Annotated in this window: 125 protein-coding genes and 3 pseudogenes (1 of these 128 running past the window's edge); 67 read left to right on the top strand and 61 right to left on the bottom strand. The window is 62.0% G+C overall.

Translation table 11 applies throughout. From position 1 onward, the window contains the following. Nucleotides 1-209: 209 nt before the first annotated feature. From ACO6VM_RS01445 to ACO6VM_RS01420, 6 genes are all read left to right on the top strand, one after another. A complete protein-coding gene (locus ACO6VM_RS01445; RefSeq protein WP_401059202.1) occupies nucleotides 210-1,601 on the top strand; it encodes a GntP family permease in 1,392 nt (463 codons plus the stop codon). Nucleotides 1,602-1,611: 10 nt separating this feature from the next. Beyond that, nucleotides 1,612-2,382 carry a 3-hydroxybutyrate dehydrogenase gene (gene hbdH / locus ACO6VM_RS01440; protein ID WP_125858683.1) on the top strand — a complete coding sequence of 257 codons (771 nt, stop codon included), beginning with the start codon at nucleotides 1,612-1,614 and terminating at the stop codon, nucleotides 2,380-2,382. 55 nt (nucleotides 2,383-2,437) lie between these two features. Then, nucleotides 2,438-2,917, top strand: a complete 480-nt coding sequence (gene eco, locus ACO6VM_RS01435) for a serine protease inhibitor ecotin (protein WP_401059200.1) — start codon at nucleotides 2,438-2,440, stop codon at nucleotides 2,915-2,917. A gap of 76 nt (nucleotides 2,918-2,993) precedes the next feature. Further along, nucleotides 2,994-4,952: an acetoacetate--CoA ligase gene (locus ACO6VM_RS01430; RefSeq protein WP_401059198.1), complete on the top strand. Its 1,959-nt coding sequence runs from the start codon at nucleotides 2,994-2,996 to the stop codon at nucleotides 4,950-4,952. A 36-nt stretch (nucleotides 4,953-4,988) separates the two neighbouring features. Then, the gene (locus ACO6VM_RS01425; RefSeq protein WP_110994954.1) at nucleotides 4,989-5,264 is read left to right on the top strand and encodes a peptidylprolyl isomerase; all 276 of its coding nucleotides are present in this window, start codon (nucleotides 4,989-4,991) and stop codon (nucleotides 5,262-5,264) included. Nucleotides 5,265-5,395: 131 nt separating this feature from the next. After that, a complete protein-coding gene (locus ACO6VM_RS01420; protein ID WP_422402658.1) occupies nucleotides 5,396-7,828 on the top strand; it encodes an autotransporter outer membrane beta-barrel domain-containing protein in 2,433 nt (810 codons plus the stop codon). A 180-nt stretch (nucleotides 7,829-8,008) separates the two neighbouring features. Here the strand turns inward: ACO6VM_RS01420 and ACO6VM_RS01415 are convergent, their stop codons facing one another. Next, nucleotides 8,009-8,632 carry a LysE family translocator gene (locus tag ACO6VM_RS01415; protein WP_401059195.1) on the bottom strand — a complete coding sequence of 208 codons (624 nt, stop codon included), beginning with the start codon at nucleotides 8,630-8,632 and terminating at the stop codon, nucleotides 8,009-8,011. A gap of 136 nt (nucleotides 8,633-8,768) precedes the next feature. Here ACO6VM_RS01415 and ACO6VM_RS01410 point away from each other — a divergent pair, with 136 nt between their 5' ends. Together ACO6VM_RS01410 and ACO6VM_RS01405 are read left to right on the top strand one after the other, a co-directional pair. Further along, nucleotides 8,769-9,584 carry a helix-turn-helix transcriptional regulator gene (locus ACO6VM_RS01410; RefSeq protein WP_401059193.1) on the top strand — a complete coding sequence of 272 codons (816 nt, stop codon included), beginning with the start codon at nucleotides 8,769-8,771 and terminating at the stop codon, nucleotides 9,582-9,584. Between the two features lie 62 nt (nucleotides 9,585-9,646). Next, nucleotides 9,647-10,267, top strand: coding sequence for a LysE family translocator (locus tag ACO6VM_RS01405; RefSeq protein ID WP_401059191.1), 621 nt, complete (start codon nucleotides 9,647-9,649; stop codon nucleotides 10,265-10,267). A gap of 106 nt (nucleotides 10,268-10,373) precedes the next feature. Here ACO6VM_RS01405 and ACO6VM_RS01400 read toward each other — a convergent pair. Continuing rightward, nucleotides 10,374-10,940: pseudogene (locus tag ACO6VM_RS01400) on the bottom strand (metallophosphoesterase); the annotation flags it as partial. A gap of 75 nt (nucleotides 10,941-11,015) precedes the next feature. On the opposite strand from ACO6VM_RS01400, the gene ACO6VM_RS01395 reads away from it, so the two are divergent. Next, nucleotides 11,016-11,528, top strand: coding sequence for a DUF3016 domain-containing protein (locus ACO6VM_RS01395; RefSeq protein ID WP_401059189.1), 513 nt, complete (start codon nucleotides 11,016-11,018; stop codon nucleotides 11,526-11,528). Between the two features lie 3 nt (nucleotides 11,529-11,531). Here ACO6VM_RS01395 and ACO6VM_RS01390 read toward each other — a convergent pair whose 3' ends face one another. Continuing rightward, entirely contained in the window at nucleotides 11,532-12,041 is a 510-nt protein-coding gene (locus tag ACO6VM_RS01390) for a DUF2867 domain-containing protein (protein WP_401059187.1), read from the bottom strand. 136 nt (nucleotides 12,042-12,177) lie between these two features. Here ACO6VM_RS01390 and ACO6VM_RS01385 point away from each other — a divergent pair, with 136 nt between their 5' ends. Further along, on the top strand, nucleotides 12,178-12,420 hold the full coding sequence (locus ACO6VM_RS01385; RefSeq protein WP_125464155.1) for a hypothetical protein: 243 nt from the start codon (nucleotides 12,178-12,180) through the stop codon (nucleotides 12,418-12,420). A 6-nt stretch (nucleotides 12,421-12,426) separates the two neighbouring features. Here ACO6VM_RS01385 and ACO6VM_RS01380 read toward each other — a convergent pair whose 3' ends face one another. Both ACO6VM_RS01380 and ACO6VM_RS01375 read right to left on the bottom strand, forming a co-directional pair. Then, complete coding sequence (locus ACO6VM_RS01380; RefSeq protein ID WP_401059185.1) at nucleotides 12,427-12,930, bottom strand: methylated-DNA--[protein]-cysteine S-methyltransferase; 504 nt, start codon at nucleotides 12,928-12,930, stop codon at nucleotides 12,427-12,429. A gap of 94 nt (nucleotides 12,931-13,024) precedes the next feature. Then, nucleotides 13,025-13,369, bottom strand: a complete 345-nt coding sequence (locus tag ACO6VM_RS01375; RefSeq protein WP_401059184.1) for a hypothetical protein — start codon at nucleotides 13,367-13,369, stop codon at nucleotides 13,025-13,027. A gap of 277 nt (nucleotides 13,370-13,646) precedes the next feature. On the opposite strand from ACO6VM_RS01375, the gene ACO6VM_RS01370 reads away from it, so the two are divergent. Both ACO6VM_RS01370 and ACO6VM_RS01365 read left to right on the top strand, forming a co-directional pair. Next, nucleotides 13,647-13,850, top strand: coding sequence for a hypothetical protein (locus ACO6VM_RS01370; protein ID WP_401059182.1), 204 nt, complete (start codon nucleotides 13,647-13,649; stop codon nucleotides 13,848-13,850). Between the two features lie 172 nt (nucleotides 13,851-14,022). After that, on the top strand, nucleotides 14,023-14,790 hold the full coding sequence (locus ACO6VM_RS01365) for a hypothetical protein (protein ID WP_422402657.1): 768 nt from the start codon (nucleotides 14,023-14,025) through the stop codon (nucleotides 14,788-14,790). 142 nt (nucleotides 14,791-14,932) lie between these two features. Here the strand turns inward: ACO6VM_RS01365 and ACO6VM_RS01360 are convergent, their stop codons facing one another. After that, nucleotides 14,933-15,130, bottom strand: coding sequence for a hypothetical protein (locus ACO6VM_RS01360; RefSeq protein ID WP_401059270.1), 198 nt, complete (start codon nucleotides 15,128-15,130; stop codon nucleotides 14,933-14,935). A 499-nt stretch (nucleotides 15,131-15,629) separates the two neighbouring features. On the opposite strand from ACO6VM_RS01360, the gene ACO6VM_RS01355 reads away from it, so the two are divergent. The 3 genes from ACO6VM_RS01355 to ACO6VM_RS01345 all read left to right on the top strand — a co-directional run bounded on the left by ACO6VM_RS01355 (nucleotide 15,630) and on the right by ACO6VM_RS01345 (nucleotide 17,504). Next, on the top strand, nucleotides 15,630-16,157 hold the full coding sequence (locus tag ACO6VM_RS01355) for a DUF3455 domain-containing protein (protein ID WP_401059180.1): 528 nt from the start codon (nucleotides 15,630-15,632) through the stop codon (nucleotides 16,155-16,157). A gap of 103 nt (nucleotides 16,158-16,260) precedes the next feature. Beyond that, nucleotides 16,261-16,809 (top strand): sigma-70 family RNA polymerase sigma factor, encoded by a 549-nt coding sequence (locus ACO6VM_RS01350; RefSeq protein WP_401059178.1) that lies wholly within the window; start codon nucleotides 16,261-16,263, stop codon nucleotides 16,807-16,809. Beyond that, nucleotides 16,806-17,504, top strand: coding sequence for an anti-sigma factor (locus ACO6VM_RS01345; RefSeq protein WP_401059177.1), 699 nt, complete (start codon nucleotides 16,806-16,808; stop codon nucleotides 17,502-17,504). Before ACO6VM_RS01350 ends, ACO6VM_RS01345 begins: the two co-directional genes overlap by 4 nt. Nucleotides 17,505-17,677: 173 nt before the next feature. Here the strand turns inward: ACO6VM_RS01345 and ACO6VM_RS01340 are convergent, their stop codons facing one another. After that, nucleotides 17,678-17,950, bottom strand: a complete 273-nt coding sequence (locus ACO6VM_RS01340) for a hypothetical protein (protein ID WP_401059176.1) — start codon at nucleotides 17,948-17,950, stop codon at nucleotides 17,678-17,680. A 677-nt stretch (nucleotides 17,951-18,627) separates the two neighbouring features. Further along, nucleotides 18,628-19,326 (bottom strand): FRG domain-containing protein, encoded by a 699-nt coding sequence (locus ACO6VM_RS01335; RefSeq protein WP_401059174.1) that lies wholly within the window; start codon nucleotides 19,324-19,326, stop codon nucleotides 18,628-18,630. A 424-nt stretch (nucleotides 19,327-19,750) separates the two neighbouring features. Here ACO6VM_RS01335 and ACO6VM_RS01330 point away from each other — a divergent pair, with 424 nt between their 5' ends. Both ACO6VM_RS01330 and ACO6VM_RS01325 read left to right on the top strand, forming a co-directional pair. Further along, complete coding sequence (locus ACO6VM_RS01330) at nucleotides 19,751-19,954, top strand: Arm DNA-binding domain-containing protein (protein WP_401059268.1); 204 nt, start codon at nucleotides 19,751-19,753, stop codon at nucleotides 19,952-19,954. Next, a pseudogene (locus ACO6VM_RS01325) lies at nucleotides 19,896-20,730 on the top strand (tyrosine-type recombinase/integrase). Before ACO6VM_RS01330 ends, ACO6VM_RS01325 begins: the two are co-directional and overlap by 59 nt. A 395-nt stretch (nucleotides 20,731-21,125) precedes the next feature. Here ACO6VM_RS01325 and ACO6VM_RS01320 read toward each other — a convergent pair. The 3 genes from ACO6VM_RS01320 to ACO6VM_RS01310 form a co-directional block, all read right to left on the bottom strand. Next, complete coding sequence (locus ACO6VM_RS01320; RefSeq protein ID WP_422402656.1) at nucleotides 21,126-21,623, bottom strand: hypothetical protein; 498 nt, start codon at nucleotides 21,621-21,623, stop codon at nucleotides 21,126-21,128. A gap of 498 nt (nucleotides 21,624-22,121) precedes the next feature. Then, nucleotides 22,122-22,331: a hypothetical protein gene (locus ACO6VM_RS01315; protein ID WP_422402655.1), complete on the bottom strand. Its 210-nt coding sequence runs from the start codon at nucleotides 22,329-22,331 to the stop codon at nucleotides 22,122-22,124. 17 nt (nucleotides 22,332-22,348) lie between these two features. Continuing rightward, entirely contained in the window at nucleotides 22,349-22,558 is a 210-nt protein-coding gene (locus ACO6VM_RS01310; protein WP_422402654.1) for a hypothetical protein, read from the bottom strand. Nucleotides 22,559-22,936: 378 nt separating this feature from the next. Here ACO6VM_RS01310 and ACO6VM_RS01305 point away from each other — a divergent pair, with 378 nt between their 5' ends. The 4 genes from ACO6VM_RS01305 (at nucleotide 22,937) to ACO6VM_RS01290 (ending at nucleotide 26,401) form a co-directional block, all read left to right on the top strand. Then, the gene (locus ACO6VM_RS01305) at nucleotides 22,937-23,641 is read left to right on the top strand and encodes an SDR family oxidoreductase (RefSeq protein WP_422402653.1); all 705 of its coding nucleotides are present in this window, start codon (nucleotides 22,937-22,939) and stop codon (nucleotides 23,639-23,641) included. A gap of 53 nt (nucleotides 23,642-23,694) precedes the next feature. Beyond that, complete coding sequence (locus tag ACO6VM_RS01300) at nucleotides 23,695-24,249, top strand: pyridoxamine 5'-phosphate oxidase family protein (RefSeq protein WP_422402652.1); 555 nt, start codon at nucleotides 23,695-23,697, stop codon at nucleotides 24,247-24,249. A gap of 16 nt (nucleotides 24,250-24,265) precedes the next feature. Continuing rightward, a complete protein-coding gene (locus ACO6VM_RS01295; RefSeq protein WP_422402651.1) occupies nucleotides 24,266-24,658 on the top strand; it encodes a Rid family detoxifying hydrolase in 393 nt (130 codons plus the stop codon). A 99-nt stretch (nucleotides 24,659-24,757) separates the two neighbouring features. Beyond that, nucleotides 24,758-26,401, top strand: coding sequence for an acetolactate synthase large subunit (locus ACO6VM_RS01290; RefSeq protein WP_422402650.1), 1,644 nt, complete (start codon nucleotides 24,758-24,760; stop codon nucleotides 26,399-26,401). 135 nt (nucleotides 26,402-26,536) lie between these two features. On the opposite strand, the gene ACO6VM_RS01285 is transcribed toward ACO6VM_RS01290, so the two are convergent. From ACO6VM_RS01285 to ACO6VM_RS01135, 31 genes are all read right to left on the bottom strand, one after another. Further along, a complete protein-coding gene (locus ACO6VM_RS01285) occupies nucleotides 26,537-27,046 on the bottom strand; it encodes a DUF2514 domain-containing protein (protein ID WP_422402649.1) in 510 nt (169 codons plus the stop codon). Continuing rightward, a complete protein-coding gene (locus ACO6VM_RS01280) occupies nucleotides 27,043-27,474 on the bottom strand; it encodes a lysozyme (protein ID WP_422402648.1) in 432 nt (143 codons plus the stop codon). Before ACO6VM_RS01280 ends, ACO6VM_RS01285 begins: the two co-directional genes overlap by 4 nt. 61 nt (nucleotides 27,475-27,535) lie before the next feature. Next, complete coding sequence (locus ACO6VM_RS01275) at nucleotides 27,536-27,679, bottom strand: hypothetical protein (protein ID WP_422402647.1); 144 nt, start codon at nucleotides 27,677-27,679, stop codon at nucleotides 27,536-27,538. Further along, complete coding sequence (locus tag ACO6VM_RS01270) at nucleotides 27,679-29,037, bottom strand: hypothetical protein (RefSeq protein ID WP_422402646.1); 1,359 nt, start codon at nucleotides 29,035-29,037, stop codon at nucleotides 27,679-27,681. Before ACO6VM_RS01270 ends, ACO6VM_RS01275 begins: the two co-directional genes overlap by 1 nt. Nucleotides 29,038-29,047: 10 nt before the next feature. Beyond that, nucleotides 29,048-29,647, bottom strand: coding sequence for a YmfQ family protein (locus ACO6VM_RS01265; protein WP_422402645.1), 600 nt, complete (start codon nucleotides 29,645-29,647; stop codon nucleotides 29,048-29,050). Next, nucleotides 29,635-30,675, bottom strand: coding sequence for a baseplate J/gp47 family protein (locus ACO6VM_RS01260; RefSeq protein WP_422402644.1), 1,041 nt, complete (start codon nucleotides 30,673-30,675; stop codon nucleotides 29,635-29,637). The genes ACO6VM_RS01265 and ACO6VM_RS01260 overlap by 13 nt, the downstream gene beginning before the upstream one ends. Further along, nucleotides 30,665-31,060 carry a phage GP46 family protein gene (locus tag ACO6VM_RS01255; protein WP_422402643.1) on the bottom strand — a complete coding sequence of 132 codons (396 nt, stop codon included), beginning with the start codon at nucleotides 31,058-31,060 and terminating at the stop codon, nucleotides 30,665-30,667. Before ACO6VM_RS01255 ends, ACO6VM_RS01260 begins: the two co-directional genes overlap by 11 nt. Next, the gene (locus ACO6VM_RS01250) at nucleotides 31,057-31,614 is read right to left on the bottom strand and encodes a phage baseplate assembly protein V (RefSeq protein ID WP_422402642.1); all 558 of its coding nucleotides are present in this window, start codon (nucleotides 31,612-31,614) and stop codon (nucleotides 31,057-31,059) included. The genes ACO6VM_RS01255 and ACO6VM_RS01250 overlap by 4 nt, the downstream gene beginning before the upstream one ends. Continuing rightward, nucleotides 31,611-32,720 (bottom strand): phage baseplate assembly protein, encoded by a 1,110-nt coding sequence (locus tag ACO6VM_RS01245; RefSeq protein ID WP_422402641.1) that lies wholly within the window; start codon nucleotides 32,718-32,720, stop codon nucleotides 31,611-31,613. The genes ACO6VM_RS01250 and ACO6VM_RS01245 overlap by 4 nt, the downstream gene beginning before the upstream one ends. A gap of 3 nt (nucleotides 32,721-32,723) precedes the next feature. Then, nucleotides 32,724-33,986 (bottom strand): DNA circularization protein, encoded by a 1,263-nt coding sequence (locus ACO6VM_RS01240; protein WP_422402660.1) that lies wholly within the window; start codon nucleotides 33,984-33,986, stop codon nucleotides 32,724-32,726. A 2-nt stretch (nucleotides 33,987-33,988) separates the two neighbouring features. After that, on the bottom strand, nucleotides 33,989-35,887 hold the full coding sequence (locus tag ACO6VM_RS01235; protein ID WP_422402640.1) for a phage tail tape measure protein: 1,899 nt from the start codon (nucleotides 35,885-35,887) through the stop codon (nucleotides 33,989-33,991). 130 nt (nucleotides 35,888-36,017) lie between these two features. Continuing rightward, nucleotides 36,018-36,314, bottom strand: a complete 297-nt coding sequence (locus ACO6VM_RS01230; RefSeq protein WP_422402639.1) for a phage tail assembly protein — start codon at nucleotides 36,312-36,314, stop codon at nucleotides 36,018-36,020. After that, on the bottom strand, nucleotides 36,311-36,658 hold the full coding sequence (locus tag ACO6VM_RS01225) for a phage tail tube protein (protein WP_422402638.1): 348 nt from the start codon (nucleotides 36,656-36,658) through the stop codon (nucleotides 36,311-36,313). Before ACO6VM_RS01225 ends, ACO6VM_RS01230 begins: the two co-directional genes overlap by 4 nt. Before the next feature lie 60 nt (nucleotides 36,659-36,718). Continuing rightward, nucleotides 36,719-38,215 (bottom strand): phage tail sheath subtilisin-like domain-containing protein, encoded by a 1,497-nt coding sequence (locus ACO6VM_RS01220; protein ID WP_422402637.1) that lies wholly within the window; start codon nucleotides 38,213-38,215, stop codon nucleotides 36,719-36,721. Beyond that, a complete protein-coding gene (locus ACO6VM_RS01215; RefSeq protein WP_125464585.1) occupies nucleotides 38,215-38,397 on the bottom strand; it encodes a DUF2635 domain-containing protein in 183 nt (60 codons plus the stop codon). The genes ACO6VM_RS01220 and ACO6VM_RS01215 overlap by 1 nt, the downstream gene beginning before the upstream one ends. Next, entirely contained in the window at nucleotides 38,394-38,984 is a 591-nt protein-coding gene (locus ACO6VM_RS01210; RefSeq protein ID WP_422402636.1) for a phage tail terminator protein, read from the bottom strand. The genes ACO6VM_RS01215 and ACO6VM_RS01210 overlap by 4 nt, the downstream gene beginning before the upstream one ends. A gap of 30 nt (nucleotides 38,985-39,014) precedes the next feature. Next, entirely contained in the window at nucleotides 39,015-39,536 is a 522-nt protein-coding gene (locus ACO6VM_RS01205; protein ID WP_422402635.1) for a hypothetical protein, read from the bottom strand. Continuing rightward, nucleotides 39,529-39,909, bottom strand: a complete 381-nt coding sequence (locus ACO6VM_RS01200) for a head-tail adaptor protein (protein ID WP_422402634.1) — start codon at nucleotides 39,907-39,909, stop codon at nucleotides 39,529-39,531. Before ACO6VM_RS01200 ends, ACO6VM_RS01205 begins: the two co-directional genes overlap by 8 nt. A 2-nt stretch (nucleotides 39,910-39,911) precedes the next feature. Then, a complete protein-coding gene (locus ACO6VM_RS01195) occupies nucleotides 39,912-40,463 on the bottom strand; it encodes a hypothetical protein (RefSeq protein WP_422402633.1) in 552 nt (183 codons plus the stop codon). Nucleotides 40,464-40,465: 2 nt separating this feature from the next. Beyond that, on the bottom strand, nucleotides 40,466-40,720 hold the full coding sequence (locus ACO6VM_RS01190) for a hypothetical protein (protein WP_422402632.1): 255 nt from the start codon (nucleotides 40,718-40,720) through the stop codon (nucleotides 40,466-40,468). 52 nt (nucleotides 40,721-40,772) lie between these two features. Then, the gene (locus ACO6VM_RS01185; protein ID WP_422402631.1) at nucleotides 40,773-42,086 is read right to left on the bottom strand and encodes a phage major capsid protein; all 1,314 of its coding nucleotides are present in this window, start codon (nucleotides 42,084-42,086) and stop codon (nucleotides 40,773-40,775) included. A 61-nt stretch (nucleotides 42,087-42,147) separates the two neighbouring features. Further along, nucleotides 42,148-43,119, bottom strand: a complete 972-nt coding sequence (locus ACO6VM_RS01180) for a S49 family peptidase (protein ID WP_422402630.1) — start codon at nucleotides 43,117-43,119, stop codon at nucleotides 42,148-42,150. Next, the gene (locus ACO6VM_RS01175) at nucleotides 43,116-44,285 is read right to left on the bottom strand and encodes a phage portal protein (RefSeq protein ID WP_346647940.1); all 1,170 of its coding nucleotides are present in this window, start codon (nucleotides 44,283-44,285) and stop codon (nucleotides 43,116-43,118) included. Before ACO6VM_RS01175 ends, ACO6VM_RS01180 begins: the two co-directional genes overlap by 4 nt. Before the next feature lie 104 nt (nucleotides 44,286-44,389). Then, complete coding sequence (locus ACO6VM_RS01170) at nucleotides 44,390-44,578, bottom strand: hypothetical protein (protein ID WP_422402629.1); 189 nt, start codon at nucleotides 44,576-44,578, stop codon at nucleotides 44,390-44,392. Beyond that, nucleotides 44,575-46,383: a terminase large subunit gene (locus tag ACO6VM_RS01165; RefSeq protein ID WP_422402628.1), complete on the bottom strand. Its 1,809-nt coding sequence runs from the start codon at nucleotides 46,381-46,383 to the stop codon at nucleotides 44,575-44,577. The genes ACO6VM_RS01170 and ACO6VM_RS01165 overlap by 4 nt, the downstream gene beginning before the upstream one ends. After that, nucleotides 46,343-46,651: a phage terminase small subunit P27 family gene (locus ACO6VM_RS01160; protein WP_279846451.1), complete on the bottom strand. Its 309-nt coding sequence runs from the start codon at nucleotides 46,649-46,651 to the stop codon at nucleotides 46,343-46,345. Before ACO6VM_RS01160 ends, ACO6VM_RS01165 begins: the two co-directional genes overlap by 41 nt. 295 nt (nucleotides 46,652-46,946) lie before the next feature. Further along, entirely contained in the window at nucleotides 46,947-47,273 is a 327-nt protein-coding gene (locus tag ACO6VM_RS01155) for an HNH endonuclease (protein WP_422402627.1), read from the bottom strand. Nucleotides 47,274-47,413: 140 nt separating this feature from the next. Next, nucleotides 47,414-47,647 (bottom strand): hypothetical protein, encoded by a 234-nt coding sequence (locus ACO6VM_RS01150; RefSeq protein WP_346647877.1) that lies wholly within the window; start codon nucleotides 47,645-47,647, stop codon nucleotides 47,414-47,416. A gap of 139 nt (nucleotides 47,648-47,786) precedes the next feature. Next, nucleotides 47,787-48,068 (bottom strand): phage holin family protein, encoded by a 282-nt coding sequence (locus ACO6VM_RS01145; RefSeq protein ID WP_422402626.1) that lies wholly within the window; start codon nucleotides 48,066-48,068, stop codon nucleotides 47,787-47,789. Further along, nucleotides 48,069-48,443: a putative holin gene (locus ACO6VM_RS01140; RefSeq protein ID WP_422402625.1), complete on the bottom strand. Its 375-nt coding sequence runs from the start codon at nucleotides 48,441-48,443 to the stop codon at nucleotides 48,069-48,071. Nucleotides 48,444-48,747: 304 nt separating this feature from the next. Next, nucleotides 48,748-49,308 (bottom strand): hypothetical protein, encoded by a 561-nt coding sequence (locus ACO6VM_RS01135; RefSeq protein ID WP_422402624.1) that lies wholly within the window; start codon nucleotides 49,306-49,308, stop codon nucleotides 48,748-48,750. A gap of 613 nt (nucleotides 49,309-49,921) precedes the next feature. On the opposite strand from ACO6VM_RS01135, the gene ACO6VM_RS01130 reads away from it, so the two are divergent. Beyond that, nucleotides 49,922-50,395, top strand: coding sequence for a hemerythrin domain-containing protein (locus ACO6VM_RS01130; protein ID WP_422402623.1), 474 nt, complete (start codon nucleotides 49,922-49,924; stop codon nucleotides 50,393-50,395). Between the two features lie 538 nt (nucleotides 50,396-50,933). Further along, nucleotides 50,934-52,139: an ATP-binding protein gene (locus tag ACO6VM_RS01125; protein WP_422402622.1), complete on the top strand. Its 1,206-nt coding sequence runs from the start codon at nucleotides 50,934-50,936 to the stop codon at nucleotides 52,137-52,139. A gap of 72 nt (nucleotides 52,140-52,211) precedes the next feature. Here ACO6VM_RS01125 and ACO6VM_RS01120 read toward each other — a convergent pair whose 3' ends face one another. The 8 genes from ACO6VM_RS01120 to ACO6VM_RS01085 all read right to left on the bottom strand — a co-directional run bounded on the left by ACO6VM_RS01120 (nucleotide 52,212) and on the right by ACO6VM_RS01085 (nucleotide 57,296). Beyond that, a complete protein-coding gene (locus ACO6VM_RS01120; protein WP_422402621.1) occupies nucleotides 52,212-52,595 on the bottom strand; it encodes an antiterminator Q family protein in 384 nt (127 codons plus the stop codon). Between the two features lie 3 nt (nucleotides 52,596-52,598). Next, entirely contained in the window at nucleotides 52,599-52,916 is a 318-nt protein-coding gene (locus ACO6VM_RS01115; RefSeq protein ID WP_422402620.1) for a hypothetical protein, read from the bottom strand. Continuing rightward, nucleotides 52,913-54,202, bottom strand: coding sequence for a tyrosine-type recombinase/integrase (locus ACO6VM_RS01110; RefSeq protein ID WP_422402619.1), 1,290 nt, complete (start codon nucleotides 54,200-54,202; stop codon nucleotides 52,913-52,915). The genes ACO6VM_RS01115 and ACO6VM_RS01110 overlap by 4 nt, the downstream gene beginning before the upstream one ends. Further along, complete coding sequence (locus ACO6VM_RS01105; protein WP_422402618.1) at nucleotides 54,199-54,495, bottom strand: DUF1364 domain-containing protein; 297 nt, start codon at nucleotides 54,493-54,495, stop codon at nucleotides 54,199-54,201. Before ACO6VM_RS01105 ends, ACO6VM_RS01110 begins: the two co-directional genes overlap by 4 nt. Continuing rightward, nucleotides 54,477-54,695: a hypothetical protein gene (locus tag ACO6VM_RS01100; protein WP_422402617.1), complete on the bottom strand. Its 219-nt coding sequence runs from the start codon at nucleotides 54,693-54,695 to the stop codon at nucleotides 54,477-54,479. Before ACO6VM_RS01100 ends, ACO6VM_RS01105 begins: the two co-directional genes overlap by 19 nt. Next, entirely contained in the window at nucleotides 54,692-56,074 is a 1,383-nt protein-coding gene (dnaB, locus tag ACO6VM_RS01095) for a replicative DNA helicase (protein WP_422402616.1), read from the bottom strand. Before dnaB ends, ACO6VM_RS01100 begins: the two co-directional genes overlap by 4 nt. Continuing rightward, nucleotides 56,067-56,768 carry a helix-turn-helix domain-containing protein gene (locus ACO6VM_RS01090; protein ID WP_422402615.1) on the bottom strand — a complete coding sequence of 234 codons (702 nt, stop codon included), beginning with the start codon at nucleotides 56,766-56,768 and terminating at the stop codon, nucleotides 56,067-56,069. The genes dnaB and ACO6VM_RS01090 overlap by 8 nt, the downstream gene beginning before the upstream one ends. Before the next feature lie 303 nt (nucleotides 56,769-57,071). Beyond that, nucleotides 57,072-57,296, bottom strand: a complete 225-nt coding sequence (locus ACO6VM_RS01085) for a Cro/CI family transcriptional regulator (RefSeq protein WP_346647953.1) — start codon at nucleotides 57,294-57,296, stop codon at nucleotides 57,072-57,074. Nucleotides 57,297-57,400: 104 nt separating this feature from the next. Here ACO6VM_RS01085 and ACO6VM_RS01080 point away from each other — a divergent pair, with 104 nt between their 5' ends. The 3 genes from ACO6VM_RS01080 to ACO6VM_RS01070 are packed head-to-tail and all read left to right on the top strand — an operon-like array spanning nucleotide 57,401 to nucleotide 59,848. Further along, on the top strand, nucleotides 57,401-58,288 hold the full coding sequence (locus ACO6VM_RS01080) for a LexA family transcriptional regulator (RefSeq protein ID WP_422402614.1): 888 nt from the start codon (nucleotides 57,401-57,403) through the stop codon (nucleotides 58,286-58,288). A gap of 35 nt (nucleotides 58,289-58,323) precedes the next feature. Further along, a complete protein-coding gene (locus ACO6VM_RS01075; RefSeq protein ID WP_422402613.1) occupies nucleotides 58,324-58,782 on the top strand; it encodes a hypothetical protein in 459 nt (152 codons plus the stop codon). Then, nucleotides 58,772-59,848 (top strand): beta family protein, encoded by a 1,077-nt coding sequence (locus ACO6VM_RS01070; RefSeq protein ID WP_422402612.1) that lies wholly within the window; start codon nucleotides 58,772-58,774, stop codon nucleotides 59,846-59,848. Before ACO6VM_RS01075 ends, ACO6VM_RS01070 begins: the two co-directional genes overlap by 11 nt. Here the strand turns inward: ACO6VM_RS01070 and ACO6VM_RS01065 are convergent. Next, entirely contained in the window at nucleotides 59,845-60,636 is a 792-nt protein-coding gene (locus ACO6VM_RS01065; protein WP_422402611.1) for a sce7726 family protein, read from the bottom strand. The genes ACO6VM_RS01070 and ACO6VM_RS01065 overlap by 4 nt on opposite strands. A gap of 134 nt (nucleotides 60,637-60,770) precedes the next feature. After that, nucleotides 60,771-61,076: a DUF1654 domain-containing protein gene (locus tag ACO6VM_RS01060; RefSeq protein WP_422402610.1), complete on the bottom strand. Its 306-nt coding sequence runs from the start codon at nucleotides 61,074-61,076 to the stop codon at nucleotides 60,771-60,773. Between the two features lie 666 nt (nucleotides 61,077-61,742). Between ACO6VM_RS01060 and ACO6VM_RS01055 the strand changes: the two genes are divergently transcribed. From ACO6VM_RS01055 to ACO6VM_RS01035, 5 genes are all read left to right on the top strand, one after another. Next, the gene (locus tag ACO6VM_RS01055; protein WP_422402609.1) at nucleotides 61,743-62,591 is read left to right on the top strand and encodes a ParB/RepB/Spo0J family partition protein; all 849 of its coding nucleotides are present in this window, start codon (nucleotides 61,743-61,745) and stop codon (nucleotides 62,589-62,591) included. A gap of 3 nt (nucleotides 62,592-62,594) precedes the next feature. Beyond that, nucleotides 62,595-62,978 carry a response regulator transcription factor gene (locus tag ACO6VM_RS01050; RefSeq protein ID WP_422402608.1) on the top strand — a complete coding sequence of 128 codons (384 nt, stop codon included), beginning with the start codon at nucleotides 62,595-62,597 and terminating at the stop codon, nucleotides 62,976-62,978. A 22-nt stretch (nucleotides 62,979-63,000) separates the two neighbouring features. Then, entirely contained in the window at nucleotides 63,001-63,270 is a 270-nt protein-coding gene (locus ACO6VM_RS01045) for a hypothetical protein (protein ID WP_422402607.1), read from the top strand. Next, nucleotides 63,267-63,812: a hypothetical protein gene (locus ACO6VM_RS01040; protein ID WP_422402606.1), complete on the top strand. Its 546-nt coding sequence runs from the start codon at nucleotides 63,267-63,269 to the stop codon at nucleotides 63,810-63,812. The genes ACO6VM_RS01045 and ACO6VM_RS01040 overlap by 4 nt, the downstream gene beginning before the upstream one ends. Before the next feature lie 87 nt (nucleotides 63,813-63,899). Next, nucleotides 63,900-64,412 carry a hypothetical protein gene (locus ACO6VM_RS01035; RefSeq protein WP_422402659.1) on the top strand — a complete coding sequence of 171 codons (513 nt, stop codon included), beginning with the start codon at nucleotides 63,900-63,902 and terminating at the stop codon, nucleotides 64,410-64,412. Here ACO6VM_RS01035 and ACO6VM_RS01030 read toward each other — a convergent pair. Continuing rightward, nucleotides 64,393-64,668 carry a hypothetical protein gene (locus ACO6VM_RS01030; protein ID WP_422402605.1) on the bottom strand — a complete coding sequence of 92 codons (276 nt, stop codon included), beginning with the start codon at nucleotides 64,666-64,668 and terminating at the stop codon, nucleotides 64,393-64,395. The two genes, ACO6VM_RS01035 and ACO6VM_RS01030, sit on opposite strands and share 20 nt — an antisense overlap. Before the next feature lie 98 nt (nucleotides 64,669-64,766). Here ACO6VM_RS01030 and yejK point away from each other — a divergent pair, with 98 nt between their 5' ends. After that, a complete protein-coding gene (yejK, locus tag ACO6VM_RS01025; protein ID WP_422402604.1) occupies nucleotides 64,767-65,774 on the top strand; it encodes a nucleoid-associated protein YejK in 1,008 nt (335 codons plus the stop codon). A 180-nt stretch (nucleotides 65,775-65,954) separates the two neighbouring features. Here yejK and ACO6VM_RS01020 read toward each other — a convergent pair whose 3' ends face one another. Beyond that, nucleotides 65,955-66,353: a hypothetical protein gene (locus ACO6VM_RS01020; RefSeq protein WP_422402603.1), complete on the bottom strand. Its 399-nt coding sequence runs from the start codon at nucleotides 66,351-66,353 to the stop codon at nucleotides 65,955-65,957. 149 nt (nucleotides 66,354-66,502) lie between these two features. On the opposite strand from ACO6VM_RS01020, the gene ACO6VM_RS01015 reads away from it, so the two are divergent. The 17 genes from ACO6VM_RS01015 (at nucleotide 66,503) to ACO6VM_RS00935 (ending at nucleotide 77,599) form a co-directional block, all read left to right on the top strand. Next, nucleotides 66,503-66,952 (top strand): hypothetical protein, encoded by a 450-nt coding sequence (locus ACO6VM_RS01015; RefSeq protein WP_422402602.1) that lies wholly within the window; start codon nucleotides 66,503-66,505, stop codon nucleotides 66,950-66,952. Nucleotides 66,953-67,023: 71 nt separating this feature from the next. Continuing rightward, entirely contained in the window at nucleotides 67,024-67,587 is a 564-nt protein-coding gene (locus ACO6VM_RS01010; RefSeq protein ID WP_258704322.1) for a DUF1003 domain-containing protein, read from the top strand. A 113-nt stretch (nucleotides 67,588-67,700) separates the two neighbouring features. Continuing rightward, nucleotides 67,701-68,051, top strand: coding sequence for a hypothetical protein (locus tag ACO6VM_RS01005; RefSeq protein ID WP_422402601.1), 351 nt, complete (start codon nucleotides 67,701-67,703; stop codon nucleotides 68,049-68,051). A gap of 59 nt (nucleotides 68,052-68,110) precedes the next feature. Next, entirely contained in the window at nucleotides 68,111-68,980 is an 870-nt protein-coding gene (locus tag ACO6VM_RS01000) for a hypothetical protein (RefSeq protein WP_422402600.1), read from the top strand. Between the two features lie 249 nt (nucleotides 68,981-69,229). Beyond that, a complete protein-coding gene (locus ACO6VM_RS00995) occupies nucleotides 69,230-69,487 on the top strand; it encodes a hypothetical protein (RefSeq protein WP_422402599.1) in 258 nt (85 codons plus the stop codon). A 5-nt stretch (nucleotides 69,488-69,492) separates the two neighbouring features. Then, nucleotides 69,493-70,218: a hypothetical protein gene (locus tag ACO6VM_RS00990; protein ID WP_422402598.1), complete on the top strand. Its 726-nt coding sequence runs from the start codon at nucleotides 69,493-69,495 to the stop codon at nucleotides 70,216-70,218. Nucleotides 70,219-70,295: 77 nt separating this feature from the next. Next, complete coding sequence (locus tag ACO6VM_RS00985; RefSeq protein WP_422402597.1) at nucleotides 70,296-70,484, top strand: hypothetical protein; 189 nt, start codon at nucleotides 70,296-70,298, stop codon at nucleotides 70,482-70,484. Continuing rightward, nucleotides 70,481-70,789 carry a hypothetical protein gene (locus tag ACO6VM_RS00980; RefSeq protein ID WP_422402596.1) on the top strand — a complete coding sequence of 103 codons (309 nt, stop codon included), beginning with the start codon at nucleotides 70,481-70,483 and terminating at the stop codon, nucleotides 70,787-70,789. Before ACO6VM_RS00985 ends, ACO6VM_RS00980 begins: the two co-directional genes overlap by 4 nt. Next, on the top strand, nucleotides 70,786-71,157 hold the full coding sequence (locus tag ACO6VM_RS00975; RefSeq protein WP_422402595.1) for a hypothetical protein: 372 nt from the start codon (nucleotides 70,786-70,788) through the stop codon (nucleotides 71,155-71,157). Before ACO6VM_RS00980 ends, ACO6VM_RS00975 begins: the two co-directional genes overlap by 4 nt. Next, a complete protein-coding gene (locus ACO6VM_RS00970) occupies nucleotides 71,154-71,546 on the top strand; it encodes a DUF2591 domain-containing protein (RefSeq protein ID WP_422402594.1) in 393 nt (130 codons plus the stop codon). The genes ACO6VM_RS00975 and ACO6VM_RS00970 overlap by 4 nt, the downstream gene beginning before the upstream one ends. Further along, the gene (locus ACO6VM_RS00965) at nucleotides 71,543-71,836 is read left to right on the top strand and encodes a hypothetical protein (protein WP_422402593.1); all 294 of its coding nucleotides are present in this window, start codon (nucleotides 71,543-71,545) and stop codon (nucleotides 71,834-71,836) included. The genes ACO6VM_RS00970 and ACO6VM_RS00965 overlap by 4 nt, the downstream gene beginning before the upstream one ends. A gap of 43 nt (nucleotides 71,837-71,879) precedes the next feature. Beyond that, nucleotides 71,880-72,644, top strand: coding sequence for a hypothetical protein (locus ACO6VM_RS00960; RefSeq protein ID WP_422402592.1), 765 nt, complete (start codon nucleotides 71,880-71,882; stop codon nucleotides 72,642-72,644). 48 nt (nucleotides 72,645-72,692) lie between these two features. Continuing rightward, nucleotides 72,693-73,193, top strand: a complete 501-nt coding sequence (locus tag ACO6VM_RS00955) for a hypothetical protein (RefSeq protein ID WP_422402591.1) — start codon at nucleotides 72,693-72,695, stop codon at nucleotides 73,191-73,193. 39 nt (nucleotides 73,194-73,232) lie between these two features. After that, complete coding sequence (locus ACO6VM_RS00950) at nucleotides 73,233-73,565, top strand: hypothetical protein (protein WP_422402590.1); 333 nt, start codon at nucleotides 73,233-73,235, stop codon at nucleotides 73,563-73,565. Continuing rightward, on the top strand, nucleotides 73,475-74,599 hold the full coding sequence (locus ACO6VM_RS00945; RefSeq protein WP_422402589.1) for a tyrosine-type recombinase/integrase: 1,125 nt from the start codon (nucleotides 73,475-73,477) through the stop codon (nucleotides 74,597-74,599). Before ACO6VM_RS00950 ends, ACO6VM_RS00945 begins: the two co-directional genes overlap by 91 nt. Nucleotides 74,600-74,619: 20 nt before the next feature. After that, the gene (locus ACO6VM_RS00940) at nucleotides 74,620-76,206 is read left to right on the top strand and encodes an ABC-F family ATPase (protein WP_401059172.1); all 1,587 of its coding nucleotides are present in this window, start codon (nucleotides 74,620-74,622) and stop codon (nucleotides 76,204-76,206) included. A gap of 202 nt (nucleotides 76,207-76,408) precedes the next feature. Beyond that, complete coding sequence (locus ACO6VM_RS00935) at nucleotides 76,409-77,599, top strand: MFS transporter (protein WP_401059170.1); 1,191 nt, start codon at nucleotides 76,409-76,411, stop codon at nucleotides 77,597-77,599. Here ACO6VM_RS00935 and ACO6VM_RS00930 read toward each other — a convergent pair. Together ACO6VM_RS00930 and ACO6VM_RS00925 are read right to left on the bottom strand one after the other, a co-directional pair. Beyond that, nucleotides 77,549-78,607 (bottom strand): alpha/beta hydrolase family protein, encoded by a 1,059-nt coding sequence (locus ACO6VM_RS00930; protein ID WP_401059169.1) that lies wholly within the window; start codon nucleotides 78,605-78,607, stop codon nucleotides 77,549-77,551. The two genes, ACO6VM_RS00935 and ACO6VM_RS00930, sit on opposite strands and share 51 nt — an antisense overlap. Before the next feature lie 135 nt (nucleotides 78,608-78,742). Beyond that, nucleotides 78,743-79,354 carry an FMN-dependent NADH-azoreductase gene (locus ACO6VM_RS00925; RefSeq protein WP_401059167.1) on the bottom strand — a complete coding sequence of 204 codons (612 nt, stop codon included), beginning with the start codon at nucleotides 79,352-79,354 and terminating at the stop codon, nucleotides 78,743-78,745. Between the two features lie 132 nt (nucleotides 79,355-79,486). On the opposite strand from ACO6VM_RS00925, the gene ACO6VM_RS00920 reads away from it, so the two are divergent. Continuing rightward, the gene (locus tag ACO6VM_RS00920; protein WP_347150912.1) at nucleotides 79,487-80,389 is read left to right on the top strand and encodes a LysR substrate-binding domain-containing protein; all 903 of its coding nucleotides are present in this window, start codon (nucleotides 79,487-79,489) and stop codon (nucleotides 80,387-80,389) included. Beyond that, nucleotides 80,382-80,744, top strand: coding sequence for an MmcQ/YjbR family DNA-binding protein (locus tag ACO6VM_RS00915; protein WP_110994517.1), 363 nt, complete (start codon nucleotides 80,382-80,384; stop codon nucleotides 80,742-80,744). Before ACO6VM_RS00920 ends, ACO6VM_RS00915 begins: the two co-directional genes overlap by 8 nt. A gap of 35 nt (nucleotides 80,745-80,779) precedes the next feature. On the opposite strand, the gene ACO6VM_RS00910 is transcribed toward ACO6VM_RS00915, so the two are convergent. Continuing rightward, complete coding sequence (locus tag ACO6VM_RS00910; RefSeq protein WP_401059165.1) at nucleotides 80,780-81,202, bottom strand: DUF1294 domain-containing protein; 423 nt, start codon at nucleotides 81,200-81,202, stop codon at nucleotides 80,780-80,782. Beyond that, complete coding sequence (locus ACO6VM_RS00905; protein ID WP_110994533.1) at nucleotides 81,202-82,032, bottom strand: undecaprenyl-diphosphate phosphatase; 831 nt, start codon at nucleotides 82,030-82,032, stop codon at nucleotides 81,202-81,204. Before ACO6VM_RS00905 ends, ACO6VM_RS00910 begins: the two co-directional genes overlap by 1 nt. 297 nt (nucleotides 82,033-82,329) lie before the next feature. Between ACO6VM_RS00905 and ACO6VM_RS00900 the strand changes: the two are divergent. Both ACO6VM_RS00900 and ACO6VM_RS00895 read left to right on the top strand, forming a co-directional pair. Further along, nucleotides 82,330-83,091: pseudogene (locus ACO6VM_RS00900) on the top strand (cache domain-containing protein); the annotation flags it as partial. Nucleotides 83,092-83,229: 138 nt separating this feature from the next. Beyond that, complete coding sequence (locus tag ACO6VM_RS00895; RefSeq protein WP_390970831.1) at nucleotides 83,230-83,964, top strand: methyl-accepting chemotaxis protein; 735 nt, start codon at nucleotides 83,230-83,232, stop codon at nucleotides 83,962-83,964. A gap of 200 nt (nucleotides 83,965-84,164) precedes the next feature. Here ACO6VM_RS00895 and ACO6VM_RS00890 read toward each other — a convergent pair whose 3' ends face one another. Then, complete coding sequence (locus ACO6VM_RS00890) at nucleotides 84,165-85,421, bottom strand: DUF2599 domain-containing protein (RefSeq protein WP_401059164.1); 1,257 nt, start codon at nucleotides 85,419-85,421, stop codon at nucleotides 84,165-84,167. 184 nt (nucleotides 85,422-85,605) lie between these two features. On the opposite strand from ACO6VM_RS00890, the gene pnuC reads away from it, so the two are divergent. The 9 genes from pnuC (at nucleotide 85,606) to ACO6VM_RS00845 (ending at nucleotide 94,714) form a co-directional block, all read left to right on the top strand. Further along, a complete protein-coding gene (gene pnuC, locus ACO6VM_RS00885; protein ID WP_347150907.1) occupies nucleotides 85,606-86,172 on the top strand; it encodes a nicotinamide riboside transporter PnuC in 567 nt (188 codons plus the stop codon). Then, on the top strand, nucleotides 86,169-86,720 hold the full coding sequence (locus ACO6VM_RS00880) for an AAA family ATPase (RefSeq protein WP_401059162.1): 552 nt from the start codon (nucleotides 86,169-86,171) through the stop codon (nucleotides 86,718-86,720). Before pnuC ends, ACO6VM_RS00880 begins: the two co-directional genes overlap by 4 nt. A gap of 297 nt (nucleotides 86,721-87,017) precedes the next feature. After that, a complete protein-coding gene (locus tag ACO6VM_RS00875) occupies nucleotides 87,018-87,455 on the top strand; it encodes a hypothetical protein (RefSeq protein WP_422402588.1) in 438 nt (145 codons plus the stop codon). A 1-nt stretch (nucleotide 87,456) separates the two neighbouring features. Continuing rightward, entirely contained in the window at nucleotides 87,457-88,029 is a 573-nt protein-coding gene (locus ACO6VM_RS00870) for an adhesin (RefSeq protein ID WP_347150904.1), read from the top strand. 48 nt (nucleotides 88,030-88,077) lie between these two features. Further along, the gene (locus tag ACO6VM_RS00865; RefSeq protein ID WP_401059160.1) at nucleotides 88,078-89,529 is read left to right on the top strand and encodes a heme utilization protein; all 1,452 of its coding nucleotides are present in this window, start codon (nucleotides 88,078-88,080) and stop codon (nucleotides 89,527-89,529) included. Nucleotides 89,530-89,595: 66 nt separating this feature from the next. Beyond that, on the top strand, nucleotides 89,596-90,276 hold the full coding sequence (locus tag ACO6VM_RS00860; RefSeq protein WP_347150902.1) for a C39 family peptidase: 681 nt from the start codon (nucleotides 89,596-89,598) through the stop codon (nucleotides 90,274-90,276). Nucleotides 90,277-90,308: 32 nt separating this feature from the next. Next, nucleotides 90,309-91,052, top strand: coding sequence for a hypothetical protein (locus tag ACO6VM_RS00855; RefSeq protein ID WP_401059158.1), 744 nt, complete (start codon nucleotides 90,309-90,311; stop codon nucleotides 91,050-91,052). Nucleotides 91,053-91,098: 46 nt separating this feature from the next. Next, nucleotides 91,099-92,376 carry a hypothetical protein gene (locus ACO6VM_RS00850; RefSeq protein WP_401059156.1) on the top strand — a complete coding sequence of 426 codons (1,278 nt, stop codon included), beginning with the start codon at nucleotides 91,099-91,101 and terminating at the stop codon, nucleotides 92,374-92,376. A 136-nt stretch (nucleotides 92,377-92,512) separates the two neighbouring features. Beyond that, complete coding sequence (locus ACO6VM_RS00845) at nucleotides 92,513-94,714, top strand: LTA synthase family protein (RefSeq protein WP_401059154.1); 2,202 nt, start codon at nucleotides 92,513-92,515, stop codon at nucleotides 94,712-94,714. Between the two features lie 18 nt (nucleotides 94,715-94,732). Here the strand turns inward: ACO6VM_RS00845 and ilvA are convergent, their stop codons facing one another. Both ilvA and ACO6VM_RS00835 read right to left on the bottom strand, forming a co-directional pair. Continuing rightward, nucleotides 94,733-96,289 (bottom strand): threonine ammonia-lyase, biosynthetic, encoded by a 1,557-nt coding sequence (gene ilvA / locus ACO6VM_RS00840; RefSeq protein ID WP_323830992.1) that lies wholly within the window; start codon nucleotides 96,287-96,289, stop codon nucleotides 94,733-94,735. 186 nt (nucleotides 96,290-96,475) lie between these two features. Beyond that, nucleotides 96,476-96,913, bottom strand: a complete 438-nt coding sequence (locus ACO6VM_RS00835) for a PACE efflux transporter (protein WP_110994504.1) — start codon at nucleotides 96,911-96,913, stop codon at nucleotides 96,476-96,478. Between the two features lie 251 nt (nucleotides 96,914-97,164). Here ACO6VM_RS00835 and wecB point away from each other — a divergent pair, with 251 nt between their 5' ends. From wecB to ACO6VM_RS00810, 5 genes are all read left to right on the top strand, one after another. Beyond that, complete coding sequence (wecB, locus tag ACO6VM_RS00830) at nucleotides 97,165-98,319, top strand: non-hydrolyzing UDP-N-acetylglucosamine 2-epimerase (protein ID WP_401059152.1); 1,155 nt, start codon at nucleotides 97,165-97,167, stop codon at nucleotides 98,317-98,319. Next, on the top strand, nucleotides 98,316-100,490 hold the full coding sequence (gene nrfB / locus ACO6VM_RS00825; protein ID WP_422402587.1) for a cyclic di-3',5'-guanylate-activated glycosyltransferase NrfB: 2,175 nt from the start codon (nucleotides 98,316-98,318) through the stop codon (nucleotides 100,488-100,490). Before wecB ends, nrfB begins: the two co-directional genes overlap by 4 nt. After that, nucleotides 100,487-103,489 (top strand): phage receptor, encoded by a 3,003-nt coding sequence (locus ACO6VM_RS00820; RefSeq protein WP_422402586.1) that lies wholly within the window; start codon nucleotides 100,487-100,489, stop codon nucleotides 103,487-103,489. Before nrfB ends, ACO6VM_RS00820 begins: the two co-directional genes overlap by 4 nt. Continuing rightward, the gene (locus tag ACO6VM_RS00815; protein ID WP_422402585.1) at nucleotides 103,489-104,328 is read left to right on the top strand and encodes a DUF4434 family protein; all 840 of its coding nucleotides are present in this window, start codon (nucleotides 103,489-103,491) and stop codon (nucleotides 104,326-104,328) included. The genes ACO6VM_RS00820 and ACO6VM_RS00815 overlap by 1 nt, the downstream gene beginning before the upstream one ends. Before the next feature lie 159 nt (nucleotides 104,329-104,487). Further along, on the top strand, nucleotides 104,488-105,321 hold the 5' portion of the coding sequence (locus ACO6VM_RS00810; RefSeq protein ID WP_422402584.1) for a GGDEF domain-containing protein. It continues 255 nt past the right edge of the window; the window shows 834 of its 1,089 coding nt (coding positions 1-834); its start codon is at nucleotides 104,488-104,490; the stop codon falls past the right edge of the window.

Raw genomic sequence — 105,321 nt, 5'->3', positions numbered from 1 at the left:
CTACCTCCCTCCCCTCCCTTCTTTCTCTTCCTCTTTCTCCCCCCCCCCCCCCCCCCCCCCCCCCCCCCCACGCAGCAATGTCTCAAGATAGAGACTGATAATTTAGCGTATCTATCTTTCTGCATATAAATCAATGACTTAACAAACTGGCACGATTCCCGCTATCCGCATTTCCAACCATAAAAACAACAGTTGGAGATCCCCCCACGATGACCGTGCTCATCGCCCTCGCTGCCCTGGCCCTGCTGATGGTGGCCGCCTATCGCGGTTACAGCGTGATCCTGTTCGCCCCTATCGCCGCCCTTGGCGCCGTGCTGCTCACCGACCCCGCCGCCGTGGCGCCCGCCTTCACCGGGGTGTTCATGGAGAAGATGGTCGGCTTCATCAAGCTGTATTTCCCGGTGTTCCTGCTGGGCGCGGTGTTCGGCAAGCTGATCGAGCTGTCGGGCTTCTCGCGTTCGATCGTCGCCGCTGCCATTCGCCTGCTCGGCACGCGCCAGGCAATGCTGGTGATCGTGCTGGTCTGCGCCCTGCTCACCTACGGCGGCGTGTCGCTATTCGTGGTGGTGTTCGCGGTGTACCCGTTCGCCGCCGAGATGTTCCGGCAAAGCGACATCCCCAAGCGCCTGATCCCGGCAACCATTGCCCTGGGTGCGTTCTCGTTCACCATGGACGCCCTGCCCGGCACCCCGCAGATCCAGAACATCATCCCCAGCACCTTCTTCAACACCACCGCCTGGGCCGCGCCATGGCTGGGCCTGATCGGCACGCTGTTCGTGTTCAGCGCCGGCATGCTCTACCTGCAACGCCAGCGCAACAAGGCCCAGCGCAAGGGTGAAGGCTATGGCAGCAACCTGCGCAACGAACCGGAGACCGCCGACGACATCAGCCTGCCCAACCCTTGGCTGGCGTTGTCGCCGTTGCTGCTGGTGGGGGTGATGAACCTGCTGTTCACCCACTGGATCCCACACTGGTACGGCGCCAGCCATACCCTGCAACTGCCGGGCATGGCCGCACCGGTGCAGAGCGATGTGGCCAAGCTCACGGCGATCTGGGCCGTGCAGGCGGCCTTGCTGGTGGGCATCCTGATGGTGCTGGTGTGCGCCTTCGGCACCATTCGCCAGCGCCTGGCCGAAGGCACCAAGAGCGCGGTCGGCGGGGCCCTGCTGGCGGCCATGAACACCGCCTCGGAATACGGTTTTGGCGCAGTGATCGCGTCGCTGCCGGGCTTTTTGGTGCTGGCCGACGCCCTGCGCGGCATCCCCAACCCGCTGGTCAACGAAGCCATCACCGTGACCCTGCTGGCCGGCATCACCGGCTCTGCGTCGGGTGGCATGAGCATCGCCCTGGCGGCCATGAGCGACAGCTTCATCGCCGCCGCCAACGCCGCCAATATCCCGCTGGAAGTGCTGCACCGGGTGGCCGCCATGGCCAGCGGCGGCATGGACACCCTGCCGCACAACGGCGCGGTGATCACCCTGCTGGCGGTCACCGGGCTGACTCACCGTGAAGCGTACAAGGACATTTTCGGTATTACCCTGATCAAGACCCTGGCCGTGTTCGTGGTCATCGCCACGTTCTACGCCACCGGCATCGTCTAAGGAGAACTGCATGACGCTCAAAGGCAAGACCGCACTGGTCACCGGCTCCACCAGCGGTATCGGGCTGGGCATCGCCCAGGTACTGGCAGAGGCCGGCGCGAATATCCTGCTCAACGGCTTTGGCGACCCGGCAGCGGCCATCGCCCAGATCAGGCAGCACGGGGTGAAGGTTGCACACCACCCGGCCGACCTGTCCGATGTGGCACAGATCGAGCAGATGTTCGCCTTTGCCGAGCGCGAGTTCGGTGCGCTCGACATCCTGGTCAACAACGCCGGCATCCAGCACGTGGCGCCGGTGGAGCAGTTCCCGGTCGAGGCCTGGGACAAGATCATCGCGCTGAACCTGTCGGCGGTGTTCCATGGCAGCCGCCTGGTGCTGCCGGGCATGCGCGCGCGGGGTTGGGGGCGGATCATCAACATTGCCTCGGTGCACGGCCTGGTGGGTTCCACCGGCAAGGCTGCCTATGTGGCCGCCAAGCACGGCGTGGTCGGGCTGACCAAGGTGATCGGCCTGGAAACCGCCACCAGCAACGTCACCTGCAATGCCATCTGCCCCGGCTGGGTGCTGACCCCGCTGGTACAGAAACAGATCGACGAGCGTGCCGCCAACGGCGGCGATCCACAGCAGGCACAGCACGATCTGCTGGCCGAGAAACAGCCTTCGCTGGCCTTCGTCACACCCCGCCACCTCGGTGAGCTGGTATTGTTCCTGTGCAGCGAGGCCGGCAGCCAGGTTCGCGGCGCCGCCTGGAACGTCGATGGTGGCTGGCTCGCCCAGTGAGGGCGGGCGTTGAGCCTGGCACGGTCTTGCATTCGTTTATCTGCAAGGAGGCCTTATGCGCCAAGCTCGACTCACCGCGTTACTGTCCCTGACCCTGGCTGCCGCCGCCCCGGCGATGGCCGCCAGCCTGAAGGACGTCGCGCCCTACCCCGAGGCGGAAAAAGGCTTCACCCGGCAGGTGATCCACCTGCCGGCCCAGGCCGATGAATCGGCCTACCAGCTGGAAATCCTCGCCGGCAAGACGCTGAAGGTGGACTGCAACCGCCAGCGCCTTGGCGGCAAGCTCGAAGAGCACACGCTGCAAGGCTGGGGCTACAACTACTACCGCCTGGACAAGGTCAGCGGCCCGGCCAGCACCTTGATGGCCTGCCCGGACAACAAGAAAAGCGACGCCTTCGTACCCGTTGTCGGTGAAGGCTTCATGCTGCGCTACAACAGCAAGCTACCGGTGGTGGTCTACGTGCCCAAGGGTGTCGAAGTGCGTTACCGGGTATGGTCGGCCTCGCCGGACGTACAAACGGCTAAAGTGGAGTAACCGCCAGCGTCGGCAAGCCCGCTTTCGCGGCGGGCTTGCCCCACGACAACGCCATCACTGCAGCGAGGGTTGCGGCATGAACGACATACTCTGGCGCCCCTCCACCTCGCAGATCGAAGCCAGCCGCATGGAAGCCATGCGCCGCCGGGTCAACCTGCGCTTCAACCTGCAGCTCGACGATTATGCCGCCCTGCACCGCTGGAGCATCGAGCACCGCGCAGCGTTCTGGCAGACGCTCAGTGAATACTTCCACGTGCGCTGGCATACACCCGCAAGCCAGGTGCTGATCGAGGGCCCGCATCTGCGCGATGCCCGCTGGTTCGTCGGCGCCACCCTGAACTTCGCCGAACACCTGCTGCAACGCCGCGATGATCGCCCCGCCGTGGTCGCCGTGCGTGAGGACGGCAGTCGCCACAGCCTGACCCACAACCAGTTGGCCGCCCAGGTGGCCGGGATGCAACGGGCCTTGCGCCAGGCCGGCATCGTGCCGGGCGACCGCATTGGCGCGGTGATGCCCAATACCTGGGAAACCCTGATAGCGATGCTCGCCGCCAGCAGCCTTGGAGCGGTATGGTCCAGCTGTTCTCCGGAGTTCGGCACCCACGGCATCATCGACCGCTTCGGGCAGATCGCGCCAAAACTGCTGATTGCCTGCGCGGGCTATACCTACGCCGGCAAAACCGTGGACCAGGTCGACAAGATCAACCAGGTCGTCGCCCAGCTGCCGCAACTGGAACACCTGCTGGTAGTGCCCTACACCCGACAGCAGACCCGCAGCGAAGAGTTCAACGGACCCCAGGTCACCCTGTGGGATGATTTCTTCCAGCCCGGCGGCAGCCCGACCTTCGTCGCCCTGCCCTTCGATCACCCGCTGTACATCCTCTATTCCAGCGGCACCACCGGTGTGCCCAAGTGCATCGTCCACCGGGCCGGCGGCGTACTGCTGCAACACCTCAAGGAGCACGGCCTGCACAATGATCTGAAAGCCGACGACGTGCTGTTCTACTACTCCACCTGTGGCTGGATGATGTGGAACTGGCTGGTCTCGGGCCTCGCGGTGGGCGCCACCTTGGTGCTGTATGACGGATCGCCCTTCCACCCCGGCCCGGAGCGGCTACTCGACCTGATTGATAGCGAAGGTATCCACGCCTTCGGCACCAGCCCCAAGTACCTCGCAGCCCTGGAGCAGGCCGGTTGCGAGCCGATGAAAAGCCACCGCCTCGATACCCTGAGGCTCCTGTTGTGCACAGGCTCGGCGCTGTCGCCGCACAGCTACGACTTCGTCTATGCCAAGTTCAAGGCGGATGTGTGCCTGGCCTCGATGTCCGGCGGCACCGACATCGTCTCCTGCTTCGTACTCGGCAACCCGCTGCTGCCGGTACGCCGTGGCCTGATCGCCGGGCCCGGCCTGGGCATGGCGGTGCAGGTGTGGAATGCGCAGGGGCAGCCGGTGATCGACGAGAAAGGCGAGCTGGTGTGTACACAGGCGTTCCCGTCGATGCCCCTGGGGTTCTGGGGCGACGACGATGGCAGCCGCTACCACGACGCCTACTTCAGCCAGTTCGACCGCGCCTGGTGCCAGGGCGACTACGCCGAGCAGCGCGCCGGCGGCGGCCTGGTGATCCACGGCCGCTCGGATGCGGTGCTCAACCCCGGTGGCGTGCGCATTGGCACGGCCGAGATCTACCGGCAAGTGGAAAAGGTTGAGCAGGTGCTGGAATGCGTGGCCATCGGCCAGGACTGGCACGACGATGTGCGCGTGGTGCTGTTCGTGCGCCTGCGCGATGGCCTGCAGCTGGATGACGCCTTGCGCCAGCGCATCCGCGAGGTCATCCGCCAGTACACCAGCCCGCGCCACGTCCCGGCGGTGATCGCCCAGGTGAGCGACATCCCACGAACCCTCAGCGGCAAGCTGGTGGAACTGGCGATCCGCAATGTGGTGCATGGGCTGGCGGTCAACAACACCGATGCCCTGGCCAACCCCGAGGCACTGGCGCAGTTCCGTGACCGCGCGGAGCTGCGCGATCAGGCATAATGGCGGCCTTTTTCGCCCCGAAGCACAGGTACCCCCATGAAAGCCCAAGCCCGCCATATCCTGGTCAAGACCGCTGACGAAGCCGAGAAGCTCAAGCAGCGCATCGCCAATGGTGAAGCCTTCGACGTGCTGGCGAAGAAATTCTCTACCTGCCCTTCCGGCAAGCGTGGCGGCGACCTGGGCGAAATACGCCCCGGGCAACTGGTCGGCGCCATCGACCAGGTGATCTTCAAGAAGCCCTTGCGGGTGGTGCACGGGCCGATCAAGAGCAAGTTCGGCTACCACCTGGTGCAGACGTTCTACCGCGACTGAGCCGATGGCGGCCCTTGGCCACCTGACAGTTTTGCCAGTTGCGTCCCTCCTCCTGAACGCAGTACATCGCGGGTAACCCCGCACATCGCGCTTGCGCCGTGCGGGCTCTGTGCACAACGGAGGCCCAGGCGATGCACATGCGGCTGTTGCTGGCACTGGCGCCCTTGCCCCTGTTGCTGCTTGCCCAGGCCCAGGCAGCCTGCAGCTTCAACCCTGGGCCAGGCAATGACAGCTATGTCTGCGACAGCGGCAGCGCCGCTTCGCTGCTCGACACCGGTGGCAACAACAGCCTGCTGCTACCCGCCGGCGGCAGCGGCACCATCAGCGGCAACGTGACCTTCGGTGCCGGCCAGGACGCCATCGACATGGCCTCGGGCCTAATCGGCGGCGACGTCAATCAGGGCGCCGGCATCGATACCTTCACCATGAGCGGCGGCATCATCGAGGGCGATCTCAATCAGGGCGATGGCCTGGACCGCTTCCAGATGACCGGCGGCTGGATCAAGGGCAGTTTCGACAGCGGTGACTTCGCCCAGATGGACGGCGGGCGTATCGGCAACGTCAACATGCGCCTGGACGAGAACACCTTCATCCTGCGCGCTGGCAGCATCGACCGGAATATCGTCACCGGCTTCGACAAGGACCATGTGGAGGTTTTCAGCGGCAGCGTGGGCGGCAATATCAGCGTCAGCGGGGGCGATGACCAGGTGCTGATCCACGGCGGCCAGGTTGCGGGCAGCGTGCTGATGAGCACCGGCAACGACCGCTTCAGCTGGACCGGCGGGCGGATCGGCACGCGGGTGGACATGGGCCCTGGCAACGACACGGCGCAGCTCCAGGGCCTGGCCAGTGACGCCCTGGTCATCCCGCTGGACGGTGGCAGTGGCAGCGATGACTTGACCTTGTTCGCCAGCCAGGCCAGAGGTGGCGCCCGCTACCTCAACTGGGAGCGGATCGAGCTTGCCGGCGGCAGCCGTTTCGAGCTCGACGACACGCTGCTGCTCGGGGATGCCGGCAGTGCCACCGGTACCCTGCAGATTGCTGCCGGCAGCACCTTGGCCTCGCGCCAAGGCACGGTATCGGCTTTCGCCAGCGACCAGCGTGTGGGGCTGAACAACGCCGGTACGATTGACTTGAGCGCGGGCAACGACGGCGCAGGCCGGCTAATGGTGATCGGCGACTACAACGGCGACAACGGTGTGCTGCGCCTGAACAGCGTACTCGGCCAGGACGACGCCGCCTCGGACCGGCTGGTGATCAGCCAGGGTGGCATAAGTGGCTCGACCGGGCTTTTGGTCAGCAACCTCGGTGGCACGGGCGCGGCCACCCAGGGCAATGGCATCCAGGTGGTCGAGGCACGCGACGGCGCCAGCGGCAATGCCAATGCCTTCATCCAGACCCAGATCCTGTCGGCCGGCGCCTACGACTATCGCCTGTTCAAGGGCGGCATCAGCGCCGGCAGCGAGAACAACTGGTACCTGCGCTCAACCCTGGTCGCGCCCCCCGCCCCGGCGCCTGGTGTGGAGCCGTCAAGCACGCCGCCGGTAGCCGCGCCCGCCCCTGGCCAGGCCGAGCTGCCCGCTCCGGTGGCCGGGCGGGTCATCCCCCTGTACCGCCCGGAAGTGGCGGTTTACGCAGCAGCACCGCGCGGCGCCGCGATCATCGTGCGCCAGGCCCTGGGCACCGTTGATCAGCGCCAGGATGATAAACAGTGGCTCGACGCCGCAGCCACGCCGCCTGCAAGCTGGGGCCAGGCCTACGGTAGCGCCCTTCGTCAGCAATGGAGCGGTACTGTGACCCCGACCCTGGACGGTAACCTTTACGGTTTCACGGTGGGCCAGGACCTGTATGCCCGGGCCACGGACGACGGCCACCAACAGCACGCCGGCCTGTACCTGGGCCATGCCCGCCTGGACGGCGATGTCCGCGGCTTCGCCCTGGGCCGCGAAGACCGCCCGGTGGGCAACCTTGAACTGGAGGGCAACAGCCTGGGCGCCTACTGGACCTGGGTGGGGCCGGCCCGGGGCTATGTGGACCTGGTGCTGCAGTACACCCACCTCGATGGCCGTGCCCGCTCCGACCGTGGTGACAGGCTCGACCTCGATGGCCATGCCTGGGCCGCCTCACTGCAAGGCGGCTACCCCTTGGCGCTGAGCGCGCAGTGGAGCCTGGAGCCGCAAGCTCAGCTGATCGCCCAGCGGGTGAGCCTGGACAGCGCCAGCGACCGGGCCTCGCGGGTCAGCCATGACGCCCAGGTGGAATGGCTTGGGCGCCTTGGCCTGCGCCTGGAGGGGCTGTTCCCTGCCACAGACAGGGTGCTGCTGCAGCCCTTTGCCCAGGTCAACCTGTGGCATGCCAACGGCGGTGCCGACACCTTGACCTTCAACGGCGTGGACCGGATAGACACCGACTACCGCTACACCGCGCTGCAACTCGAAGGCGGGCTGGCGGCACGCCTGGGTTCGACGCTGAGCCTGCATGCAGGCCTGCAATACAGCACCAACCTGGACAGCCGCCAGCAGCAGGCCAGCGGTGTGAACCTGGGCCTGCGCTGGCAGTTTTAGGCTCTGTACGAAAGTTTTGTGGGAGCGGGCTTGCCCCGCGATGGAGTGCGAAGTGTTCCTGCACCCGATATCAACTAGTGTCAAAGACGCCGCGAATTCAGGCTTTGCTGCCTCGTTGCAACAGATCGCGGGGCAAGCCCGCTCCCACAACGCTGGATGACCGCACTTTTCGTATAAAACCTAGCGCCTTGCCGCCAGCAACCCGAGCCCCGCACAACCCAGCAGCGAAGCACTGACCCGGTTGAACACGCGCCGTGGCCCTGGGCGTTCGAACCAGCGCTGCAGGTAAGCGCCGAGCCCGGCATAGATGGCGATGGCCGCCCACTCCAGCAGCAGGAACAGCACCCCCAAATGCAGGAACTGCTCGCTCACCGGCATGTTGCCGCCCACCGTCACGAACTGCGGCAGGAAGGCGGTGAAGATAAGAATCGCCTTAGGATTGCCGGCAGCCACCCAAAACTCCTGGCGCGCCAGCTTCCAGGTGCCACGCGGCTGCTCCCCCGCCACCCGCGCCTCGCCCACCGGCGCGCGCCACAGCTGCCAGGCGATATAGAACAGGTAGCCGGCGCCCAGCACCTTGATCGCCAGGAACAGGTATTCGCTGGTATGCAGCACCACCGCCAGGCCCATGGCCGCCAGCGCGATCATGCCGCTGAACGCCAGCAGCCGGCCGGCCCCGGCTACGCAAGCGATGCGCAGGCCATAGCGGCTGGCATTGTGCAGCGACAACAGGTTGTTGGGCCCCGGCGCCATGTTCAGGGCGAAACAGGCGGGGATAAACAGCAGCAGGCTCGACAGGTCCATTCTTGTTCTCCTTCAAGGACCGCAGCAGGTTCGCGCCCGGCCTGCCCGCACGTCAAGCACAGTGATACGGCGAATGGCCGGAACAGTCAGCAGTGAGTAGACTGCCTGCTCCCACGTGACCACCAGGCGGCCTGCCATGCCCTCCCTGCGCAGTGAAATCTGGCATGACTCGGCGCTGCCCTTTGTCGAAAGCCGCCGCGCCTGCCATAGCCGCGCCTGTTACAAGGCGCACAGCCACCCAAGCTTCTCCATCGGTGCGGTGGATGTCGGCTACAGCCACTTCACCGGCGCCGGCAAAGGCGTGGTGCGGCTGACGCCCGGCACTCTGGTGCTGGTGCCGGCGCAACGGGTGCACGCCTGCAACCCCGAGCCCGGCAAGGCCTGGAGCTACCAGATGCTGCACCTGGACGCCGACTGGCTGCGCTGCCTGCGCCTGGAGTCCGGTGTGGCGGCGGGTGAGCCGCTGGCCCCGGCGCGCATCACCCGCTCGCCGGCGCTGTACCGGCAGTTCTGTGCGTTGAACGACCTGCTGTTCTCGAAGGTTTCTCCACTGGAGAAGGAAGCGGCGCTGGTGGCATTCATCGGCGACCATGACTTCAGTACCCTGCCCACCTTGCCACCGGCCCCGGCGCTGGCCCCGTCGATGTTGGGTGAGCTGGTCGCCTGCCTCGACGAGCAGGGTTTGGCCGAACTCAGCCTCGACCGCCTGGCCCGGCAGGCCGGGCTGGGGCGCTATCAACTGATCCGCGCGTTCGCCGCGGCCACCGGGATGACCCCGCACAGTTACCTGCTCAATGCCCGGGTCAACCAGGCGCGGTTGCTGTTGCGCCAGGGCTGTGCGCTGGCGGAGGTCGCCTATCGGCTGGGGTTCGCCGACCAGAGCCACTTCCAGCGGGTGTTCAAGGCCCATGCCGGGGTGACGCCCGGCGCCTACCGTGGCGGGTTGCAATAATCTTCAATACGCCCGGCCGGCACCTGCACAGACTGTGGTTTTCCCACACGGAAACCCGCTTGATGGAACAGTTCCTGCTCGTCGCCACCGCCCATTTTCTTGCCCTGCTCTCGCCTGGCCCGGACTTTTTCCTGGTGGCCCGCACCTCGGCCAGCGCAGGTTGGCGGGTGGCCAGTGGCGCCTGCCTGGGCATCGCCCTGGCCAACGGCGTGTTCATCGGCGCAGCGTTCGCCGGGGTGGCGGTGCTGCACGCGGGCAGCGCGATGTTCGTGGCCCTGCAACTGGCCGGTTGCGCCTACCTGCTGTACATCGGTGCGTTGTTCTTGCGCCATGCCGGGCACAGCAGCCTGACACCTGCCGCAACGACCACCGGGCAGGCGGCCAGGGGTTGGCTGGGCAGTTTGGGCATGGGCTTCGCCTCAGGCATCCTCAACCCGAAGAACGCGCTGTTCTATGCCAGCCTGGCGAGCATGATCGGCAGCAGCAGCGTCGTGCTCAAAGGGCTGTACGCCGGCTGGATGTTCACTGCGGTGCTGGCCTGGGACCTGCTGGTGGCGCTGGCTATTGGCAATCGTCGGGTACTGCGCCGCTTTGCCCAAGCCCTGCCCTGGCTGGAGCGGGCCTCGGGGGGGATGCTGATGGCCCTTGCTGTCGCTGTGCTGGTTCATCTGGCATGGGGCTGACCACCTCAAGCGTGGCGAGGTCCAGCAAGCTGAAGCAGCCACTGCTCCAACCGCCGGTATCCAGGTGCCAGACATTGCCCAGCACCTTGACCTTGAGCACCGGCGTATGCCCAACCAGCAGCGCGCGCAGCCCTTCGACCCTGGCGTCGTCGCCTTCCTTCAGGCGCCGCCGTGACCATTGGCACACTTCACGTATGCGCGGATCGTCGTCATCCAACAGGCTCGCGCGCAAATCCTCCCAGCGCGCGAAGGGGCTGTCGGCGTGCAGCAGGCCGACCGCTCCGTCATGGGTCTGCACTTCCAGGGCGATAGGCATTTCAAGGAACGCATCGACAAAAGGCCGCTGCTGGTCCTCTGGCAAGTCGAGGAACCAACCACCGCCCGCCGCGCGGTACATGTCCAGGTCAAGCCGGCCACCGCGCAGGTAGTTTATCGCCAGGCTTTCGTGGTTGCCCTGCACCGCGTGGAACCAGGGCTGGCTCAACCAGTCGAGTGCCTGCGCACTGTGCGGCCCGCGGTCGACCAGGTCGCCGACACTGAACAGGCGGTCGACCGCCGGGTTGAAGCCGACGCCATCCAGGCACTGTTGCAAGCGCTGAAAGTGCCCGTGGATATCACCCACGGCCAGGTCGCGCCCGCAGGTATTGACGGCTATCCGCCTGAAGCGGCTCATTGCATCGTTCCTCTGCTACGGCCCCGGCACCGGCGTAAAATGGTTGGGCAAGCCATCCACACCCGGAGGTGCATCATGCGTACCACCCTGGCCTGTGCCGTACTGATGGTGCTGGCATTTGACAGCATGGCACAGGGTACCCCGGCCGCCCAGGTCGAGGTGCGTTTCGATCACCCGGAAAACTTCCGCGATGCCAGCCTCGACAGCCAAGGTTATGAGCGTGGCGCCGACCCGCAGGTGATCAAGGCGCTGACCGAACATTTGCGCAAGCTCGGCCAACGTTACCTGCAACCTGGCCAGCAACTGGTAATCGACATCCGCGACATCGACCTGGCCGGGCGTTACGAGCCCTGGCACAGCCAGGCCTACGATGTGCGCTTCATGCGTGAGATCACCTGGCCGAGCATCGACCTCAGCTATACCCTGAGCCAGCCCGGCCAGCCTGCGCGCCAGGCGGCGGAGCACCTCAGCGACAAGATGTACCTGAGCCGCCCGGGGCGCCAAGGCAGCAGCGACCGCCTGTATGCCGAGAAGGCCATGCTCAGTGATTGGTTCCGCCAACGCTTTGCCCCGCCGCCGCACGCCTGAGCCTCAACCGCGCAGGCGGCGCAGGGCGATCGGTGCAATCAGCCGGTGAAACGGCGCCACCGGCAACATGTACAGCCGGCCCAGCAGGTTGTGGGTGCGCACCACGGTGCTCACCAGCACCTGGCACTGGCCGTCGGCTGCTGGGCGGCGGCTCAGCGCAATGTACACATCCAGGTGGCGGTCGCGGTCAACCAGCAGCACTTCGTCCTCGGTATTGGCCAGCAGGGTGAAAATGCCCACGCGCTCGCCGGGCTGGTAGCTGGCGGCCGGGCGTGCGGGGTCGATGGCCGTGAGCCGGCCCAGGTCCTTGAGGCCGACCAGCGCCACCAAGCGGTTGCGCAGCACCATCAGCGCATCGATCCAGCCGGGCATGCCGGCCATCAGCCGCAGGACCAGCGCCATGGCTGGTTGTGCCGGTTGCGCCAGGCTGATCGCCCGGCAATGGCGGAACCCAGCCTCGGCAGCGTGGGCGCTGATCAACGAGTCGCTTGGAATGGTCGCGGTGTAAGTCATCAGGGTCTTCCGTCCTTGGAATCAGCACCTTCCTGCTAGCGAAGGCGATCTGCCCGCTAGTATCCTGCGCGCCCGAACCGACGCCAAGGATGGATGCATTCGTGAACACCTGTGCCACGCCCGAAGTACCTGCGGCATGAAATACCTGTTATTGACGCTGGCCAGCTATGCCACCAGCTACTACCTGGTGGGGCTGCTGATCCAGGGGGGGCTGGCAAACATCGCCGAAGACCTGCGTCATCGCCCGGACGCACCGCCGCCAGGCCAGTACCTGCGCGAAGTCGAGCAGCATGCCCGGCGCGCCCACCGTCACTACGCCCTGTTCAGCGGCAGCCTGTTGGCCCTGTTGCTGGCGTTGCTGTGTGCCTGGCTGAGTTGACGGCGGTTACTGGAAATCCAGCGCCAGGCTCTGGCGCCCTTCCAAGGCCAGCAGGTACTGCTTGGCCGGCAAGCCGCCGGCGAAGCCCGTCAGGCTCCCCGAAGCGCCAATTACCCGGTGGCACGGGGCGATGATCGAGATGGGGTTACGCCCGTTGGCCGCCCCCACCGCCCGCACTGCCTCGGGGTTGCCGATCTGCCGGGCGATATCGCTGTAACTGCGGGTCTCGCCGAAGGGGATGCTCAGCAACGCCGCCCACACCTGGCGCTGGAACGCGGTGCCGGCAAAATCCAGCGCCAGGTCGAAGGTGCGGCGCTGGCCGGCGAAGTATTCACCGAGTTGGCGGGCCGTTTCGCGCAAGACCGGGTGCTGGTCATCGCGCTGCAGTTCACCCAGGCGCACCCGGTTGGCCCGCTCCTGCTCCCACAGCACTGCGGCCAGGCATGCACCGCGGGCCACCAGCGTCAGCGTGCCGACGGGCGAGTGCATCAAAGTGAAGGCGCAGGGCATGGCAGGCTCCGGTCAGGTAACAGTCTGCGCACTCTACCCACCGCACCGCTTGTGCGCATCCGCTTTCTTGCCATGCCCCTGGTCCTGATCTGCCCTAGGTCCGCGCGCACATCTGCGCGGCATCGAGCAAACGCCCGTGGTCGTACCAGGCATCACGCTGGTAGGCGGAGTATTGATGCTGCCCGCCGGAACCTGTGACCTTGACCAGGCCATCGGCCTTGCTCGGGTCGGTGCTCTCGACAAACAGCTCGAGGGCGTCCTGGTTCTGCACCGTATAGGTTTTCGTCGAGTCGGGCAGTTCGGATTTCACGCAGCGCAGATAGTCAGGCGGGCTCTTCGCGGTGGAGCCAAAGGTATTGTCGTGACTGGCGCGCAGGTCAGGGTCATGGGCACAACCGCCCAGCAACAGCGCGGCGGCCAGCGCCAACAGGGGTTTCATCGAGCGCTTCATACAACCTCCGATCACCCCATCAGGAAACCCTGGACAGTGACGGACAGCAACCACCCTTTTTAATAGTCAGCTTACGATTGGAAAGGTTAGCCCCGCCCCGCCGGATTGTTATGCCGGTTTGCTATGGGCGCCAGACGCTGCGTGCATGTCGCCGACACGGCTAAACCCGCTGGTCGGGCATGGACCACAGTGTGCGCAAACAGGCGCCTACTGGTGCTCGGGCCTTGTCACCCGACGTTGAACACGCCAATCGAGGTGTGCCGCCATGAAACGCATCAACAAACTCATTCAGCAGCGCCGCCACCAAGTGCACGTCCACATGCCGCCAAGTGGCCTGGAGGCGGTGCCTTATGGTGCTTTCAGCGCAACTGTGCTGTCGCTGGCCGCCCGCGAGACCGAGGTACACGCAAGGGCGCAGCCAAGTGCCAGGGCCATGCCCCGGCGAGCCGATACTTTGGCCAGATCCTAGTTGGATGCCCAGGCACCTGGCCGCTACAGTGCGAGGACGCTGGCAGCGGCAATTGATCGACGTGTTCGGGGGGGCCGCCAACGGGCCCAATGAGAGAGTGCGGCCCCACTCTCGCTTTCGACAGGAAAAATTCGTAGCATCTGGCCACTTTTTTGCCATCAAGGAAGATCCCGTGAAAATGACTTTGCTCGCCGCCCTGGCGTTGCCCTTTTTGGCCACCGTCGCGGTAGCACAGCCGTCGGAAGATGACATCATGCTCATGGCTGCCGCACAGAAAGCCGTCGATAGTTATCGCGATTCTGGGGTGGCAGGCATGGACACGGCGGTTGATGACTGCGCATCCGGGCTAAGCCGAGCCTCAGCGGCAGAGGACGTGGAGTACTGCGTGGCGTTGAACATTGCCTCGATGCACGTCGATGACATGGCTGCCAATGCACAAGGTTTTCCTCGTGACAATCGCTTCAAGCAAGCATTCGTATTCAGCCAGGCAGAGGAGCTGCTCAAGTTCTTCGCGCCCACCAAACACCAAGGGCAACTCACACCCTATCTTCAAGCGCGCAGCGCCAGCCTCATGAATTATGTGACGATGGCCGCAAACAGCGCGCAGCCAGCACAGCAACCTCAACAGCCTGCTTTCGATGGGCAAGCCGCTGCGCAGGCCTTCAGCACGTTCTGGCAGTCTACCGACTGTGATGAGATGCGATCCCTCAGCCAGTGGGACGCGTTGATTGCAACACTGAAAACCACCGATCAACAGCTGTGCGCCACGTTCGTCCAGATGCACCAACATGTACAAGACATTAAGGTGTGCAAGGTACAACCCCTACCAGGCAATAGAGCCCAGGTCACGGCTACGCTGACGTTGCCACAGCAGAGCATGCAGCAGCAGGACATCTTCGTCCTGGAAAACGGTCAGTGGCTGCTGGCGGGTGGAAACTGAGCATGTCTCACTCCTGAGGTACAGGGTCTGTAAGCAGCTGCAAGCGTAGCGGCAGGCCAAGCACTGGCGGGCTGGGAAGCGATATGTTTTCTGCAGGCATAGAAAAGCCCGCTCTAGGCGGGCTCTCTAAAAGTAGCAGTTATCAATTCGGCTGAATGCCTTTGATGAGCTGCAGGCGCATTGGATAGCCTTGGGCCGGCTGGACGACAGTTTCAGTTTCGACGGTCTGCACCACCTTCCCTTCGGCGTCCTTGGTTACAGCAATCGTTTTGCTATAGGTGCTTTGGACAACACAGCCGCTCGTAGTGGCAGCAGCAGTGATGACTGCCAGCAAAAACATGTGTTTCATTTTGGGCTTCAATCCTTGGAAAATTGCGGCGTGCAATGTAGCAAAATGCCGCCATCGAAGTAAGTCGAAACAGCGCAATTGGCGGTCGGTAGCACAGGCTCTGCTCTTGCTGCACGTCCCGCGCCGCCGCATCGTCGCTTAGCCCCCCCAGCAGCCCAGGACGTCATTCGGCTGTCTGACGGTCCAGGGCGCGACCTAGGGATGCTTCGTGCTGCCATGCACCGGTTGCCGTGGATGCTCGTCTGCTCTCACCAGCCCTTTGATGCGCCAACCGTGCAAAGGTGGGCTGTGGTTCAACGAACCAAGTGTTGCAATCCGCCACTTCAAATCAGCGCCAAAGGCTGGTTCAGTTACACCACTTCCTGGGACACGATCGTGGCCACGGCACAGTTATTTTTCATATCAGTGCATCCAATCCGGCCGCTGGCGGGTATTGCTGAATGGGCGGCCTTTGACTGCCCAGCCAAATGACCTGTCAGGAGCACTGCCCATGAACCTCAAATCCTCCGCCTGCCTGCTCGCCTGCGGCCTCGCCTTGGCGCTGCAGCCCGCACACGCCCAGTCCGCGCTGCCAGACGCGGTCAAGGTCCCCGATGGCCATAGCGTCATGCTCGAGACCGTCGGCGTCGGCGAGATCACCTACGAGTGCCGTGACAAGGCCAATACCCCCGGCCAGACCGAATGGACCTTCGTTGGCCCCAAGGCCGTGCTCAATGACCGTGCCGGCAAACCGGTGGGCGACTACTTCGGCCCACCCGCCACCTGGCAGGCCAAGGATGGCTCGAAAGTCACCGGCACCCAGCTGGCAGTGGCGCCGGCGGACAAAGGCGCCCTGCCCTATCAACTGGTCAAGGCCAACCCGGCCGAAGGCAAAGGCGCCATGCAGGGGGTCAGCTATATCCAGCGCCTGGCCACCCGCGGTGGCGTGGCGCCGGCAAGCGACTGCACGGCACAGAACAAAGGTGCCAGGCAAGTCGTCCAGTACCAGGCCGACTATGTGTTCTGGACCGCCAAGTAAATCTCACTTGAGCAGACACCTCGCAATCGTTCATCTACGCTCGTTGGCAAGCCCCCGGCTGGATGGCCGGGGTACCTTGCATGACCCAAGGAAGCCGCACACGTTGAACTCGCCTGTCGCCCCCTTCGACTTCCACCGCTGCCTGCAGGCCTGTGCACAGGGCGAGCGCCGCGCCCTGCAGGCGCTCTACGATCACGAAGGCGCGCGCCTGCTGGGCGTTGCCCGGCGCATCGCGCGTGACGACGCCAGCGCAGAAGACATCGTCCACGATGCGATGATCCGCATCTGGACCCGCGCCGCCAGCTTCGACCCGGCGCGCGGCTCGGCTCGGGGCTGGATCTACAGCATCACCCGCCACCTGGCACTGAATTCGATCCGCGATACCCGCCGAGAAACCGTGCTGGACGAAGCCGATATCGATGTGGCGCCTGCGTTGCATGGGGGCCTTGATGACATTGATCTCTGGTCAGGGTCGGCGAAAATCTACCATTGCCTCGAACAACTGCAGCCCGCACCGCAGCGCTGCATCCTGCACGCCTATGTGGACGGCTGCAGCCATGCCGAAATCGCCGGGCTGTTGGGTGCGCCATTGGGTACCGTCAAGGCCTGGATCAAGCGCAGCCTCAAAGCGTTGCGGGAGTGCCTGGAATGAAGCCGGATACTGCCGAAGAATTGGACACCCTCGCCGGCGAGTTCGTACTGGGGACCTTGTCGCCGGCGCAACACGCCGCAATGACCGAGCGCTTGAGCCGCGATCCGTCCTTGCGCGCCGCCGTGGATGCCTGGGAGGCACGCCTGCTGGATCTGACCACGCTGGCTGAGCCGCAGCCGCCGAGTGCGCGCCTGTGGGGCCGTATCCAGCGCAGCCTGAACGAACTGGCACCCCCTTCCACACAACAGCATGCCCGCGTGTGGCAACGCCTCGGCCTGTGGCAGGGGTTTAGTGCCGTGGGGCTTGCTGCAAGCGTGCTGCTGGCGTTTGCCTTGTTGACGAGACCTGCGCCCAGCACTCAATTCGTGGTGGTGCTGGTGGCGCCGAGCAGCCAGGCCGCCGGCTGGGTGGTGCAGGCCAGCGACAGCCGCATGATCGAGCTGATCCCGCTGGGCCAGGATGCGGTCCCCGAAGGCATGGCCCTGCAGTTCTGGACCAAGGGCGAGCAGTGGCGCGCACCGGTTTCGCTGGGCCTGGTCAAACCCGGTGAACCCTATCGCGTCCCGCTGCAGAGCCTGCCACCGCTGGAGGCCAACCAGTTGTTCGAGCTGACCCTGGAAAAAGCCGGCGGCTCGCCTACCGGGTTGCCGACGGGGCCGGTGAAGTTCATTGGCCGCGCGGTAAAAGTGATATGACTGCGTAGCAAATGCAGGTGCTTGCAGCTGCAAAGCCAGAGATGAAGCAGTTGACGGAGGAACGAGCAACCCGGTCTTCGCGCTTGAGGCTCGATATTCTCACCTGGGACGCTGTCAGCAGATGGCGGTAGGGTTCTCGCGATTCCCACAGCCAAATCGTATGCGCAGCATATCTAACCCCACCCGCCAGCGACGAACGTTCTCGCCCGGAGCACTCCCCAGACCAATGCCCCAATCATTGATTCATTGGGTCTGGAGCTATAGCTCTCTTCTACAATTCGGTCCCCGGTTTTGGAGTACACCCCGATAAAGAGCTGCGTTTCGCCTGTCCGCGACAGTCGGGTTTGCACGTCGATACTCCTGCCGTCATCAAGGGTTTCCTCGTGATGACGAAGGTGAAGCGCTGGGTCTACCCAGGCCCGGAATTTCTCGCCGCGAAATCTCATATTTATCTCCTCTAATTATTCCAGTAGGCGCGCTAAAGAGAGAGATAGATATCCATTTCACTTAAATGCGACCGGTGGAAAATGATCGGCGCCCGATCACTGAGACGGAGATTGAAATAGCAAGAAGCCCAGCGCGGGGCTGAGCTTCTAGTCAGGAGTGCTCACCTGGACGCGGTGAGCCTTTAGACTTGGCAATTATTCCAGTGGGCGCTTGTGATAGCTATAGCGCTCGGCGTTGGATGCCCGCGATGGGTCCGGCGGGCCCTGTCTCTGACCGCCTCGAAAGGGCCGGTTCTCGATGTAATCGTCACGATCCTCTGGGCGGGCCCTCTTGGAATCATGGTCTGGACCGGTTGACGGACCGCCATTACGATCTGACTCGCCACCTTGGCCGTTATCCCTATCTCTGATCATACGCACCTCTCAATGCTCAGAAATCCTGAGCTAAATTGAGTGTGCGCCTCGAGAGACTAGAGAAGTTTTATATCAGACCGATGGGTACGAACGAAAAAAATCAATAACCGGTTCCTGTAGACCTAGCAGCAAAACGGGAGATATCTGCGAAGCCCCAGCCTATCAGGAATTATTAGTCTACAAATCCAGAAAAACTCTTCATGGAGCGAGACTCTGCAGCAGTATAAATGCCTGACAGGATTACCTCAAACCCTTAACGTCCTTCAGTTGGGATGAATACGCCTTAGCTCTCTAGCCAAGCCATCCAAATCAGGAAATACTGTAAACTCATTAATACCAGCCAGCAGAAGAAATCGTTTAGCCTCCGGTATCACCTCATTAGGAATTATAATTTTCCGCACAGCCTGTGGAACTATTTCTTCAAGAGGGGTATGGGCGTCAAAATGCACAGTAAACAACGACTTTTGACTCAAGGCTCGCGGATGATGGCGAGTCGGCGCAGCAGCAAGCACGGTAGCAGTATGCGTAACAGTCCTATCAATAAAAAGTGACTCATAGTCACCTTTGATATCACTCATAGAATATAGTGCAGAGCTATCTGTTTGAATTTTATTTAGCAAATAGGGGTCAAGCACCCACACGCATGGCGTACCGTCACCTTCGCGCAAAGCGAAGAAGAGCGCCACAGCAAAACTTTCCGTCCAGTCTAGTAAGCGTGTTGGCAACCCATGATGCTGCATAGAGATGGCTAACGACCAGGGAGCTAAGTTTTCAGGGAGAAGAGGCCCCGCCATAGTGCGATAGTCGAAATACATCGAGCCTTCAGAGTCATTTGAAATATTTATTCTTCCTATGCCAGGCACTAACTTCCAATTAGAGTCACGCTGCCCCCGAAAAATACACCCATAAGCATCAGCCGTTGCCAAAAGATCAGAAACTTCCTTCAGGATATTTTCCCACACATTGCCACCATGCTTATGATTTAACTAAAGGCAATATGATATCAGCCAATAATCTTCTTCGGTAGACCACTCCCCCACAGCAGGCCAAGCACCTGGCTTCTCTTCAGTTTTAGTCGCACCTGCAGCACGATGAAACATTTAACCAACCTGCCGCTACCGGCGGCGTGGAGACCAACATGCATTCAAAAAGGAAGACGCCAGGCGATGAACACGCCGGGCAGGAACAAGCCGTTGCCCAGGAGATGGACAAGGTAACGGAGGAAAGGATGGCCGAGCTGCTGGGGATCACGCTGCGAGCGCTCCAGACCCGGCGCCAGCGCGGGAAAATCCCCGAAGGCGTCTGGAACAAGAACGGTCGCAACATCATGTACAGCAGATGGAGATATGAGGAATGGCTCGAAAGCCTGTGGGTCTGCCCCCTTGAATTGAAATCCGAGGAGACTCGCTTCGAATCCGCTTCACTTGGAATGGTGAGCGTCGAGGGGAAACCCTCGCCCATCCCCCGACGGCGCAGGGGATCCGTGCAGTCAGCCGTGTACGTGATCAAGTAGTCAACCTGATCCGCCACGATGATGCTGCGGGGAATTATCTCGCAAATTCAATGGACCTCGGCCGGTGTGAAGCGTAATGCGTTCATCAAGCTGGCCAGCATTTTCAAGACCGCCGTGCTTGACGGCCTGATCACCAAAAAACCAACGGCCTCGCTCGACAAGCCAACGGCGGTGAAGAAGGTCGTTGATCCTTACACCCGCGCGGAAGCCGAGGCGATCATCCAGCACCTCTACGCTACGAGCCAGAAGTACGCGCAGATCTATGCAGCCTTCTTTGAGTTCAGCTTCTTCACTGGCCTTCGCCCTGGTGAGGCCATGGGCCTGCAATGGCAGGACATCAACCTCGATGAGCGCACAGCAACGATCCAGCGCATCATTGTCGACCGCCAGCCAGCAGACCGGACGAAGACGAAGTATCAACGTGTGGTGTTGCTGAATGATCGAGCGCTCAATGCCATACGACAGGCAAAGCGAGTGGCCGACTTGAGGAGGATGGCTTCAAAGTCGGCCTACCCTACAAGCCCATTTGTGTTCCAGCCGAGTAAAGGTGGGCTGTGGATCAACGAACCAAGTGTTACAATCCGCCGCTTCAAATCAGCGCTCAAGGCGCTGGACATCCGTGAACGCCGTCAGTACGACACCCGCCACACCTACGCAACCCTGTGCCAAACGGCTGGGATGAACCGAAGCGTTCATCGCGAACCCGCTCGGCCAGCGTGAGATGTTGCTCTCTACCTACGCGAAATGGATCAGCTCCTCCTCGGACTGGAGGGAGCTGGAGAAGCTGCCGCCCCGAGTCAAATTGGCCCAAAATTGGCCCAAGAATGACGAGAGGGCCTTAATACACCTCTAGAACCCCCGCAGGACAAGCACTTGATTTCTACCGCCAACATCACCATGCGCTATGCAATGGGGTTTGGCGAGTGGTGATGTGTTGATTTTGCTGGGCCAAACACCCCCCACTCCCCCACCAAAACGCATCAACTGGTTCGCCAAATGGTCCGGCGGCCACCACTGAGCCATGATGCCGAACTCGCATAACCCTTGCTGGCAGAGGGTCCGCGTCAACGGTTTCAAGACCGCACCATAGTCCCAGCAATTGCAAGGCGTCAACGCGGAAATCGATTCCAAAACAACGACGAAACGGCACGGCTAGAGGCCGCATACAGCAAGGGTCGCCGTTTCAGTTCTATAACCGATTTTCCTGGCCTTTCTTACCCTAGCTACAAGCCCTGCTGTTCCGCCTTATCAAGCAAACGCGACGTTAAATATAGTAGTTTCGCCTTTATCTTTGACACTAATAACGTTGATACTTTCGGCTGCCAAGGCCTTTCGGATTTCCTCTACGACGCTCTCATCAATGCCGCCTGCATCGGCCTCATAAACCAATGCGAAGGCATCCGGATCTTCCGCCTTTTTCAAGTTCACAAGCTTTTTGATGTCACTGATAACACGCTGATTGAGCGTTTGTCGGCTGGTGATCTTATCGAAATCTATAGCTTCAACGACTTCCGTCGGGAGGATCAGCCACACGGGGTACCCCGTTGAGATAGGACTTCCCTTGTGCATTTTTCCAGTTTTCTGATCCGTGTAACCGTTCCAACGAATGCCATGTGCAGGCTTGCCATCCCAGTCCAGCTTCGCAAGCGAGAAAGAATCAGCTCCCCCGTCATAGATGATCTCGAGATTGTTCACGCTTCCGCGTGGGCTGAGGACAGTAGCTGGATCGACGTAAGATTTACCCATGATTTTCTCGCAGATTGTTCATAGCTACATAGCTATAAAAAATACATTAGCATAGCTATGTAGCTGTGCAACCCCTCCGAGGGCAGGGAGCCTTACCAAGCCACCTTCCACTACTGCAGCAGTAGTGATCGAATCAAGCTGAAGGCCGCGTATCTCGTGGCCTATGCATCGCAGGTGTCTAATACGCATTGGCGAGTTTCACCGACTTTCGCCCAGTAAAACCGGCAAGCATTTGCCGAGTATTAGAGAAGCGGAAGCCTCTCCTTCGGCAGCCTGCCGAACCGCCCGCCGTCCTGGCCGGCGCACCATTCTCAAGAGAACTTATCAGGCGGATACTCCTGGAGGATGCCCAGGTCCCACGCCTCCTAATGCTCGAGCATCAGCCTGTGCGAGCAGGCAGGAGAGCACCATTGCGGCGTGGGTCGCTGGCCAAGAGCGATAGCGGCGGTATCCACAGGCCAGCGGCCTTCTGGGCAGCGCCCAATCAGGGGGGCGCAGTCAATGGCGCGTGTAGTCAGGGCCGCCGAGAACACTCAGTTGGTAGTCATTGATAGCTTGGAACAGCGACTCGGCCAGGATCTTCAGGCGTTCAACCTCTTCAGGTGGCGCCCCAGCATCCTTTGCTTCCTGGTAGCGCTTCATGGCCTCTATCGCATCGGAGAAGGCCTGGTGATCCGGAGGAAGAACTTTCGTCACATCTCGCTTCACGAATCACTCCCCAGGCATCAATGCAGGATGTGCGGAGCTTTACCGCGGGTGATGAGCTGATGGTCAGTCACCAATCGATAGCGCAAATCCGCGACCACCCTGAAGAGTTCGATCTCTTCAGGCGATGCACCGTCCGCCTCAGCTTTTCGGAGGCGGCGCTGCGCATCGATCGCTCTATGAATCAGCTCCTCACCTGCTTCAGCCAGTCCTTCGATGGTTCGCTTCATGGCACTACCCTGGCAGCTCGACTAGAGCAGTATAGGAGGCCCTAGGACGACGATGAGACTCAAAGGGCTGCGATGACTGCAATCGACCCAAAGCAGGCAACATGTGGTGACTGCTTTGCCAGGGATGCCATGGGCATGGCCGGTCCTAAGCTTAGCGGCGCGGACTTGGCGTTCAAGTTAGCAGATTCGAATCGTCATTTTGCGTGCGATACCTATCGCCAACTGGCGGTGGCAAGCCGTCGACACGCTTCATCTCGAAACTGCTGAACTATAGATTTTCTACTGTCATTTAAAAGGTTTGCTGTCTCTCTGAGAAAGACCTAGCGGCGCTAGTATTATTTCACACACAACCTATCCACACCTCACTCAGGAGGATGTATGACAGTAGAAAAAGTAGCAATCGTCACGGCCGGTGGAAGCGGTATGGGAGCGGCAGCTGCACGCAAACTGGCTGCCGACGGCTTCAAGGTCGGTATTCTTTCTTCCTCTGGCAAAGGGGAGGCCCTGGCGCAAGAGCTCGGCGGTATTGGCATAACCGGCAGTAACCAGTCAAACGATGACCTGCAGCGCCTGGTCGACGCCGTCATTCAGAAATGGGGCCGTATCGATGTGTTGGTCAACAGCGCCGGCCATGGCCCGCGGGCACCGATCCTCGAGATCAGCGACGAAGATTGGCACCTGGGGATGGAAACTTACCTGCTCAACGTCATTCGCCCTACGCGACTGGTGACGCCGTACATGCAGCGCCAGAACGGCGGTGCAATCATCAACATTTCTACTGCATGGGTGTTCGAGCCAAGCGAACTCTTCCCGACCTCGGCGGTTTTCCGTGCCGGCCTGGCGTCGTTCAGCAAGATCTTTGCTGACAAGTACGCCGCTGACAACATCCGCATCAATAACGTGTTGCCGGGCTGGATCGACAGTCTTCCTGCTACCGAACAACGTCGGGAAGGGGTGCCGCTCAAGCGCTATGGCACCAGTGAAGAAATTGCCGCCACCATCGCCTTCCTGGCGAGCGACGGGGCCGCCTACATTACCGGCCAGAACATCAAGGTCGACGGCGGCGTTACCCGCAGCGTCTGAGTGCCTCCGGGCCGCGTACAGTTCGCGGCCCTTTTTCATTCTGAGCGATTGCCATGCTTGATCTGATATTGGCCAAGGTATGGTCGGATTTATCTATACCTATTGGCGGTATTCCAAATCCATTTCGCTTGATGCAACTGGCAACAGTCAATACTGAAGGGCAGCCTAAGGTAAGCACTGTTGTCTTGCGGCATGCGGATGAGTCTACGAAGTCGATGATCTTTTATGTGGACAAGCGGTCGGCGAAGTTCGCAGAGATTCTGGCTGAACCTAGAGTCGGTATTACCTCCGTCGATCCAGCTGGCAAGCGTCAACTTCGGATTGAAGGTCTAGGTGAAACTTTGTCGGATGTATCACTCCTTGCCAAGCACTGGGAGCAGGCACGAGGAAGAACTCAAGCGCTCTTTCGCCATGGGAACATACCAGGTGAGGCGATTTCTTCACCGTCATCAGCCTATGAAACGCACATGGAAGGTTTCGGAAATTTCGCTGTAGTGGTTGTCCACCTCCGAAAAATTGAGTGGCTCGACCTTACCCAGGATATCCACCAGCGGGCACGCTTCATTTTGCAAAGTGAGCATTGGCAGGCGGGTTGGATCGCTCCCTAAGACAGGATCAATTTTGATGAGCAGAATCGCTATCCACAGTGATCAGGCGCCGAAAGCTATCGGCCCGTATTCGCAAGCCGTTCGCATGGGTGAACTGGTTTTCCTGACCGGGCAAATCGCGCTTCACCCTGAAAAGATGGAGTTGCTGCAAGGGATTGAAGCCCAAACCATTCAGGTGCTCGAAAACCTCCAGGCCGTCGCACACGCCGCAGGCGGTAGTTTTGTTGACGTAGGAAAACTCACCATCTACCTCACGGAACTCTCGCACTTTGGTGTCGTGAACGAAATCATGAGCCGTTACTTTGCAGCGCCTTACCCCGCTCGCGCCACGGTCGGCGTGTCGGCGCTCGCGTTGAATGCGTTGGTTGCCATTGACGCCACCTTGGTACTTCCTCGAATGGCCGAATAATCCAAGCGTTTCCTTTTTACCATAAAACTCATTCAGCACCGGGCAGAGGTCTCGTCCTCTGCCCGCGTGGCTCACTCTCGATAGTGGCAGGGCAAATAGATGGCCAAAGCAGCTGATCTCGTTGTGCAATGTTTGGAAAGTGAAGGTGTTGAGTACGTGTTCGGCATCCCCGGCGAGGAAAATCTCGATCTGCTCGAATCCCTGCGTAAATCCAGGATCAAGTTGGTACTGACCCGTCACGAGCAGTCCGCAGGTTTCATGGCAGCTACTTATGGGCGCCTGACCGGCAAGACTGGCGTCAGCCTATCAACGCTAGGCCCCGGCGCGACCAACCTGGTCACCGCTAGCGCCTATGCATACCTAGGTGGCATGCCGATGATGATGATCACGGGGCAGAAGCCGATCAAGAAGTCCAAGCAGGGCCGCTTCCAGATCATCGACGTATGCGGCATGATGGCCCCCATAACCAAGTACACCCACCAGTTCGCCTCGGCCGACAACATTCCTGCCCGCATGCGCGAAGCCTTCCGCCTGGCTGAAGAAGAGAAGCCGGGAGCAGTGCATCTGGAGATGCCGGAAGACATCGCCGCCGAGCAGACCGATGCGTTACCGATCCCTCAGAGCCTCCACCGTCGACCGTTAGCCGAGCACAAGGCAATCGAAGCGGCGGTTGAGAAGCTGCAGAGCGCCCGCAACCCGATCCTGGTAATTGGCGCCGGCGCCAACCGCAAGATGACCGCCAAAGTCCTCAAGCAACTGATCGACGAGACTGGGATCCCGTTCATCACCACCCAAATGGGCAAAGGTGTAGTCGATGAGCGCCACCCCTGCTTCCTCGGTAATGCTGCGCTGTCGTCCGGTGATTTTGTACACCGTGCAATCGAAGCCGCCGACCTGATCATCAACATCGGCCACGACGTGATCGAGAAGCCGCCGTTCTTCATGGTTCGTGGTGGTACCGAGGTCATCCACATCAACTTCCGCGCCGCCGAAGTCGACGCCGTGTACTTCCCGCAGGTGGAAGTGATCGGCGACATCGCCAACGCCGTGTGGCAGATCAGCGAAGCCCTGACCGACACCAGCCACTGGGACTTCACCCGCCTGCTGGCCATCCGCGAAGCCAACGAAGCGCAGATCGCCGAAGGCGCCGACGACGACCGTTTCCCCGTCTACCCGCAGCGCTTGGTTGCCGACATCCGTCGCGTACTGCCGTCCGAAGGCATCGTTGCCCTGGACAACGGCATCTACAAGATCTGGTTCGCCCGGAACTACAAGGCGCACAAGCCCAACACCGTGCTGCTCGACAACGCCCTGGCAACCATGGGCGCCGGCCTGCCATCGGCGATGGCGGCGCACCTTGTGTACCCAGATCGCCCGGTAATTTCGGTGTGCGGCGACGGCGGATTCATGATGAATAGCCAGGAACTAGAAACCGCAGTCCGTCTGGGCATGCACATCACCGTGGTAATCCTGCGTGACGACGGCTACGGCATGATCCGCTGGAAGCAGGCCAACATGGGCTTCACCGATTTCGGCCTGGACTACGGCAACCCGGACTTCGTCAAATACGCCGAAGCGTACGGTGCCAATGGGTATCGGGTAGAAAGTGCCGACTCGTTGATTCCGCTACTTGACCACTGTGTCTCCAACCCAGGGGTGCATGTGATCGACTGCCCTGTCGACTACAGCGAGAACGACCGTATATTGAACATTGATCTGCGCAAGCGCAGCGCGGCGGTGTGAAGCGTGTTGTCCTTGCTGATCGCTGTTTCAGTGTGGTGGCGAGGCGTCAAGGAAATCTAGAAAGCGACTATTTCTAGCCCATAGCTACCCTCCATGAAAGGCAGCTATGGGTCGAAGGCAGCCTCTCATCCGCAATTAATAAGCGGGTGAACGCACCAGAGCGTCATGTTCACTCTCACACTGCTGCCCAGCTATTCGGGCTCGGTCATAAGCTTTCGCCAGTTCTCGATTCGTATCGACAGACCGCTCGAGCAATCCGGAGAGCACCATGGCGGCGCGGGTGGCTGCCTGGCCTCTGGCGATAGCGTCGGGATCCGTGGCGGGACAACTGACGGTGGCCGCGAGCTTTCCAGCTTCGTCGCGCAGCCGCTGGCCAGCAGCATCAGCGCTGGCAGCACCAGCATCAGCAATCGTTCGTTGTTCCTGCGCATGCGCCCTCACCTCTTCCTTGGCCGTCTCGCGGCGGTTCTCTTCTTTCCGGGCGTCACGCTCGCCCAACACCTCAGCCAGGCGATCGCCGCTGTCCCGCTGCGCGCTCATGGTCGCGGCCTCCGCGCGCTCCACCGAGCGACCGTGCTCGTAGACCAGCCAGTACGACCCAACCATCGCCAGCAGGCCGATTACCCGCACACCCCAACCGTTCACGCCGCCCCCAGAAACAGATCACGCTCTGCGGCGCGGCGGCGCACCAGGCCCGGGAGCACCTTGCCGCCCGCTTTGTTCCAGCGCGGGAGCTGCTCGGCAGCGGCGGCATAGTCACCAGCATTGAGCAGACGGCGCAGTGTCGACGACTCGAGGTTGGCGGCGCCGAGGTTGTAGGTGAAGCTGACCAGGGCATCCCACTGGTTCTGGCTCAGATGCGCCGTCACCAGGCGCTCCACCTCAGGCTCGAAGCGCTGAACATCATTCAGCAGCATGCGCTCGGCCTGCTCCTTGCTGATCGACATGCCCGCCTTCACGCCTCGGGTGGCGCCGTAGCCGATGGTCCAGACGCCAACGGCGTCCTGGTAGGCCTGCAGGCGCAGGCCCTCAAACGACTTGATCAAGCTCAAGCCGCGTTGCGATGTACGCATTGGGTTATCTCCAGGCAAAAAAATACCGGCTCATGGCCGGCTGACGTGGCTGTCGGTGGCGCTACTCGCTGGGCTTGAACTTCAACGATTCGAAGAACGCGCTGAGCTCGGCGTCATCAGGCTGCAAGTATTCTTCAGCCTTACCCGGTTGCAGGTTAGCGAACACGCCCACAACTTTTCCCGCTTCATTACGCAGTACGAACATCAGGGTTTCTCCCATCCCATGGTGGCCAGCTGAACGACGAACATGCTCCCGCCCGAGTTGGCGGTCTGCAGAACGATGTTCGACGAAAGACCGGTCATGCACTCCAGGTAGCCAGCCACCGGGTCTGTCGAGGCCGCCGGGTCGTTGGTCGAAATACCGGCGGTCCAACTGCCCCCGCCGACGATGCCGAGCACTTCGTTGTTCACCTCGGGGGAGTGCGTGTAGATCACCGGCGAGTTTGCCGAGGCTGCCGCATATTGCTTCACCAGCACTCGGCGGCCCGGCGGGGTCGAGATCGTGATCGTCGTGTTGCCGACCGGCGTGGTGCCGAGGGCCACGTCCTGGCGCGCGGTCTTCCAGGTCATCGAGCGGCCGACGTTCAGGAACGGAATGATGTTCCCGCTGCCGTCCGTCAAGACCGACTCAATCAGCACAAAGCCGGCGAACCCTGGCGGCAGCGCAGGCGCTGTCAGGGAGGTGCTGTACAACAGATCGCCCGTGCCGTCGCTGGTCTTGCGGATAACGAACTTGTGGTACCAGGTGTTTGCGGTGCGCACCCCGGCGTCCAGCTTGTTCTGGTTATCGCCGGCAGCCCACGCGCCCGACGACTGCAGAATGCCCCGCATGGTGCTCGTCAGCCTGATATCAACCGTATCGTCAGAGCTGCGGGCGGCACCGGGCGCCACGTCGATAGTCGTGTTGGGGGCGGCGGCGTTGTTCGCCATCGTCAGCCCGTAGAAATACCCTGGCGGGAATCCAAGCGTAGCGGGAGAGACCGCCACATCATTGCGCTGGCGGGCCGCCGCCTCGGCGGGAGTGGCCAGGCGCACGATCCCTTTCTGCCCGGTTGTCGCATCCGGCACCGAGGAGGTCAGTACGGATACCCAGCTGGCGAGGGCGGCGTTGTACTGCAGCCAGGCGACCCGCCCCGCCGTCATGTCGCCAGCGACCAGCGCAGCATGGTGAAGGCTGAGCACCGGCTTTGCCGGCAGGCCATTGGGGGCGAACGTCGCCGGCCCGGTGTTGGTATTGGCGACCTTGATCCGCAGCACCATGCCATCGGCCAGGGCGGACACGGCCGGCGCGTATGCGGCCGCATAGGCGTTTGCGACGCCGGTGTCCGATGCATAGCCGCCCACAGCACCCTGCTGCAGCAAGCGAATGGCCTTCACCATTTGCGCCGAATCTTCCTCATCAGGCGCCAGGCCGGCCGCCTCGATGACCGCAATGATTTCATCGGTGACCGCGTTCCCCCAGGCCGAGGGAATCAGTGACCCGGGCGTACCCGCTACGGGGTCTTCGTCCACGAACTTTCCGCCCACAAGCCCAGCATTGGGCAGGCTATTCGGATAATCCACGCTATTTCCCTCAGTTGTAATCGATGTGAACGACCGTGTGCGCAGGTGCGGCACGGCGGATGACGCACTCAAGTGCATTGCCGGGGTTCATCCCGAATCGCTCGCCCCAGTAGGAGACACCAAAGCGCCGCCCAGCGCGGTGACGGCCGCCTGTGTGCAGCGTCCATAGGAACTGCGCGTTCCAGGTGCCGAAGCGTGCCACGCCAAACCGAGAGCGCCCCCAGCGGGGGGCGCGATGCTCAGTGATCGTTGCGTTGGGGTAGCCCTGGCCGACGGCAAGGCTGATCAAGTAGGCAACGTCCTGGCCGCCTACGGCAGTGAGGCGCTGCTGAACAGCAAGGCGCCGGTCTTCGAAGGATGGGTTGTTGCCCAGGCACTGGTCTGGCAGGTTCATGATCGCCTCCCAGTCCGGTACCAATTCACTCACACCGCTTGCATCCATCTCGTTGAGCGCGGCAACGGCCCGCGCTTCGATGCGGGCAAACTCCTGCGAGACCCCTTCCAGCACCAGGTCTACCTCAGGCACAAGCTCCGGGTCCCAGGCCGGCCCGAGCGGCAACAAAGCTCGCAGCTGCTGCTTGTACTGCGCCGACGATCTCATGCCAGCCATGTGCAGCCCCCATAGGTCAGTAGCTCGTTGTTCGCCGGCGCGATGTCAGCCGTCGGCGAAACCAGCTCGTGATCCCATTCGCCCTTGGCACCGCTGATTGCTTCGCGCATGTGGCTGACCAGCAGCTTCTCGCCCAGGCCGGCCTCACGGTTGTGCAGGTCAAGAAGTTGCGCTTCAACAGCTGCGCGGGTCGCCGTTGTGTCCGGATCAAGGCGGACCTGATAGGTGACCGGCACCGTGACCGGTGCCAGCACATAGACCTCGGCGGTTACCGGCCTGCGCTCCTCGATGTAAGCCTTCACCTCCGCCAGCTCGCCAGCATCCGGCACCGGGTTTGCGTCGTCGTCACGCATGAAGAACACGCCGACCGTGCCCGGCCCCAGGTATTTGCGCACGCACCAGGCACGGGTCACCCCCGCGCACTCCAGCGCCCAGGTTTCGTAGTCGTCCTTGTTGCCGCCATGCGGGATCACGCGATAGGAGCGGATCACTCGAGCGCGTAGCGACTCAACGCTCTCTTGAGGCGTACCGCCAGTCAGGCCGGGCGCCAGTACGGTGAATGCCCCCGCTATCCCCTCCACAGGCTGCACCAGATTCAGGGTTAGCCCTTCGACCGCATTGCCCAGTGCGCCAGCATCTACCGCTTCGACGGTTGTTGTATTGGCCCCGGCCTCGGTGGTTGCGCTGGTGGTCACTTTGTAGGCGCGACCATCCTCAGCCTGCAGCACCGTGTCGGCGTCGAGCACAGCGCCGGCTGCGGCCTGAAAACTTACCGGGCCATCCGCCGAGGCGGCAGGCTTGCGGGGCTGCTGCAGGCGCAGCGAGGCAACTCGCTCGAGCGTTTCCTCGTCAGCGGAATCCGGCAGGATCTGCTCGACAATCCAGTTGAGGTACCCATAGAGCCCAAACGCTGTGCCGGCTTGCGACCTGGCCAAGACCTGAGCATCAGAGTGCCGCAGCGCGTTGCTGCCAAGATCCGCCTGGGCACGGCTGATGAGTGTCGGCAGCGCCGGGATTTCAAACGGCATAGGTCACCTGCCACAGTTGGTCTGAATCGATGATGAGAGGTGCGCCGCTGAGCAGCGTCAGCACGACACGAAGGTTCAGGCGAGTGCTATCGGCTCGCTCACTGGTGATTGCCACGCTGAGCACCTGGCCGTCTTCAACCAGCCAGCGAAGCGCCTCTTCGGCGTAGTACTCGGCGTCACGCTGGGTGCGTTCCGTCAGCTTTACCCGGCGCAACAGCCAGAGGCGCGAGCCGATGCGGTCATCTGCAACGCGCGGGAAGCTGTCACCCCACCAGCCGTAGCGCTCTTCGTCGTCGACCGGATCATCTGGGCCGGCGCGGCGCCAGGTGAACAGGCTGATTACAACCGTCCGCACGAGCGACTTATCGGATTCGGCAAGGGTCATGGGGCGGCACCTACAGGAGGATTCGATTCGGCGTTGCCGCGGCTGATGCCGTCGTGAACGTGCTGGATCTGGCTGATGCCTGCGGCCACTTGATCGCCATCGGATTCGATGCTGCCAGTGGTCGTGATGGCCGGCGTTTCAAACTCGACGCCAGAGCTGGCTGTTACCTTGAAGACCTCGGTATCGAACTCGACCGCCCTTTCGGCCTTGACCTTGAGCGTCAGGGTTTCCAGTTCAACTACCCGGCCGCGCTTGAACACGAAGCTGTCGCCCTCGTCGGTGTACAACGCCACCTCACCCGGCTTTAGCTCCTTGAGCCGAAAACGCCGGTCAGCGACGCAGACCACCACCCCATGAGAGCGATCTCCGCCCAGGAATAGCGCGATACCTTCGGCGCCGGCCTTCGGGTGGCTGGTAAAGCCGTAGGGCTCGAAGTGCTCCAGATCGTCCTTCACCTCACCGGCGGTCAATCGCATTTGCAGCGCCTGGAGCATGTTCCCGGCGGTGGCCAAGACCACGGTGCCGCGGGCCATCATGCGCGTCAGCATGGTCATTTTTTCCCCCAATCCTCTGGCAGCAAGTATTCGAAGTTGTCGCCCTTCTTGCCCTTCTTCAGCTTGCGGCGCTTCAGCGGGTCAGCCGGTTCGGGCTCGTAGCCTTCAGGCGGACCTACTACCAGGGTCGTGATCATTCCGCTTTCGCTCAGGCTGTACGTCACCTCGGCAATCACCATGTCGCGATCGAAGCCGATCAGCGGGTCAACCACCCGCACCACGGTGTTGTGGCGCCACAAGGCGCCGTTGCTCTGCCGCCAGCCTTGCACGGTGTAAGTGGCCTGCAGGGCTTTGCCCATGCGGTTGCCGCGCTCCCAATTGGCGCGACCCTGGGCGAGCTCGTCGGTCATCTGGCCGGTCTGGTGGATGATGTGCGCGCGCTTTCGCGAGGTGCGGCTGTCGCTGACAGACGCCGACACCTCAGCCGCCTTCTCGCCGTAGGCCTTGTCGGTACCGCTGCGCTGGCCAAGCACTTGGTACTCGGAGAAGACGCCGGAGAAATCCAGGCCGGCGCTGCCGGTGAGGACGTTGTTACCGACCTCGATCCGATCAAAGGCGCGACCCTGGCTGCCGACGCTGGCCAGCACAACCTGGCCCCGGGCGTCGTCCGTAGAAAACACCCGGAACAGGGTAAGCAAGCGATCGATGGATTCGAATGCGGTCTCCCCCGGCTCGATCGTGTGGTCCGACAGCTGCGCTGTAGCCGAGATCTCGCTGCTGACCCGCAGGTTGTAGGGTGCAGCCAGTGCGCTGACGATCGCTTGCGCGCTCTGGTTCTTCCATTGCCCCGGCTTGTTGACGGCAGCACAGTCCACCAGGTCGGCAGTCAGCGAGCGGCCGGATACCGACAGGGTGATCTGGTCGGCGCCGTGGCTGATTGGCGTCGAGAACACCCAGCCGGTAAGCACTAGGTCGGCGCCAATGCGCACTTCGCAGCGCGCGCCCTGGCGGATGGGGCGGACCACCTCCTGCCCTGGCCAGCGCCAGGTGACGCTCAGGCGGAAGTCACGGGCCTGACGTTCGAGCCCCGCGGAGATCTCCACGTCCTTCCAGCCGCCATAGTCCAAGCCGTCAACCGTCAGGGTGACAGCGTTCTGTCCTTCCATGCCCTACTCCTTTGCGAGCTTCAATGGTCGCGGCGGGACGAACCCGGGGTGTCGAACACGGTTGCGCTGCACCACCTCACCCTGACGGGTGGCATCACCGAACCGGCGGTACGCCAGCACCAGGGCCGGCAGTGTTTGCTCCGGGGTCACATCGACCAGCCGCACGCCGGAGGCGGCCACAGCCGTCAGGTGGTCACTGAGCGCGTGCCGCAGATCGGTCAGTGCCTGGTAATGCGCATGGTCAGCCTTGAGCGAGGCCTGCCAGATCGCATCGTTCAAATCATCCCGGAGCGCGAGCACGTCATCGGCGACCGGCACCTCTGGGCGCTCGACTGGCTGCTGCACTTGCTGGTCGAGCGGAGGGACGCTTGCCGGCGGCTCGGCCGGCGGCGCCACTGGCAGGTCGGCCACGATGTTGCCTACTTGGACAAGCAGCGCGTCCTGCACCAGGTCGGCTGTCGCCTGAGCGGCTGCCGACGTGTCAGCGCCGCCAGCCGGCGGCAGCGTGTCAACTGCCCGAACCGCCTCAACCTGCTGATTCGCCACGCTGAGCGAACTGCGGTAGCTGGAGGCTGAGGTGTCCGAGGCAAATAGGCTGAACAGCCCGCCACCAATGCTGCCGAAATAGCTGCTGAACATCGAACGAAGACTGTCCGGCGCGTTGACGATTGCCTGCACGAAGCCGGTGACGCCGCCTACCGCCGACGCGATCGGCGAGAACTGCTGCTGCACCGTGGCGAAGACACCGCTGACGCTGCTGCGCAAGCTGTTCAGGTTGACCCTCGCCGCGTCGACTCGCTCCATGGCAGAGCCGTAGCGCCCCAGTGCCGAGTCAAGCAAGCCTTCGGAGGCCTTGGCCGCACGCTGCTGCGTGTTCGGTCTTGCGCTGGGGTACTTGCGGAGCTGGTCCGGATACATCTCCAACTCGAAACGAACCATCCCCCCTTCGCGGCGTTCATGGCTCACGTCACAGGGGCCGGCCTTAACCAGCATGCGCCCGAGCCAAGGGTGTACCAGCTCGCCCGCGCCTGGGGTCTCCAACGCTTCAAGCAACTTGTCGCGGCGCTCAAAGCAGTCGGGGCCGATGATGAAGGCCGTCAACTTGTGCACTTGAGCGCGCTTACCCAGTTGCTCGAAGAACGGCTCATCCCGCTGCACGAACTCGTGTAGCTGGCCGCGCTGCCCCGCAGGCATAGATGCCTGATCGACCTCGAATGCCACCCCGCGAAAGCTGGCAGGCAGCAGGCTGTCACGCCAGGTTGTCACGCTCATCCTGCCCCCATGGTTCGATAACCAACGTTCGGCTTGACCAGCAGGCCGGGCTGATTGGTTTTCGGTTGTTCAACGCGCGTGCCGGGTGGCGCGCCGTTGATGTTGATGTTCAGCTCGCCATTGACCTGGGCCTTGTTGCCGGCCATGACCAAGCTGCCTGGCGCCGGCGCCTTGAGCAGCGCCCCCGCCGAAGGGATCCCCATCGCCGAGGTCATACCCTGCTGCCGAGCAAGAGCTTGCGCCCCCGCATTGGCGGCGAGCATCGAGCCGTCTCCTCCCCCCATCGCCTCGCCATTGCGCTGATTTTGGGCGTAAGCGGCGCGCTGCACTTTGGCCGTGATGCCCTCCCCGCCCTCATCCAGCCCCATGATCTTCATGAGGGGTTCGATGAAGCCGCTGACCTTGTCCCACAGCGACTTGAAGAACCCGGCGATGGGTTCCCAGTTCTTGATGATGAAGCCGAGTGGCGTCCAGGCGGCGAACTCCTTGAGCATCTCCCAGGCCGGGACCGTATATGCCTTGATCAGCTCCCACATGGCAGAGAAGAACGGGCCCACCGTCTCCCAATTCGCGATGATCAGGCCGGCGGCGGCGGCGATGCCTATAGCGATCAAACCGATAGGGCTTGCGGCCAGCGCCAACCCCATGACCTTGGTGGCAACCGTCGCGGCCACAATCGCGGCGCGAATGCCAGTGAATGCCACGCCGGCCCCAACCAGGCCGCGAACCAGATTTGGGTTTGCCTCGATCATCGCAGCGGTGTAACTGATGAGGGGCCTGATAGAGTCGACAGCCTCATTCAGGCCAGGCAGCAACGCATTGCCCAGGGCTCGCCCAACCCCGTCGATGGTGTTGCGCAGCAGCTGCAGGTTGTTCGCCGTGGTCGCTGCCCGAGAGGCGTACTCCTTGTCCATGGATCCGGAGTAGCCCTTCTCGTCGGCCACCTTTTGCAGGTTGCCTTTGAGTAAGTCGAGGTTGGTCAGCAGCGGAGCGATGGCGGTGATCGATTCGCTGCCGAACAAGTTGGCCATTAGCCCGGCCTGCTTGGACTTGTCCACGTCCTTAATTCGGTCAAGGATGCCCAGTACCGCACCTTGGGCGTCGGTCTGCATGGCCTTGGCAACTTCCTTGGAGTCGAGCCGCAGCGCCTTGAACGCTTCAGCCTGGCTCTTTGTCGCCGCTGAGCCCTTGGTCATGGCGAGCATGAAGTTCTTGATGCCAGTGGCGGCCACCTCCTCCTCCACACCCACGCCGGCCATGGTTGCGCCCAGGGCTGCGATCTGCCCCGACGCCAAGCCCGCAATCTCGCCCAGCGGGCCAATGCGCGTGACGATGCCGGAAATCTGCTTGGTGTTCGCGGGCCCTGTGTTGCCCAGGTAGTTGATCTTGTCGGCCAGCGCGACCACGTCGTCCTGGCCCATCTTGAACGAGGTGCGCCACTTGGCCATCATCTCGCCGGATTGATCGGCGGTCTGGTCGAAGGCCACCCCCATCTTCACCGCGGCTTCGGCGAAGCCAAGCAATTCATTCTTGGCAATGCCGGACTGGCCGCCCGCGGCGACGATCTTGGCGATGTCGCCGGCCGCCATGGGCAGCCGCTCGGACATGCGCCCGATATCATCCCCCATCTGCTTGAACTGCTGCGGGGTATCGAAGTCGACGACCTTCTTCACGTCGGCCATCTGCGACTCGAACTCGATGGCTTTGCTGATCCCGGCCACGAACGGCGCCGCGATAGCACCACCCGCGATCAGGTCACGAAAGCCGATCTTTCCGAGGCCAGTCTTCTCCAGGCCCTTCTGAAAGCTCGATACGTTTTTGCGGATCCCCGCCAGGGTTGGCGAGAGTTTGTCGACGCCAGTGATGAGCGCCTTGAGCTGAAACTTGTCGGCCATCACGGCACCTGCTGCAGGGCGTTGATGCGCTGAGCGTGCATCAACGATTCGAGGAAGAGGTCCAGCGGCTTGGCGAGGATCTGGTCAGGATCGACCTTCCAGAACCAGGCAAGGTCGTAGGCGAGCGCGATCAGGCTTTCGGTGTCGGCGAGGCCGCACTCATGAAAAAACGGGCAATCACCCAACTGGCCTTGTGCAGGTCAGAAAGGTCCAGCTGGTTCACCGCCGACGGTGGAATGCCAGCGCAGACTGCGATGTATTTGGCCGCAGTGTCCATGTCCAGGCTGATCTCGTCGTTCTGGTCGATCTTGTAGGGCAGCGACTTGATGGCTCGGACTTCCTGAACCGTCGGCCTGCGCAGCTTGAGCTCGCGCCGCTCTTCGTCATAGGCATTGATCGGGCTCGACAGCTTGATCACCTCAGTCATTGCCATACCCCTTTGAGGCCGTCGAATTGCAGGTCGATAGTGCCGTCGTCACCGCTCGCTACCGGCTCATCGACCAGATAGGCGCCAGACAACACGTACACCTTGCCGTTGCTGAACTCGCAGACAACGGTCATGTCCGTGCCCTCGACCAGTTTTTTTATCGGTAGGTCCGGCGTGTACACGGCGGTGACCTTCACGTAAGGCGTCAATTGCTCTTCTTTGTAGAAGCCCGCCACTACCGACTCCCGTTTAACGTCCATCAGCCGCGCCTCACAGCCGCCGGTGATGGTCAGTTGGGCGGCGTCCACTTTGACGTAGCAGGTGCCCGCGACTCGTTGACCCATGGTCTTGTCTCCGAAAATGAAAAAGCCCGCTCAAGCGGGCTTGTAGTTGTTCTGGCCAGGTCAGGCCGCGGCGTCGTACTGCAGGCGGAACTGGTTCAAGAGCGCGAAGATGCGCAGGCCATTGATGTAGTCTGGCGGGAACAGCACGTTGATCCGGCTCGGGTCGTTGCTGTCGCGCTCGACGATGAGGTACTCGGCAAACAGCTCACTGTTTTCGACGTGGCCCTCGTTCTCCAACTTGCCGTACTCGGCGATCAGCTCACCGCGAATGACGCTCGGCGTCACAATCGGCTGACCCGGGCCAAATCGAGTGCCGTCGTTGGCCAACTTGTGCCGGCCGTACTTGCTGGTGATCACTCCCTGCAGCCGACGGACGATGAAGGCCGACTGGTGCATGGTCTCGCTGTCCAGGTACGAGTTGTCAGGCTGGCCGTAAGCGTTCTTCTGGTATGTGGTGATCGAGCGCTGGATGCGCATCGAGCCGCCTTCGAAGTAGGCCGTGGCGATGCCGTAGCTCAGCAGAGACTGCCGTTCGGTCAGCGTGAATCGCTCGCTGGCAGGCGCCGGATCGATGGCAGGCATGGTCCCGCTCTGGGTCGGTCGGCTGGCATCCGCGGAAATGAAAGCGGCGGTACGCGCTGTGAGGGATGCCGCGTCCAGCCAGAATGGCTGAGGAATGCCTGGCTCCATTCCTTGAACGGTAACATGCTGATCATTCCGCGCCTGGCCGACAGCCACCAAGGCGCCAAGAGTGCCGCGTTTGGCGCTGTAGACATGACCGAACAACTGCTTGGCCCAGGACCAGCGACCGGCGCTGTCGTCCATGGCGAGCTTCCAGGCTTCCAGGCTGGAGGTGTCGGCCCACGGCATGCAGATGAACTCGAACGGCTCATCGCCAAGAGCGGCCAGGGCATCAACCTGATCAGGAGTGCCCGCACCGTTGGCCATGGCCACCACTGCGACGGTGAGCCCTGCGGGGGTGACTTCGCCATTGGTCTTGCCCAGGCGGTTCATCTGTACGGCAATGTCGTTGCCGCTTTCGCCCTTCCACTTGCAGGTCAGGGTGATGACGCCGCCCGCGGCAGCGGCGGTAACCGGCAGATCGACCTTGGCATTCACTTGGACTGCCAGCGCGGCGGCTGCCTGAGTAGCCGTTGCAGCGGAAGTCACGGTCGCCTGTACGCGCACACCGCCGATGTACAGGCTGAGCAGCCCGGACTCGGTCGCGGCACCGGTCACCGTCACGGTGCCTTCCGCCACGACGCCGGCTGTAGCCTTCAGTGGAAGACACCAGACCTCGCCCACCGGGTCGGCTTTGCGCCAGATCTCGTACATCGCGGCGAGCATGGAGCCCTGGCCGCCGATGGACTTGGCCATGCTGACGCTTGGCACCAGCACCAGCTGACCGATCTCTTCTGCCGTGGCGTCGTCATTGACCTGACCCACGATCAGCCGACGCATGACCGACGACGCGGAGTTGGCCGCCGAGTTATCCATCTCCGCATAGAACAGCGGGACGCGGATATCCGCGGGGATGTTGCTGAATCCGATGGCCATTACTGGGCTACCTCGTTCTTGGCCGGCTTGGCCTGCTTGATGGTGATGTCGCCATCCGCCAGGCGGCGGCGCCACCAGACGCTGTCGGTGACTTCGCGGCCCGCAGCGGGCAGCAAGTCACCCGCCTGCGGGTCCGGTACGGTGCGGCCAGCAGCCGGCACCACGGTGATACGCTGAGTCATGGTTCGGGATCTCCGGAGAATTTCACTTCGATGCGCCCATCAGGGCCTGGGTAATGCAGGTTGGGGTCGGCCGGATCGATGCAGTCCATGTTGATGGTGGCTCCGGTGAATGCCGGCAGGCCGTCGAGCTCGTGCTCATGCCACGTTTCCGCCGGGTCACCGGGTTTGTTGCGGCCGAGCCGGAACGCTGCCGAGAAGCTGAAGCGGTAGACCACCCGGGCGCGGTTGATCAGCACCAGACCACCTCCGTCGTAGACGATGGGGTCGTACTCGGCTGCCGGACACCAGCCGACCAGGGCCCGCCACAGCTCTTTGCGGAAGTCGTGCAATAGGTCGGCGGCCTGCTGGCCGCGCTCATCCTTGGCGTCCATGGCCAGGACCACCTCGAAGCGGTCCTCGATATCCTGGATCACGGCGTTCTGCGCTTGGTTATCGCCCGCCTTGTCATCGGCGGCGATCACGTAAGCCGACGGGTTCTTGAGCAGCACCGACTCGCTGACTGCATCCAGGTCGATGCCGCCCGAGACCCTGGCGGCAAGGCTCGGGCAGTTCTCGCGCAGGTGCGCGATGATGGGGGAGATTTTCATGTTCGAGTTCCGGCCCGGCGGGCCTAGTAATCAACTGAGAGCGGCAGCGAACGCGGCCTTAAGTACCGCCTGGACCCTTCCCTTTTCGTCCTGCAAGGCGTCTTCCATGTAGTTCGCCCGCGGCGCAATGCGCCAAGCGCCTGCGGCGCGTGCAGCCATCGCCTCGGCGCGCTGCCCGCGAGCCCTTCGATTCGACTTACCTCGGCCTTTACCAGGGGCAAGCGGTCGAATCCTGCCCCCCTCCTTCACGCCGTAATGCAGGTAAGCCGGGTAGTACTCCTTCATTGCAGACGTTTTACGCGGGGCGACCTTCACCAGAAAGCCCGCTCTGGAAACTTTGAAGCGAATAGACTCGAGAGTCCGACCCGTCCTGCTTATCGGGTAATTGTCCTGACCGCGGGCCAGCGCGAGGTTGAGCTGAGCTCTGCGCATGACCAGCTGACCGGCTCTGCGCATCCCCTTTTTGACCTCTCGCTTGTCGAAGATCTCGCGACCGAACTGGTCGAAGCCTTCGATGTGCAGGTAGCCGTCGACGGATGCCGAGTTAGCCATAGATCCCTCCTCCCGCCTGCTGCTGAGCGAGCTCCTCAACTTCGAGCAGCGTAAAACTCTTGCCAGCCCCCAATGGTGCACTTCGTTTGATGCGGTAGATGACGCCGCCGGCCACTACCTCGTGGGAGGTGGTCACGCTTTCGATCCGGCGCAGCCAGACGCGGTGAGTGATCTTGTCGTCGGTTTGAACGCTGTCGGTGTAGGCTGCCGTGCCGACTGCGCGAATCTTGGCCCAGCGCTGGCGAGGCTCTGTGAACACTGAGGCAAGGTCGGCAGCATCCAGCGGAAGGTCATCGCGCAAACGGATGGTGATGCGACGGTCGAGCTCGCCAGACTCTGGGGCGCGGGCGCCTGTCAATCCACTAGAAGCCATCTTCAGAACCTCGGAGGGACAGTGATGTCCGCCAGCAGGTGGTCAACGAAGCTAGATGGGATCTCGGCGAGGGCTTGCCCGGCGACCAAAAGCCCCCGATGGGTAAACGCCGTTTCGGCCGCCATCAGCAGCCAGCTCAGCACGCCAGGATGCGCCTGCAGGTCAACACCAGCGCGGTAGCGAATCCGCAAAGCGCCTTCCGGGCGGCCGTCAGGGAACCGCAAGTAGCTTTCCTTGCCCGCCTGGATCAACTCGGTCCGGCCGACAAACTCCACTGGCGAGCCCGAATTGCCCAGCATTAGCACCGAGTCGATGGCGGCCGCCTGGCCTACATCCAGCGCATGGCCCGACAGGAAGTGCGCCGGCCAGTCTTCCTCGTAGGCAGCCTCGCGGATCGCTGCCCCTGTCTTCGACTCGCACTGTGCAGTCACGCCCGGGATGATGATCTGGTCAATCAGTTCAGGCTGAAGATCCTCCGGTTCGGCGCGGCATTGAAAGGCCACCTGATCCAACGTCAGCACGGGCGCCCCCGTGTAGGCGATGCGGCGCGCCATGATTACGGCTTACCTTCAGCGCCCGCCTGAGCCTCCGACTTAGCCGCCCCGCCAGTATCGGCGTCGGCATCGGTCTTTTTGGCAGCGGGGCCTGCGCTGCCGGCGCCGCTCTTGCCCTTTCTCGCGTCTGGCTTGTCCGCGTCGATGGCATAGCCAGCCTCGACCAGACTCTCGGCTACGGCAGCATCGAAGCCAGCAGTTTCACCTGCGGCATAGCCGCGCCAGTTCTTCTCGAAAGTAACGATTACCTTGGACATGTGATGCTCCTTGAATCAACAGGTGAATCGCCCGGCATGCCGGGCGGATTGGTTACAGGGAGCTACCCCATTTGACGCCGGTCATCACCGCGACCGACTCGACGTGGCGCGGGCCGAAGTCGTGCTTGGCGATCACGCGCACCAGGGTCTGGTCACGCTGGAATGCGCTGATGACATTGCCGCCGGCGTCCTTGTAGGTGGCCTCTTTGCTGAAGTCGATGACCATGGCGTCGTCTTCGCCGATGAAGCAGTCCGCGAAGTCAGCGAAGTGGATTTCCGAGGCATCACCTTCAGCGCCCAGGTTGATCGGGATCTGGGTGGTGGAGCCGACCGGGAACCCCTTCAGCATGTTCTGATCCAGCTCGGGGTAAGCCTTGTTGCCATTGCCGTCACGTAGAGCGGACAGCCAGCGCTTGGTGCGCGGGGCCATGGCGAAGCCTGGGGCGGTCATGTTGGAGTTGGCGTTCTCCAGGCGCAGGATCAGCGCGGACAGCGCAAACTCCACGGACTCCAGCGTCACGGCGGCAGGGGCCGCGAATACGTTGAAGGCCGGCGCCCAGAAACGCAGGCCTTTGGGCAGGTTGCCGGTACCGGCACCGCGCAGGAACGACAGGTCTTCTGCCGTCGCTACCGAGGCCACCAGGTCGTTCACGACGAGGCGGTCGACGCTGGGGTTGGTGCCGGAGTAAGCCAGCAGGTCATTACTGATCGGGACCAGGGCAGCGAGCTTTTTCGACGACAGTTTCAGGTCGTCGAACTGCATGTCAGTGGTCGGCATATCTTCTTCGGTGCCGATGTAGCCAACGACTGCACCACCCTTGATGCGCGGCACGGTGAGGTTGCCATTCTGCAGCGGCAGGGACACTGCGCCGAGGCTGCGCACCACAGACTTCGGCCGCAGCAGCTCGATGACTTCGCTGGAGAAGCTCTGCGGCACCAGCACCCCGCCGGCACCCGGCGTCACGGTGTTGAGCGCCATGGCGATCTCAGGGTTGTAGCCGGCGTCGGTGGCCATTTTCGCGGCGGCTTCTTGGTTGCCGCGAGAGGCAGCCAGCACACGGACCATCTGGGCCATGTTGGCACCTGGTACAGGCTTGGCGGTGAATGGCCCACTGATGTGGCTGGGCGGGCCATTGATGCCCTGAGCGCTTTCGTTGACCGGCACGGCGCTGGCAGTCGCCATACGCTCAGCAGCCTCCGCGCGCGCGAGCTTTTCCGTCAGGGCGTTGAACTGAGTGCTGAGCTGCTCGAACTGGGCCAGCTGTTCGGCGCTGAGCGAGGTGCCCGCCGCTTCGAGCTGGGCCAGCGCCTGGATCTGACCATTGATAGTGGCGCGTTCGCTACGCAATTGAGTTACGAGGGACATGCTGCCTCCTGGGCATAAAAAAACCGCCATCAGGCGGTTGGGATCACTGCCGCGAACGCGGTCAGAGTTGAGACTGAATGGCGAAGGCCGAAGCCCGCACGCTGATGCGCTGCTGTGGCTGTGCGCCTTGGCGCTGTGCACGACTGAGGGCAACCGCCCGCGAAAGGTTGTCTACCGCGAGCTGCGGCGATTCCAGGCGATCAGCCAGGCCAATGGCAATGGCGGATGCGCCACGGTAGCAGGCGGCTTCCGTGGCGATGATGTCTGCCACATCGCGGCCACGGTACTCGGCAACGTGAGTGGTGAAGAGCTGATAGCTCTCCTGCACGACGTCGTTGAGCACCTGCAGGGATTGTTCGGTAAGCGGCTCGTTTGGGCTCAGGTCGTTCTTGTGCGCCCCGGCGTAGACCGTGGTGACCTTGACCCCCATGCCTTCAATCATCTTCGAGCGGTCCATGTGGCTGGCCACCACGCCGATGGAGCCCACGCCCGAGGTCAGGCTGACGACGACCTCGGTGCAGGCCGACGCAATCAAGTAGCCCCCGGAGTAAGCCATGAAGTTGACCAGCCCGGTGATGGGCTTGATCTTGGTCGCGGCGCGGATGTCCGCTGCCAGCTCGAAGGCGCCAACCGCGCTGCCGCCTGGGCTGTCGATGTCGAGCACGATGTGTTCGACCATCGGGTCGGCGATGGCCTGGCTAAGAGCGGCACGCAGCCCTTCATAGCTGGTCATCGTCTCGCAGGCATTCAGGTGACTGCCGCGGCTGACGAGAACGCCATGCACCGCAATCACTTCCACGCCGGTTAGCGCGATGGCAGCACGCCGCTGCTCTTCGCGGCGATCCTGCTCCGCCTGGTAATCGTCATCGTCGTAGTACATCGAGGGATTGGCCGTCGCTCCCCCCATACTCAGATTGACGATGTTGAGGCTCATGGTCTGGTTGGCCCAGCGTACCGCTAGGTCCATCATGTCGGGTGTCGTCAGCAGCGGCTGATTGAACAGCAGGCTGGCAGCACGCAGATGTCGTTTCATGCGGCAAGCATCCTCAGGATATCGTCGCGCTGCTGCTCCAGCTGGGCGCGGACGTTGGGGTTGTTCATGTCGGGCAGGCCGTGCGCCACGTCGGTCATGTTCAGCGGTTGCAGGTAGCTGTCGCCGTTGGCCACGGGCGGCATGTTTTCCAGACGACGGATGTCGTTGATCGACAGCCACCCCCATTGCCGGCCAATTGCGTAAGCGTCGTAGCGGCTTTTCTGGTCGCCGCGCAACAGACCGGAGAGGTTGAACTCGATGAAGTAGTCGCGGCGCTCGGTCGGCAGCAGGAAGTCGCGCATCATGGCCTGCTCGTGACGCTTTACCCACGGCATCAGGGCAAAGATCACGTACTGAATCAGCAGTTGCTCAAGGCTGTTGTAGCTGGCCTTCTCCAGATCGTTGACCATGTGCGGGGGGATCTTGTAAATCCGCGCCAGGTCCAGGCCAGTGGCCTTGAGGATGCCCAGCAGCTCGGCGTCCACGTTGTTCATCGAAACCGGCTTGAAGACCATGCCCTCCTGCAGCATCGCGACCTTCTTGGCATTGTCGATGCCCGAGAACTTGTTGCCCCACTGATCGAGGATGCGATCAATGCTCGCTTGCTCCTTGATCGGCGGCGCATCCTTCGGGCGCTCGATGACACCACTGACAGCCGTGCCGTTTGCAAATGATTTGCCTGCGTACTGCCTGACCGCCTGCGCCAGGCCCACCGCATCCGCATGCAGCTCAATGGGTGAAAGTCCGGTGTAGTGATTCTTGGTGTGCCAGCGCACGTGATGGATCAGCCTCATGGGCAGTGGCTCATGAGCACCAATGCGGTACACAGGGCGCAGGTCGCCGCCCTTGAGCACCGTGATTTTGTCGTTGTGCATCGGGTACAGCGCTTTGACCGAACCGTCGTCACTGCGCTCGATGTAGCTGTAGCAGTTGCCGCGCAAGCCCAAAGCGAGCTGGCAGGACTCGCGGTATTCGTAGGGTGTCTGCCACGGGTTTGGCTGATAGCGCAGCACATCGTAGAGCGGGTGAGCTGTCGCGAGTTCGCGCTTGCCGTCGCCCAAGCGGCGATACAAGTCGAGTGGCAGTTGGCCCACGCTTTCCGCCAGGAGCGTGACGCAGTTCTGCAGCACCGTGATCGCCAGGGCGCTGTCCGGGGTGACTGTCATGCCAGCCGCTGAGCGGCCAGAACCAATTAGGCCGCGCCAAAACCCGCTGCTGCCATCAGAGACCAAGCCCTCATTGGCGCCGAGCAAATTGCTGAAAAACATGCTCACCCCCCTTCGGGATTACGTTTGGGCGGGATGCGGGCTGCCGCTTTGTCAGCAAGCCAGGCCCAGCCGATCAGGCCGAAGCCCGCCGTGATGAAAGCACTGGGGGTATGGATCAGGGCAATGCCGGTGACCAGCAAGCCGAAGCCAGCCAAGCCGGCAACCCACGCAGCGATTGCGATCTTGTTCAAACCCCGACTCCTTCGTCGTAAATGGATGTGCCGCTATTGCCGGCTGAAACAGCGCCGCTGATGCCGGTGGCCATGAGCCCGGCGATGATGCCGTCGATCCGGCCTGTTGCCTTTGCCTTGTCGGCCTTGCGGTTATTCGCCGGGTCGGAAACGATCACGGCGTTACCGGCGCACCAGGTCATCACGGGGTTGCCGTCATGACGCAGCGATTCCACCGCCTCCACTGAGCGCGCATCGTCAAAGAGCTCGGCGGATGCATCGCTGCCTTCATCAGCGGACTGGACCATGCCGAGCAGGCGCCGCTCAAACTCGTCCACTGCCGGCCCCATATCCTTGAAGCCCTGCCCGAACTCGACCAGTTCCGGCAGCGTGATGTCGTACTCGCTCATCAACTGACGCATGTCTTCGATCCGCCAGCGGTCGAAGGCAATCTTGTCCACCTGGAAGAAGTGGCAAATGGTCTGCATCCTCCGCAGCACATGCAGCTTGCTGATGGCACGCCCCGGCGTTGTTTCAAGATCACGCGACTTGATCCAGGCTGCGTAGGGCACCTTGTCGCGCGCCTCGCGCTTGTCCAGCTCATGATCGGGAATCCAGAAGTACGGCAACAGCCGCCAGTGCGGATCCTCGTAGGTCGGATAGAACAGCAGGACGAAGGCCGTGAGGTCGGTTGTGCTGGACAGGTCCAAGCCGCCGACGCAGGGCCGGTTCTTGAGCAGCGACATGGGTACCCGCTCTTCGGCTTGGCTCCAGACATCCCACGAAATCCATGGCGACTCGGCACCGGTCCACTCGCAGAAGTTCAGCCGGCGCACCATCGCCTCTTTGCTCGGCATGCCCCTGGCCTCGGTCACCTGCTCACGCAGGTACTTGATGCCCGGCAGGTCAGCGTCCTGCAATGAGGGGTTGGATTTGAACCAGCAGCTCTCGTCCTGGATGGGGTCATCGCCTTCATCCAGCGAGCAGATGTAGGCGAAGAAGCCGTCATCGGTGAGCGCACCCGAAGCCACCCGAGAGCCGTACTCGTGGTATTCCCAGCAGGGGCCGCGCTTGTTGGAGCCACTGTTAGTGATCATGAAGATCAGCGCCTGTTTCCGGCTCTTGGTGCCGGCGCGCATCATCTCCACGACCAGGTTGGTCTTGTGCTCATGAACCTCGTCAATCAGGGCCATGTGAGGCCGTGGGCCGGACTGACCGTCATCCGAACTGATTGGACGGAAGAACGAGCCCGCTTTCAGGTACGCCAGGTTCCAGATGTTCTGGCCGGTACCGCTGCAGGCAAGGCGCTTGGTCAGCTCCGGCGACTGCTGCACCATCGCGACAGCGTCGCGGAACAGGATCATGGCCTGATCCTTTTTGGTTGCAGCGGCGTAGATTTCGGCGCGAGCCTCGCCATCACCGACCAGGCCTTTCAGACCGACGCCAGCAGCCAGTGGCGACTTGCCCGAGCCCTTTCCGCTTTCGACGTACACCACGCGAAAACGGCGGTAGCCGTCACTGCCCTTCCAGCCGAAAATGCTGCCGACGATGAATTTCTGCCAGGGCAGTAGCTCGAAGGGCTGCCCTTCAAACTCCCCACCGTTGAGTTTCAGCACGGCGCGGTAGAAGCGTATGGCCTTGTTGGCCTCCTCCAAATCCCAGAACAGACCTCGCTTTGGGCCTTCCTCTAGGTCTCGCAGATGGCGAGCGCATGCGTTTCGGATGTCGGGGCCGGCAATTCGCTTGCCTGAGTGCACTTCTCTCGCGTACTGGGTCGCAGGATCGTCAACCGAAGTGCTCCGCGAGCGGGTCTTCTTCGTCGTCATTCGTTTTGACCTGGACCTTGGATCGGGCGGCTGGAGTAAGGCCGAATTCGACCAGGTAACTTTTGAAGCGACGGTCAACGTCGGCGAGCATCGCAACGGCAGGGTTTGCCTTGAGCACGAGCTCACCTTGTGTGCTGGTCGTCTCGTAGGTGCGCCCCTGAGCGTCGACCGTTTCACGCAGAGCGAGGATTTCTGCGTAGCAATCGCAGAGTCGCTCCAGGGCAAAACCATCTGCCTCGGTGAGCACACCCATGCGGTCAAGCAGCACCGTCAGGCGCCCCCAGGCCACCTGCCCTTCACACGTCAAATGTGCCGGGGCGCTCGGGATGCGCCTCGCGGGCTGGGGCTCTTTCTTGTTGATAGCGCGCTTGCCGGGGTTCCCTCTGACAAGCTTCAGCTCTGTCGGGATGGGTCTTCTCCCGGCCATTTTTTGCTCTCAAAAAAAATCATTTCATTTCGCGGGTATGCGCACAGAGAAGGGCGATCGGTCAGGAACGGTTTGGCAAAAAACATTTTCACCCCCCTACCCCGTTGGATAGGGCCCCGTAGCACCCGGAGAAGCCTCAGGAGGGCCGGTTCCAGTGGTGCCGTGGGTCCAGCGGCCTGCCGCTGATGTCGCACCCTACCTCTCGCCCAGACTTCTCCAGGCGCTGCTTGTAGGAGCTGTGGCAATTGGTGCACAGCGACTGCCAGTTGGCTCGATCCCAGAACAGGACCATGTCGCCGCGGTGTGGCTGGATATGGTCGACTACGCTGGCCGGCTTGTTGATGCCTGAATGCTTACAACGCACGCAGAGCGGGTTCTTGCGCAACCAGCCCTCGCGAGCTTGCTGCCACTGGTAACCGTAAGGTCTGGGCTGTTTCTCTCTATCAATCAATGACACGGACATCTGTCACTCCTGCGCATTGCGCGACAAGAGTGGTCCGGAGTAGCCGCTAGGCTTTTCCACGCCATCTTAACCACCAAGTCAGAGATAGTGCGTTGCCATGCGACATTCCATGCCAAATGCTCGCATAAAGGCCGACGCTCTTAGCCTTCACCATCACGAATAGTGACCTTCACTCCCGTAGCCACGATCTCGTACTCAGCTTCGGAGATCCTCCTCACAGCGCCACCCGTGCGTATTTCGAAATGCTTCAACCCTTCATGTCGAATCATCCCGCTTGAGGATCGCTCAACGACCTCATCCTGGTAGATGTTGATCACGTACTCCAAATTATCCGTGCCAACTCCAACGACCTTCCCAACGTATTTGTCTGCCATGTCTGAATTCCTTACGTGAACTGTCAACGTAACGGAAACCCAACCGGGTGCTTTTCGACCGCGCCCTTGGGCCTCAATTGAATGATAGACATGTTCCCTCGCGCGCCTTAAAACGAGACGGGCCTGAACGGTGGCGCGGTCAATCGACTCTCACGATTTTGGCGACGTTTCCTTTAGCTCTACAAACCAGAATGGCAGCGAGCAAGTAGAACGCGGTGTTGAACCAGGATGCGTCGGCGAAGTCGTCGTGCAGCATCATGCGGCCGCTCAGGCTCACGAACTGCATCCCGGTAATCGCGCACGCGGCCCAGGCCATCAGGGAAACCCTCAACTTGTAACGGGCACCGGGATACGGCCGGTAGCGCAGACCAATCATCACGAAGATGACGGCGCACAAGGCGGCCTGGATAACGGCAACCATTCAACCCTCCTTCCTGGCTCGCAGGCGGAAGACCCATTGCAGCCAGCGCGGCATCTGGCCGGTCTGCATCCATTCCAGCAAGCCGGAGAACGTGACCACGCACAGAACGCCGCAGACGAAGGCCGAGAAACCCGCTGTTTGCGTCCATGCCCGGCCCATCAGCTCAGCGGCACCGAAGTAGCCGCCGATCCATCCAGCCAGCAAGTAGCCAATCCGGCGCAAGGTGCTGATCTCCTTCGCGAACACTACGTAGAAAAAAGCCCCTCCGAACGCACCGACCAACGCAGCCAGGTCCAGCTGGGGAAATGCAGCACCCAGGCCGACGCTGGCAAGTACTCCGGTCACTGCGAGGGCGCCGGTGCTTGGCTCGGCCATAGGTATTGCTCCAAGAATGAAAAGCCCCGCACAGTGGCGGGGCTCGATAAACAAAAAGCCCAACATCATGGCTGGGCAAATTTCACGCCCTACTCAGAGCATGCTTCGATAGTCGACGCGGCCCTCCGGCCGGTGAGCATCTAAGTAATTCAGCAAATGGCAGCAGATAGCCATCTTTCGAGCCCATCTCGAGGCGGATAGTAACCAGAAGAGAGCCACAAAAAGCCCCGGCACAATGGTCGGGGTTTCTCTGTGTCGCGTTGCTTGCAAGCTGGACACATGGCGCAAATATGAACGCAACGGCCTACTTTATAAGCGAGACCAGCGCTCGAACGGCCACCTTCAAGGCGGCCTCCTTTGCGGTATTTTTCAACTGCTCAGCCATGGGCGATCCGCTGAGCGCGGTCGCCGAGCCATGTTGGGCAGGGGCGGGCTGGGTAGCCGGCTTTGCGACTGTCGCTGGCTGGGCGTCAGATGGAGAAACTCGCTGCGCCTCCATACGCTTTGCAGCCTCTTTCTTCAGCCATTCATACATCTCATCATCGACGATATCGGCTTTCCTAATCCGCTTACGCATCGCCGTATCCGGATCATCGTCAGGCTTCAACTCAGCCAGCAGATGCTCGACATCTGCGAGAAACTGGGCAAGCGCAGCCTGATCGACTTCAAATGTGTCATGGGCGACCTTGTTGCGCAAAACGTAGGCTCTACGGATTTTCGCAACATCCCCGGGGCTCAAGCTAGCCTCAATGCTCTCACTCAGTTCTTTGAGCCCAGATCCGACAGCCCCGACCTCTCGAAGCTGCTGCTCGAGCCTTCTGCTTCCATCAATGATCAAACCGATCGCTTCGATTGCGCTATTCATCACGTTTCCTCTTGGGCCATCACAGGATAGCGAATTGGTGGCCCTTCAGAAACACGAAACCCCGACGCTTAGGCCGGGGTTTGTCTGTGTCGCGTGACGTTGCAAGCCGGACACGCTGCTATGAAAACAGAGCTATTCCATATGGACAACCTTTATTTTTACGGCAGGGATATCGATTAGCAGTCAGAAGGTTCCAGGCTAGCCGAACGTAAAAAGCCCAGCGGAAGCTGGGCTTTGGCTGAAATCAACGGGCATTACTCATGAGGCATATCTGCCTCCTCTGGATTTACACGCTGCGTCTCGACCGCCTCACGGTCTTCTTCCTCATCCATGAGCGGGTCGTCATCCACCGAGTCTGGTTCGGTAGCAATATCTGGATTCCTACCGCCCTGTTCTCTTGGCTCACTGCTCATAGCTGCATACCTCAAGTGGATTATCAGATGTCACACCTAATTTGAGGGCTACCGCCACCCGCCCGTTCGTTCGTATTTCACGCCACCGGTCGCTTTGCTAGGGCGCCCCGCTTTCGCCCTACCGACCGTCTAACTCTAGGAACACCTGGAATGCGCTGCCACTCAACTCAGGGCAATCCCGACTACTGAGGAGGCTACATATGAACGCCATCGACATCCTGGTTGAAGACCACAAAACCGTGGAAAAACTACTGGAAGAATTGGCGTCTACGACCGATCGGGCAGTGAAAAAGCGCGGAGATCTGCTCAGTCGCATAGAGCAGGAGCTCAAGGTCCATACTGAGCTTGAGGAGCAAATTCTATACCCCGCCCTCAAGGAAGCCGGTGGTAAAGAGGAGGAAAAAATGTACTACGAAGCCAAGGAGGAACACCGTACCGTCGACTCCCTGGTCTTACCAGATCTCTTGCATACCGAGACAGATACTGTGGAGTTTGCAGGGCGAGTCAAAGTGATGAAGGAGTTGCTGGAACACCACATTGAAGAAGAAGAGGGAAAATTTTTTCCAACAGCCAAAAAACTACTCGGAAAGGATGTTTTAGACGAAATGGGTCTAGCGATGCAGGAGTACAAGAAAACGCTTAAGACTCAGCATTCAGCGAAACAGAGCATATAGTGTTAAGTGCAAAGCCCAGCGCATGGCTGGGCTTCTCTCTTTGGTACCCGCCAAATTAGGCGAGTTTCATGAACGGCTTCAAATGCCTTTATGGATGAAACTAACAACTATTCCAATGGGCGCTCGTGATGGCTATAGCGCTCGGCATTGGATGCGCGCGATGGGTCCGGCGGCCCCTGCTTCTGCCCGCCTCGAAACGGCCGCTTATCGATGTACTCATCACGTCCGTCAGGGCGAGCTGTTTTGGCATCCTCTTCTCGACCATTTTGCAAGTCGCCCTGCTCACGTGACTTGCCACCCTGGCCATTGTTCCCTTCTCTGGTCATACACACCTCTCAATGCTCAGAAGTCCTGAGCTAAATTAAGTATGCGCCTATCAAAGCGAAACAAAAATTTATCAGACCGCCGGCAAAAATAGAAAATATCAATTAGCACGCATCAAAATAAACTCTTGCAAAAGAAAGTCACGTCCACAAGCAGGCTATATTTTTCTATTACAGTTCGTCAGGGCGATGCCCCACACAAAGGGATTGGCGTCATGGCTGAAGAGAGTGATTCGATACCCAGCAGCAATATTCTCTTCGACGATGTCGCCTGCGGATTGTTGCTGACGGCGGAAGACGGCGCTATCAAGAGGGTCAATCTGACCTTTTGCCGCTGGATCGGCTACTCCAAACAGGAGCTTTTGAATCGTCAAATTCAGACCTTGCTGAGCGATGAGGCGCGCGCCTTCCACCAGACCCATTGGCTCCCCCTCATGCATGCACAGGGAGCAATTTCAGATGTTAAGTTCGACCTCGTTCACCGAGATGGCCACCTTGTTTCAATGATGCTGAACGGCATCAGGTGCGAGCATGCGAGCGGCATTTTTCACGAGCTAACGCTTTTCAAGACGCGGGACCGCAACCGATATGAACGAGAGTTGCTAAACGCCCGCATGCTCGCAGAGCGGCACTTGGCAAACCACCTGAAATCCCAGCGAGCCATGGACGTGGCCCAGGGCAAGTTACGGTTGACCTATGCGGCATCGGAAGACAGGGCCCTATTTGCGGAACAGATGATCGGCATCGTTAGTCATGACCTGCGAAATCCATTGGCCGCAATCAAAATGGCTGCCAACTTATTGGCACGCAAGCCGTTTGATTCCAAGACGTTGCAGACGGTAGGCCACATTACGCACTCGGTAGATCGGGCGCAGCGTCTGGTGGCGGACCTGCTTGACTTTACGTTGGTACAGGTTGGACGTGGCATCGCGGTGACAAGGGAACCCGTCGATCTGCACATGCTGGTGGAGGAGTGCCTGGATGAACTGAGGTTAGTTTTCCCTGGGCACGAACTCATCCACCAAATGGCTGGGCAAGGAGAGTTCCGCGCGGACAGCGACCGGCTCTATCAGCTTCTTGGGAATTTGATTGCCAACGCTATTGCCTATGGCGCAACCAACGGCAGCGTGACCGTAGAATCCCGCATTTCTGATGAGGAGGTAATTCTCGCCGTCCACAACGTAGGCACACCGATCCCCGCAGAACTGCTCAAGGATCTGTTCGAACCGATGATACGTGGAAGCCATGATAATGCTGGCCTCCGAAGCATCGGGCTGGGTCTTTTCATCGTGCGCGAAATAGTGAGGGCCCATTCCGGGGAAGTGATCGTGGCCTCCTCCGCAGAGAAAGGCACGACGTTCACTGCGTCATTCCCCACGCTGACGACGTTGGACCTCTCAGCAAACGGACCTAATGCCTAGGTCTGAGTACCGCCCCGAAAAGGCAGGAGGGCTCTGCATTCCGCAGTAGACTTTCCCTCCTGCAGAACGTTGTCATGCTGCTTCTCGACTAGCTTCCAGCACACAATCGATCCAGGCTACGCCTGCCTTGATGAGTTCGCGAGCCTTCATCTCGCTGCAACCATAATGCCGCCCCACTCGTATGGCAGGCCACTTGGCACCATAGTAAAGCCAGATCATATCCCCCATCTGCTGATCGCGCCGGCACAGGCGAGCCACGGCTCCGTCGACCGTCATAGCCAGTTCATCAGTAATCGAAAATGTCTTGGAAGCCGACGGCAAATGATCGCGCATCAGGGCAAAAGCTGGCGACGTGTAGCCGGGTATCCCCATGCCTTCCATCCGCCACCACCCCCATTGCTCAAGCATGTATTCAGTGTCCCCCAATGGGCGGTACAGCGGTTTCCTAATGTTCATCCTTCAGTCCCCAGTGTAATTGGTGCCACCAGCGCCGAGCCGGTTGCTTTCCTGATATCCCGCCTCTGGCCCGCCGGCCTGAGGTCTTTTCAACTGCTCTATCTGCCGTTGCGCGGCCTGCAGCCTCATGCTGAGCTGAGTCACCAGTTCATCCAGGGCCAGGGCCTCGCCAGTTGCAGCCACTACCCAGCCCGAGGCGTTGCAGTGGTCGCATGGCAGTTCGTAAAACACGCCCTTGATGACCGCTTTCCCACGGCACCAAGGGCACTGAGCCAGGTCGATCACCGGCTTCTTGAGGGCCGGGCCGTGGCTCTTTCTCATCGTTTCGAATCCTCGCCTATGGTTGTTTCCTGAATCCCGTTGCAGCCCTTGTGCTGTGTGGCTTGCGGGCCATTACCCGAATCTGCGTTTCTACCCTCCTTCTTCCCGTGGATGCGCTCGAAACCCTTGCTGTCGAGAAACGCATGCCACTGCTTCAGGGCGTCGCGCTTGCGCTCCTCGGCGGTGGTCTGGATGTACACCTGCACGTTGTGGCCCATGGCGTGGTTGATCAGCAGCTCGCCGATCAGGAAGTCGATGCCCTGGTCTGCCCAGCAGCCTCGTGCCAGTTTGCGCAAGTCGTGACTGGTCCACTCGCCCTGCCCCAGGCGGGTGAACACCTCGGCGGCCTGCTTCTCGCTCAGGCAGCGGCCGGACCTGCCCGGGAACAGGAAGCGACCGGTGTAACCCTGGGCCTGCTGGAACTCGCGGTACCCGTTCAGCAGCGCGCACACCTGGTCGGTCAGCGGCAGCGAGTGCTCCACCCGCGTCTTGGTGTTTTCTGCCGGCAGGTACCAGCGGCGGGTGGCCAGGCTGATATGCGGCCACTGCGCCATGCGGGTTTCCCCGACCCGATTGCCATGGCACAGCATCAGCAGGGCGAGCATGGCATCGGCGGGCGCCTGGGCATTGGCCTCGGCCAGCAAGGTCAGCAGGTACTCGATCTGCTCAGCGCGCAGGCGGGCGGCCTTGGGCTTGATGCGCGCCTTGGTGAAATCACTGAAGCGCATCCCCGTCATGGGGTTGGTGGCGATCATCCCCAGGGCCTGGGCCTTCTTGAACGCATCGGCCAGCAGGCCGAACACCAGGCGCACGTACTCGAGCGACAGCTGCTCCTGCAGCGGCCACACCAGATCGCTGTCCAGGGTGCTGCGGCTCACATCGGCCAGGGCCATGCCGCCCAGGCGCGGGATCAGGTGGCGGGTGATGGCCGACTTCGCCGTGGCCTTGCGCTTGGCCGACAGGCTGCGGGTGCGCTCCAGGCGATCGGCGAACCAGGCCAGCAGCTCGCCCACCTGCTCCCAGCCCGACACGCTGGCCGGAGCCTCGGCAGCCAGGCGCTGGCGGACCTCCGGCAGCGCGGCCAATACCACCTTGGCTGACTGGTCGGGGTAGGCGCCGATCCGATGCCAGCGCTTGCGCACCACCAGGTACCAGGTGCCACGCGGGCGCGCCTCGGTGAACCGGAAGCGCAGGCCGGGATAGCGCGGATCGCGCAGCAGCACGACGGACAGGTCGTCACCACGGCGGCGCAGCTCGGCGTCGGAGAATGCGATAACGGAAGTCATGCAACCAGCACCCCTTCGTTGAGCAGGGTGGCCTGGGTGCGCATCACGCCCTCGGCGTGGTACTGGCGCGCCGTGTCACGACCAATGGCGCGACTGCGGCCGTCGCAGGCGTCATGGCAAGCGCTACAGCACCAGGCGCCCTGCAGGTCGTGCGGCTTCTTGCCAACGCCGCAGGTGCCGGCCAGGCGGTAGTGGGCAAGCACAGTGGTTTCGGGATTGCCGTTGCAGACGCCCGGGATACGCACCTGGCACTCCCGTCCGCGTGCGGCCTTGGTCAGTTTGGTCTGCCGCATGGGCGGTCTTCTCCATGAAGGTCAATGACGCTGTAGGCGCTCGGCCACATCAGCTGGCCGTGGGCAATCGCCGAGGCCTCGTCGCGGTAGAGCGCAATGGGTGGTTGCTGCGAAAGGGCAAGGCCGAGCAGGTCGCCACGGCAGTACAGGGCCCAGCGGTATTCGGTGAGGTCAGGCGCGGGCAAGAGGTGCGTACTCAAGCGGGAATCTCCTTTTGGGCATAGCGCGCGGCCAGCGGCCTGTCCTTGGTCGTGGGCGCCTTCACCGGCGGCTGCCAGCTTGCAGAGAGGTTTTCGAAGCGGTTGTACTGGCCCAGGAACGCCGCGCGGACGGTGCCGGTTTCGATATCGCGACCCTTGCCGATGATGATCTCGGCCACGCCCTTGAATTCGCTGTTCTCGTGATAGACCTCGTCGCGATACACGAACAGGATCACGTCGGCGTCCTGCTCGATGGCCCCAGATTCACGCAGATCGGACGGCACCGGGCGCTTGTTGGGCCGCTCCTCGCATTTGCGCGAAAGCTGACTGAGCAGTACGACAGGGATGCCCAGTTCGCGCGCGATCTGCTTGCAGCCGCGACTGATGCCGCTGATCTCCTCGGTACGGTTGCCGCCCTCGCCTTCCATCAGCTGCAGGTAATCGACCATCAGGAGGTCGAGGCCATAGCGCATCTTGTGGCGGCGAGCCAGCGAGCGGATCCGCCCAACGGTAGCGCCCGCTCGGTCAGCGATGAACAGGTTCGCCTGTTGCACCTTCAGCGCGCCGAGCCCGAGCTCAGTCGCGTGGGACTGGCAGGCAGAGCCGTTCTTGATCAGGTTGAGAGGGACGCGCCCTTCCGAGGCCACTGCGCGGTCGATGAGCTGGCTCTGGCTCATCTCCAGGCTGACCACCAGCGACGACTTGTTCTGCCGCACAGAGGCGTCGAGGGCAAACCCCATGGCCAGGGTTGTTTTACCCATGCCTGGGCGCCCGGCGACGATGATCAGTTGCTCGGGCTGCAGGCCGCCCAGCTTCTCGTCCAGGTCAGCCAGGCCGGTAGAAAGACCGATCAGGGTCTCGCCGCGTGACAACCTGTCGTGACGCTCCTGCCAAACCTCGACCTGACTAGCCATCAGATCGGCGGCCTTCACGACCTCCTCGACCTCACTGCCAGAATCAATCGCCATGGCCGCCGCCTGCACCGATGCGATCTTCGCCTGGATATCGCCCTGGCTCTGGGCGATTTCGAGTGTCCGCTCGCTCAGGTCGTAGAGCGCCCGCTCGATGGCGCGCTCGCGGACAATCCCGGCATACGACGCGGCGTTGGCCACGCTCGGGGTGTTCTTCACGATCTCCGCGCAGTACGCCAGCGCGTCGTCGCCGGAGGTCAGCACGCCGATGCGGTCAGCCACGGTCAGGAAGTCGACGGAACTGCCTGCGGCGCGCACCGCCACGATCCCGCGATACACGTCGGCGTTGTCGGCGAAGTAGAACGACTCGGCCGAGAGATCATCGGACAGCACGTCGATCAACTCAGGGCGCAGTAGCATGGCGCCCAGCAGGCTGTGCTCGGCTTCGGCGCTGTAGGGATCACGCATGATAATTACCCTCCACCACCTTCACGAAGTTGGAGGGAGCGATCAGCCAGTCGAACGTTGCACGGAATGGCGCGCCGCCAAACTTCCCAGCAGCACGCCCCATCAGGAAGTCGGATTCGGCGACTGATGCGAAGTACTCGGTCCAGAAGTCGAGGGTCTGGTGAACATCGCTCTGGTTCCAGCGGGCACGGAGTTGCTTCTTGCGGGGTTCGGAGACAAGGACAACCGCAGGCAGTGCAGGTGTGAGCACTCGATTGAACAAATCCACGATGTCCTGAACCGGGCAGGACGGCGACCGCGGAGCGCGGTTGCCATCAGGTGACGGTTCAATTGATGGTTCCTTTACGGTTCTGGGGGCATTTGGTGCCGGGGTGGGGGGCACCTCGTGCCGGGGTGATGGGGCATCTGGTGCCGGGGGGCATTTAATGCCGGGGGCATATGCTGCCGGGGTGATGGTGTACCAGGTAGAGCGGCCGAACCGCTGGTGGCTTTTCAGCAATTCAGCCTCCTCCAGCCAGCGCAGCGCATTGCGAACAGCGCGCTCGGACAAGCAAGTGCGCGAACCGATAGTGGCGATAGACGGCCAGCAAACCCCGTCATCGTTGGCGTTGTCGGCCAGGGAGATCAGCACGGCCTTCTGCGCCGGGCTCATACCCTGCAGTGGCCAGCAGGCCGTCATCACGATGGTGCTCATGGGCGGCTCTCGGACAAGGACGCTCGCAGGTGTTCGACACACTCGGCTTGGAGTGCGGTTTTCGAAGTGCGGGCGTATTGGAAGCGGATCATCCGCGCGGCATGAATTGCGGCGGACTGGTGGTAGGCTTTCTGGTGCGAAACGGCCAAGGGGGCGGTGTTGCTTGCATCCATTGCAAAGTGCATAATCGACCTCGATCTTTGTTGTAGAGAAGCCGCCCTGCCAGGCGGTTTTTTTTTGCCTGCGATTCGACTACTGGATGGATTCGCAGGTGTTTCAGTCATCTACTGGCGCAGCGCCAGATCACGCATAGTTCGCCTCGTCAGGAGCTGGGCGGTGCAGTACAGGGCGACTCGGAAACGGCCGCACCTCCTCCCCCGTCAACGTCCCGTCCTCGTTCTCGATGACAAAAATCACCCGACCAGCCTTCATCGCCTTGGCGATGGCTGGGGCGCTCACATCAAGCCCTTTGGCGACAGCGGTCTGGCCGATTCGCTCAACAAGCTCAGGCAGCAGTGTTCGGTTCATGGCATTGCCTCAGTGGTGAATGCGCATGATGTTAACCGCCGGTTAGTATTTCTTCAATACCGGCGGTTGAGGCAGTTAAATTAACCTCCGGTTAAATTTCGCGCATGACGAAAAAGAAAGATCTCTCCCCCGAACTGAAGGCCGAGTGCGAGGCAGCCAAAAGGCTGTTCACTCAGAAGAAGAATGCGCTTGGCCTGACGCAGGCAAAGGTCGCCGAGGCTGCTGACATCTCCCCGGCCGGCGTAGCCATGTACCTGAATGGCACCAACCCCCTGAATGCGAAATTCGCCGTAGTACTGTCCAGGCTGCTTCAAGAACCTGTGGATCGATTCAGTCCTCGGCTGGCTGCTGAGCTCGCACAAATGCAGGGCGCCCAGGTGAAGAGCGCTGAAGGCTCCGGGAGCACCGCGGCTGAAAAGGTCTTGGAGATGCTGCGCAAGCATGGCGGCAAGTCGTTGGATGCCACAGCTCAGGACAAGATTGCGAAAGCGGTCGCTGACAGCCTATCCGAAGCCTCTACTCCATTATTGGCCCCCAGCCAGGCTGCGATTATGGTCGAGCCAGGCCATGGCGATATTTCCATTCCCCAGTACGACATCCGGGCAGCCATGGGCCACGGCCAAGTTCCAGCTGAGTACAGCGAAGTCATCAGGAATGTGGTTATTCGTGAAGAGGTGCTGCGCGAGAAAGGTGTGACCTATACCTCAGCCCAAGCGCTTTCGATGATTACTGGGTGGGGACAGAGCATGGAGGGGACGATTAACGATAGAGATCCAGTGATCGTTGACCGCGGAGTGAACGACTACCAAGGCGAAGGCGTGTACGTCGTCACATGGCATGGCGATCTGCTGATTAAGCGCTTACAACGGCAGGATGAAGATCACGTATGGCTCATCTCGGATAACAAAAATTACGATAGACAAACCGCTCGCATAGATGACGTAATCATCCATGCAAAAGTTTTACTTGTTTGGAACGCTCGAAGAGTCTGAGACAGTATTTTTTCGGGTCACAAGGAGAGCGCCCGGTGTTTGAAAATAAGAAATCAGATGTGGACAGTATATCTATATCAGGCTTTTATTATGGAATTCTTGGAGTTTTCCTTAGTGCTGCAGGCATAGCCCTCTCAGTATACGCACTAAGCTCTGGAGAAAAGTCTTTATGGCTGGGTCTGTCTGGGTGGATAGCAGCCATACTAATAGGTATTTTCCTCACTCGCCTCTGCTTAAAATTAATCGCCATTAACTCGAACATACAGGCCGAGGCTAAAGAAAGCATACAAAAATCTATCGAATTAGCAGCACGGATTGGCGAATTAGAGTACGCAAACGAAAGGCTTACAGAGATTGGTTCCTTTGTAATTTCTGCGACTGCAAAAGGACCTGCAAAACCCAGACGCAGCACACCTATGGCACCGCGACGCAAGAGCAACTCTGAGCGCCAAAATCAAAGCATCGAGAACGAAGAGGTTACGGATGACATTTGACTTCAATGATTACAACTACTACCCAAACCTGCGCAGCCGACCTGCAGAAGTCAAAGGATTCTGTGAACTAGCCGATGCGTGCAAGGACGCAATAATACCGACTTTCACCCTGGGCAAGTGGCCTAGACAGGAAGACTCTAGAACTTCACTGTCCGAAATAATCAACGCCTCGGGAGGGCGCCCACTTATCCTCGATCTGACTTCCGACCCTGCTTATCTGACCAAAGATATTTATGAACTCAAGAACCCCGACTCAAACTTTAAAAGCTGGAGGAACTTTATCGAGCGAATAGAGCACCCAGTAGTACCTACAATCCAAATAAATGAAGACTCAAAAATTTCCCAGGTAATCCGCCAAGCTCGACACTTTGAAAATAGTGGCCTAGGCAAAATAGCTTTTAAGATCCAAAGCTTCAGCGATCAGGCGAACAATATTATTGCCGCCCTCTCCGCTCTAGACTCAGCTGACAACGCACTAGTGATTATTGATGCAGGATATATACGTGATACGGTCCATGCATCACTGGCAGGATGTGTAACGCTGATAAACTCTATCAGGGATGAAGTGGACAACGCCATCATTAGCGTAACATCCACTAGCTTTCCATCTTCGGTCATGCCCTTCATTGATGCAAAAAGCAAAGGTAAAAGCGGAATTATCGATATGCTCGAGACCAAGCTCCATGCCGCAATTGGTCGCGAGGCCGTTATTTACGGCGATCATGGATCAATCCATTCAAGGGTCTATACAACGAAGGGCGGGAAATTCATCGCACGTATAGACTACCCGCTCAATGATGCATGGGTATTTGAGCGCAGGGCAGACACTAATTCACAGGGTTATATTTCAGCAGCTCAAGATTTAATTGAGAGCTTCCCAGAAATACTTGAGGATGACACTTGGGGCGCTAGAAAAATAGTAAGCGCCGCCAGCGGCGATATTGATAACATGAAACAACCCGCATCATGGATCGCCGCCAGAGTAAACATGCACATCAGCAGGCAGATTGACCTTACGAGCGCAAGCGTGACTGACGAAGAAGACTTTGACGAATTTGACTTTTAACGTCTTCTGCGCACAATTACCGACTGAGGCATTTCAACCCCCGAAGCTTCAGCATCTAAACCCAGAGCTGCAAAATTTAGAGGCTTTGCAGCTCTGGGCTTGACGGCACACTTATAATCAGCGCCAAATTTTTCGATTTGACGTTCTAGGCTTACCCTATCTACAACCGACCGACTGAGAAGATCCAGCCCGCTTTCCGTTGAGTTTTCATTTCGCTCCTTGGTAAACGCTTCAAAGCTCTCAGCATATCTGTTTTTAATACACGAAAGCACATATGCTCGAAGCTTCTGCAGGTGTCGGGCCCCGCACTGAGCGGCCAGCTCAGCGCGAGCAGCACCCATTGGGTAAGTAATCCCAGTAACTTTTAAAAACCTCTCAAGCTCGACCTTAGTAATCAAACTTGTCAACCTTGCGACACTCTTTACTTCTCGTATCCTGCCGGCTCGAACTTGCCTCAGTCGAGGGCGGCCGGATTGAACAAAAACCTCCAAGATCCCGATATCTTCGGAATACTGACTCTCGATAGAGCTTATAAACTTAGACGCCGCGACCACTACGACCTTATCGAAGTGTTCTTGAAAAGACTCTATTTGACCTGGAAGCCTTTTGAGCGTATCAAAATGACTTTTAATCTCAAATCCATACAACCGACCATTGGCCACAGCAATATCAGCGCGGCGAGACCAGTTGGCCACGACCATTTCACTTATTATGACTGCATCTTCGACTAGACCTTTTTCATATAGCCAGTCAATTAGCAGTACTTTTATCTCTCTCTCTGACAACACTGAGCAGAGACTCCCAAATCGAAAAACAAAGCATCAAATCTGCAATAATGATAGCAAAAAGCCACGACTCAAGACATCATTATCGCATTTTGGCTGAACACAGAATAGCTCCTTACGGACTAAAAAATACTTAATCAAAATGGCGTCTCCTCAACGTCATGGCGGACCAAATCAAGGTCCACCTCCCTCTCGATCACCAGATCGTCATCCGTCGACGCGTCCCACTGCAGGATCACCGATCCGTCATCGCAGAAGATCATGTCCAGGCCGTCGGTCTCTGACAGCAACTCCATGATCGCGTCCCAGTCCTGATCTCTGTCCGTGTCCAACTGATGGATCAGAACCTTCCTCCCGTACTGGGCCAGCGGCGAGTTGATCATCGCTGAAACCCTCAACCCCAGTTTCTCCAGACCAGTCAGCTCCTCGCGAGGCGCCGACATCGCGAATCTTTGTGCCGCTCCCATTTTCTACCTCCGATACTGTATATCCGTACAGCTAGCGACGATCTTAGCGCGCCCGTCCGAAAAAATAATTAACCGCCGGTATTGACGTTAAAATTACCGCCGGTTAACTTTGCCTCATCGCCGGATCGACACCGGCCAGCAACAAGGCAGCGAGCCGAACGCCTTTAAGTTCGGTACAGGGGCGCCTCACCCCGTGGCCAGCAGCGTAGATGGCCCTTGATCAAAGAGTGCTGACGGGTGGGATGCCATGCCATGGACTACTTCGCGGTCAGCTGTCGGGATCACAGATCCCCCGAGAACCCGATTTCACTGGCTGGCCTTGGCGACAGGGCCAGACGGGAAATCAACCGGAGAGACGATATGAGACGACTGCTTTGCACAGGCCTCTATTGGCTGATTGAGCCGCTACTCGACCTGCTGGATGAGCGAAGACGAAAAGAACGGCTCTCCAGTCAGCACATAGCGCGAGACCATTTCGGATAAACATCCGGGTGCCACGTCAGCTTGACGTTAACTGCCCGATCTCCTGGTCTTCCCCAGCACCAGGCTGCATCGGAGAGCCTTCCCGACCCTACACAAGCGTGTTCAGGGAGACAGGCGGGATCGGCTCTCCAATGCAGCCCCCAACGGAAGTGAATTGCGATGAAGTCATTCAAGCAAATGATCAAGGATGGCGATGTGCGCCGCGCAGACGCCATGAAGGTGAAGCTGGAGGATCTTCACGAAGAGCCCGGCTTCAACCTGCGCACCGAGGGCGAAGCTCTCGAAGCGAGCATCGACGCCTTAGCCGAATTCATCGCCAATGGCGGCCAGATCCCGGCCCTTGAAGTTCGCCCGCGAGCTGAAGGCGGCGTGTGGGTAGTTGACGGCCACCGTCGTCGCCGGTCCATGCTCAAGCTCGACAACGCAGGTCGCCTGCCACGCACGCCCAACAAGGAAAACCCGGACATCCTCGAAGCCTGGATACCCGTTGTGGCATTCGAAGGCAGCGATGCCGACCGCGTGGCACGGATCATCTCCAGCCAGGAGAACGAAAAGCTCTCCCCTCTTGAACTGGCCGAGGGTTACAAGCGCTTGCGGGCTTTCGGGTGGTTCCCCGAGCAAATCGCAAAGAAGGTTGGCAGGACCCGACAGCACGTCGAGCAGGTGCTCACGGTTGGCAACGCGAACACCGATGTGCAGAACTTGGTTGCAGCTGGCCACGTGTCAGCCACGACAGCCGCCCAGGTGGTCCGCGAGCACGGCGACGGCGCAGGCAAGGTGCTGGGCGCTGAGCTGGAGAAGGCCCAGGCCATCGGCAAGAAGAAGGTGACGGCGGGCACGATGAAGGGTCCGGCGATCCCGAAGCCCCGACTCGAAGCGGTGCACACCGCCTCACGCAATTTGATTGCATCGCTCGATGCCATCGACGAGGACAGCAGATACCTCACCATCCCTACCGCGCTTGTCCTTGAGCTGCGCAAAGCCCTGGACGGTGCAACACCGAGATAAGTCATGGACACGATCACCTGCGGCTCATGGATTGGCCAGCTCGGCAAGGCGCTGGCTCCCCGTGAGCTTGAAGCACTGCTGTGGGTGGCCCAAGGCCTCACCACAAAGGAAATCGGCCGCCAGATGGCTGTTAGCGCCGGCACCGCGGCCAACCGCATCGAGGCCGCGCTCTTCAAGCTGAAGGCGGCCAGGCGCGTCGAGGCCGTCACCAAGGCCATGCGCCAACAGATCATCAGCCCGCTGTGCATCGCCCTCGCCGGCCTGATCGCCATGCATGCGGTGATCGACGACAGCGACCCGCTTCGCCGCGACCGCCGGGCACCCGAGCGGCGCACCGCCCAAGTCCGCATCGTTCGCAAGGCCGAGGCCTTCGAATACCACGCCTGATTCCCGACCAGAGGAACACCCCATGCACCCTCGCCTACAAGAGCGCGTGAGCGGCCTGGCCGACATGCGTAGCCGCACCCTCATGGCAACCGCTGAGTTCTACGAGAAGATCGGGCGCCCTGCTCCGCCGCCTGGCCCGCGATTCCAGGCTGTAGCCAAAGGCAAGGCCTGGCACGTCATCGAGATCGCCACCGGGCTGACCAAGGGCTTCTGCTTCAGTCATCAGGCTGCGATGCGGTTCGTGGACGCGATGGAGGTCGGGGCGACGAGCAAGCAGAGGGCCCTGCAATGAACGCTGCCACGCACCAAGACCAGCGTGCCGCCGTGCTGGCCCAGCTCAATGCGAGCATCGATAGCTTCTTCCTCGATGGCGGCCAAGTGCAGTGCCTGCCAGCCAGCAAGTACGTTCCGCGGCGCGTACACCGCGATCTTGAGCCGGGGCGCGTGAAAGCGCCGCCGGTGAACAAGAGGTCGGAAAAAAGGCTGCAGGACATCGAGCAGGTTCGCGAGCTGGCCAGGCGCATGACCTATGCCGAGGCAATGACCCACACCGGCCTGTCACAGGCATGCCTCGTGCGGTACGCCTTCGCCGGCCAGTTCAAATTCCAGCCCGATCCGCGACGCGGCAAGGGCAACCTGGGCAAGAAGCTCAGCGATCCCGCGGCGGACAGAGCCAAGGCCGAGCAGATCATCGCCTTCCGCAATGTCGGCATGAGGCGTGTCGACGTGGTCCGGCACTTGAGCATCTCTTACAAGCAGCTCGGACGGATTCTTCGCGAGTTCAGCATCGACTTCCCGACCACTGCCGAAAAACGAGCACAACGAAAAGCATGAACCGCATCACCGCACGCGTCCGGCACGGCCGGCGTCAGCAACACATCAATCTGCCGCCCAGCGGCTTGGGAGGATTTAGCCGTGGCGATGGATCAAGCGGAACGAGACCGACGTCGTCGGGAGAAGGCCGAGCGCCTGCAGGAAGAAGACCTGCGCTTGAAGGTTCGACCAGGGACTAAGCAGGCCCTGCTTGAGCTGATGGAGTGGGCCGGGATCGAGGAACAGGGCGAGGCGATGACGCTGATGATTCATCACGTCGAAGCGCTCGGACATCACGCCTTGTTCCGGATCGCGCGCCACGAAATCGAGGGTCACCGAACTGTGGCGCGGACGGAGCCGCTGAGGCTTTCAGCCAGGAAGCGAACCGGCCAGCACCTGCGGGCTATATGCGGCTGGGCAGACGCCTCGGCCAGCCAGATCATCGAGGCGCTGATCCACGGCATTCACGCCCTGGGCAGGCTGCACGCGGCGAAGTTTCTCACCCCGCCGCGACACAAGATCAGCATATCGCCACGCCTGGGCCTCGCCTTCGACCGGAAGAGCATGCTGATTATTCAGCAGGATCCGGGCGATGAGGTGATCACTCCGCTACTTGCTTGAACTCGCCTTCACCGGGGAAGCCCATGTCGGCCCAGATCTGACCAAGATCCTTACCTTGCGACACCGCCGCATCGTAAGTGGAGGAAGTCAGCTCAAAGAGCTTTGCCTTGCCTGACTCGTCGCCTACAAGCACCACGATCACAGAATGCGGAACCTTCTCCTGCCCTCGGTAACGGAAGCGCAAGGACATTTCCGTGCCGTTGTATTCCCAGTTGACCGATTTAGGTCTGTCGGTTGCGAGTTGCAAATCTGACATCAGATCTATTCCTATAAATGGACAAATTTGACCATCCGTAATACCCCATCCCAAACCAAATTGCCACCATGCCGCTCGCCGGCCACGGAGGATCACCCATGCCCATTCGCCACGCAGTGATGCACTTCATCGACAAGAAGCCGGACGGCAGCCCGGCGGTTCTGCACCTGGCCAGCTCGGACCTGCCCGACAGCGGCGCCATCCAGAACCTGCTGAACGATGTGAACGACACCTATAACGCCAAGACCGGCAAGGGCTGGGGCTTCTTCCATCCCGAGTCCGGCGCCTATCCGTTAAGTGGCTGGCTGGCCAAGGCCATGACCGACGATATGGCGTTCATCGACTTCACCCGCACCGCGGCCGAGCACCTGACCAAGCTGATGGAAGAGTCGAACCTGTCGGTCGGCGGGCACGTCCTGTTCGCCCTCTATACCCAGGGTATGACCGACTACCTGACGATCGCCATCTTGCAGCAGGTCGAGACGGTTGCCGTTGCCCATGACCTTACTGTCGCGCCATCTCACCAGCTCGACGCACGCACGCTGCACTTCGCCGCCCGCATCAACCTGAGCGAGTGGAAGAACAACCCGGCGTCGCGGCAGTGCGTGTCGTTCATCAAGCCTAAAGGCGGGCGCAAGGCTACCGCCTACTTCCGCGACTTCATCGGCGCTCAGGAGGGTGTCGACGCCCCGGGCGAAACCCGGACGCTGCTCAAAGCGTTCGCTGACTTCGTGAAGGATCAGGATCTGGCCGACGACACTGCCAGCGAGAAAAGCAGCGACCTGGTGGCCTACGCCCAGGCGCAGGACAAGATCGGGGCGCCGGTCAGCCTGGCCGAGCTCTCTGCCCTGCTGGACGAAGAGAGGCCGACGACCTTCGCCGACTTCATCAAGGCCGGAGACTACGGGATCGCCGAGAGCTTTGCGCCCGACAAGCGCACCCTCACCCAGTACCGCCGATTCACTGGCCGTGCCGAGGGCATGTCGATCAGCTTCGAAGCCCACCTGCTGGGTAAGCGCGTCGAGTTCGACCAGGACAGCGCGAGCCTGACCATCAAGAACCTGCCGACGCAGCTAATCAATCAGCTCAAGCGCAACGCGGCATAAGCCAGCACAAACAAAAAAGGCACCTGCTGAGCAGATGCCTTATGCCGGATTACGAGGGGAGAGGGCCCCTCTCCGGCTCGGTGATTTAACCAAATTTGAAATCATATTGCCACCATGCCGCATCCGGCCACGGAGGGCGGCGCTTGAGGAGCGACAGAAAGTAGATGCATGCCCTGTTGGTCACTCGTGAGAACAGATCACCGTAAGGAATTGGTTCTCTACACTAAGACCGTGAGTTTCTGTCTGATCCCACAAAATCAGCTCGCCATTGTAAAAGGCAAAATAAGCAATCTCTTGTGCACTGTGCCGTTGAGCTTTGCCGCATACGGCCAGGTCTTTTCCGCTCGAGTCAACAGCCGTTCCGTATAGCGGGAAAAACTCCCACCCTTCGCCTTCTAAGCCAGTTAGCGCCTTAGCCCTGGCTGCGTTTTTATCTGCCTCGGAAAGCTGAACCTTTACACGCATCGGAATTTTCAAATGAGGCTTGGCCTGGACGGGTGCAGCAGAGAGCTGCGAATTTTCGCTGGCACAGCCGGATAGCAATAGACATACCAGGCACGCCGCTATTAGAGCTTTCATTGTTTGACTGCCTGCAACGAGTGTGCGTAGACCATAGCAGGTGGCGGTACGGATCTATTGATGTTCGGCAACAAACTCTAAGACCAAAATCCCCAACGAAGTCTTTGCCGCATCCGGCCACGGAGGGCGGCGCATGCATGGAGAAAGCCATGAGCAACTACAACTGCGACTACGTTCGCCGTGTCTACGACGTCCCGGCCGAGATCGGGCGCCGCGTGATTGCCAACGGTGAGCCAGGTGTGATCATGGCCGACCGTGGCCAGTACATCGGCGTCATCCTCGACAGCGATCCGAAGAAACGCATCCGCAACTATCACCCCACCTGGGAGATGCAGTACGGCGAGATGGCCGAGACGCTTCCGCTCAAGCAGTGGGAAGTGCTCACCAACAGCATGTATGACTGGGATGACGTGAAGTACATGCTGGGCGATGCGCGCCACTATGTGCAGCGCGTGTGGGCAGCCACTCGCAGCCAGGCCAAGTACCGGGCCTATCAAGAGCTGGCCGAGTGCTTCAACGACGACGCTACTGCCATGTTGACCTTTAGGGTGCGCGCTGCGGCCAGAGCCTACTGCGTTACGATAACGCATGCTCGCTAACAGGTACGCCTGCTGGGAGTGCTGGCGGGCTGGTCTAGACTTGACACGACTAGCAACCACGGAGCCCGCAGATGGACCCGTTAATCTCTGAGCAGCCTAACCCACATGAAGCTCCTGAAAACGTCGACCATCTCAGGTTTCACCGTGCCCATGAACATATGCACCACCCGTTTGGTAACGATGCATTTGCTCGCAGGGCCGAAGCTTTCGCCCGCTTCTTTGGCACGCCGTTGTTTCTGGGGTCTCAATCACTAGTAGTACTGATTTGGATAGGTATCAGTCTATCGGGGCTGTCAGCGTTCGATCCCTACCCTTTCATTCTACTGAATCTAGCGTTCAGTCTGCAGGCAGCATACGCGGCCCCTCTAATTCTTCTGGCTCAAACCCGCCAAGCCGACCGTGACAAAGCAACCTCCGAAGCAGACGCGCGACATCGAGAGGCAATTGCCATGGCCAATCAACGACGGCAGCGGGACGCTGAGATGCACAGCAAGCAGCTTCTGCAACTGTTAGAGCAAAATACACTTCTTACGGAAGTAACAAAGCAAATGAGTGAAAGAATCGAAGTCCTAACTTCACAGATCCACTCGCACTTGCTTACTTCAGCAGAGAAAGCGCCTACGCAGAACAACTAGAAATCCCATCTCCCATCACTTTCAAAAGAATTATCTCCCCAGCGCTCCTCAACACACTTCCCTATTCAACGAATCACGCCCCCCGGCGAGGGCGGCGCCTGCCTGGAGGACTCATGAAGATTCAGATCAGGACGCTCTACAAGTGCAGCTCCTGCGACGAAATCCACGACGACGAAGACGGCGCGCGGGAATGCTGTCAGCCGGATATCTATGAGCTCTATGAGTGTCCGACGTGCAAATCCATACATGACGACGAGGACACCGCCATCAGTTGCTGCGGCGTTCACGCAGTTCAATGTCCGTCTTGCCTTCGCGACTACCCACCGATCTCGCTGTCGTCCCAGGCCATCAAGATCGCTGGTCACTGCACCACCTGCCACCCGCTGTTCACTATCGACCAGCAGCAGATCATTCAAGACCTGCACTACCAGACAACGGGACAGCGCGAGCACCTGTTCGACTGATTGCAGCCACACCCCATCTCGCTGCCACGCTGGCGGCGCCTGCAACATGGAGATTGCCCATGAACCCCTACCAGATCACTGGGCCGGCGCAGATCGGTTTCAGTGGCGGCCGCAGCTCCGGGTACATGCTGTACCACATCCTCGAAGCGCACGGCGGCCAGCTTCCCGATGGCGTGCACGTCACGTTCCAGAACACCGGCAAGGAGCGCGATGAAACGCTCGACTTCATCCGCGAGTGCCAGCGCCACTGGAGCGTGCCGATCACTTGGCTGGAATTCGACGGTGTTTACGGCCAGGGCCTGAGCTGGAAAGTGGTCACTCACGAGACAGCAAGCCGAAACGGCGAGCCTTTCGACCTGATGCTGCAGTACTACGCCGACTACCGGCGCGAAGAAAAGGGCGAGCCGCCTATTCTACCGAACCCGGTCAACCGGATGTGCACGGACCGGATGAAGATCAAGGCCAGCACCTGGTACATGCGCGATGTGGTGGGCCTGGATTCCTGGGACGCAATCATCGGTATCCGCGCAGACGAGCCGCGGCGATACCACCGCATGATGGCGGCGAATGAGAAAGGCGGTAACCGGTGGGAGAACGTGACGCCCATGTTCCACGCCGGCGTGCTGAAGCAGGACGTGAACAGCTTCTGGGCCCGCCAACTGTTCGACCTTGGCATCGACTCCGACCTGGGCAACTGCGACCTGTGCTTTCTGAAATCACCCGAGAAGATCATCCGGGCCATCGTCGAGAACCCAGACGCATCCCGCTGGTGGATAGAGGCGGAAGAGCGCACCGGCCAAGTGTTCCGGCGCGACCGGCCCAACTACAAGGCCCTGGCCTGGATGGCAGATCAGCTCGGTCGCCAGATGCCAATGGAGTTCGAATTCGCCGAAGCCGAAGACCTCATCGACTGCATGTGCGGTGACTGAGTCGATCACAACAGGCCGATCCGCATTAGCCAGTAGAGAACGCGTAGGAAAGCAGCAACAAGATTCAGCAAATCGGCAAGTCGTTTCATATCGGTGCACCTTGATGATGTGGTGCCCCGATGATGGCGTCACGACCTGCCGCGCCGCGCGGGGTGAAACCTGTAGCGAGCTCAGCTACAGCACGAAACTTTCTTTCGCCACCTACCCCATTGACAGCCACTTCGGTCGTGATGACCGCGAGGTATCCCCATGCCCACAGAAAACCGATCCAGCAACACGTACCGGCACACGTTCACCGCGACTTGCCCAGGCGACGGCGAGGTCATCGTGTACAGCCTGGAGATTCGAAGCCAAGCGATGATCCGCGTCGAGCACATCAAGACTGCCACCGCGCTCATCAAGGAAGGCTATCAGGAGCAGATCGCCGACGAACTAGCTGAGCGCTTCGGCGGTGACTTGGTGATCAAGGCGGTGCACCAGGGCGTCGAGATCGAATCGGTGAGGTAGAGCGGATGATCCATTACCACGGCACGCCCATCGGTGGCACGCGACAGGATGCGGCGCGCTTGCTCGCGGGCCGGCATGCCCTGGTGCCGTTCCCGCGGCAGGACGACATGGGCATCGTCGCCGAGAGCTGCCAATCGTTCGTCTTCGACAATGGCGCGTTCACCGTGTGGAAGAAAGGCGGCCAAGTCGATGTTGATGGCTACACCCGTTGGACGGACGACTGGCACCGCCACCCGGGCTTCGACTGGGCATTGATCCCTGACGTGATCGATGGGGACGAGGACGCCAACGACCGCCTGCTCGAACAGTGGCCCTCCCATCTTGCGGGCGTGCCGGTCTGGCACATGCACGAGTCGATCGAGCGCCTGCAGCGCCTGACCATGACCTGGCGAACTGTCGCCCTCGGCAGTTCCGGCCAGTGGCGGTCGCCCGGAACCGCAGCCTGGTGGAAACGCATGGGCGCCGCAATGGATGCCATATGCGACGACCAAGGCAGGCCAGCGTGCCGCCTGCACGGCCTGCGCATGCTTGACCCAGCCATTTTCCAGTATTTGCCCCTGTCATCAGCCGACAGCACCAACGCCGCAGTGAACGGTGGCAGCGTCAGCCGATTCGGCATGTACACCCCGCCTTCCGCTGGCCAGCGCGCCAGCGTGATTGCAGATCGCATTGAGACGCACACCAGCGCGCCGATCTGGCAGCGAGGGCCACAGACCGAACTTGCGCTGTAGAGAACATTTGTACTCCACCCAGCTGTAACCCCTCTCCCCTCTATTCACTGCCGCGAGCGAGCGGCCAAGGATCTGTCGTGGGCAAAACAATCATCCTGACCGGGAAAGCGGTCGTGAACTTCCACAAGGTCATGGAAAACGTACCTGACGATGAAGTGCAGGATCTGGTGAGCATGAGCGACACCCGTGAAGACCAGATCACCGAAGACGACCTGCTCGACATCGAGTGGATTCATGACGACGTTGCCATCGAGGTGAAGGAATGACCCGCCTCGCCCTCTGCCTCCTGCTGCTGGCCACCGGCGCCAGCGCTGCAACTCCCGATGCAGAAATACGCCGGGTTGAGCGTGAAGACATGAGCTTTGGCGATGGCGTGACTGTCATTCACGACGATCGCCGCGAGGTTACATGCTGGGTCGCAAGTAGCTGGTATGGGAGAGGCATCAGCTGCATCCCCGACAGCCAGCTGCAGGCCGGCAACGAGCGCCAGCTCTCCCCGCACGAACAGCAGAACGGACCAACACCTGCAGGTTCGCCTGCGCCATGGAATGAAGAGAGGTATTCGCTGTGAATGAAGCTCAGTGGAATGGCGAAGGGCTGCCTCCGCCTGGCACCGAATGCATGGTGACCCCGCACAACACGCTCTGGGGTTTCGACAATCTCGACACTCGACGCGTCAAGGTTGTTGCCCGCAAGGCCGATCACGAATGGCTGATGGAGCTGCGTAGCGACGGCTCCGAATCGCTCTCGTTCATCACGACACGGACGGACAAGGTGGACTTCACGCCATGCCGCACACCTGAGCAGATTGCGGCGGATGAAAGGGCTGCGGCCATTGAGGAGATGTGGTCCACCTACTGGAAGCCAGAGGTGCAGACCGCCTTCGAGGGTCTTGGGCTGCTCTACGACGCAGGCTACCGCAAGCAGGTGGCGCCATGACCGACCTGATCGATGTGAAGACGGCAGACCTATCCGGCGAAGCGCTGGGGTGGGCAGTCGGCAAGGCCGAAGGGCTGGACCTGTACCTCGAACCGCCGGGCTACAACGGCGTGCCATGGCGGGTGTTCGCCCGGTACCAGGGATCTGTGACTGAGCGCTCCGAGCGCTACAACCCATGGTCTGACTGGGCTTTGGGCGGACCGCTAATGGAAGCAAACAACGTGAGCATCCACTGCCCGCAGCACGACAATGACTGCTGGGCAGCATGGATTACCAAGGACGACAAGGACGTGGTTCATGGCGGCAGGGTCCTTCCTGCCGCTTGTCGCGCCATCATCGCAGCCAAGCTCGGCGATACCGTCCAGGTGCCGAAGGAGCTGATGCCATGAACCGGGACACCTTGAAAGCGCTGGCAGCGCGAGTGATGAATGACCGGCGATTTTGCTGCGACGAACAGCACCGGTTCTTGGCCGAAGGCGTTCTCGCTCTCTTCGCCGAGAATGAGGCGCTGCGCAAAGACGCCGAGCGGTACCTCGTTCTGCGCCAGGCCGACGTCGACACAATCCAAAACGGCGGCCTGTTCGCCGGCTTGGTGCCCGACAACATCGTGATCAACGGCCACGACCTAGATAGGCGCACAGACGCCGTGATCGCAGCACGGAAGGAGGCGCAGCCATGATCGCCCTCGCCTACATGGCCTGCCTGATCTACAGGGGGCCGCGATGAGCGCCAGGATAGTCTGCCAGTTCAGCTGCGGCGCCGCGTCGGCGGTTGCTACCAAGCTGGCCCTGGCGGAGTACGGCAGCACTCACGAGCTCCAGATCATCAACGCGTTCCTGGCCAACGAGCATGAAGACAACCGCCGGTTCGCAGCCGATTGCGAGGCATGGTTCAGCCAGCCGATCACAGTCCTGCGCGATGAGAAGTACGGCGCCGACGCTCATGAGGTGTTCCGCCGCGAGCGCTATATGAAAGGCCGAACCGGAGCCCCGTGCACCAAGATCCTCAAGCGGCGCTTGCTCGACACCTGGAAGCAGCCCGGCGACGTGATGGTGTTCGGTTACACCGCAGAGGAGGCCGACCGCCTGGAGGACTTCCGGGAGCGGAACCCCGACCGCCCAGTGGTCGCCCCACTGATCGACCGCGGCTTGGGCAAGGACGACTGTAAGGCCATCCTGCTTCGCGCCGGCATCGAGCTGCCGCTGATGTACCGGATGGGCTACGACAACGCCAACTGCATCGGATGCGTGAAGGGCGGTGAAGGCTACTTCCGGGCGATCCGGGAGGATTTCCCTGAGCAGTTCGAGGCGCTGTGCGCAATTCAGGACGATCTAGGCGAAGGCTCCTACCTGTTCCGCAATCGCGCCACCAACGTTCGCTTTTCGCTCCGCGACCTGGGCGATGGCCCAGTGCGCCGCAACGAGAAACTGCCAGCCTGCTCGTTCTTCTGCGAGCTGGCCGAAGCCGACATCATCGCCAAAGCCTAACCCCTCCCCCTACAACTCAAGCCCGCCGCGCGCGGGCGAGGATGACCCATGCCCGAAAATACCGAATACAGCATATCGCCTGACGACGCGCTGCTAATCGCCGGCATTGGCCAGCATGGCCTTAACGCGCGGCGCGCAATGATCCAGGCCCTGCTCGATCAGTACGGCGCCGAAAAGCTAGTAGAGATCCTGGCTCAGTTCATAGGTATGGCCAACTCAGTGGCTGCCAACTGCCGCGAGATGAGCGATATGGTCCTCATCCATGAATGCGGTGTGCACCCAGACAAGTTCGACAGCGTAAATCTGCCGACCATCTTCGGCGCCTGCCAAGGCGTACAGATCGCCAACAAGTGCAACCCAGACGGCGCATGTCACGGCTGCGCTTATCGCTTGGGGTCCATTGCCAATCAGTCACCCATCACCACCAGCGACGCCGAATTCATGGCGCATGACCGCAAGGGCTTCATGTGTCACGCCGAACTGGATGAGCGGGGCGAGCCCCTTCGTGTTTGCGTCGGCCACGCCAAAGCGGCTCGAGCATCCACCTGACCACCAACCTGCCGCCACCGGCGGCGTGGAGACCATCCCATGGAAACCGGAAACGCCGGTGACGTCGACAAAGTCACCGAACAGAAAATGGCCGACCTGCTCGGCTGCACAAAACGCGCCCTGGAAGGCCGGCGCCTGCGCGGAGCGATCCCCGAGGGCGTCTGGATGAAGCATGGCGGCCGAATCATCTACAGCAAGAAGAGGTACGACGAATGGCTGGAAAGCCAATGGATTTACCCCCTGGTATCGACGTCCACTATGGCTCGCTCCGGCTCAGGTTCATGTGGGAAGGTACTCGCCGAAGTGAAACCCTTCCCTACCCCCCGACACAAAAAGGCATCAAGGCTGCATCCCAGCTTCGCGATAAAGTAAACAGCCTGATCAAGCTCAACCTACTCGACCACGACAAGTATGCGGAACTGTTCCCTAGCTCCGCCGCTGTCGTGGGGGGGGTTCCTACGTTCGGTGAATACGCGCAGCTGTGGCTGGACAGCCGTGAGATCGCTGCAGGCACCAGGTTGAACTACAAGGGCACCCTCAACCTTTATTGGGTTCCGCATCTCGCATTGGTGCGCATCGACCTGATCACCTCCACACTTCTCCGCCGGATCGTCGCCTCGACCGAATGGGCCTCGCCCTCAGTGAAGCGCAACGCGATGATCAAGCTGTCGACCATCCTCCGCTCTGCGGTGCTAGACGGATTGATCACCCGAAACCCGGCTGAAGCCATCCAGCTGCCAGCACGCTCACGAAAAGAGGTTGACCCGTTCACCCTGGAAGAGGCCAACACGATCATTGCCGAGCTATACAAGCACAAGCACTGGCCTAGCCAGATCTACGCTGCGTTCTTCGAGTTCATGTTCTTCACCGGCCTGCGGCTGTCCGAAGGTCTGGCATTGCGCTGGGACACGGTCGACACGGTGAATAAGACCATTCACGTGCGGCGGACGATTGCGCTAGGGGTGGTTGAGGAGCGGACGAAGACCGGAAGGGATCGCTTCGTACTGCTCAACGAACGAGCACTGCACGCGCTGGAGTTCGCCAAGCAGTATGCGGAGCGCCGGAAACAGGGCAAAGGGCAGTTCACCGAGTCGCCGTTCGTCTTCCCGCCCGGTAAAAATGGGGAGCACGTCAAGCAGACCTCGGATCTGCACCACCAGTGGCGCCCAATCCTCAAGGGTTTGGGGGTCAGATATCGCCCCCCGTATAACTGCCGCCACACCTATGCGACAATATGCTTAATGTCTGGTCTCAACCCCGCATTTATCGCCCAACAGCTCGGGCACAGCGTGCAGATGCTCTTATCGACGTATGCACGTTGGATCAACTCGTCCAACGACTGGCAGGAGCTGCAAAAGCTCCAGATTGGTCCGAAATTGGTCCGTAGCTGCGACGAAGCCACGTAAGTTATTGATAGGTAAGCTCCTTGATCTCCACCGCTAACATCACCATGCAATTCGGCGCCAAGCCGCTGTTCGAAAACGTCTCGGTCAAATTCAACAACGGCAACCGCTACGGCCTGATCGGCGCCAACGGCTGCGGCAAGTCGACCTTCATGAAGATCCTCGGCGGTGACCTGGATCCGTCCGGCGGCCAGGTGATGCTCGAGCCGAACACGCGCCTGGGTAAACTGCGCCAGGACCAGTTCGCCTACGAAGAATTCACCGTGATCGACACCGTGATCATGGGCCACGAGCAGCTGTGGAAGGTCAAGGCCGAGCGCGATCGCATCTACTCGCTGCCAGAAATGACCGAAGAGGACGGCATGGCCGTCGCCGAGCTGGAAACCGAATTCGCCGAGATGGACGGCTACACCGCCGAATCCCGCGCCGGCGAGCTGCTGCTGGGCCTGGGTATCCCGCTGGAACAGCACTTCGGCCCGATGAGCGAAGTAGCGCCGGGCTGGAAGCTGCGCGTGCTGCTGGCCCAGGCGCTGTTCTCGGACCCGGACGTGCTGCTGCTGGACGAACCGACCAACCACCTGGACATCAACACCATCCGCTGGCTGGAAACGATCCTCACGGCGCGTAACAGCACCATGATCATCATTTCCCACGACCGTCACTTCCTCAACAGCGTCTGCACCCACATGGCCGACCTGGACTACGGTGAGCTGCGCCTGTTCCCGGGCAACTACGACGAGTACATGACTGCCGCCACTCAGTCGCGCGAGCAGCTGCTGTCGGACAACGCCAAGAAGAAAGCCCAGATCGCCGAACTGCAGACCTTCGTCAGCCGCTTCTCGGCCAACGCCTCGAAAGCCAAGCAGGCCACCTCGCGGGCCAAGCAGATCGACAAGATCCAGCTGGCCGAGGTCAAGCCGTCGAGCCGCGTGAGCCCGTTCATCCGCTTCGAACAAACGAAAAAACTGCACCGCCAGGCAGTGATTGTCGAGAAAATGGCCAAGGCCTTCGACGACAAGGTGCTGTTCAAGGACTTCAGCTTCACCATCGAGGCCGGCGAGCGCGTGGCGATCATCGGCCCCAACGGTATCGGCAAGACCACCCTGCTGCGCACCCTGGTCGGTGAAATGACCCCGGACAAGGGCGAAGTGAAGTGGACCGACAGCGCCGAAGTGGGCTACTACGCTCAGGACCACGCCCATGACTTCGAAGAGGACGTGAGCCTGTTCGACTGGATGGGCCAGTGGACCAGCGGTGAACAGGTGATCCGCGGCACCCTCGGCCGCATGCTGTTCTCCAACGACGAGATCCTCAAGTCGGTGAAGGTGATTTCCGGTGGTGAGCAGGGCCGCATGCTGTTCGGCAAGCTGATTCTGCAAAAGCCCAACGTACTGGTGATGGACGAGCCGACCAACCACCTGGACATGGAATCGATCGAGGCGCTGAACCTGGCGCTGGAAAACTACCCGGGCACCCTGCTGTTCGTCAGCCACGACCGTGAGTTCGTGTCGTCGCTGGCCACCCGCATCATCGAGCTGACCCCCGAAGGTACCGTGGACTTCAGCGGCACCTACGACGACTACCTGCGTAGCCAGGGCGTGGTGGTCTGAGCTGAACACCGTCAGCTGAATCATCGCGGGGCAAGCCCGCTCCCACGTGCTACCAGCGTGGGAGCGGCGGTGCGCCGCTGCGACTTGCCCCGCGATGTTCCTGTGCGCATCGCTCAACGAATAATTCGTTAGCCTGCTTTCTTTTCCCTCACACAACGGCCATGATGCCGGTACGCCCAACCGCCTACCCGCGAACGTGCCCATGACCGCGCAACAGCCATCCCCCGGCGACACCTCAAGCATCACCCTGCAAATCCTCGCCATCGTCTTCTATACCTTCATCGCCTTCCTCTGCATCGGCCTGCCGATCGCAGTGCTGCCCAGCCATGTCCACGACCAACTTGGCTACGGCGCAGTGGTCGCCGGCCTGACCATCGGCCTGCAATACCTCGCCACCCTGCTCAGCCGGCCCTTTGCCGGGCGGGTCGCCGACACCCTGGGCGGCAAGCGGGCGATTCGCTATGGGTTGTTTGGCATCGCCGGCTGCGGCGTGCTCACCCTGCTCTCGGCCTGGACCCTCGCCCTGCCCTGGCTGAGCCTGCTGCTGTTGCTCGGCGGGCGCCTGCTGCTGGGCATCGCCCAAGGCTTGATCGGGGTGGCGACGTTGAGCTGGGGGATTGGCCAGGTGGGGCCGGAGCATACCGCGCGGGTGATTTCGTGGAACGGCATCGCCTCCTACGGCGCCATCGCCATCGGTGCACCGGTCGGTGTGCTGTTGGTGGATACACAGGGATTCTGGATATTGGGGCCGGCGTTGCTGGTGCTGGCATTGGGCGCGTTGCTGGCGCTGCGCAAGCGCCCGGACGTGGTGGTGGTGCGCGGCGAGCGCCTGCCCTTCTGGTCGGCGTTCGGCCGCGTGGCGCCTTGCGGCCTGGGCTTGACCCTGGCGTCGATCGGCTATGGCACCCTGACCACCTTCGTCACCCTTTATTACCTGGAGCGCGGCTGGACGGGTGCTGCGTTGTGCCTGAGCGCGTTCGGCCTGTGCTTCATCGTTTCGCGACTGCTGTTCGTCAACGCGGTCAACCGCTTCGGTGGCTACAACGTGGCGATTACCTGCATGGCCACCGAGGTGCTGGGGCTGGCCTTGCTGTGGCAGGCGCCGTCGCCGCTGTGGGCGATGGTCGGCGCAGGGCTGACCGGCTTCGGCCTGTCGCTGGTGTACCCGGCGCTGGGCGTCGAGGCGATCAGGCAGGTGCCCAGCAGCAGCCGAGGTGCCGGGCTGGGTGCCTATGCGGTGTTCTTCGACCTGGCGCTGGCCATTGCCGGCCCACTGATGGGCGCGGTGGCGATACAGCTGGGCTACGCCTCGATCTTCGCCGTCGCCGCCCTGCTCGCCTTGTCAGGGGTTGGCCTGACGCTGCTGCTGGCCCGACGCGCCCAGCGCGGCTGATCGCTCGGCAGGCTCGGGCGCGCCCAGTGCCTGGCTGAAGAAGGCCGTGGTTTCGCTGCGCAGCGAGCGGTGGATATGCCGGCGGTCGACACCGTCGGCATCCTTGCACAGCACCGGCATGCGCAGGTGTTGCTCGTCGTCGCACGGCGCCATGAACACGAAATGCCCGGCCCCGGCCAGCAACCGGTAGTCCGGCGTCTGCGGCAGCTTGCGCGCCAGGGCATCGGCATTGTGCTCCAGGGCCAGCAACTGGTCCGAGTCGCCGCTGTAGATCAGCGCCGGCACATGCACCCCGGCCAGGGCGTGGCGGCCGAACATCAGGCTCAGGGGCGCCATCAGCATCACCGCGCCTACCCGCGCATCGGCCCGTGGCTCCAGTTCGCTGTGGTCGGCAATCAGCACACCATGGGTCTTGCAGGCGTCGGCGTCGTTGGGGCGTTGCTGGCAGTAACGGCGCAGGCGATCAAGGTCGGGTTGCGCGCCAGACAGGATCAGCGCCGTCTCGCCGCCGGCCGAATAACCGATCACCCCGACTTTGCCGTCATTCAGATAGGGGCCGACCAGTGTATCGGCGCGTGCGGCCGTGATCGCCGCGCTGACCTGCAGCGGCCGGCCATAGAGGTTACTGAGCGTCCCGAGGCGGCTACGATCGCGGCTGTTGTCGCCCGGGTGGATCACCGCCACCACCACGAAGCCTTGGCGTGCCAAGCCGTTGGCCAGGTCGTGCAGGGCCATGGGGCTGCCGGTATTGCCGTGGGAGATCACCAACAACGGGAAGCGACCCATGGCCACAGGTGCGTCCTGGGCAACGCGGGTCTGATAGCCCTCGATACGCACAGGCTGCGCCTCGCCGTTGGAGGGGTAGAACACCAGCGCCTGCATGGGCCTGCGGTCCACTGGGTCGGCCAGGGTGAGCCGGTGCAGGCCGGCGACCCAGGTTGCCGCGTTGGCCTGGGCCAGCAGGCCACCGAACAGGGCGATGGCCAACAGGGTACGAAACGGAGTCATGCAGGGGCGCTCCCGTGGCCGGGCGGACGTATTTCGCCAGCATAGAACCCGGCCAAGCACAGCTACATGAAAACTGAATGAAAAAAAGCCGATCGGCGCTCAAGGCGACGATCGGCTTTGTCGTGACTCGGCTGATCAGGCGGCAGCGAACAGCTCGCCGGCGATCTGCGCCTGGGCCGCATCGATGGCCTTGGCACGGTGCTCAGGGCCGTAGGCCAGGCCGTGGGCACGGACGGTTTCGACATCGGTGATGCCGATGAAGCCAAGGAAGACGTTGAGGAAGTCTTCATGGCCAACACCGGTTGGCTGGCCCTGGTGCAGGCCGCCGGCGGTGGACACCAGGATCACCTTCTTGTCGCCGCACAGGCCTTCAGGGCCGGCTTCGGTGTAGCGGAAGGTCTTGCCGGCCACGGCGATGCGGTCGATCCAGGCCTTGAGCTGGGTCGGCACGCTGAAGTTGTACATCGGTGCAGCGATCACCACCGCGTCGGCGGCAAGGAACTCTTCCAGGGTTTCGGCGCTCAGTTGAGCTTCGTGGGCCTGGGCGGCGTCACGCAGGTCCTGCGGGGTACCGGCAGCCACCAGGGTGGCGGCGGAGAAGTGGCTGATGGCGTCGGCAGCCAGGTCACGGTAGACCACTTCGATGCTCGGGTCGGCGGCTTTCCAGGCGTCGACCACTTCGCGGCTCAGCTGACGGGAGGCGGAATTGTCGCCCAGAATGCTCGAATCGATGTGCAACAGTTTCATGGGACTCTCCTGTGAATGAAGACCGCAGTGGTGGGCGATCACGATGGGGAGAATCCTATCGAAACAGCGAATAGCTGATAAGGCAGCAAAAATGCGCTAGTTTGTCCCACTGGTAGAACAGTGAGAATGCCCATGCAAGACCTCAACGACCTCTTCTATTTCGCCCAGGTGGTCGAAGCCGGCGGTTTCGCCGCGGCCGGTCGCCAGCTGGGCATCCCCAAGTCGCGCCTGTCACGGCGTATCGCCGAACTGGAAGAACGCCTGGGCACCCGCCTGCTGCAACGCACCACGCGGCAATTGAAGCTGACCGCCGTGGGTGAACGCTACCTGCACCATTGCCAGGCAATGCTGCTGGAGGCGGAGATGGCCGATGAAGTGGTGGCCAGCATGTCCAGCGAACCCCGTGGGCGGCTGCGGGTGTCCTGCCCGGTGGCCCTGGCCCATGCCTTCCTGCCCGAGGTGATCAGCCGCTTCCTGGCCCAGTACCCGCTGGTGCAGCTGGACATGGTACTGCTCAACCGCCGGGTCGACCTGATTTCCGAAGGCATCGACGTGGCCCTGCGCGTGCGTGACCTGGGTGACGAAGACCCGGCCCTGGTCACCCGCCGCCTGCGTCAGGCGCAGATGCAACTGGTGGCCGCACCGGGTTTTGCCGACCATATCCGCGAGCCCGCCGAGCTTGCCAGCCTGCCGGTGCTGGGCGCCGCCGAGGCCGACCGGCTGGTGCACCTGCGCCTGCACGGGCCGGACGGCCGCCAGCAGGAGTTGGCCCTGGAGCCACGCCTGGCCATCGATGACTTCGTCGTGCGCAACGCTGCCGTGCGTGCCGGCCTGGGCTTCACCGCGCTGCCGAGCATGTTCTGCGAGGAAGAGCTGGCACGTGGCGAACTGGTGCGCCTGCTGCCGGATTGGTCGCTGCCCGGCGGCTACCTGCAGGCGGTGTATCCGCACCGACGCGGCCTGCTACCGGCGGTGCGGGCGTGGATCGATCACCTGGCGATTTCGTTCGAAGCCTGTGGAGAGCGTTATGTCTGAGAAAAGGATGACCGAGGAACAGATCGCGCAGTTCTGCCTGGCATTGCCCGGCGCGCGCGAGGATTACAAATGGGGCGGGATCCGGGTGTTTTCGGTGGCCGGCAACAAGATGTTCGCCGTCGCAGACCTGGGCGGTGCCGGCTTGTCGTTCAAGGTGGCCGACGACCTGTTCCTGGGCTACTGCGACCGCCCGGGGATTCGCCCGGCGCCTTATCTGGCACGGGCGAAGTGGGTCAGCATGGTTGCGCCCTACCCCGTGGGCCGTGACGAGCTGTGTGACCTGCTGCGCCGCTCGCACCAGTTGGTGGTGCGGCGCCTGCCCAAGCGCACGCAGGTGGGGTTGTTGCTGGATTGACGCTGCAGCGCGGGGCAAGCCGCTGCGAGGGCTACCTACAGCAACTGCCCCAGCCCGCGCCCACCCCGCACCAGGTGATCGAACCAGAACACCTGGTGCAGCACGACGATGCCCCAGAACACCAGCTGATAGGACAACTTACGGGTCTTGTGCCGAAACAGCTGCTGGGCCAGCAGCGCACCAGGCCAGCCACCGAGCAGCTCGCTGGCATGCAGCACTTTCTCCGGGGTGCGCCAGGCCTGGTTGCGCGCCTGCTGCTTGTCCTGCCAGTACAGCAGCAGGCTCACCAGGCTCACCAGCGGGTACAGCGCCAATGGCAGCCACGACCGCCCGCTCAAGCCCATCTGCAAGCCGCCCAATATCGGCAGCAAACAAAGCCCGGCCAGGCCCAGCAGCTTCAGGCGTGGATTGCGTACGCCCTGGGCCTCGCCACGGGCAGCGGTTTGCGGACGCGCCATCAGCCGTGCGCCGTCGACCAGTCGACCCAGCCGAACTCCCAGGTGGCCAGGATCAGCAGACCAAAGGCGATGCGGTACCAGGCGAACGCGGCGTAACTGTGGTTGGCGATGAACTTGAGCAGCGCGCGCACGGCGATCATGGCGAAGATGAACGACACCACGAAGCCCAGGGCGAACACCGGCAGGTCGCCAGGCTGGAACAGCTCACGGTACTTGTAACCCGAGTACACCGCCGCACCGACCATGGTCGGCATGGCCAGGAAAAACGAGAACTCGGTGGCCGCCTTGCGCGACAGGCCGAACAGCAAGCCGCCGATGATGGTCGAGCCGGAACGCGACGTGCCCGGGATCATCGCCAGGCACTGGACGAAACCGATCTTCAGCGCGTGGTGCCAGCTCATGTCATCGACATGGTCCACCTCGATACGGTGCTGGCGGCGCTCGGCCCAGAGCATGATCACCCCACCGACCACCAGGGCCGCAGCCACGGTAATGGGGTTGAACAGGTACTTGTGGATCAAGTCGGCGAACAGCACCCCCAGCACCACCGCCGGCATGAAGGCGATCAGCAGGTTGGCGGTGAAGCGCCGTGCCGGTGCTTGGGTGGGCAGGCCCAGCACCACGTCGAAGATCTTGCGCCGGAATTCCCAGACCACCGCGAGGATTGCGCCCAACTGGATGATGATGTTGAACGCCATGGCGCGCTCACCACCGAAACCGATCAGGTCGGCGACGATGATCTGGTGCCCGGTGCTTGAAATCGGCAAGAACTCCGTCAGGCCCTCGACAACGCCCAAGATGATTGCCTGCAAGGCACTCCAAAAATCCATCATTCCCCCGATGCAGCACCGCTCCTGGCGGGCCGCTTGTAGTGATTTGCACGTAGTTGCCGCACGCGGCGCGGCTGTTTTACAGCGACAGCAGTGGCAACGCCAGCACAAATGCCCAGCGGCCTAAAGGTTTCATCTGGCACGGCCGAAATCCTAGCAGAGCCCTTGGTTCAAGGCTTGCGTTACCTGCAACACGGATCGCGCGCACTGCGCACTTAGCCGTTGGTCGTGTGGGGCTTGGCGGCAAAGCATGCTTGGATGCTTTCGATAAAAAGAACAAGACCGGAGTAACGCATCATGAAGACCCTGAGGTCGATGTCGATCAGCCGCCGCCTGTGGCTGATCCTGTTGGTGGCCGTGGCCATGCTGTTGGTGCTGGGGTTGCTGATGCTGCGCCAGATCCATGGCGATCTGTACCAGGCCAAGGCCGAGAAAACCCGCCATGTGGTGCAGACCGCCGCAGGCGTGCTGGCGCACTACCAGGGCCTGGAGGCCGCCGGCACACTCAGCCGCGAAGCCGCCCAGCGTCAGGCCCTGCAAGTGGTGCGCGGGCTGCGTTACGACCAGAGCGACTACTTCTGGATCAACGACCTGCAACCAAAGATGATCATGCACCCGGCCAACCCCAAGCTCGATGGCCAGGACCTCTCGGCCATCCGCGACCCCGACGGGTTTGCCGTGTTCAACGAAATGGTCAAGCTGGCCCGTGCCCAGGGCGCCGGCCCGGTCGACTACCGCTGGCCCAAGCCCGGCGCCAGCGAGCCGGTGGCCAAGACCTCCTACATACAACTGTTCGAGCCGTGGGGCTGGGTCATCGGCTCGGGCGTCTACATCGACGACGTGCAGGCCGAGTTCGCCCGCCAGCTGCGCGACGCGTCCCTGGTCGGCCTGGGTATCGCCCTGTTGATGGCCCTGGTGGTCATGCTGATTGCCCGCAGCATCGCCCGCCCGCTGCAGGAGGCGGTGCAGGCGATGGGCAACATCGCCAGCGGCGAGAGCGACCTGACCCGCCGCCTGGACACCCACGGCCGCGACGAAATCACCCATCTGGGCGAGCACTTCAACCGTTTCAACGGCAAGCTGCAGGGTGTGGTCGGCCAGTTGCAGGGCGCCGCCCATGCCCTCGCCGAGTCGGCGGGGCATGTCGGCGACAACGCCGGTGCCGCCCAGGCGCGCAGCACCCAGCAGTCGCTGCAGATGGACCAGGTAGCCACCGCGATCAACGAAGTCAGCTACGCCGTGCACGACGTGGCCAAGCACGCCGAACAGGCCGCCAGCGAGATGCGCGACGCGCAGCAGCAGGTCGGCCATGGCCAGCAGGCGATCCATGGCAGCCTGCAGCAGATCGACCGGCTCTCGGCGACCATCGAGCAGGCGGTCCAGGTGATCCGCGAGCTGGCCAGCCACAGCACCAAGATCGGCGGCGTGCTGGAAGTGATCCGCGCCATTGCCGAACAGACCAACCTGCTCGCCCTCAACGCCGCCATCGAGGCTGCCCGTGCCGGCGAGCAGGGCCGTGGTTTTGCCGTGGTCGCCGACGAGGTGCGCCTGCTGGCGCAGCGCACGGCCCAGTCCACTGCCGAGATCCAGACCATGATCGAACACCTGCAGGGGCAGTCCGAGGCTGCGGTCAAGGCCATCGACACCAGCAGCGAGGCCTCGCGCCAGACCGTCGAGCAGGCCCGCGAAGCCGGCACCAGCCTGGATGCCATCAGCCATGCCCTGAACAACCTGGGCGCACTCAACGCCTCGATCGCCAGCGCCACCCTGCAGCAGTCCCATGTGGTGGAAGAGATCAACCGCAACGTCACCGAAACCGCCGGGCTGTCCCAGCAGACCGCCGAGGCGGCACGCCAGTCCAGCGATTCCGGCGTCGCACTGGCACGCCTGAGCAGCGACCTGGAACAACTGCTGCGCCAGTTCAGGGTCTGAACACGCCAGGGCCTCCCTACCCGGGGAGGCCCTCCCGCCCACGCTAGGCTTTGTAGGAAAAGTGCCTGCGCGACGACCATGCTGCGTTGAAAACAGGCTCAGAATGCTCATTGACTACAGTCAAGTCGAGCGCGACCCCGGCCGTTCCTCGCCTGTTTTCGCCTTGCCTGATCGCCGCTCGGCGACTTTTCATACGAACCCTAGCCTTTGCCCTGCCCCAGGATCCGTACCGGATTGCAGCCCGCATTCTCGGAGTCTTCTTGGCTCAGATCGTGCCTGAAGGGTTCGAGGTTGTAGCGGTCCTTGTCTCTGGCGATGTTCAGGTGGCAGACCAGTTGGCGGTACATGCCGCCGCCATCATTCTGCAGCCACTGGTAATCGTTGCCATATTTGCGGCGTATTTCGGCATACATCCTGGCGTACCCTTGCGGCGTGCTCTGCTGCCGCCCCAACGGCGTCGGTTCCAGCGAAAGGGACCACTCCACGCCTTCACTGCCGACATCCTCGCGCCTGACCCACTCACCGAACTGAACGTACTCGTTGATCGGGGCCGACGTGCCCTCGGCGATGGCCTGGTCGCTGCTTTGGCAAACGAACTGGGCCTTGGCACTGCGAAACTGCGGCAGCGTCACGGCAATGATCGGTGCCCAGATCTTGCTCTGCGTGAAGTAGCGATGTTGCTCGAGCCTGGCGTTGGCCAGGCCTCGCTCGTTGCCCGCAATGTAGAAGAAGGACTCGATGGGCAGCTGCGCCACAGGTGTCGAGGCACTCCAATCCTTGATACGCAGCTCGTTCTCACGGAAAAACAGGCTGCGCTTGTTTCTCATGGCCTGGAGCGCGGCGTTGAAGTTGCTGACCGCCTGCTGGTTGAGGGCGTCATTCACGGCAAACCCACAGGCGTTGCGATTATCGCCCTGGGTGCTTTGTTCATAGTGGGTAACCCAGGCACGCCCATCCAGAATGCCTTGTGTATGGCACGACCGGCCGATCGAGGGGTCCGCCGCCTGGGCGAAGGTGCCGCAGCCCGCTTCGCTGCGATCAGCCGTGCCGCCGTCGACCGGGAATGCGCACAGCACTTCGTAGCGATGTTTAGGTGCCTGGAGCGCCATGATGGGGTACAGGGTGTAGCCGCTCTGATGGTCCTTGGTCAAACGCTTGAAGTTGGCGTCGCTGCGCAGGAATGCGTATGACACCGCATCGTTCAAGCGTGTGGGTGCGTCGGCGTCCCACGTGTTGTAGAGGCCATCCCTGGGGGCGGGCTCCGTGCCTCTGAGCACCACGCCCGAGCAAAGAAAGCCTGGCGCCGAGTCACTGCTGCAATTGGCCGGAGTCTGGGCATAACGTTGTTGCAGCTGTTCTGCCGTCTGTTCGCATGTGGCGGCCAATGCCGCTGAATGCGCCGAACCACAGGCTGCGAGCACAAGGGTTGTCAAAACGAGTGTGGGACGCCCAAGCATGATCGTTGCTCCAAGAGAAGTCAGTCGCCGGACCTGGCACAGGGTTGGCCCAGTGCGTGACTTCATCTTGGCGTGCGACACCAGTGCAGAAAACTGGCAAAAATGACAGGTCGGTGCATCGCTCCCAATTGCCCCCCTATTGCAGGTTACAATCGCCGACTTCAATTCCCGTCAAGGATCGCCGATGTCCGGCCTCGAACTCTTCGCCGCCGCGCTCGGCGTCATCGCCGTCTGGCTCACCGTCAAGCAGAACCCCTGGTGCTGGCCGATCGGGCTGGTGATGGTAGTGCTGTACAGCTGGATCTTCTATGGGATGAAGCTGTATTCGAACATGCTTCTACAGGTGGTGTACGCGGTGTTGCAGCTATACGGCTGGTGGCAGTGGATCCGCCCGGACCGGGTCGAGGACGCCCGCCAGGTCACCCGCCTGGCCATGGTGCCGATGCTCAAGGGGCTTGCCACTGGCCTGGCAGCCAGCCTGGTGCTGGGCGCGGCCATGACCCACTACACCGATGGCGAGCAACCCTGGCTCGATGCAGCGCTGACCGGCTTCAGCCTGGTGGCGCAGCTGTGGATGGCGCAAAAACGCCTGCAATGCTGGGCGCTGTGGGTAGTGCTGGACGTGATCTTCGTCGGCCTGTTCCTGCACCAGGGCCTGTACCTCACCGCCGCACTGTACGCCTTGTTCACCCTGATCGCCGTGCGTGGCTGGCTTGAGTGGCGCCGCGACCCGGCGCTGGCGGCCGCATGAAGACGCTGGTGCTGTGTGGCCCGGAATCCAGCGGCAAGAGCTGGCTCGGCGGTGAGATCCAGGCGCACTTCGGTGGCGTGCTGGTGGGTGAGTACGTGCGCCATTTCATCGAGCAGGAGCAGCGCGACACCTGCTATGCCGACATCCCTGCAATCGCCCGCGGCCAGCTGCAGTGGGAGGATCAGGCGCGCCAGCTGGCGCCGTCCCTGCTGATTCTCGACACCCACCTGCTCAGCAACATCCTCTGGAGCCGCGCGCTGTTCGCAGACTGCCCGCCCTGGATAGAGCAGGCGCTGAACGCACGCCACTACGACCTGCACCTGCTGCTCAGGCCCGAGGGTGTGGCCTGGGTGGGCGATGGCATGCGCTGCCAGCCTGAGCTTGCCCTGCGCCAGCAGTTCTTTGCCGACAGCCTGGATTGGCTGCAGGCACAGCAACGGCCCCATCAAGTGATCGAGGGCGATTGGCCCCAGCGCAGTGCCGCCGCCCTCGCCGCAGTGGGGCGGCTGCTCGATGGCCAGGTGCCAGCCTGCGCCACCGAATGTTAATGCACTGATACACCCCACCACCCCGCAGCCCCCGCAAATGGGGGTCGCCGCCCAGAAGTGAGGGAAGTGTGTCAGCACTGAGACACTCCCCGACAATCTCTTCACATCCCCCGTACTACGCGGCCTGCGGCACCTGTGGGTAGGGCGCTGTTTCAGTGCTGACACAGTATTCGCGGTGCTTTTCGAGTTAGCTCGAACAAGCCTCTGATTCGCAACGGAAAACAAAAAGCGGCACAGCTTCTGCTCTCTGTACTCGCAACGCTGAACGACCAGCGCTCGATTGAGGGAGTAGCCATCGTGAGGAAATTCGACAGAGGCGTGTCCTGCCTCCTGCTGGTCGGTTTCACCCTGGGGGCAAGCCTGAGCCTCGTGGCCCAAGCCGATAACGGCCTCATCGTCATCACCCGTGATGTGCAGGTGCGCAACGCAACGCGTCCCCCGGTGATGCCAGACCCGTCCCCGACCACGGCCAATGCCAACCCGTCAGCACAGATCATCAGGCAGACCAACGAGCTCAGTGATGGCGATTTCGCCAGTATCAGCAGTGGCGCGGGCATCTCATCCCTGATCAACCAGCAGACCAACAACATTGGCGGCAACATCAGTACCCAGAGCCAGTTGCCCAACCTCGCCGCCGGTCGTGGCAGCGGCTCCGGCAGCGGCATCGGCAACATGGTCAACTCCAGCGTGCAGCGCGGCCTTGCGCCGCTGCAAGCCCTTACCCGAGGCCAATGACATGAGGCATTCGCTGCTGATCCTGGCCACCCTTTGCAGTGCACCGGCATTCGCCCAATCCCCAGTAGTCGACACCGCCATCATCAACAGTTCCGCCAGCCAGTACCGGGGCAACATGGCGGTCAACCAGGCGGCCGGCGACTCCCAGCAACAAGCCAACGCCCGTGCCCTGGCCAACGGCCACTCGGCCAATGCGACGACGCAGATCCGCCAGAGCCTGCAGACCACGGTCGACCCTGCCAGGGACAGCCGCGCCAGCATCCAGGGCAATGCCTTCAGCCATGGCAGCGGCGTACTGGGCGTGAACCAGAGCGCCGGCGCCAGTACCCAGCAAGCCAACGCACTGCGCATCAGCATCAGTGCCCAACCGCAAAGTCTCGATGACAGCGTCCTGTTGCAACAGAACGTGGCGCTGCGCAACACCTCCGATGCAACTGACTCCGCACCCGGCTATCGCCAGGTCAACACCAGCGACCAGGCATTCACCGGTAGCCGTGGGGTGATTCAGTTGAATCAGAGCGCCGGGGTGGGAAACCGCATGGCCAACACCCTAAGCGTCCGGGTCGCGGAATGACCCAAAAAGGTAAGCACAACACTTAACCTAAAAAGACGGAGAAACACCATGAAACCCTCGATGGCAATCAAGCCTCTGGTTTTCGCAATTGCTGCGGTCATGGCTGTTGCTGCACAAGCGGATCAGAACGACCGGCGTGGCCACAGCCACAACAAAACGGTCTACACCAGCGCCACGGCCAAAGCGACCGATGTGCAAAGAAGCACCGATAACAAGGTCATCAACGAAGGCACCATCAACAATGCCGAGATGAGCAGCTCCGCCAGTGGCGCCAGCGGTAACGTCGGCATCAACGTGGCGGCCGGTAATGGCAACCAGCAGGACAACGCAGCGGCCATCGCCAACACCGCGTCCGACAACGACTTCGTGTTCGGCACCGCAACCGCCACCGCCAAGGTCGACCAGTACAGCAACGGCAACCGCGTGTACAACTGGTCTACCCAAAACTCCGCAGTCATGAGCGGCTCGGCTGACAACACCAGCGGCAACGTGGGTATCAACGTCGCAGGCGGCGACCTGAACCAGCAGAAAAACACCATGGCCATTGCCAACAACAGTGCGCCCGTCGGCAATTCCACCGCCACTGCTTCGGCCAACCAGAGTGGACCTGGTCTGACCGTCGAAAACAGAGCCGATCGCACCTACCGCCTCGATACGATAACGCTCACCACCACCAAGAGTGGTTCGTCCTCTAGCAGCGGTTCGTTCGATGCCAGCATCGACAAGAGCTCCAGCTCCAGCTATAGCGCGTCTGGCTCGCAAAGCAGCAGCGCCAGCGGCTCCAACAGCAGCAGCTCCAGCGGTTCGAGCAGCATGACTGCCAGTGGCTCCAACAGCAGCAGCTCCAGCGGCTCCAACAGCATGAATGCCAGCGGCTCCCACAGCTCGAATGTCAACGGCACCGCCAGCAGCAACCACAACTCGACCTCGAGCGCTTCGGTGACTGCTTCGCTGGATGCCAGCGCTGCGGGCAGTGCCTCGCAGTCGCAAACCTTCGGCAACCGCACCCGCTCCAGCAGTGGTGAGTTCGATGCTTCGCTGACCGCCTCGCTCGACGCATCGATCGACAAGTCGCACAGCTCGTCCAGCGACTCGGCGTTCGACAAGACTCGCAACTCGTCGTTCGAGAAGGCGTATGACTCTTCGTATGACCGTAACCATGACTCGTCGTATGACAAGTCTCGCAACAACTCGTACGAGAAGGCACACGAATCGGCATGGGAAAAAGCCAACGCTTCGGCCTACGAGAAATCCGGCGAAAAAGCTTCGCAATCGTCGGACAGCATCTCGAAGAGCTGGAGCGAAGCTAGCGAGTACTCGCTGAGCAACACTGTGTCCTTCCAAGTGCTGACCCCGACCGGCTGGGCCAACCCTGTAACCAACAACGCCACCATGAGTGGTTCGTTGAACGGTGGCAGCGGCAACCTGGGCGTCAACGTGGCCGCCGGTGTGGGCAACCAGCAAAGCAACTCGCTGGCCATCTCCAACACCTCGTTCTGATCGCTGTAGCCAGGAGGCCCCCTTCGGGGGGCCTTCCTTCGAACTGGACCGATGGGGGCATCGAACATGCGAATTTTTGCCTTGGCGTTACTGCTGTGCCTGGCCAGTGTGATCGAAGCCGCCCAGATGCCGTTGTCCGTCCTGCCGGGTGGCGCGGTCATCTACAAACCGATCCAGAGCATCCGCGAACGCAAGTTCGCCGACCTTGTGCAGCAGAAAACCGACTTCAGTTGCGGCGCCGCGTCGCTGGCAACCATCTTGCGCCAGGCCTACTGGCTGGACGTGGATGAACAACATGTGATCGAAGGCATGCTGGCCAATGCCGACCAGGACCTGGTCCGCACCCAGGGTTTCTCGATGCTCGACATGAAACGCTACGTGGAAAGCCTGGGCATGCGCGCCCGTGGCTACCGGGTAGCCCCCGAGTCCCTGCACGACATCCGCATCCCGGTAGTGGTGCTGATGGATATCCGTGGCTACAAGCATTTCGTGGTCATGCAGCGGGTCGACAAGGGTTGGGTCTACATCGGTGACCCGGTGCTGGGCCACAAACGCTTCAAGATCGACGATTTCGCCAAGGGCTGGAACGGCATCATCTTCGCCGTCATCGGCCAAGGCTACGACAAGGGCAATGCGCTGCTCGCGCCACCCCTTCCGCTCAGCGCCAAGAACCGCCTCAACCAATTCACCCCGGTAAAGGACGCGGAGTTGCTGGATTTCGGTTTCATCAGAAGCGACTTCTTCTAACGAATCGGGCATGACGCCCTGGGGAACCTCCCATGAAGACTCCGATCTGGCTGATTGCGGCCTGCCTGGCCGCCAGCCTGCCAACCCAGGCAGAAACGTTCAAACCCATCGAACTCAAGGACCAGGAACTGGCGAATCTACGCGGGCGTTACGTGATGCCAGGGCGGATCGTCAGTTTCGGCATCGTCATGTCCAGCACCTGGCAGAACGCCAACGGTGAAGTGATCGGCGCCACTTCCTCGATGCAGATTCAACAGTCGACCATCAAGCCACAGTTCTATGTGTCGATCATCAATGAAAAAGGCACTGGCTCGTCGCAGGCCCACAGCACCGGCACCGGTACCGTCAGTGGGGGTGCTGGCCTCAATTCCACCCAGGGGGTCACCCAAGTGGTACGCGCGGCAGGCGACTACAACAGCGCCTACAACGATGTCCAGATCACCGTTGCCAGGGGCAACCAGCCGCAGACCAATCAACCGCAAGGCCAGGCGCTGGCTGCAGGCTCGCCGCTGACCGGGGCCAACGGTGCAGGTTCGCTGAGTGTTGCTGCGGCCGGCAACGGCGTGCAAATGAACATCATCGCCGGCAACAACCAGGGCAATACCCTGCAGCGCCTGGGCCAGGGTGGACTGATGCAGAGCACCACCCTGCTCGGCTCCAGCAATCAGGTGCGCAACATCACCTCGCTCAATGTGGTGCTGCGCGACAACGCCACGGCCGGGCCGATGAACGCCAACCTGGACCAACTCAAAGGCCTTCGCAATCTCGGATACTGATCTACGCTGAGTCTCATCGTTTGCAGTCAGAAGGGACGGCTAATCCATGCATCGTTTGTTGACGTTCAGAACTATCGTCTGTTTGAGTACCTTGGCCCCGGCCACCTTGCTGGCCGCATCGGACCCACAGGTCGAAGCGTTGAAACAGGAGCTGATCCAACTGAAGCAACGCTATGAAACGCAACAAAATGCCCTGATGGTGCTGGAACAACGCCTGAGGCAAGTCGAGGAAGCCCCGCCGGCACCTGCCCCAAAACGCCTGGTCAAGTCGCCCGCCGAAGGGGTCAAAGGCGCTCAAACCGTGGCCACTGGCGCGCCAGGTACGACCGGAAGCTCTTACGGCCAGTCGCTGCAGGACGACTCCCAGCCCGCGCAAAGCGTCTCCAACCTGTACGACGAAGCCAGTGGCTTCTTCGGTGGCGGCAAGTTCAGCGTCGAAACCGGCCTGACCTACACCCACTACGATACCCGTGCGCTGACCCTCAACGGCTTTCTGGCGCTGGACGCGATTTTCCTTGGCAACATCAACATCGACCGCATCAAGGCAGACAACTGGACCCTGGACCTGACGGCTCGCTACAACGTCGATCAGCGCTGGCAGTTCGACATCAACGCACCCATCGTGTATCGCGAATCCACCTATTCCTCCGGGGGCGCGGGTGGGGCCGCCGCGGCAAACTCCGAAGGCAGCGTCACGCGCGACCCCACCCTCGGCGACGTCAACGTCGGGGTGGCCTACAAGTTCATCGATGAGTCGGAAAACTGGCCTGACGCGGTCGCCACGCTGCGCATCAAGGCACCGACCGGCAAGGAGCCTTACGGGATCAAGCTCCGGCAGGACCCCGGCAACGACAACCTGGCGATCCCCGAAGACCTGCCGACCGGCAATGGCGTGTGGTCGATCACCCCGGGTATCTCGCTGGTCAAGACCTTCGACCCGGCCGTGCTGTTCGGTAGCCTGTCCTACACCTATAACATGCAGGATTCGTTCAGCGACATCAGCCCCCAGGTCAACACCAAGGTCAAGGGTGACGTGAAGCTCGGCGACTCCTGGCAAATCGGCGGCGGTATCGCCTTCGCCCTGAACGAGCGGATGAGCATGTCGTTCTCGGTCACTGACCAGTTCGCCAGCAAAAGCAAGATCAGACCCGACGGCGGCGACTGGCAGTCGATCTCCAACAGCGACTACAACGCGGCCAACTTCAACGTCGGCCTGACCTTCGCCGCCACCGACAACCTGACCATCGTGCCAAACCTGGCCATTGGCCTGACCGAAGATGCGCCGGACTTCTCGTTCAGCCTGAAATTCCCGTACTACTTCTGAGCTTGCCAGCAGAACAGGGCTCGCCTGACGAGCCCGCGTTTTGGTAACCAGCCTTGTCCTACGGCACCTTCCTACCTCCGGCCTGATATCATCACGCACATTTGTGTGACGGTTTCATGGCAAGAGGAACGCTTACGTGAGAAACCTGCTCGGCCACCCCCGCGCCCGGCTGTTAGCCCTGGTGACACTGGTGCTGGTCATCCCCCTGGCGGTCCGTGCCCTGCTGGGCTGGTCCGACCCTTTGGGCTACCTCTCGGACCTGGCCATCGGCAGCCTGCTGGTGATGCTGCTGCGCCGCTGGCCGACCTGGCTGGCCCTGCCCGTACTGCTGGCCTGGGGCGCCTTGCTGATCGCTTCGGCCGAGCTGGTCAGCGCCGTCGGCCGCCTGCCCAACCAGACCGACCTGCACTACCTGTTCGACCCGCAGTTCATGGAGAACTCCACCGGCGGCGCCCTCGCCCACCCCTGGCTGCCCTGGCTGCTGGCAAGTGCCTTGCTGGTGCTGTTGGCCAGCAGCTGGTACAGCCGTGGCCAGCGCAGCACGTCACTGCCACGTACAGCCTGGGCGCTGCCCGTGGTGCTGCTGGCAAGCCACTGGGGCAGCGAGCAACTGTTCCCCTCCGACGCCGATCAGTGGCGCCAGTACAACCTGCCGCACCAGCTGCTTTCGGCCGCCACTGGCAACCTGCAGCATCGCGCACGGGTACTGGCCATGGGCGAGACCCCGGTGACACCACTGCCCAGCGCCGGGCTGACCCAGGCCGACCTCAACGGCCAGAAGCTGCTGGCCGGCCCTGGCAGCGCCCGCAACCTGCTGGTCATCACCCTGGAAGGCATCCCCGGCGCCTACATCCGCGCCAACCGTGAGGCCATCGGCAGCCACTTCGACCAAGACCTGATGCCCAACCTCAGCCGCTGGGCCGAGCGCGGCATGAACACGCCGGACTACGTGCTGCACACCCACCAGACCATTCGCGGCCTGTACGCCATGCTCTGCGGCGACTACGACAAGCTGGCCAACGGCACGCCCAAGGGCGTCGAGCTGCTGACCCAGGACCTGCGCAACCAGGCCTGCCTGCCGGCGCAACTGCGCCAGGCCGGCTTCTCCACCCACTACCTGCAGGGCGCCGGGCTGCGGTTCATGGCCAAGGACCGGATCATGCCGCACATCGGCTTCGACGCGGTGCACGGCCTGGAATGGTTCAAGAACGACAACTACCTGGAATTCCCCTGGGGCAAGGACGACCGCGCCTTCTTCGAAGGGGCCCTGGGTTATGTCGGCGAACTGCGCAAGCAACGCCAACCCTGGATGCTCACCCTGCTCACCGTCGGCACGCACCAGCCTTATTCGGCGCCGGAGGACTACCTGCAACGCTACGACACCGCCAAGCAGGCCGCAGTTGCCTACCTCGACGATGCCCTGGGCAGCTTCCTCGACAACCTGGAACGCCAAGGTGTGCTCAAGGACACCCTGGTGGTGATCACCTCGGACGAGTCCCACGGCATCGATGGCGTGCGCCTGGCGTCATCCTGGGGCTTCAACCTGACCCTCGCCCCCGAGCAGGCACAGCTGCCACGGCTCAAGCGCGGCACCTACGGCCATATCGACCTGGCCACCTCGCTGCTCGACTACTATGCCCTGCCGATCCCCGCGGCCCTGGCCGGGCGCTCGCTGTACCGCGACTACGACAGCGGCCGCGAGATGATCGCCTACACCAACGGCGTGCTGCGTTACCACGATGGCCAGGGCACCCTCAGCGAGTGCGACTTCCAGCAACGCTGCCGGCGTTACGCCAGCGCAGGCTTCATCGCCGAGCAGGCCAGGTTCCTTGGCCGTGGCGAGGACAGCCTCGGGCCGCAGATCAATCTGCTGGCAACCACCCTTGACCAGTCGCTGCTGCAAACCCCGCTCAACCTGCGCTACCAGTTTGGCGGGCCGGCGCCCATCGCCCTGCATGAGCGCATCCGCGACGACTGGGCCGACAACCTGATCGGCGCGCAATACCTGGAGATGCCCGAGGGTTCGCGCACCAAGGTGCGCATCAAGGTCCGCGCGCTCGACCCGCAGCACGACGCCTACATCCGCCTCAAGGCCAAGGAAAGCGAGCAGGACGTGCAGCTGGGCCTGCCCGAAGAGGTGCTGGTGACCGCAGGCCAGCCGCTGGAGATGGAGTTCGACTTCGACAACCCGATCCAGCGCAAGGCGTTTTCCTTCCACTTGCTGGGGTACGGCGGCGGTGAAGTCGAAGTCAGCGACTTCAGTGTCATCACCGCCCTGCCAGGGGAAGAGGAACCCGCGGACGAACTGGTCGAAGGGCATATCGCCCATTCCAGCTGAGCGGCTACCGCCTGGGCCTTACCCCAGGAACAGGCGGTATGCCGGGTTGTCGGTTTCGTCCCAGTAGCGGTAACCCATCGCGTCGAGCGCCGCTGGCAGCCCCTGCAACTCGTCATCCGGTACCTCCAGCGCGGCAAACACCCGCGCCTCGGCCGCGCCGTGGTTGCGGTAATGGAACAGGCTGATGTTCCAGCGCTTGCCCAGGCGCTCGAGGAAGCCCAGCAACGCACCCGGTCGCTCGGGGAACTCGAAGCGCAGCACCCGCTCGTTAACCCCTGGCGCGGCATGCCCACCCACGGTGTGGCGCACGTGCAACTTGGCCAGTTCGTTGTCGGTCAGGTCGAGCACCTGGTAGCCCTGCCCGGCCAGGCTCGCCAGCAGTTGCTCGCGCGGGTCGTGCTGCGGGTGGGTCTGTACGCCAACGAACAGCCGCGCCTCCTTGCCTGGGTAATAGCGGTAGTTGAACTCGGTGATCTGGCGCTTGCCCAAGGCCTGGCAGAATGCCCGGAAACTGCCTGGCTGCTCGGGGATGGTCACGGCAATCACCGCCTCGCGCTGCTCACCCAGCTCGGCACGCTCGGCCACATGGCGCAGACGGTCGAAATTGACGTTGGCACCCGAGTCGATGGCCACCAGCACTTGCCCCTGCAGCCCTTCGCGGGCCACGTATTTCTTGATCCCGGCGACCGCCAGGGCACCGGAGGGCTCGGTGATCGAGCGGGTATCGTCGTAGATGTCCTTGATCGCCGCGCACAGCTCATCGTTGCCCACCGTCACCACCTCGTCGACGAAGTGCCGGCACAGCTCGAAACAGTGGGCCCCGATCTGCGCCACCGCGACGCCGTCGGCAAAGGTCCCCACCTGCGGCAGGATCACCCGCTCACCGGCCGCCAGGGCGGCCTGCAGGCAGTTGGAGTCGGCCGGCTCCACACCGATCACCTTCACCTCCGGGCGCAGGTACTTCACATAGGCGGCAATGCCGGCGATCAGCCCGCCGCCGCCCACCGGCACGAAGATCGCGTGCAACGGGCCAGGGTGCTGGCGCAGGATCTCCATGGCCACGGTGCCTTGCCCGGCGATCACGTCCGGGTCGTCGAATGGCGGCACGAAGGTGGCGCCGTCCTGGTCGGCCAGGGCCAGCGCGTGGGCCAGTGCATGGGGGAAGCTCTCGCCGTGCAGCACCACATGGCCGCCACGCGAGCGCACGCCCTCGACCTTCAGCGAAGGCGTTGTGGTGGGCATGACGATGGTGGCCTTGATGCCCAGGTGCGAAGCCGCCATGGCCACGCCCTGGGCGTGGTTGCCCGCTGACGCGGTGATCACCCCGCGCGCGCGCTGGGCGTCGGTCAGGCGTGACAGGCGGGTGTAGGCGCCGCGGATCTTGAACGAGAACGTCGGCTGCAGGTCTTCACGCTTGAGCAGTACCGGATTGCCAAGCGCGGCAGACAGCGCCGGGGCCGGTTGCAGCGGGGTCTCGATGGCCAGGTCGTATACCGGCGCGCCAAGAATGCGGCGCACCTGCTCGGACAGCAGTTGCTGGGGCGTGGTACGGGGGCTGACGCTCAGATTGGTCATCGATGACTCCTGGTTTTCTTGATGTTGCCCAGGAGTCAGAAAGAAAAAACCCGCCTCCAGGGCGGGTTCGGTGCACGTACGCGCTAGCCCGCCAATCCGATAATGGCGGTAATAATAATGCTCGCGGTGCGCAGGTGCGGGAATGTGTTCATGGGTCGGGAACTTATCCTGCGCAGTTCTCGGAAGTCAACACCCTTTTGCGGCGTCCTGCGCCGATAGCGGTACATCGAACACCTTGTCGAACCCCCACTGGAAGACAAAGGCATACACAAAGAAGAAGGCGAACAACGCCAGGTTGGTGACCAGCGCCGCCCACAGGCTGATGCCCAGCCAGTACGCCACCAGCGGCAGCAGGATCAGTACCAGCCCGCCCTCGAAACCCAGGGCATGCAACAGCCGGCGCAGGAAGGTGCGGCTGCGCTGGGGCTGGCGCGCCTCCCAGCGCTCGAAGGCCCAGTTGAAGGCCATGTTCCAGCTCATGGCGATCGCCGACATGAGCATCGACAACACCGCCGATTCGGCCATGCCGGCGCCGAACGCCAGCTCCAGCGCCGGCGCCACGCAGGCCACGGCGATGGCCTCGTAGAGGATGGCCTGGACGATCTTGCGGGCCTTGCCTTGCATGTGCCGCTCCCGAAAACAAAGAGCTACAACATAACAAAATATGGGGCCCTGGAAAAAGCCTGCAATAAATTTTGAACCCTCGCCGGCCCACACGCCTCCACAGCTTGCCGTGCAAAGCCATGGCATTGACCTGGACCGCTTGCGCCCACTCATCCATTGGACAACCGCGCCTCCGGCTGCTTCTATCAATCATTCGCAAGGAGCGCTTTGTCCTACAACTTCGTCCAGGGAATCGAACGAGGAGTTAGTCCATGGCCTACACCGTCATGATGGTATTCGGTACCCGCCCTGAAGCAATCAAGATGGCCCCACTGGCCCGGGTGCTGCGCAACTGGCCCGAAGTCGACCTGCATATCTGCTCCACCGGCCAGCACCGCGAGATGCTCGAGCAAGTGCTCACCGCCTTCGGCCTGCGGGTCGACCAGGACCTCAAGGTGATGACCCAGAACCAGACCCTCAACGGCCTGGCCCGCGACCTGCTGGACAAGCTCGACAGGGCCTATGAGCAGACCAGGCCCGACATCGTGCTGGTGCATGGCGACACCACCACCAGTTTCATCGCCTCCCTGGCCGCCTTCCACCGGCACATCCCCATCGGCCACGTCGAGGCCGGCCTGCGCACCGGCAACCTGCAGCAACCCTGGCCCGAGGAAGCCAACCGGCGCCTGACCGGGGTGCTCGCCGACCTGCACTTCACCCCCACCCGCGACTCCGACGCCAACCTGATCCGTGAAGGCGTGCCCCCGGAGCACATCGAGGTCACCGGCAACACGGTGATCGACGCCCTGCTGTGGATGCGCGACAAACTGCAGCGCGAAAATTGGCGCCCGGCCGCCGAATCGCCGCTGAATGTACTGCGCGATGATCAGCGCATGGTGCTGATCACCGGCCATCGTCGAGAAAACTTCGGCAGCGGCTTCGAGCGTATCTGCCTGGCCCTGGCCGAACTCGCCCTGCGCTACCCGGACGTACAGTTCCTGTACCCGGTGCACCTCAACCCACAGGTGCAGCATGCCGTGTACAGCGTGCTGTCCGGCCGCGAGAACATCCACCTGGTCGCCCCCCAGGACTATCCGCACTTCGTCTGGCTGATGAACCGAGCCCACCTGATCCTCACCGACTCCGGCGGTGTGCAGGAAGAAGCCCCCGCCCTGGGCAAGCCGGTGCTGGTACTGCGCAAGGTCACCGAGCGCCCCGCCGTGCTCAAGGGCGGCACGGTGAAGCTGGTCGGCACCCTGACCGAACGCATCGTCCACGAAACCAGCCAACTGCTCGACGACCCCGACGCCTACGCGCGCATGGCCCGGGTCTACACCCCGTTCGGTGACGGCCATGCCAGCGAGCGCATCGCCGAGCGCCTGAGCCGCTGGTTCGCCGAACAACATGCCGCACGGGCCAACGCATGAGCCTGGCTTTCGTCGACTTCCTCACCTACGTGCTGTTCGGCCTGAAGATCGTTGCCATCATCCTGGCCACGCTGATGTTTCTGCTGGGCCTGGACGACCTGTTCATCGACCTGTGCTACTGGGGCCGCACGCTGATCCGGCGCTTTCGCATCTACGACAAGCACGGCAAGGCCGACGAAAAACGCCTGTTCGAGGTGCCGGAAAAGCCCCTGGCGATCATGGTCCCGGCCTGGAACGAAGTTGGCGTGGTCGGCGAGATGGCCCGCCTGGCGGCATCGACCATCGACTACGAGAACTACCAGATCTTCGTCGGCACCTACCCCAACGATCCGCAAACCCAGGCCGACGTCGATGCCGTGTGCCTGCACTACCCCAACGTGCACAAGGTGGTCTGCGCCCGCCCCGGCCCCACCAGCAAGGCCGACTGCCTGAACAACATCATCGACGCCATTCTGCGCTTCCAGCAGGACGCGCGCATCGAGTTCGCCGGCTTCATCCTGCATGACGCCGAAGACGTCATCTCGCCCATGGAACTGCGCCTGTTCAACTACCTGCTGCCGAACAAGGACATGATCCAGATCCCGGTGTACCCCTATGCCCCGGAATGGAAAGGCTTCACCGCCGGGCACTATGTCGACGAGTTCGCCGAGAACCACGGCAAGGACGTGATCGTACGCGAGGCGCTCACCGGCCAGGTGCCCAGCGCCGGCGTGGGCACCTGCTTCAGCCGCCGGGCGATCAGCGCCCTGCTCGAAGACGGCGACGGCATCGCCTTCGACGTGCAATCGCTGACCGAGGACTACGACATCGGTTTCCGGCTCAAGCAAAAGGGCATGAAATGCATCTTCGCCCGCTACTCCATCACCGACCCGGCCCTGGCGCTCAAGCAGGACTGGCGCCCCGGCATGAGCCGCGCGTTCGCCCAGGTGATCTGCGTGCGCGAGCACTTTCCCCGCGACTGGCAGCACGCCATCCGGCAGAAGTCGCGGTGGATCGTCGGCATCGTGTTCCAGGGCACCAGCAACCTCGGCTGGAGCCGCACCGGCGCGCTCAACTACTTCCTCTGGCGCGATCGCCGCGGCCTGTTCGCCTACCTGCTGAGTTTTTTGGTCAACCTGTTGCTGCTGGTGCTGCTGGCCATGTGGCTGGTCACGGTGATCGCGCCGGAGTCGTGGCGTTTCATGTCGATCCTCAGCGATAGCAAGCTGCTCAGCGTGCTGCTTTGGCTCAATGGCCTGCTGCTGGTCAACCGGCTGTTCCAGCGGTTCTGGTTCGTCACCCGCTACTACGGCATCTTCGAGGGGCTGCTGTCGGCGCCACGGATGATGTGGAGCAACTTCGTCAACTTCTTCGCCAACCTGCGCGCCCTGCGCCAGGTGATGGAGATGGGCGACTCACGACGCGTGGCCTGGGACAAGACCACCCATGAGTTCCCTGCCCTCGCCACCCCGGCACGTACGCCGCTGGGGCATCGCCTGATGGAAAAGGGCCTGATCACCGAACAGCAGCTGGAGCAGGCGATTACCAGCCCGGTGCGCCGGCGCCTGGGCCGCGAACTGTTGCTGCGCGGCTGGCTGACCAGCGAACAGTTGGTCCAGACCCTGGCCGAGCAGCTCGACCTGCCGTGGGCGCCCCTCAACCCGTTCAAGATCGACCGGCAACTGATCGACAAGCTGCCGCGCAAGCTCGCCACCCACTACGGCGTGTTACCGGTAGAGGAAGACGGCGACACTCTGGTGCTGGCCAGCGAAAGCCCGGTCAGCCAGGTCTCGCTGGGAGTGATCAGCCGCCAGCTCAAGCGCCCGGTGCGTGCCCGTCTGGCCCCTCAGGGCCGGGTCACGCTCGGCCTGCGCTACCACTACCCGAGCCCCTGGCAGCAGCCCGAGACCCGCGAGATGCTCAAGGTGCTGGAGCGCCACCAGGACGATGCCGAACTGATCGAGAACGTCTGCACCCACCAGGTCATGCTCGGCACCCTGCTGCAAGTACGCGGCATGGTCCCAACCACCCTGTTCAACCAGGCACTGATCGACTTCGACCCCGAACGGCAGAGCCTTGGCGAGCACCTGATCGAGCGCGGGATCATCACCGAGGCCGTTTTGCAGCAGGCGCTCGACGAACAGGCCAGCGAACAGCAGGCCGCCTATGAACTGACCCGGGAGGTGGCATGACGCCGCGTTTTTCCCTGAGCCTGGCCAGCCTGTTGCTGTGCACCTCTGCCCTGGCCGCACCCACGGCGCCGATGAGCGACTTCCAGCGGTTCACCAGCTACCCGTTCATGGAACGTGGCTACCGTGAAGCGCAACGGGACAACTGGGCCGAGGTCGAGCGGCTGACCCGCCACGTGCTCAAGCGCGTGCCCAACAACAACGAGGCCCGCGCCCTGCTGGCCGAGGCCCTTGCCCACCAGCGCCGCTACAAGGAAGCCGAGGCCATCGCCGATGACCTCGACGACAACCCCGAACATGCCAACGCCCTGCTGGAGTTGCGCCTGACCTGGATCGAGCAGGACCCGCCGCCCGCCAGCCAGGTGGAGGGCTGGCTGGCCAGCAGCGACGCCAACCAGCGCATCCGCCTGTGGCAGGCCTACAGCCTGAGCCTGGCCAAGTTCGGTGGCGCACGCCGCGCCCTGGACTGGCTCAACCAGTTGCCGCCACGGGAGGACGGCGCTGTGCTGCGCCTGGCCCGGGGCACGTTCGCCGAACAGTTGCGCAACTGGGGGGAAACCATCGAGCAGTTGCAACCCTTGGCCGCCAAGGGCCAACTGCCACCGGCAGACTGGCAGCGGCTGGCCAATGCCTACATCCAGCAGGTCGACGAACAGGGCCTGACCAAGCTGCTGGCCAGCGCCCCATCACCCCAGGCTGCCACCCAGGCACGCCTGGCCATGGCCGAACGGGCCATCGCCATGGGCCATAACCAGCAAGCCCAACGCTGGTTGCAGAGCCTGCCCGCCGAACAATTGCAGCAGCCCGAACAGCGCCAGCAATTGTGGGAGCTGGCCCGCGCAGGCAACGACGCCGCACTGGTGCGCAACCTGAGCAACCAATTGCAACGCCCCTGCCTGGAAACCGTCGATTGGCTGTCGCGCAAGGACCCGGCGCAGGCTCGCGAGCAGCTGGGCCAATGCCAGGCCAATGACGATGAACGCGCTTACGCCATCCTCAAGCAGCGCTTGTATGGCGACCCGCCCCGCCCACCGCAACCCCACACGCCTGCGCAATGGGAGCAGCGGTACCGCCAGACCGGCGACCTCGCCGCGCTGGAGCAAGCCAGTTTCATGTGGCTGGAGCAAGGCCAGCCCGAGCGCGCCCGGCAACTGCTCGAGCAGGCCTACGACCGCCGCCAGGGCCGCCTCACACCTGCACTGCTGCAACGCCTGGGCAACCTCTACGCCCGCAACGACGGCCCGCTGAACAGCCAACGCATGCTGGCCCTGGTGCCACGGGTGGATGCCGCCACGCGCGCGCAACTGCTCGGCCGCCTGGCCGAGAACGGCCAGTGCGATGCCGTTCGCCGGGCGATCCCGGCCAACCCCAGCGAGGCCGGCCAGTACCGCGCCCTGGGCCGCTGTGCCATGCCCGACCGGCCCGGTGAAGCGGTTGTCTACTACCAGGCCGCCGAGCGCCTGGGCGACACCGGCAGCCGGCTGCCCCTGGCCTACGCCCTGGAGGCCTCGGGGGATTCCCAGGCGGCCCTGGCGATCTGGAACAGCCTGCCGGCCAGTGCCTGGACCGACAACGCCCGCCTCACCGCCGCCCGCAGCGCCCTGAATGCCGGCGACGCCAACGCCGCACGCCGCCATTGGGACGCCGCAGCGCACAACAGCGCCGACGACTGGGCACTAGGTGCTGCCATCGCCCAGCGCCAGGGCGATACCACGCAAGCGCTGGCGTTCCAACGTGAAGCCCTGCGCCACGCGCCCCGCGCCGACCACTACTACGCCGCCGCCAACACTGCCCAGCAGGCCGGCGACAGCGCCCAGAGCACCGCCTGGCTGGCCGAAGCCGTGCGCCTGGCCCCGGACCAACCGCGCTACCGCGCCGACTACGGCATGCGCCTGGCCGGTTCCGCGGACAAACAGCAACGCCGCCAGGCGATCCCCTACCTGGAACGCGCCACCCGCGATTTCCCCGAGGACTACCGCCTGGGCGAAACCCTGGCCCTGCGCTATGACGAAGCCGAGGACAGTGCCTCGGCCCGCCGCGAACTGCGCCGGGTGCTGGACGTCGAGCAGAACCTGGTCGACGGCGACGACGAGTACGGCAGCCTGGAGGCACGCAAGTACCGCCAACGCCGCGCCCACGAAACCCTGTCACGCCGCGACAGCATCACCCTGGCCAGTACCTGGTCGCCCGCCGGCACCTCGACCAACGACAAGTTCCTCGACAACGGCCAGCGCAGCGGCAGTTCGCGTCGCGCCCAGTCGCAGAACGTGCAACTGGCCATGTGGGACCACGCCCTGGGCGAGGAGCCCAGCCGCAACGGCAGCACTCTGTCGGTGTATGGCCGGGTGCTGTTCGGCGGCCAGAGTCGCACCGACTACGCGCAAAGCATGGGCACCGGCGTGGGCCTGCGTTACAAGCCGCTGGGCCAGGCCAACCTCAACCTATACGCCGAGCTTTATCACCAGCGCCAGATCGACAGCGACCACTACAACGGCCTGAGCCTGGGCGAGCTGCTCAGCCCGGCCAAGGTCGGCGGCAACTGGGGCGACCTGCGCCACCACGCCGAATCGAGCAACGACCTGCTGCTGCGAGCCACTGCGTCGTTCCTCGACCAGGGCCGCTACCGCAACGACTGGCGCATCGACGAGGACGACTGGGACGAGCGCTTCCTCTACCTCGACGCCGCCTGGTGGACCCGCGCAGGCGACCACGCCTGGCTGTCGCGCTTCCAGCAAGGGCATGCCTGGAAGCTGCGCGGTGACTCGCCGCAGACCATCATGCCCTACGGCTTCCTTGAGTTTTCCAGCCAGGACCCGAGCAACGACTGGCGCCAGGATGCCCGCACCGGCGTGGGCGTGCGCTGGCAATGGTGGTTCGACGATGACCGCTATAACGCCTACCGAGGCTCCGTCAAGGTCCGTGCCGAGTACCAGCAGTCGCTGGGGGGCAACCTCTATGAGCGGGCCAACGGTGTGCTGCTGGGTGTGGAGATGAACTTCTGATGCGTACGCTGCTGCTGGCCTGCCTGCTTGCCCTGTGCCTGCCCGCGCAAGCCGACCAGCGCCTGTTCTACCAGCCGCTCAACCGCGATGCCACGGTCACGCCAGCTCAATGGCAGCAGCTATGGCACGCCACCGTGGCCCAGGGCGGCAAGACCCTGATCGTGCAATGGAGCGCCTACGGCGACAGCGATTTCGGCGGTGCCGACGGCTGGCTCGCCGCCAGCCTGCGTGAAGCCCATGCCCAAGGGCTGGAGCTGGTGCTGGGGCTCTACATGGACCCGGCCTACTACCAGCGCCTGGAGCAACTGGATGGTGAAGGCCTGAACAACTACTTCAAGGCTCAACTGGGCCGTTCACTCAGCCACTATCAGCACCTGCGCGACAGCTGGCAGTTGCCGGTAAAGGGTTGGTACCTGCCGATGGAACTCGACGACCTGCACTTTCGCGACCCCGAGCGTCGGCAAGCGCTGCAGGTACAGCTTCAGGCCTTCAACCGCCAGTTGGACAAACCGCTGCATATCAGTGCCTTCAGTGCCGGGCAGTTGTCGCCGAGCGTCAATGGCGCCTGGTTGGACCAGTTGGCGGGCCTGGGCCTGACGGTCTGGTGGCAGGATGGCGCGGGGACGGGACGGCTGGCGCCCATGGTGCGCCTGGGGTATGAGCAGGCGCTGCCGTGCCGGGTGGGGGTGGTGCGCGAAGCCTTTCGCCAGGTCAGCACGCCAGGGCAAGCATTTCGCGCCGAGCCCGCGCAGCCCATGTTGACCGGGGGATGCCATGCCGAAGCGGTGTTTGCCTTGCGTTACAGGCCGTGGGCTAAAGGCGTGCTGTCGCAAGATTGAACCATGCCATTTGAAGAGGGTGTCTTCGCGGGGCAAGCCCGCTCCCACGCTGAAGAACTGCGCCAGCCCAGCTTATTGGTGCAGTCCATCAGCGTGGGAGCGGGCTTGCCCCGCGAGAGGCCCGAGACAACAACACATCAACTGCTGGCAACCCTGAACATGTACAAAACCCTCGAAGCCCACATCCGCCAGCAGGTCGCCCCGGCCGCCCTGCGCGCCGAGTTCCGCCAGCACGAATACGAGGCCATGCACCGCTTCTGCCTGCTGATCTTCTGCGTCGGCATCTCCATCTGGCTGGTCTTCGACCTGATCATCAGCTACCTAGGCGGCCAGGGCTTCACTTGGATTTCCGGCGCCTTCATCGCCGCGCTGTGCAGCCTCACCGTGGTGCTCGGCTTCACCCGCAAGAGCCGCCATTTCGACGTGCTGCACCTGCTGTTTCTCGGCGTGCTCACCTTGGGCATGCGCCTGGTGATCGACGGCATCCCCATCGCCCTGCGTCCGGTCTGGCTGATCCTGGTGGTCGCCACCGTGCTCTATACCGTGTCGGTCCTGCCGATACGGCGCTGGTCGTTCTTCACCGCCATGGCCATCACCTGGCTGATACTCAACCCCTTCTACCACACCCACATCCAGGTCCTGGAGCTCGAAGGCGCCATGCTGCTGAGCTACGCGGTATGCCTCAGCGGCCTGGTGATCTACAGCTACCTGCGCATCCGCCAGGCCAAGCTGCACAACTTCTACCTGTCCAAGGTGCTGCTCGACCAGGCCTATGTGGATGTGCTCACCGAAATCCCCAACCGCCGCTCGTTCATGGCCAAGGCCGAACGCCAGCTGCAGCTGGCCGGCCCCGGGCAGTACCTGGCGATGATCGACATCGACAACTTCAAGAAGGTCAACGACCAGTTCGGCCATGACATCGGCGACGAGGTGCTCAAACGCGTGGCCAGGCATATCCGCGCCTCGATGGGCGCCTTCGAGTTCGCCCGCCTG

Source organism: Pseudomonas sp. GZD-209 (assembly GCF_049310485.1).
Taxonomy (GTDB): Bacteria; Pseudomonadota; Gammaproteobacteria; order Pseudomonadales; family Pseudomonadaceae; genus Aquipseudomonas; species Aquipseudomonas sichuanensis.
The sequence above is the reverse complement of the archived record's forward strand: the minus strand, read 5'-3'. Positions and strand labels throughout refer to the sequence as shown.

Excerpts from the sequence above, each read along its gene's own strand:
- ACO6VM_RS01195 (WP_422402633.1), bottom strand. The coding sequence starts at position 40,463 with ATGGCGCGCCGCATCGCCTACACGGGGGCGCCCGTGCTGACGTTGGAT.
- ACO6VM_RS00835 (WP_110994504.1), bottom strand. The coding sequence starts at position 96,913 with ATGCAAGGCAAGGCCCGCAAGATCGTCCAGGCCATCCTCTACGAGGCC.
- ACO6VM_RS00890 (WP_401059164.1), bottom strand. The coding sequence starts at position 85,421 with ATGCTTGGGCGTCCCACACTCGTTTTGACAACCCTTGTGCTCGCAGCC.
- ACO6VM_RS01370 (WP_401059182.1), top strand. The coding sequence starts at position 13,647 with ATGAAACGCATCAACAAACTCATTCAGCAGCGCCGCCACCAAGTGCAC.
- ACO6VM_RS01110 (WP_422402619.1), bottom strand. The coding sequence starts at position 54,202 with ATGACTTCCGTTATCGCATTCTCCGACGCCGAGCTGCGCCGCCGTGGT.
- ACO6VM_RS01150 (WP_346647877.1), bottom strand. The coding sequence starts at position 47,647 with ATGGCAGACAAATACGTTGGGAAGGTCGTTGGAGTTGGCACGGATAAT.
- ACO6VM_RS00910 (WP_401059165.1), bottom strand. The coding sequence starts at position 81,202 with ATGGCGCGTCCGCAAACCGCTGCCCGTGGCGAGGCCCAGGGCGTACGC.
- ACO6VM_RS01385 (WP_125464155.1), top strand. The coding sequence starts at position 12,178 with ATGAAATACCTGTTATTGACGCTGGCCAGCTATGCCACCAGCTACTAC.
- ACO6VM_RS01295 (WP_422402651.1), top strand. The coding sequence starts at position 24,266 with ATGAGCAGAATCGCTATCCACAGTGATCAGGCGCCGAAAGCTATCGGC.
- ACO6VM_RS01180 (WP_422402630.1), bottom strand. The coding sequence starts at position 43,119 with ATGAAACGACATCTGCGTGCTGCCAGCCTGCTGTTCAATCAGCCGCTG.
- ACO6VM_RS01250 (WP_422402642.1), bottom strand. The coding sequence starts at position 31,614 with ATGACCATGCTGACGCGCATGATGGCCCGCGGCACCGTGGTCTTGGCC.
- ACO6VM_RS01060 (WP_422402610.1), bottom strand. The coding sequence starts at position 61,076 with ATGTCGGCGCCTCGCGAGGAGCTGACTGGTCTGGAGAAACTGGGGTTG.
- pnuC (WP_347150907.1), top strand. The coding sequence starts at position 85,606 with ATGTCCGGCCTCGAACTCTTCGCCGCCGCGCTCGGCGTCATCGCCGTC.
- ACO6VM_RS01055 (WP_422402609.1), top strand. The coding sequence starts at position 61,743 with ATGAAGTCATTCAAGCAAATGATCAAGGATGGCGATGTGCGCCGCGCA.
- ACO6VM_RS00855 (WP_401059158.1), top strand. The coding sequence starts at position 90,309 with ATGAAGACTCCGATCTGGCTGATTGCGGCCTGCCTGGCCGCCAGCCTG.
- ACO6VM_RS01230 (WP_422402639.1), bottom strand. The coding sequence starts at position 36,314 with ATGACTGAGGTGATCAAGCTGTCGAGCCCGATCAATGCCTATGACGAA.
- ACO6VM_RS01300 (WP_422402652.1), top strand. The coding sequence starts at position 23,695 with ATGCTTGATCTGATATTGGCCAAGGTATGGTCGGATTTATCTATACCT.
- ACO6VM_RS01155 (WP_422402627.1), bottom strand. The coding sequence starts at position 47,273 with ATGTCCGTGTCATTGATTGATAGAGAGAAACAGCCCAGACCTTACGGT.
- ACO6VM_RS00915 (WP_110994517.1), top strand. The coding sequence starts at position 80,382 with ATGTCTGAGAAAAGGATGACCGAGGAACAGATCGCGCAGTTCTGCCTG.
- ACO6VM_RS00990 (WP_422402598.1), top strand. The coding sequence starts at position 69,493 with ATGATCCATTACCACGGCACGCCCATCGGTGGCACGCGACAGGATGCG.
- ACO6VM_RS01320 (WP_422402656.1), bottom strand. The coding sequence starts at position 21,623 with ATGGGTAAATCTTACGTCGATCCAGCTACTGTCCTCAGCCCACGCGGA.
- ACO6VM_RS01045 (WP_422402607.1), top strand. The coding sequence starts at position 63,001 with ATGCACCCTCGCCTACAAGAGCGCGTGAGCGGCCTGGCCGACATGCGT.
- ACO6VM_RS00850 (WP_401059156.1), top strand. The coding sequence starts at position 91,099 with ATGCATCGTTTGTTGACGTTCAGAACTATCGTCTGTTTGAGTACCTTG.
- ACO6VM_RS01430 (WP_401059198.1), top strand. The coding sequence starts at position 2,994 with ATGAACGACATACTCTGGCGCCCCTCCACCTCGCAGATCGAAGCCAGC.
- ACO6VM_RS00870 (WP_347150904.1), top strand. The coding sequence starts at position 87,457 with ATGAGGCATTCGCTGCTGATCCTGGCCACCCTTTGCAGTGCACCGGCA.
- ACO6VM_RS00905 (WP_110994533.1), bottom strand. The coding sequence starts at position 82,032 with ATGGATTTTTGGAGTGCCTTGCAGGCAATCATCTTGGGCGTTGTCGAG.
- ACO6VM_RS01020 (WP_422402603.1), bottom strand. The coding sequence starts at position 66,353 with ATGAAAGCTCTAATAGCGGCGTGCCTGGTATGTCTATTGCTATCCGGC.
- ACO6VM_RS00995 (WP_422402599.1), top strand. The coding sequence starts at position 69,230 with ATGCCCACAGAAAACCGATCCAGCAACACGTACCGGCACACGTTCACC.
- ACO6VM_RS01005 (WP_422402601.1), top strand. The coding sequence starts at position 67,701 with ATGAAGATTCAGATCAGGACGCTCTACAAGTGCAGCTCCTGCGACGAA.
- ACO6VM_RS00950 (WP_422402590.1), top strand. The coding sequence starts at position 73,233 with ATGGAAACCGGAAACGCCGGTGACGTCGACAAAGTCACCGAACAGAAA.
- ACO6VM_RS01260 (WP_422402644.1), bottom strand. The coding sequence starts at position 30,675 with ATGCCGTTTGAAATCCCGGCGCTGCCGACACTCATCAGCCGTGCCCAG.
- ACO6VM_RS01145 (WP_422402626.1), bottom strand. The coding sequence starts at position 48,068 with ATGGTTGCCGTTATCCAGGCCGCCTTGTGCGCCGTCATCTTCGTGATG.
- ACO6VM_RS01165 (WP_422402628.1), bottom strand. The coding sequence starts at position 46,383 with ATGACGACGAAGAAGACCCGCTCGCGGAGCACTTCGGTTGACGATCCT.
- ACO6VM_RS01360 (WP_401059270.1), bottom strand. The coding sequence starts at position 15,130 with ATGTTTTTGCTGGCAGTCATCACTGCTGCTGCCACTACGAGCGGCTGT.
- ACO6VM_RS01410 (WP_401059193.1), top strand. The coding sequence starts at position 8,769 with ATGCCCTCCCTGCGCAGTGAAATCTGGCATGACTCGGCGCTGCCCTTT.
- ACO6VM_RS01445 (WP_401059202.1), top strand. The coding sequence starts at position 210 with ATGACCGTGCTCATCGCCCTCGCTGCCCTGGCCCTGCTGATGGTGGCC.
- ACO6VM_RS00955 (WP_422402591.1), top strand. The coding sequence starts at position 72,693 with ATGCCCGAAAATACCGAATACAGCATATCGCCTGACGACGCGCTGCTA.
- ACO6VM_RS01305 (WP_422402653.1), top strand. The coding sequence starts at position 22,937 with ATGACAGTAGAAAAAGTAGCAATCGTCACGGCCGGTGGAAGCGGTATG.
- ACO6VM_RS00960 (WP_422402592.1), top strand. The coding sequence starts at position 71,880 with ATGAGCGCCAGGATAGTCTGCCAGTTCAGCTGCGGCGCCGCGTCGGCG.
- nrfB (WP_422402587.1), top strand. The coding sequence starts at position 98,316 with ATGAGCCTGGCTTTCGTCGACTTCCTCACCTACGTGCTGTTCGGCCTG.
- ACO6VM_RS00930 (WP_401059169.1), bottom strand. The coding sequence starts at position 78,607 with ATGACTCCGTTTCGTACCCTGTTGGCCATCGCCCTGTTCGGTGGCCTG.
- ACO6VM_RS01140 (WP_422402625.1), bottom strand. The coding sequence starts at position 48,443 with ATGGCCGAGCCAAGCACCGGCGCCCTCGCAGTGACCGGAGTACTTGCC.
- ACO6VM_RS01105 (WP_422402618.1), bottom strand. The coding sequence starts at position 54,495 with ATGCGGCAGACCAAACTGACCAAGGCCGCACGCGGACGGGAGTGCCAG.
- ACO6VM_RS01275 (WP_422402647.1), bottom strand. The coding sequence starts at position 27,679 with ATGTTCGTACTGCGTAATGAAGCGGGAAAAGTTGTGGGCGTGTTCGCT.
- eco (WP_401059200.1), top strand. The coding sequence starts at position 2,438 with ATGCGCCAAGCTCGACTCACCGCGTTACTGTCCCTGACCCTGGCTGCC.
- ACO6VM_RS01265 (WP_422402645.1), bottom strand. The coding sequence starts at position 29,647 with ATGGCTGGCATGAGATCGTCGGCGCAGTACAAGCAGCAGCTGCGAGCT.
- ACO6VM_RS01345 (WP_401059177.1), top strand. The coding sequence starts at position 16,806 with ATGAAGCCGGATACTGCCGAAGAATTGGACACCCTCGCCGGCGAGTTC.
- ACO6VM_RS01040 (WP_422402606.1), top strand. The coding sequence starts at position 63,267 with ATGAACGCTGCCACGCACCAAGACCAGCGTGCCGCCGTGCTGGCCCAG.
- ilvA (WP_323830992.1), bottom strand. The coding sequence starts at position 96,289 with ATGACCAATCTGAGCGTCAGCCCCCGTACCACGCCCCAGCAACTGCTG.
- ACO6VM_RS01395 (WP_401059189.1), top strand. The coding sequence starts at position 11,016 with ATGCGTACCACCCTGGCCTGTGCCGTACTGATGGTGCTGGCATTTGAC.
- ACO6VM_RS01090 (WP_422402615.1), bottom strand. The coding sequence starts at position 56,768 with ATGAGCACCATCGTGATGACGGCCTGCTGGCCACTGCAGGGTATGAGC.
- ACO6VM_RS00895 (WP_390970831.1), top strand. The coding sequence starts at position 83,230 with ATGGACCAGGTAGCCACCGCGATCAACGAAGTCAGCTACGCCGTGCAC.
- ACO6VM_RS01215 (WP_125464585.1), bottom strand. The coding sequence starts at position 38,397 with ATGACTCAGCGTATCACCGTGGTGCCGGCTGCTGGCCGCACCGTACCG.
- ACO6VM_RS01405 (WP_401059191.1), top strand. The coding sequence starts at position 9,647 with ATGGAACAGTTCCTGCTCGTCGCCACCGCCCATTTTCTTGCCCTGCTC.
- ACO6VM_RS00920 (WP_347150912.1), top strand. The coding sequence starts at position 79,487 with ATGCAAGACCTCAACGACCTCTTCTATTTCGCCCAGGTGGTCGAAGCC.
- ACO6VM_RS01415 (WP_401059195.1), bottom strand. The coding sequence starts at position 8,632 with ATGGACCTGTCGAGCCTGCTGCTGTTTATCCCCGCCTGTTTCGCCCTG.
- wecB (WP_401059152.1), top strand. The coding sequence starts at position 97,165 with ATGGCCTACACCGTCATGATGGTATTCGGTACCCGCCCTGAAGCAATC.
- ACO6VM_RS01280 (WP_422402648.1), bottom strand. The coding sequence starts at position 27,474 with ATGCGTACATCGCAACGCGGCTTGAGCTTGATCAAGTCGTTTGAGGGC.
- dnaB (WP_422402616.1), bottom strand. The coding sequence starts at position 56,074 with ATGCGTGATCCCTACAGCGCCGAAGCCGAGCACAGCCTGCTGGGCGCC.
- ACO6VM_RS01080 (WP_422402614.1), top strand. The coding sequence starts at position 57,401 with ATGACGAAAAAGAAAGATCTCTCCCCCGAACTGAAGGCCGAGTGCGAG.
- ACO6VM_RS01010 (WP_258704322.1), top strand. The coding sequence starts at position 67,024 with ATGGACCCGTTAATCTCTGAGCAGCCTAACCCACATGAAGCTCCTGAA.
- ACO6VM_RS01340 (WP_401059176.1), bottom strand. The coding sequence starts at position 17,950 with ATGAGATTTCGCGGCGAGAAATTCCGGGCCTGGGTAGACCCAGCGCTT.
- ACO6VM_RS01255 (WP_422402643.1), bottom strand. The coding sequence starts at position 31,060 with ATGACCCTTGCCGAATCCGATAAGTCGCTCGTGCGGACGGTTGTAATC.
- ACO6VM_RS01210 (WP_422402636.1), bottom strand. The coding sequence starts at position 38,984 with ATGAAAATCTCCCCCATCATCGCGCACCTGCGCGAGAACTGCCCGAGC.
- ACO6VM_RS01000 (WP_422402600.1), top strand. The coding sequence starts at position 68,111 with ATGAACCCCTACCAGATCACTGGGCCGGCGCAGATCGGTTTCAGTGGC.
- ACO6VM_RS01380 (WP_401059185.1), bottom strand. The coding sequence starts at position 12,930 with ATGCCCTGCGCCTTCACTTTGATGCACTCGCCCGTCGGCACGCTGACG.
- ACO6VM_RS01125 (WP_422402622.1), top strand. The coding sequence starts at position 50,934 with ATGGCTGAAGAGAGTGATTCGATACCCAGCAGCAATATTCTCTTCGAC.
- ACO6VM_RS01050 (WP_422402608.1), top strand. The coding sequence starts at position 62,595 with ATGGACACGATCACCTGCGGCTCATGGATTGGCCAGCTCGGCAAGGCG.
- ACO6VM_RS00815 (WP_422402585.1), top strand. The coding sequence starts at position 103,489 with ATGCGTACGCTGCTGCTGGCCTGCCTGCTTGCCCTGTGCCTGCCCGCG.
- hbdH (WP_125858683.1), top strand. The coding sequence starts at position 1,612 with ATGACGCTCAAAGGCAAGACCGCACTGGTCACCGGCTCCACCAGCGGT.
- ACO6VM_RS01290 (WP_422402650.1), top strand. The coding sequence starts at position 24,758 with ATGGCCAAAGCAGCTGATCTCGTTGTGCAATGTTTGGAAAGTGAAGGT.
- yejK (WP_422402604.1), top strand. The coding sequence starts at position 64,767 with ATGCCCATTCGCCACGCAGTGATGCACTTCATCGACAAGAAGCCGGAC.
- ACO6VM_RS01135 (WP_422402624.1), bottom strand. The coding sequence starts at position 49,308 with ATGAATAGCGCAATCGAAGCGATCGGTTTGATCATTGATGGAAGCAGA.
- ACO6VM_RS00965 (WP_422402593.1), top strand. The coding sequence starts at position 71,543 with ATGAACCGGGACACCTTGAAAGCGCTGGCAGCGCGAGTGATGAATGAC.
- ACO6VM_RS00820 (WP_422402586.1), top strand. The coding sequence starts at position 100,487 with ATGACGCCGCGTTTTTCCCTGAGCCTGGCCAGCCTGTTGCTGTGCACC.
- ACO6VM_RS01220 (WP_422402637.1), bottom strand. The coding sequence starts at position 38,215 with ATGGCCATCGGATTCAGCAACATCCCCGCGGATATCCGCGTCCCGCTG.
- ACO6VM_RS00925 (WP_401059167.1), bottom strand. The coding sequence starts at position 79,354 with ATGAAACTGTTGCACATCGATTCGAGCATTCTGGGCGACAATTCCGCC.
- ACO6VM_RS01175 (WP_346647940.1), bottom strand. The coding sequence starts at position 44,285 with ATGACAGTCACCCCGGACAGCGCCCTGGCGATCACGGTGCTGCAGAAC.
- ACO6VM_RS00880 (WP_401059162.1), top strand. The coding sequence starts at position 86,169 with ATGAAGACGCTGGTGCTGTGTGGCCCGGAATCCAGCGGCAAGAGCTGG.
- ACO6VM_RS01200 (WP_422402634.1), bottom strand. The coding sequence starts at position 39,909 with ATGGCTTCTAGTGGATTGACAGGCGCCCGCGCCCCAGAGTCTGGCGAG.
- ACO6VM_RS01085 (WP_346647953.1), bottom strand. The coding sequence starts at position 57,296 with ATGAACCGAACACTGCTGCCTGAGCTTGTTGAGCGAATCGGCCAGACC.
- ACO6VM_RS01035 (WP_422402659.1), top strand. The coding sequence starts at position 63,900 with ATGGATCAAGCGGAACGAGACCGACGTCGTCGGGAGAAGGCCGAGCGC.
- ACO6VM_RS00860 (WP_347150902.1), top strand. The coding sequence starts at position 89,596 with ATGCGAATTTTTGCCTTGGCGTTACTGCTGTGCCTGGCCAGTGTGATC.
- ACO6VM_RS01130 (WP_422402623.1), top strand. The coding sequence starts at position 49,922 with ATGAACGCCATCGACATCCTGGTTGAAGACCACAAAACCGTGGAAAAA.
- ACO6VM_RS00970 (WP_422402594.1), top strand. The coding sequence starts at position 71,154 with ATGACCGACCTGATCGATGTGAAGACGGCAGACCTATCCGGCGAAGCG.
- ACO6VM_RS01235 (WP_422402640.1), bottom strand. The coding sequence starts at position 35,887 with ATGGCCGACAAGTTTCAGCTCAAGGCGCTCATCACTGGCGTCGACAAA.
- ACO6VM_RS01015 (WP_422402602.1), top strand. The coding sequence starts at position 66,503 with ATGAGCAACTACAACTGCGACTACGTTCGCCGTGTCTACGACGTCCCG.
- ACO6VM_RS01030 (WP_422402605.1), bottom strand. The coding sequence starts at position 64,668 with ATGTCAGATTTGCAACTCGCAACCGACAGACCTAAATCGGTCAACTGG.
- ACO6VM_RS00935 (WP_401059170.1), top strand. The coding sequence starts at position 76,409 with ATGACCGCGCAACAGCCATCCCCCGGCGACACCTCAAGCATCACCCTG.
- ACO6VM_RS01070 (WP_422402612.1), top strand. The coding sequence starts at position 58,772 with ATGACATTTGACTTCAATGATTACAACTACTACCCAAACCTGCGCAGC.
- ACO6VM_RS01425 (WP_110994954.1), top strand. The coding sequence starts at position 4,989 with ATGAAAGCCCAAGCCCGCCATATCCTGGTCAAGACCGCTGACGAAGCC.
- ACO6VM_RS01115 (WP_422402620.1), bottom strand. The coding sequence starts at position 52,916 with ATGAGAAAGAGCCACGGCCCGGCCCTCAAGAAGCCGGTGATCGACCTG.
- ACO6VM_RS01355 (WP_401059180.1), top strand. The coding sequence starts at position 15,630 with ATGAACCTCAAATCCTCCGCCTGCCTGCTCGCCTGCGGCCTCGCCTTG.
- ACO6VM_RS01420 (WP_422402658.1), top strand. The coding sequence starts at position 5,396 with ATGCACATGCGGCTGTTGCTGGCACTGGCGCCCTTGCCCCTGTTGCTG.
- ACO6VM_RS01120 (WP_422402621.1), bottom strand. The coding sequence starts at position 52,595 with ATGAACATTAGGAAACCGCTGTACCGCCCATTGGGGGACACTGAATAC.
- ACO6VM_RS00945 (WP_422402589.1), top strand. The coding sequence starts at position 73,475 with ATGTGGGAAGGTACTCGCCGAAGTGAAACCCTTCCCTACCCCCCGACA.
- ACO6VM_RS01185 (WP_422402631.1), bottom strand. The coding sequence starts at position 42,086 with ATGTCCCTCGTAACTCAATTGCGTAGCGAACGCGCCACTATCAATGGT.
- ACO6VM_RS01375 (WP_401059184.1), bottom strand. The coding sequence starts at position 13,369 with ATGAAACCCCTGTTGGCGCTGGCCGCCGCGCTGTTGCTGGGCGGTTGT.
- ACO6VM_RS01310 (WP_422402654.1), bottom strand. The coding sequence starts at position 22,558 with ATGAAGCGAACCATCGAAGGACTGGCTGAAGCAGGTGAGGAGCTGATT.
- ACO6VM_RS00865 (WP_401059160.1), top strand. The coding sequence starts at position 88,078 with ATGAAACCCTCGATGGCAATCAAGCCTCTGGTTTTCGCAATTGCTGCG.
- ACO6VM_RS01245 (WP_422402641.1), bottom strand. The coding sequence starts at position 32,720 with ATGGAAGGACAGAACGCTGTCACCCTGACGGTTGACGGCTTGGACTAT.
- ACO6VM_RS01205 (WP_422402635.1), bottom strand. The coding sequence starts at position 39,536 with ATGGCTAACTCGGCATCCGTCGACGGCTACCTGCACATCGAAGGCTTC.
- ACO6VM_RS01225 (WP_422402638.1), bottom strand. The coding sequence starts at position 36,658 with ATGGGTCAACGAGTCGCGGGCACCTGCTACGTCAAAGTGGACGCCGCC.
- ACO6VM_RS01390 (WP_401059187.1), bottom strand. The coding sequence starts at position 12,041 with ATGACTTACACCGCGACCATTCCAAGCGACTCGTTGATCAGCGCCCAC.
- ACO6VM_RS01190 (WP_422402632.1), bottom strand. The coding sequence starts at position 40,720 with ATGTCCAAGGTAATCGTTACTTTCGAGAAGAACTGGCGCGGCTATGCC.
- ACO6VM_RS00980 (WP_422402596.1), top strand. The coding sequence starts at position 70,481 with ATGACCCGCCTCGCCCTCTGCCTCCTGCTGCTGGCCACCGGCGCCAGC.